Annotated in this window: 119 protein-coding genes and 5 pseudogenes (1 of these 124 cut by a window edge); 26 read left to right on the top strand and 98 right to left on the bottom strand. The window is 53.8% G+C overall.

Going from position 1 to position 111,571, the window contains the following annotated elements:
- Positions 1-92: 92 nt before the first annotated feature.
- The 23 genes from U8U01_RS03260 to U8U01_RS03150 all read right to left on the bottom strand — a co-directional run bounded on the left by U8U01_RS03260 (position 93) and on the right by U8U01_RS03150 (position 18,976).
- The gene (locus tag U8U01_RS03260; protein WP_322170297.1) at positions 93-1,367 is read right to left on the bottom strand and encodes a PBSX family phage terminase large subunit; all 1,275 of its coding nucleotides are present in this window, start codon (positions 1,365-1,367) and stop codon (positions 93-95) included.
- Positions 1,351-1,773 (bottom strand): terminase small subunit, encoded by a 423-nt coding sequence (locus U8U01_RS03255; protein ID WP_322170294.1) that lies wholly within the window; start codon positions 1,771-1,773, stop codon positions 1,351-1,353. The genes U8U01_RS03260 and U8U01_RS03255 overlap by 17 nt, the downstream gene beginning before the upstream one ends.
- 63 nt (positions 1,774-1,836) lie before the next feature.
- Entirely contained in the window at positions 1,837-2,301 is a 465-nt protein-coding gene (locus tag U8U01_RS03250) for a hypothetical protein (protein ID WP_322170291.1), read from the bottom strand.
- Between the two features lie 420 nt (positions 2,302-2,721).
- A complete protein-coding gene (locus U8U01_RS03245) occupies positions 2,722-3,351 on the bottom strand; it encodes an ADP-ribosylglycohydrolase family protein (protein WP_322170288.1) in 630 nt (209 codons plus the stop codon).
- Between the two features lie 3 nt (positions 3,352-3,354).
- Entirely contained in the window at positions 3,355-3,918 is a 564-nt protein-coding gene (locus U8U01_RS03240; protein ID WP_322170285.1) for a hypothetical protein, read from the bottom strand.
- A complete protein-coding gene (locus U8U01_RS03235; RefSeq protein ID WP_322170282.1) occupies positions 3,869-4,471 on the bottom strand; it encodes a dATP/dGTP diphosphohydrolase domain-containing protein in 603 nt (200 codons plus the stop codon). Before U8U01_RS03235 ends, U8U01_RS03240 begins: the two co-directional genes overlap by 50 nt.
- 14 nt (positions 4,472-4,485) lie before the next feature.
- Positions 4,486-5,082 (bottom strand): NAD(P)-dependent oxidoreductase, encoded by a 597-nt coding sequence (locus U8U01_RS03230; protein WP_322170279.1) that lies wholly within the window; start codon positions 5,080-5,082, stop codon positions 4,486-4,488.
- A 6-nt stretch (positions 5,083-5,088) separates the two neighbouring features.
- Positions 5,089-7,362 carry a phage/plasmid primase, P4 family gene (locus U8U01_RS03225; protein WP_322170276.1) on the bottom strand — a complete coding sequence of 758 codons (2,274 nt, stop codon included), beginning with the start codon at positions 7,360-7,362 and terminating at the stop codon, positions 5,089-5,091.
- Positions 7,359-9,071: a hypothetical protein gene (locus U8U01_RS03220; protein WP_322170273.1), complete on the bottom strand. Its 1,713-nt coding sequence runs from the start codon at positions 9,069-9,071 to the stop codon at positions 7,359-7,361. The genes U8U01_RS03225 and U8U01_RS03220 overlap by 4 nt, the downstream gene beginning before the upstream one ends.
- Before the next feature lie 82 nt (positions 9,072-9,153).
- Positions 9,154-9,645: a DUF669 domain-containing protein gene (locus U8U01_RS03215; protein ID WP_322170270.1), complete on the bottom strand. Its 492-nt coding sequence runs from the start codon at positions 9,643-9,645 to the stop codon at positions 9,154-9,156.
- Position 9,646: 1 nt separating this feature from the next.
- Entirely contained in the window at positions 9,647-9,907 is a 261-nt protein-coding gene (locus U8U01_RS03210) for a hypothetical protein (protein WP_322170267.1), read from the bottom strand.
- A 14-nt stretch (positions 9,908-9,921) separates the two neighbouring features.
- Positions 9,922-10,260 (bottom strand): hypothetical protein, encoded by a 339-nt coding sequence (locus U8U01_RS03205; RefSeq protein WP_322170264.1) that lies wholly within the window; start codon positions 10,258-10,260, stop codon positions 9,922-9,924.
- A gap of 3 nt (positions 10,261-10,263) precedes the next feature.
- Positions 10,264-12,147, bottom strand: coding sequence for an AAA family ATPase (locus U8U01_RS03200; protein WP_322170261.1), 1,884 nt, complete (start codon positions 12,145-12,147; stop codon positions 10,264-10,266).
- Entirely contained in the window at positions 12,069-12,482 is a 414-nt protein-coding gene (locus U8U01_RS03195; RefSeq protein ID WP_322170260.1) for a VRR-NUC domain-containing protein, read from the bottom strand. The genes U8U01_RS03200 and U8U01_RS03195 overlap by 79 nt, the downstream gene beginning before the upstream one ends.
- Positions 12,472-12,786: a hypothetical protein gene (locus U8U01_RS03190; protein ID WP_322170257.1), complete on the bottom strand. Its 315-nt coding sequence runs from the start codon at positions 12,784-12,786 to the stop codon at positions 12,472-12,474. The genes U8U01_RS03195 and U8U01_RS03190 overlap by 11 nt, the downstream gene beginning before the upstream one ends.
- 195 nt (positions 12,787-12,981) lie before the next feature.
- A complete protein-coding gene (locus tag U8U01_RS03185) occupies positions 12,982-14,319 on the bottom strand; it encodes a DNA cytosine methyltransferase (protein ID WP_322170254.1) in 1,338 nt (445 codons plus the stop codon).
- Between the two features lie 94 nt (positions 14,320-14,413).
- On the bottom strand, positions 14,414-15,793 hold the full coding sequence (locus U8U01_RS03180) for an SNF2-related protein (RefSeq protein WP_322170251.1): 1,380 nt from the start codon (positions 15,791-15,793) through the stop codon (positions 14,414-14,416).
- Positions 15,762-16,151: a hypothetical protein gene (locus tag U8U01_RS03175; protein WP_322170249.1), complete on the bottom strand. Its 390-nt coding sequence runs from the start codon at positions 16,149-16,151 to the stop codon at positions 15,762-15,764. Before U8U01_RS03175 ends, U8U01_RS03180 begins: the two co-directional genes overlap by 32 nt.
- A 15-nt stretch (positions 16,152-16,166) precedes the next feature.
- Positions 16,167-16,568 carry a helix-turn-helix domain-containing protein gene (locus U8U01_RS03170; RefSeq protein WP_322170247.1) on the bottom strand — a complete coding sequence of 134 codons (402 nt, stop codon included), beginning with the start codon at positions 16,566-16,568 and terminating at the stop codon, positions 16,167-16,169.
- Positions 16,569-16,602: 34 nt separating this feature from the next.
- Positions 16,603-17,277, bottom strand: coding sequence for a BRO family protein (locus U8U01_RS03165; protein ID WP_322170244.1), 675 nt, complete (start codon positions 17,275-17,277; stop codon positions 16,603-16,605).
- A 24-nt stretch (positions 17,278-17,301) separates the two neighbouring features.
- Entirely contained in the window at positions 17,302-17,526 is a 225-nt protein-coding gene (locus U8U01_RS03160; RefSeq protein WP_322170366.1) for a DUF739 family protein, read from the bottom strand.
- 216 nt (positions 17,527-17,742) lie between these two features.
- Entirely contained in the window at positions 17,743-17,904 is a 162-nt protein-coding gene (locus U8U01_RS03155) for a hypothetical protein (protein WP_322170241.1), read from the bottom strand.
- A 409-nt stretch (positions 17,905-18,313) separates the two neighbouring features.
- Positions 18,314-18,976 (bottom strand): SprT-like domain-containing protein, encoded by a 663-nt coding sequence (locus U8U01_RS03150; protein ID WP_322170238.1) that lies wholly within the window; start codon positions 18,974-18,976, stop codon positions 18,314-18,316.
- A 222-nt stretch (positions 18,977-19,198) separates the two neighbouring features.
- On the opposite strand from U8U01_RS03150, the gene U8U01_RS03145 reads away from it, so the two are divergent.
- The 3 genes from U8U01_RS03145 to U8U01_RS03135 all read left to right on the top strand — a co-directional run bounded on the left by U8U01_RS03145 (position 19,199) and on the right by U8U01_RS03135 (position 21,537).
- Positions 19,199-19,660 (top strand): transcriptional regulator, encoded by a 462-nt coding sequence (locus U8U01_RS03145; RefSeq protein ID WP_322170235.1) that lies wholly within the window; start codon positions 19,199-19,201, stop codon positions 19,658-19,660.
- 363 nt (positions 19,661-20,023) lie between these two features.
- Entirely contained in the window at positions 20,024-20,389 is a 366-nt protein-coding gene (locus tag U8U01_RS03140; protein ID WP_322170232.1) for a hypothetical protein, read from the top strand.
- Positions 20,390-20,514: 125 nt separating this feature from the next.
- Entirely contained in the window at positions 20,515-21,537 is a 1,023-nt protein-coding gene (locus tag U8U01_RS03135) for a tyrosine-type recombinase/integrase (protein WP_322170229.1), read from the top strand.
- Between the two features lie 131 nt (positions 21,538-21,668).
- Here U8U01_RS03135 and U8U01_RS17555 read toward each other — a convergent pair whose 3' ends face one another.
- Positions 21,669-21,950: a hypothetical protein gene (locus tag U8U01_RS17555; RefSeq protein ID WP_437124382.1), complete on the bottom strand. Its 282-nt coding sequence runs from the start codon at positions 21,948-21,950 to the stop codon at positions 21,669-21,671.
- 26 nt (positions 21,951-21,976) lie between these two features.
- Positions 21,977-22,183, bottom strand: coding sequence for a hypothetical protein (locus tag U8U01_RS17550; protein WP_437124380.1), 207 nt, complete (start codon positions 22,181-22,183; stop codon positions 21,977-21,979).
- 148 nt (positions 22,184-22,331) lie between these two features.
- On the opposite strand from U8U01_RS17550, the gene U8U01_RS03125 reads away from it, so the two are divergent.
- The 3 genes from U8U01_RS03125 (at position 22,332) to U8U01_RS03115 (ending at position 23,306) form a co-directional block, all read left to right on the top strand.
- Positions 22,332-22,646, top strand: coding sequence for a helix-turn-helix domain-containing protein (locus tag U8U01_RS03125; protein WP_033143530.1), 315 nt, complete (start codon positions 22,332-22,334; stop codon positions 22,644-22,646).
- Positions 22,647-22,779: 133 nt separating this feature from the next.
- A complete protein-coding gene (locus U8U01_RS03120; protein WP_196930918.1) occupies positions 22,780-23,040 on the top strand; it encodes an AbrB/MazE/SpoVT family DNA-binding domain-containing protein in 261 nt (86 codons plus the stop codon).
- Positions 23,040-23,306, top strand: a complete 267-nt coding sequence (locus U8U01_RS03115) for a type II toxin-antitoxin system RelE/ParE family toxin (protein WP_033143532.1) — start codon at positions 23,040-23,042, stop codon at positions 23,304-23,306. The genes U8U01_RS03120 and U8U01_RS03115 overlap by 1 nt, the downstream gene beginning before the upstream one ends.
- A gap of 131 nt (positions 23,307-23,437) precedes the next feature.
- Here U8U01_RS03115 and U8U01_RS03110 read toward each other — a convergent pair whose 3' ends face one another.
- Genes U8U01_RS03110 through U8U01_RS03100 form a run of 3 tightly spaced genes read right to left on the bottom strand, consistent with a single transcriptional unit; the run spans position 23,438 to position 24,889 of the window.
- Positions 23,438-23,851: a dUTP diphosphatase gene (locus U8U01_RS03110; protein WP_055221092.1), complete on the bottom strand. Its 414-nt coding sequence runs from the start codon at positions 23,849-23,851 to the stop codon at positions 23,438-23,440.
- Positions 23,848-24,600 carry an FAD-dependent thymidylate synthase gene (locus U8U01_RS03105; RefSeq protein ID WP_437124379.1) on the bottom strand — a complete coding sequence of 251 codons (753 nt, stop codon included), beginning with the start codon at positions 24,598-24,600 and terminating at the stop codon, positions 23,848-23,850. The genes U8U01_RS03110 and U8U01_RS03105 overlap by 4 nt, the downstream gene beginning before the upstream one ends.
- 1 nt (position 24,601) lies before the next feature.
- A complete protein-coding gene (locus U8U01_RS03100; RefSeq protein WP_322170213.1) occupies positions 24,602-24,889 on the bottom strand; it encodes a hypothetical protein in 288 nt (95 codons plus the stop codon).
- A gap of 81 nt (positions 24,890-24,970) precedes the next feature.
- Here U8U01_RS03100 and U8U01_RS03095 point away from each other — a divergent pair, with 81 nt between their 5' ends.
- The 5 genes and pseudogenes from U8U01_RS03095 to U8U01_RS03075 all read left to right on the top strand — a co-directional run.
- Entirely contained in the window at positions 24,971-25,162 is a 192-nt protein-coding gene (locus tag U8U01_RS03095) for a hypothetical protein (RefSeq protein WP_322170210.1), read from the top strand.
- Positions 25,163-25,173: 11 nt separating this feature from the next.
- Entirely contained in the window at positions 25,174-25,812 is a 639-nt protein-coding gene (locus U8U01_RS03090; RefSeq protein WP_322170208.1) for a hypothetical protein, read from the top strand.
- An 11-nt stretch (positions 25,813-25,823) separates the two neighbouring features.
- Entirely contained in the window at positions 25,824-26,438 is a 615-nt protein-coding gene (locus U8U01_RS03085) for a response regulator transcription factor (protein ID WP_322170204.1), read from the top strand.
- A complete protein-coding gene (locus U8U01_RS03080; protein ID WP_322170202.1) occupies positions 26,435-27,478 on the top strand; it encodes a sensor histidine kinase in 1,044 nt (347 codons plus the stop codon). The genes U8U01_RS03085 and U8U01_RS03080 overlap by 4 nt, the downstream gene beginning before the upstream one ends.
- A gap of 120 nt (positions 27,479-27,598) precedes the next feature.
- A pseudogene (locus U8U01_RS03075) lies at positions 27,599-28,084 on the top strand (ABC transporter ATP-binding protein); the annotation flags it as partial.
- On the opposite strand, the gene U8U01_RS03070 reads toward U8U01_RS03075, so the two are convergent.
- A complete protein-coding gene (locus U8U01_RS03070; protein WP_367575594.1) occupies positions 28,080-28,580 on the bottom strand; it encodes a tyrosine-type recombinase/integrase in 501 nt (166 codons plus the stop codon). The pseudogene U8U01_RS03075 and the gene U8U01_RS03070 sit on opposite strands and share 5 nt — an antisense overlap.
- Here U8U01_RS03070 and U8U01_RS03065 point away from each other — a divergent pair.
- Complete coding sequence (locus U8U01_RS03065; RefSeq protein WP_322170372.1) at positions 28,567-28,692, top strand: hypothetical protein; 126 nt, start codon at positions 28,567-28,569, stop codon at positions 28,690-28,692. The genes U8U01_RS03070 and U8U01_RS03065 overlap by 14 nt on opposite strands.
- A gap of 44 nt (positions 28,693-28,736) precedes the next feature.
- On the opposite strand, the pseudogene U8U01_RS03060 reads toward U8U01_RS03065, so the two are convergent.
- The 6 genes and pseudogenes from U8U01_RS03060 to U8U01_RS03035 all read right to left on the bottom strand — a co-directional run.
- A pseudogene (locus tag U8U01_RS03060) lies at positions 28,737-28,838 on the bottom strand (tyrosine-type recombinase/integrase); the annotation flags it as partial.
- 354 nt (positions 28,839-29,192) lie between these two features.
- On the bottom strand, positions 29,193-29,435 hold the full coding sequence (locus tag U8U01_RS03055) for a hypothetical protein (RefSeq protein WP_322170197.1): 243 nt from the start codon (positions 29,433-29,435) through the stop codon (positions 29,193-29,195).
- Between the two features lie 90 nt (positions 29,436-29,525).
- Positions 29,526-30,116, bottom strand: coding sequence for a MobP3 family relaxase (gene mobP3, locus U8U01_RS03050; protein ID WP_322170360.1), 591 nt, complete (start codon positions 30,114-30,116; stop codon positions 29,526-29,528).
- A gap of 12 nt (positions 30,117-30,128) precedes the next feature.
- Positions 30,129-30,566: a hypothetical protein gene (locus U8U01_RS03045; protein ID WP_322170195.1), complete on the bottom strand. Its 438-nt coding sequence runs from the start codon at positions 30,564-30,566 to the stop codon at positions 30,129-30,131.
- Positions 30,545-30,835: a hypothetical protein gene (locus tag U8U01_RS03040; RefSeq protein ID WP_322170192.1), complete on the bottom strand. Its 291-nt coding sequence runs from the start codon at positions 30,833-30,835 to the stop codon at positions 30,545-30,547. The genes U8U01_RS03045 and U8U01_RS03040 overlap by 22 nt, the downstream gene beginning before the upstream one ends.
- A gap of 285 nt (positions 30,836-31,120) precedes the next feature.
- Entirely contained in the window at positions 31,121-31,702 is a 582-nt protein-coding gene (locus tag U8U01_RS03035; protein WP_322170190.1) for a GNAT family N-acetyltransferase, read from the bottom strand.
- A 229-nt stretch (positions 31,703-31,931) separates the two neighbouring features.
- Here U8U01_RS03035 and U8U01_RS03030 point away from each other — a divergent pair, with 229 nt between their 5' ends.
- Positions 31,932-32,396 (top strand): DUF6076 domain-containing protein, encoded by a 465-nt coding sequence (locus U8U01_RS03030; protein WP_322170187.1) that lies wholly within the window; start codon positions 31,932-31,934, stop codon positions 32,394-32,396.
- 381 nt (positions 32,397-32,777) lie between these two features.
- Here U8U01_RS03030 and U8U01_RS03025 read toward each other — a convergent pair whose 3' ends face one another.
- The 4 genes from U8U01_RS03025 to U8U01_RS17425 form a co-directional block, all read right to left on the bottom strand.
- Complete coding sequence (locus U8U01_RS03025; protein WP_322170185.1) at positions 32,778-33,248, bottom strand: MerR family transcriptional regulator; 471 nt, start codon at positions 33,246-33,248, stop codon at positions 32,778-32,780.
- A 136-nt stretch (positions 33,249-33,384) separates the two neighbouring features.
- Positions 33,385-35,172, bottom strand: coding sequence for an ABC transporter ATP-binding protein (locus U8U01_RS03020; protein ID WP_322170182.1), 1,788 nt, complete (start codon positions 35,170-35,172; stop codon positions 33,385-33,387).
- Positions 35,169-36,959 carry an ABC transporter ATP-binding protein gene (locus U8U01_RS03015; RefSeq protein ID WP_322170180.1) on the bottom strand — a complete coding sequence of 597 codons (1,791 nt, stop codon included), beginning with the start codon at positions 36,957-36,959 and terminating at the stop codon, positions 35,169-35,171. The genes U8U01_RS03020 and U8U01_RS03015 overlap by 4 nt, the downstream gene beginning before the upstream one ends.
- Before the next feature lie 236 nt (positions 36,960-37,195).
- Positions 37,196-37,435 carry a M23 family metallopeptidase gene (locus U8U01_RS17425; RefSeq protein ID WP_367575593.1) on the bottom strand — a complete coding sequence of 80 codons (240 nt, stop codon included), beginning with the start codon at positions 37,433-37,435 and terminating at the stop codon, positions 37,196-37,198.
- A gap of 592 nt (positions 37,436-38,027) precedes the next feature.
- On the opposite strand from U8U01_RS17425, the gene U8U01_RS03010 reads away from it, so the two are divergent.
- Positions 38,028-38,327: a nucleotidyltransferase domain-containing protein gene (locus tag U8U01_RS03010; protein WP_322170177.1), complete on the top strand. Its 300-nt coding sequence runs from the start codon at positions 38,028-38,030 to the stop codon at positions 38,325-38,327.
- Positions 38,328-38,687: 360 nt separating this feature from the next.
- Here the strand turns inward: U8U01_RS03010 and U8U01_RS03005 are convergent, their stop codons facing one another.
- From U8U01_RS03005 to U8U01_RS02975, 7 genes are all read right to left on the bottom strand, one after another.
- Positions 38,688-38,966 (bottom strand): tyrosine-type recombinase/integrase, encoded by a 279-nt coding sequence (locus U8U01_RS03005; protein WP_322170174.1) that lies wholly within the window; start codon positions 38,964-38,966, stop codon positions 38,688-38,690.
- Entirely contained in the window at positions 38,956-39,897 is a 942-nt protein-coding gene (locus U8U01_RS03000) for a tyrosine-type recombinase/integrase (protein ID WP_322170171.1), read from the bottom strand. Before U8U01_RS03000 ends, U8U01_RS03005 begins: the two co-directional genes overlap by 11 nt.
- Positions 39,898-40,006: 109 nt before the next feature.
- A complete protein-coding gene (locus U8U01_RS02995; RefSeq protein WP_322170168.1) occupies positions 40,007-41,011 on the bottom strand; it encodes a relaxase/mobilization nuclease domain-containing protein in 1,005 nt (334 codons plus the stop codon).
- Position 41,012: 1 nt separating this feature from the next.
- Entirely contained in the window at positions 41,013-41,423 is a 411-nt protein-coding gene (locus tag U8U01_RS17545) for a plasmid mobilization protein (RefSeq protein WP_437124381.1), read from the bottom strand.
- 296 nt (positions 41,424-41,719) lie between these two features.
- Entirely contained in the window at positions 41,720-42,016 is a 297-nt protein-coding gene (locus U8U01_RS02985; RefSeq protein WP_322170162.1) for a helix-turn-helix domain-containing protein, read from the bottom strand.
- A gap of 74 nt (positions 42,017-42,090) precedes the next feature.
- A complete protein-coding gene (locus tag U8U01_RS02980) occupies positions 42,091-42,303 on the bottom strand; it encodes a helix-turn-helix domain-containing protein (RefSeq protein WP_322170159.1) in 213 nt (70 codons plus the stop codon).
- A gap of 116 nt (positions 42,304-42,419) precedes the next feature.
- On the bottom strand, positions 42,420-42,797 hold the full coding sequence (locus tag U8U01_RS02975; RefSeq protein WP_322170156.1) for a sigma-70 family RNA polymerase sigma factor: 378 nt from the start codon (positions 42,795-42,797) through the stop codon (positions 42,420-42,422).
- Positions 42,798-43,588: 791 nt separating this feature from the next.
- On the opposite strand from U8U01_RS02975, the gene U8U01_RS02970 reads away from it, so the two are divergent.
- Entirely contained in the window at positions 43,589-44,818 is a 1,230-nt protein-coding gene (locus tag U8U01_RS02970) for an MFS transporter (RefSeq protein WP_322170153.1), read from the top strand.
- A gap of 194 nt (positions 44,819-45,012) precedes the next feature.
- Here the strand turns inward: U8U01_RS02970 and U8U01_RS02965 are convergent, their stop codons facing one another.
- The 5 genes from U8U01_RS02965 to U8U01_RS02945 form a co-directional block, all read right to left on the bottom strand.
- Positions 45,013-46,689 carry a recombinase family protein gene (locus U8U01_RS02965; protein ID WP_160572950.1) on the bottom strand — a complete coding sequence of 559 codons (1,677 nt, stop codon included), beginning with the start codon at positions 46,687-46,689 and terminating at the stop codon, positions 45,013-45,015.
- A 116-nt stretch (positions 46,690-46,805) separates the two neighbouring features.
- On the bottom strand, positions 46,806-47,072 hold the full coding sequence (locus U8U01_RS02960; protein ID WP_016316805.1) for a DUF6870 family protein: 267 nt from the start codon (positions 47,070-47,072) through the stop codon (positions 46,806-46,808).
- Positions 47,073-47,497: 425 nt separating this feature from the next.
- On the bottom strand, positions 47,498-47,920 hold the full coding sequence (locus U8U01_RS02955; RefSeq protein WP_120427354.1) for a sigma-70 family RNA polymerase sigma factor: 423 nt from the start codon (positions 47,918-47,920) through the stop codon (positions 47,498-47,500).
- 514 nt (positions 47,921-48,434) lie between these two features.
- On the bottom strand, positions 48,435-49,277 hold the full coding sequence (locus U8U01_RS02950; RefSeq protein WP_322170144.1) for a M23 family metallopeptidase: 843 nt from the start codon (positions 49,275-49,277) through the stop codon (positions 48,435-48,437).
- On the bottom strand, positions 49,258-49,893 hold the full coding sequence (locus U8U01_RS02945) for a TetR/AcrR family transcriptional regulator (protein WP_120427353.1): 636 nt from the start codon (positions 49,891-49,893) through the stop codon (positions 49,258-49,260). Before U8U01_RS02945 ends, U8U01_RS02950 begins: the two co-directional genes overlap by 20 nt.
- Before the next feature lie 200 nt (positions 49,894-50,093).
- Between U8U01_RS02945 and U8U01_RS02940 the strand changes: the two genes are divergently transcribed.
- Positions 50,094-50,456 (top strand): helix-turn-helix domain-containing protein, encoded by a 363-nt coding sequence (locus U8U01_RS02940; protein WP_442857895.1) that lies wholly within the window; start codon positions 50,094-50,096, stop codon positions 50,454-50,456.
- 189 nt (positions 50,457-50,645) lie between these two features.
- On the opposite strand, the gene U8U01_RS02935 is transcribed toward U8U01_RS02940, so the two are convergent.
- The 13 genes and pseudogenes from U8U01_RS02935 to U8U01_RS02875 form a co-directional block, all read right to left on the bottom strand.
- Positions 50,646-51,992, bottom strand: coding sequence for a relaxase/mobilization nuclease domain-containing protein (locus U8U01_RS02935; RefSeq protein ID WP_322170357.1), 1,347 nt, complete (start codon positions 51,990-51,992; stop codon positions 50,646-50,648).
- A gap of 213 nt (positions 51,993-52,205) precedes the next feature.
- Positions 52,206-52,469: pseudogene (locus U8U01_RS02930) on the bottom strand (CD1108 family mobile element protein); the annotation flags it as partial.
- Entirely contained in the window at positions 52,412-54,082 is a 1,671-nt protein-coding gene (locus U8U01_RS02925) for a VirB4-like conjugal transfer ATPase, CD1110 family (protein WP_367575592.1), read from the bottom strand. The gene U8U01_RS02925 and the pseudogene U8U01_RS02930, both read right to left, overlap by 58 nt.
- Positions 54,051-54,425, bottom strand: a complete 375-nt coding sequence (locus U8U01_RS02920) for a PrgI family protein (protein ID WP_322170134.1) — start codon at positions 54,423-54,425, stop codon at positions 54,051-54,053. The genes U8U01_RS02925 and U8U01_RS02920 overlap by 32 nt, the downstream gene beginning before the upstream one ends.
- A 2-nt stretch (positions 54,426-54,427) precedes the next feature.
- Complete coding sequence (locus U8U01_RS02915) at positions 54,428-54,991, bottom strand: MT-A70 family methyltransferase (protein WP_322170354.1); 564 nt, start codon at positions 54,989-54,991, stop codon at positions 54,428-54,430.
- A 3-nt stretch (positions 54,992-54,994) separates the two neighbouring features.
- The gene (locus U8U01_RS02910; protein ID WP_322170131.1) at positions 54,995-55,789 is read right to left on the bottom strand and encodes a DNA-methyltransferase; all 795 of its coding nucleotides are present in this window, start codon (positions 55,787-55,789) and stop codon (positions 54,995-54,997) included.
- The gene (locus U8U01_RS02905) at positions 55,779-56,567 is read right to left on the bottom strand and encodes a septation protein SpoVG family protein (protein WP_322170128.1); all 789 of its coding nucleotides are present in this window, start codon (positions 56,565-56,567) and stop codon (positions 55,779-55,781) included. Before U8U01_RS02905 ends, U8U01_RS02910 begins: the two co-directional genes overlap by 11 nt.
- A 53-nt stretch (positions 56,568-56,620) precedes the next feature.
- On the bottom strand, positions 56,621-57,487 hold the full coding sequence (locus U8U01_RS02900; protein ID WP_301382976.1) for a VirB6/TrbL-like conjugal transfer protein, CD1112 family: 867 nt from the start codon (positions 57,485-57,487) through the stop codon (positions 56,621-56,623).
- Positions 57,488-57,499: 12 nt separating this feature from the next.
- Positions 57,500-57,712 carry a Maff2 family mobile element protein gene (locus U8U01_RS02895; protein ID WP_016316823.1) on the bottom strand — a complete coding sequence of 71 codons (213 nt, stop codon included), beginning with the start codon at positions 57,710-57,712 and terminating at the stop codon, positions 57,500-57,502.
- Between the two features lie 92 nt (positions 57,713-57,804).
- Positions 57,805-59,022 (bottom strand): annotated as a pseudogene (locus U8U01_RS02890) (VirD4-like conjugal transfer protein, CD1115 family); the annotation flags it as partial.
- Positions 59,023-59,388: 366 nt separating this feature from the next.
- Positions 59,389-59,850, bottom strand: a pseudogene (locus U8U01_RS02885) (ParB/RepB/Spo0J family partition protein); the annotation flags it as partial.
- A gap of 1,148 nt (positions 59,851-60,998) precedes the next feature.
- Positions 60,999-61,364 carry a tyrosine-type recombinase/integrase gene (locus U8U01_RS02880; RefSeq protein WP_322170119.1) on the bottom strand — a complete coding sequence of 122 codons (366 nt, stop codon included), beginning with the start codon at positions 61,362-61,364 and terminating at the stop codon, positions 60,999-61,001.
- A 206-nt stretch (positions 61,365-61,570) separates the two neighbouring features.
- Positions 61,571-61,759, bottom strand: a complete 189-nt coding sequence (locus U8U01_RS02875; RefSeq protein WP_322170116.1) for an ATP-binding cassette domain-containing protein — start codon at positions 61,757-61,759, stop codon at positions 61,571-61,573.
- Between the two features lie 214 nt (positions 61,760-61,973).
- Between U8U01_RS02875 and U8U01_RS02870 the strand changes: the two genes are divergently transcribed.
- The 9 genes from U8U01_RS02870 to U8U01_RS02830 all read left to right on the top strand — a co-directional run bounded on the left by U8U01_RS02870 (position 61,974) and on the right by U8U01_RS02830 (position 71,466).
- On the top strand, positions 61,974-62,234 hold the full coding sequence (locus U8U01_RS02870) for a hypothetical protein (protein ID WP_322170112.1): 261 nt from the start codon (positions 61,974-61,976) through the stop codon (positions 62,232-62,234).
- A 185-nt stretch (positions 62,235-62,419) separates the two neighbouring features.
- Entirely contained in the window at positions 62,420-63,634 is a 1,215-nt protein-coding gene (locus U8U01_RS02865) for a hypothetical protein (protein ID WP_322170109.1), read from the top strand.
- Positions 63,635-63,647: 13 nt separating this feature from the next.
- Positions 63,648-65,582 (top strand): ABC transporter permease, encoded by a 1,935-nt coding sequence (locus tag U8U01_RS02860; protein ID WP_322170106.1) that lies wholly within the window; start codon positions 63,648-63,650, stop codon positions 65,580-65,582.
- Positions 65,583-65,818: 236 nt separating this feature from the next.
- Positions 65,819-66,259, top strand: a complete 441-nt coding sequence (locus U8U01_RS02855) for a hypothetical protein (RefSeq protein WP_322170103.1) — start codon at positions 65,819-65,821, stop codon at positions 66,257-66,259.
- Positions 66,260-66,327: 68 nt separating this feature from the next.
- Positions 66,328-67,263, top strand: coding sequence for an alpha/beta hydrolase (locus U8U01_RS02850; RefSeq protein ID WP_322170100.1), 936 nt, complete (start codon positions 66,328-66,330; stop codon positions 67,261-67,263).
- Positions 67,253-68,539, top strand: a complete 1,287-nt coding sequence (locus tag U8U01_RS02845; protein WP_322170097.1) for a hypothetical protein — start codon at positions 67,253-67,255, stop codon at positions 68,537-68,539. Before U8U01_RS02850 ends, U8U01_RS02845 begins: the two co-directional genes overlap by 11 nt.
- On the top strand, positions 68,520-69,185 hold the full coding sequence (locus U8U01_RS02840; RefSeq protein ID WP_322170095.1) for a DUF6320 domain-containing protein: 666 nt from the start codon (positions 68,520-68,522) through the stop codon (positions 69,183-69,185). Before U8U01_RS02845 ends, U8U01_RS02840 begins: the two co-directional genes overlap by 20 nt.
- A gap of 614 nt (positions 69,186-69,799) precedes the next feature.
- A complete protein-coding gene (locus U8U01_RS02835; RefSeq protein WP_322170093.1) occupies positions 69,800-70,645 on the top strand; it encodes a class I SAM-dependent methyltransferase in 846 nt (281 codons plus the stop codon).
- A gap of 452 nt (positions 70,646-71,097) precedes the next feature.
- Positions 71,098-71,466 (top strand): DUF2589 domain-containing protein, encoded by a 369-nt coding sequence (locus tag U8U01_RS02830; protein WP_322170091.1) that lies wholly within the window; start codon positions 71,098-71,100, stop codon positions 71,464-71,466.
- A gap of 438 nt (positions 71,467-71,904) precedes the next feature.
- Here U8U01_RS02830 and U8U01_RS02825 read toward each other — a convergent pair whose 3' ends face one another.
- From U8U01_RS02825 to U8U01_RS02780, 10 genes are all read right to left on the bottom strand, one after another.
- Positions 71,905-72,483, bottom strand: coding sequence for a lytic transglycosylase domain-containing protein (locus U8U01_RS02825; RefSeq protein WP_322170090.1), 579 nt, complete (start codon positions 72,481-72,483; stop codon positions 71,905-71,907).
- A 4-nt stretch (positions 72,484-72,487) separates the two neighbouring features.
- The gene (locus U8U01_RS02820; protein ID WP_322170086.1) at positions 72,488-74,167 is read right to left on the bottom strand and encodes an L-threonylcarbamoyladenylate synthase; all 1,680 of its coding nucleotides are present in this window, start codon (positions 74,165-74,167) and stop codon (positions 72,488-72,490) included.
- Positions 74,164-75,237, bottom strand: coding sequence for a peptide chain release factor 1 (gene prfA, locus U8U01_RS02815; protein WP_322170352.1), 1,074 nt, complete (start codon positions 75,235-75,237; stop codon positions 74,164-74,166). Before prfA ends, U8U01_RS02820 begins: the two co-directional genes overlap by 4 nt.
- Before the next feature lie 98 nt (positions 75,238-75,335).
- Entirely contained in the window at positions 75,336-75,518 is a 183-nt protein-coding gene (locus tag U8U01_RS02810) for a DUF951 domain-containing protein (RefSeq protein WP_322170083.1), read from the bottom strand.
- Positions 75,519-75,550: 32 nt separating this feature from the next.
- Positions 75,551-76,939: a CdaR family protein gene (locus tag U8U01_RS02805; protein ID WP_322170082.1), complete on the bottom strand. Its 1,389-nt coding sequence runs from the start codon at positions 76,937-76,939 to the stop codon at positions 75,551-75,553.
- Positions 76,940-76,978: 39 nt separating this feature from the next.
- A complete protein-coding gene (gene cdaA / locus U8U01_RS02800; RefSeq protein ID WP_322170079.1) occupies positions 76,979-77,872 on the bottom strand; it encodes a diadenylate cyclase CdaA in 894 nt (297 codons plus the stop codon).
- A gap of 361 nt (positions 77,873-78,233) precedes the next feature.
- Entirely contained in the window at positions 78,234-79,370 is a 1,137-nt protein-coding gene (locus U8U01_RS02795) for an aminotransferase class V-fold PLP-dependent enzyme (protein ID WP_322170076.1), read from the bottom strand.
- Positions 79,367-79,669 carry a putative Se/S carrier protein gene (locus U8U01_RS02790; protein ID WP_322170073.1) on the bottom strand — a complete coding sequence of 101 codons (303 nt, stop codon included), beginning with the start codon at positions 79,667-79,669 and terminating at the stop codon, positions 79,367-79,369. The genes U8U01_RS02795 and U8U01_RS02790 overlap by 4 nt, the downstream gene beginning before the upstream one ends.
- Before the next feature lie 194 nt (positions 79,670-79,863).
- Positions 79,864-82,551 (bottom strand): S-layer homology domain-containing protein, encoded by a 2,688-nt coding sequence (locus U8U01_RS02785; protein WP_322170070.1) that lies wholly within the window; start codon positions 82,549-82,551, stop codon positions 79,864-79,866.
- Positions 82,552-82,788: 237 nt separating this feature from the next.
- On the bottom strand, positions 82,789-83,997 hold the full coding sequence (locus tag U8U01_RS02780; RefSeq protein ID WP_322170068.1) for an acetate/propionate family kinase: 1,209 nt from the start codon (positions 83,995-83,997) through the stop codon (positions 82,789-82,791).
- A gap of 227 nt (positions 83,998-84,224) precedes the next feature.
- On the opposite strand from U8U01_RS02780, the gene U8U01_RS02775 reads away from it, so the two are divergent.
- Positions 84,225-85,445 carry a nucleotidyltransferase family protein gene (locus tag U8U01_RS02775; RefSeq protein ID WP_322170066.1) on the top strand — a complete coding sequence of 407 codons (1,221 nt, stop codon included), beginning with the start codon at positions 84,225-84,227 and terminating at the stop codon, positions 85,443-85,445.
- 661 nt (positions 85,446-86,106) lie between these two features.
- On the opposite strand, the gene U8U01_RS02770 is transcribed toward U8U01_RS02775, so the two are convergent.
- From U8U01_RS02770 to U8U01_RS02655, 24 genes are all read right to left on the bottom strand, one after another.
- Positions 86,107-87,429: an RsmB/NOP family class I SAM-dependent RNA methyltransferase gene (locus tag U8U01_RS02770; RefSeq protein WP_322170063.1), complete on the bottom strand. Its 1,323-nt coding sequence runs from the start codon at positions 87,427-87,429 to the stop codon at positions 86,107-86,109.
- Positions 87,430-87,517: 88 nt separating this feature from the next.
- A complete protein-coding gene (locus U8U01_RS02765) occupies positions 87,518-87,799 on the bottom strand; it encodes an HU family DNA-binding protein (protein ID WP_322170061.1) in 282 nt (93 codons plus the stop codon).
- 94 nt (positions 87,800-87,893) lie between these two features.
- Entirely contained in the window at positions 87,894-89,630 is a 1,737-nt protein-coding gene (locus tag U8U01_RS02760; protein WP_322170059.1) for a putative polysaccharide biosynthesis protein, read from the bottom strand.
- A 485-nt stretch (positions 89,631-90,115) separates the two neighbouring features.
- Positions 90,116-91,300 carry a cation diffusion facilitator family transporter gene (locus U8U01_RS02755; RefSeq protein ID WP_322170056.1) on the bottom strand — a complete coding sequence of 395 codons (1,185 nt, stop codon included), beginning with the start codon at positions 91,298-91,300 and terminating at the stop codon, positions 90,116-90,118.
- A gap of 96 nt (positions 91,301-91,396) precedes the next feature.
- The gene (locus U8U01_RS02750; RefSeq protein WP_322170054.1) at positions 91,397-91,924 is read right to left on the bottom strand and encodes a FumA C-terminus/TtdB family hydratase beta subunit; all 528 of its coding nucleotides are present in this window, start codon (positions 91,922-91,924) and stop codon (positions 91,397-91,399) included.
- On the bottom strand, positions 91,917-92,444 hold the full coding sequence (locus U8U01_RS02745) for a GNAT family N-acetyltransferase (protein WP_322170052.1): 528 nt from the start codon (positions 92,442-92,444) through the stop codon (positions 91,917-91,919). Before U8U01_RS02745 ends, U8U01_RS02750 begins: the two co-directional genes overlap by 8 nt.
- Before the next feature lie 318 nt (positions 92,445-92,762).
- A complete protein-coding gene (locus U8U01_RS02740; protein WP_322170050.1) occupies positions 92,763-93,155 on the bottom strand; it encodes a VOC family protein in 393 nt (130 codons plus the stop codon).
- Between the two features lie 12 nt (positions 93,156-93,167).
- Entirely contained in the window at positions 93,168-94,349 is a 1,182-nt protein-coding gene (gene ftsZ, locus U8U01_RS02735) for a cell division protein FtsZ (protein ID WP_322170048.1), read from the bottom strand.
- A gap of 368 nt (positions 94,350-94,717) precedes the next feature.
- A complete protein-coding gene (locus U8U01_RS02730) occupies positions 94,718-96,031 on the bottom strand; it encodes a cell division protein FtsQ/DivIB (RefSeq protein WP_322170045.1) in 1,314 nt (437 codons plus the stop codon).
- 55 nt (positions 96,032-96,086) lie between these two features.
- Complete coding sequence (murA, locus tag U8U01_RS02725) at positions 96,087-97,331, bottom strand: UDP-N-acetylglucosamine 1-carboxyvinyltransferase (RefSeq protein ID WP_322170042.1); 1,245 nt, start codon at positions 97,329-97,331, stop codon at positions 96,087-96,089.
- A gap of 65 nt (positions 97,332-97,396) precedes the next feature.
- Positions 97,397-98,233, bottom strand: coding sequence for a GNAT family N-acetyltransferase (locus U8U01_RS02720; protein WP_322170040.1), 837 nt, complete (start codon positions 98,231-98,233; stop codon positions 97,397-97,399).
- Positions 98,234-98,266: 33 nt separating this feature from the next.
- Entirely contained in the window at positions 98,267-99,388 is a 1,122-nt protein-coding gene (murG, locus tag U8U01_RS02715; protein ID WP_322170037.1) for an undecaprenyldiphospho-muramoylpentapeptide beta-N-acetylglucosaminyltransferase, read from the bottom strand.
- Positions 99,389-99,403: 15 nt separating this feature from the next.
- Positions 99,404-100,054 carry a class I SAM-dependent methyltransferase gene (locus tag U8U01_RS02710; RefSeq protein WP_322170034.1) on the bottom strand — a complete coding sequence of 217 codons (651 nt, stop codon included), beginning with the start codon at positions 100,052-100,054 and terminating at the stop codon, positions 99,404-99,406.
- Positions 100,055-100,125: 71 nt separating this feature from the next.
- Positions 100,126-101,406 (bottom strand): FtsW/RodA/SpoVE family cell cycle protein, encoded by a 1,281-nt coding sequence (locus U8U01_RS02705; RefSeq protein ID WP_322170032.1) that lies wholly within the window; start codon positions 101,404-101,406, stop codon positions 100,126-100,128.
- A 99-nt stretch (positions 101,407-101,505) separates the two neighbouring features.
- Entirely contained in the window at positions 101,506-102,507 is a 1,002-nt protein-coding gene (gene mraY / locus U8U01_RS02700) for a phospho-N-acetylmuramoyl-pentapeptide-transferase (RefSeq protein WP_322170029.1), read from the bottom strand.
- A gap of 46 nt (positions 102,508-102,553) precedes the next feature.
- A complete protein-coding gene (locus U8U01_RS02695) occupies positions 102,554-104,839 on the bottom strand; it encodes a penicillin-binding transpeptidase domain-containing protein (protein WP_322170026.1) in 2,286 nt (761 codons plus the stop codon).
- A 157-nt stretch (positions 104,840-104,996) separates the two neighbouring features.
- Positions 104,997-105,548, bottom strand: coding sequence for a hypothetical protein (locus tag U8U01_RS02690; protein WP_322170023.1), 552 nt, complete (start codon positions 105,546-105,548; stop codon positions 104,997-104,999).
- 196 nt (positions 105,549-105,744) lie between these two features.
- The gene (rsmH, locus tag U8U01_RS02685; RefSeq protein ID WP_322170020.1) at positions 105,745-106,695 is read right to left on the bottom strand and encodes a 16S rRNA (cytosine(1402)-N(4))-methyltransferase RsmH; all 951 of its coding nucleotides are present in this window, start codon (positions 106,693-106,695) and stop codon (positions 105,745-105,747) included.
- 7 nt (positions 106,696-106,702) lie between these two features.
- Positions 106,703-107,122, bottom strand: coding sequence for a division/cell wall cluster transcriptional repressor MraZ (gene mraZ, locus U8U01_RS02680; RefSeq protein WP_322170017.1), 420 nt, complete (start codon positions 107,120-107,122; stop codon positions 106,703-106,705).
- A gap of 303 nt (positions 107,123-107,425) precedes the next feature.
- On the bottom strand, positions 107,426-107,905 hold the full coding sequence (locus U8U01_RS02675; RefSeq protein WP_322170016.1) for a F0F1 ATP synthase subunit B family protein: 480 nt from the start codon (positions 107,903-107,905) through the stop codon (positions 107,426-107,428).
- Positions 107,906-108,043: 138 nt separating this feature from the next.
- Complete coding sequence (gene coaD, locus U8U01_RS02670) at positions 108,044-108,535, bottom strand: pantetheine-phosphate adenylyltransferase (RefSeq protein ID WP_322170351.1); 492 nt, start codon at positions 108,533-108,535, stop codon at positions 108,044-108,046.
- Positions 108,536-108,596: 61 nt separating this feature from the next.
- The gene (gene rsmD / locus U8U01_RS02665) at positions 108,597-109,139 is read right to left on the bottom strand and encodes a 16S rRNA (guanine(966)-N(2))-methyltransferase RsmD (RefSeq protein ID WP_322170013.1); all 543 of its coding nucleotides are present in this window, start codon (positions 109,137-109,139) and stop codon (positions 108,597-108,599) included.
- 175 nt (positions 109,140-109,314) lie between these two features.
- A complete protein-coding gene (gene uvrC / locus U8U01_RS02660) occupies positions 109,315-111,180 on the bottom strand; it encodes an excinuclease ABC subunit UvrC (protein WP_322170010.1) in 1,866 nt (621 codons plus the stop codon).
- Positions 111,181-111,406: 226 nt separating this feature from the next.
- Positions 111,407-111,571, bottom strand: the 3' portion of a protein-coding gene (locus U8U01_RS02655; protein WP_322170008.1) for an HPr family phosphocarrier protein. It continues 99 nt past the right edge of the window; 165 of the gene's 264 nt are visible here — the last part of the coding sequence; its start codon lies beyond the right edge, outside the window — the gene reads right to left on this strand; the stop codon is at positions 111,407-111,409.

The following is a 111,571-nucleotide window of genomic DNA, read 5'->3' as shown; positions in this document are numbered from 1 at the left end:
GCATACAATCACCCTTTTTATTGCATAATATACGCACAAATCGCACAAGCCCCGTGAAATGCGGCGTTGTGCGATCTCTTGTTACTAGCCTGTTAATCAAAGCTGAAAGTTGGCCCTATCAGGATATCTTCAAGGGCATACCTCATAGCATCCATAAGGTGGTTAAAATCGTCAATCGGCTTGTTTAACTTTTTGCCGGTCTTGGTATCCGTATCCCAGGTGTAGTTGCTTATCTCTGTGATAAAATTCACACACTTAGGGTGAATGATTATGTGATAGTCCTGGATGAAGTCAATACCAGCATTTACGCTATCCTTCCCCTTGCGGGATTTCTGAATATGGGAAAGGCCCAAAGTATAAAGCCGGTCAATACTCTTTGGCTCTGCACAATCGGCCTTGATACGCTCTTTGGCATACCCGGCCTTGCTGATTTCTTCCGCTATCAGTTCATTGCTCATGCCCCGTTGGTAAAGTTCATCAAATACCCAAAGGGTTTTGCTGCTTTGATCTATCAGACCGCAAAAGAGCGCGGAAGGATCGTTTGTATAGCCAAAGTCAAGGCCAAACACAGAATGAATGCCCGCAAGCCGGGTGATCTCCTGCACTGAAAATGCCTTTTCTTCCCAATTCTCATACACTACACCGTCCACTATGCCCCAATCCCCCAAACCGGCCACGCGGTAGCGGCGGGGGTTATTGGCTTTCATAGTGTCAAATACTGTGCGGTCTGCATCATCCAGCCATTCATTGCACAGGTAGTTGGTAGTCATTGCAAGGGTCTGAGCGTCCGGGTTATCAAAGAACCGCTTCTTGATCCAGTGATGTTCATTCCATGGGTTAAACGTCAAAGTTATCTGCTTAAACAGTTTCGTTTCCGGGGGAATGGCACCTCGTATGGATTCATCCAGCATATTAAAATCATCTTCATTGCCCAGCTCATAGGCTTCTTCAATCCAGGCCCAGCATAAATAGCCATGCTCGACCGTGATAGATGTTACCTTTAAGGGATCGTCCAGGCCGCGAAAGAAAATCTTCTGCTGCTTACCGTCCCGATTGGTAAATGTCATTTCAAGCGGGCTTTCTCTGATTTCCCAATGCTCTTGTACCCCCAGGCGGTTTATGGCCCACTTCAATTCTGTAAAGCAGCTATCTTTGAGGGTACGGAATACCTTGCGGATCACAAGCAAGTTAGCATCCGGGTACTTCATCATGTTCACGATATACCACAGAGCCGTTGTCTTGCTTTTCTTGCTGGCACGGCTGCCCTTGCATACCCTGTAGCGGCCTTTCCAATTCCAGAAGGTTTTATACCCCTTGCCCACCACTTCCGGCAAGTGTACCCGCTGGCCGCTAGTCCTCAAGTTCATCATCCCCGGAAATTACTACCGGCACCGATCCCGATACGTTGTTTTCTGTCTTGGTGCTGTACCCGTGCTTGCTCATCCAAAGGGCGGCAAGTTTCGGATCAATCATGCCCAATTCAAATTTCATGCGGGCATCAATCTCACATTCTTCTTTCATGCGCGTAACAATGTGCGAAAAACGCGGATCATCTGCATAGGTGTCATAGAAGGCCCGCCTTGCCAGTCCGACATGAACGCAAAACCCCTCAATCGTGTATGTGATACTGCGCTTAAGCGCCTTACTCACAAACTCGGAGTTTTTAGCGCTGAACTCATGGGTCAGCACCGATTGATTATCACACCAAACCTTAAAATCTTCCCACGCTTCTTCCAGCGCTTTTGCCGTCTTAAACTTCCTGGGCCTGCCCACAAACTCACCTTCTCCAAGATAAAGTAAAATCCGGGGTTTCCCCCGGATTATCTCACACTACCATTATAGCACATCTGAATGTAGCATTGTGTAGCATCTTTCATATTCTGCTATCTTTTCCGCAAATTTTTCTTCAAAAGCCTGTAATGCCCAGCCGTGCAAGCGCCTTGTATGTTGATAAGTATAATTCATATCAACTGCTATAGCCTCAAGGCTTTTGCCCTCTATGTAACGCTTATGCAACAGGGTAACAAATTCTTCGTTACCTACTTGTTCTATCTGCTCCTTGATTTCATGCAGCCGGACAAAATACTTCACCGTCTGTTCGCTGATCTCATGGTCAAGCTCTATCACCTTAGCGATAACATCAGCCATCGGATCACCGGCCCCGGAAGTCTGCACCCGCTCACCCTCATAAGATATTGCTCGCCCGGTCAGCTTGGCATAGAGGATTTCTTTTTCCTGTTGATTGCGGGTAATAGCGCCCTCAAGCCGCCGAATTTCCCGCAAGTAGTCCTTTACTTTCATTGCCTCACCTCAAATACAGTGATAATTATCTTTAATGTGGAACCGTCCGAAAAAACCGCTCAGCCCTAGAAAACACTGGGCATACAAGCATTTTCTTTTGATTGTTCGGCCCTCGGACGGTTCCGCGTTAATGTTTTTTATAACTATTCGTTTTCCTTAGAGTTTACTAGGGTTTCCGGCTTTCGGTTCCTCGGGTTCAAGATGAAAGCCCTTATCCCTTATATATTCTTATTTTGCCGGAAATTTCCCGGAAGCTTTTACTGTTTCTTTTTTCTAAAAAGAAGTTGATTTCATCTTGTACCCCTTGAACTTTAACTAGATTTAACCGAAAAAACCCAATGTTTTCTAGGGTTTAGAACGGTTCAAGATCAGGTGGAAGATCGGTTCATGTTTAACTTCATCATGAACCGCTTTTGAAACTTAACTTTCAACTTTTGCACACAATTTCGCGATCCACTCTCGCCGGGGAATCTGCTTAATCCATTCCTCGGGTATACCCTTCTCGCCCCCAATACCATAAGCGATACCGGCAAGGCCCCCGGCCACTGCTGCTACTGTGTCTGTATCTTCGCCCAGGTTTACGGCCATCAACACACAATCCCGGTAGTTGTCGGTCTTGAGGATACACCACAAGGCCGCTTCCAGCGTATCCACCACATAACCGCTGCTGCGGATTTCGTCACGGGTCAGAGTATCCAGGTAGGGCAGACGGTTGAAAGGTGGAGCGCATTGCCATTTGATTTCCCGGATACCCTCTTTAACTCCCGCACCAAAAAGCACTTCCTGGCACAAGCACCAAAATGACAGGTTAGTAATACGAGAAATTGAATGTGCATGGGTCAAAGTCGTGGCCTTTTCTACATCTTGCACACTATCAGAGTAGAGCGCTACAGGTAGAATACGCATCAAAGCGCCATTACCATTGTCGCTTTCCAGCTTGCCCCCGCATTCAAGCGAGGCAATTCCCATATCATAACGCCGGATTGCCCGCCGCTCTGCTGCATTCAGCGTTACCCCAAAGATCTTGCCGCTGTGCCTTTTGAAGTTCATTTTTCAAACCCCCATTACCTGAGAAGCTATCATATCGGCGGTATGAGTGTAAAGCACATTGGGGTATCTCGCTATTGCTTTCGTGTAGCATTTCCACTTGGCTTTATCGTCAAACGCTCCCATGTGCCAGCGAATACAGAACATTTCTTCCTCTGTCAAATCCATGTGTAATGCAAGCATGAGCCAGGATTTTTCACCATGCCCAGGACGGGCTTTTTCGTCCCGCTGCCAAACCCCGTTGACCTTCTTATAATCATCCAGCTTGCACAAATCGTGAAACATACCCACTATATAGGGGCTGCGCTTTTCCTGCCACTTAAGGCCCAGCCGCTTGCTCAAAAATAGTAAGCTCTCTGTCACCGCGTAAGAATGATCGTATAGCCCGCCCGGATAGTTCCCGTGGTGGGACATGGCCGCTGGAGCTTCAAAATAACCGCTGAATGTTAGATAAGAAAACATTTCATCCGGGATATACCCCCGCATAAGGGCTGAGAATTGTTCTTTAGCAGTCATTTTCTCAATTCTTCCTTTCAAACAGATTTTTAGTAGCGGGATCACATTCAGCACAGGGATATTCCCCAGTAGGGACATGATAATGCTTACAGGTATTACAGTTCAGCACAGCGGCTTGATTGGGCTTTTCTTCCGGCGTGTAGTATTCCTGTGCATTATGAATACATCTGTTACAAGGGCGCTCGAAACTCTCTTTGGACTGGTACTTGCAAGTGAAACACCCCTCGGGGCGATCCGACCGCCAATTATCTTCATTGACCGGGGGGCAATCCCCGGCCCTTGTGGGAATATCCTGCATTTCCGGGTGTTTGATCTCCATGTACAGGGCAAAGAGAATGTTCCACGCTGCGGCCCTCAAATGGGGTTCATCATCCATGCCCATCATGTACTTAGCTAAGTGCCGGAAACCGCTATCAATCAAGCTGTGGATGGGAATACCTTTTTCACAGTTCCGCTCCCCGTACTTTGCGGCCCCTTCCTCACAATGCTTTGCAACCTCAATCAAGGCTTCCCAGGGTAATAAATCCATGCGGCCCTTGCCCTGGTGCATATCCCGCATTGCTCCACTCTCAAACTGTGTGCGTTCGCCGCTGTCTTTGATTGCCATTTTTAATCATCCTTTCAGTTAATCCATTTAATTACAGTATCACCCATAAAGCCTTTTACCCATACAAACCAAGCATAGGCGATAGCTTTTGTGTCTTTGTATCGTTCAAACTCTCCATTTTTAGCGCAATAGAGCCTGGATGAACTTACATAAACCGTTTTCGGGGGATTCTTCAAAAAGAGTTGCTTGCGCTTTTGCCCCTCTAAGAACTGCAACTTCAAAAACATTGCCACTTTTCTTCCAGGGGCTACACTTTCTATTGCCCGCTCTACAAACTCAAGAGCGTACTTATAGGGCGGATTTGTGATAATATCACCCTCAAAATCTTCCAAAGTTTCGGAAAGAAAATTCAACGGCTCAGGATCACCATATCCCCGGTACACTAGATCAGTGCTAATGACGTTATATCCATGAGCTTTCAAAACCTCGGACAAATGCCCCATACCGCAAGCGCATTCCCATATCTCAGGTGCAAATTTTTCTTTGCTCAAAAGCAATTCTATAGCTGCGGGTTCTGTAGCGTAAAAATCATCAGGGTGCCTATCCCTCTCTGTGTGATTGCTTGCACCCATAGTCACATAAACAGAATGGGTGCCACTATTTTCTTGCAAGCTAAATCATCCTTTCCTTCTTACAAACACCCTGCACTTTTTGTTGTTAATTTTCTTATCAACAATATCCAATCCCATTATCCGCTTAATCTGTTTGGAAAACTCTACATTACTTAGCGGCTGCAAGGCGTTTGCAAGGCAAAACTCATGATACCGCTTGAAAACAATATTGGTAGGTTCATTTTCAATCGGAAAATCTTCTTCCTTGCAATCCCGGATAAATGCCAATACAGGGTTATTTGTTTCTTCATAGTCTTGTAGTTCCTGCTGCACCTTAGAGCTTTTAGTAAAGCCATCGTTTAACATGATACGATCCAAACCCGCAAGGCCCAGGTTTATCAAATACTCCATTACCGGCGCTTCCATCAAGGAATACTTGATATAGGGTTGAAAGCCGGGTTGATCTTTGGTAAACTGAGCGTTGAAGGGAATAATTATAAGCCTGTCCAGCACCGCGCCGGTACGGTCTTTAATGCGGGGTATGCTGTTGGCAGAGAACAGGAACTTGCAATAGTTGTTGAACTCAAAGGGATCACGGCCCTTGCGCTCTACTGATACCCGGTCACCAGTTACCAGCTTTTTGAAAATAGCCGCGTTTCCTATAAATTCTTCCCCTATATCGTCCCCTATGTTTGCCAGCTTGCCGAATAACTCAGCAGTTTTGAACCTGTCCCCCAGCTCCTTCAAATCCAGGGCGGCTATATTTTGCTCTCCAAGTAAATTCTGCACCATTGCAAGGAATGTGGATTTACCGTTGTGTTTACCGCCAGTCAAGATAAATGCTTTCCTTAGTTCATTTCGGCGATAAAAGCAATAGCCAATAGCTTCTTCCAGCAGGGCGCGGATTTCTGGATCGTGACAAGCAATGCGGTTTAGAACACCATCCGCAACCTCTGAGTATGCCCCCGGCACATAGTTCCACGGGATTTTATTGGTGATAATGTGTTCGCTTGTAAACTCTGAAAAACTGCCATCAGCCACATTATAAACCCCATTCTGAAAAGCAATTAAGTTAGCTTCTGCCGGTTTTGTGTTGTCGCGGATCATTATATCAAGATAAGCCAATACCTCAGCTCTCTTTGCACGATTCAATGAGGGAATCAACTTAATCATTTCGCTTTCAATATCTGCCGCACCGTTAATGTAAATGCCATCCCGGTATATGTGAAGCTGATTGTTGATTTTCAAAATGTGCGAATTACTTTTTAGATATGCCGCAAACTTATCAAAGAGAAAAGTCTTTTCTTTGAAGAAAACCGGCTTCTTAAAAGCATCGTCCCGCAAAATCGTTTCTAGTTCTTTTTCGTCCAGGGGGTCACTAAGCACAAACTGGTTGATAATCCTGATTGTTTCGCGGATTTCATCAATCGTAAAATCATTGCTCTGTAAAGTTAAAATGTAATTAAACAGTGCTTGATTTCGCCCATCCCCATCATCCATGTGTAAAAACTCCATGGAAGTTTCTATAGGAAAGAGCCAACGGGGAACAGGATCGGCTTCTTCATTCTCAGCAGTATCATACAATACTTGCCGCTCTTTCCCCTCAGACTTAATAACCTCATAGGAGTTTTTTGAGCCTAGCTTGATATCGGCCATAAGCCCAATAGCCGTTTTCCAAGAGGGACTAGCGGTCTTATTGCTCTTGATCCCATTGTTCTTAAAAAGGAAGTGCTTGCCCCGTTTTGTAGCATAGACACGGCACTTTAACTTGAAATGCTGGATAATTTCAAAAAGAATTTCAGATTCTTCAAAATCATCAACATCAACGAACATTGTGTTTTGAGTTAAAACCCCTGCATACTCAGGAAAAGCCTGTACCTCTTCTAAGGTTCTAAAAGAAGTTCTATCCTTAATCTTTTCCTGAGATTCTTTGTTTTTTGTCTTTATGTATCCTTTGAAAAACATGGGGTTTACCTCGCTTCTTACGTCATAGCGGCAAGCTGCTGATACCATTTCAACAGGGCCTTTAGGTTGTCTTTTTCTTGCGGTTGCAGCGGTGTACCATCCGGCCATTGTTTTGACTTGCTTATTTCCTTTAACCTGTTTTGGATCAGAAAGCGCGGTCTTGAATTTTGGTGCCATCCAAGACAAGTTAGAGCTAATTTGTGTGGCTTCCCCTTCCAGGTAAAGTCGGATATCCTCTAAGGTGTTTTCGCCGTTCTCCCAATCCAGTTTAACTATTTTAACCAGCTTTTTAACTCTGGCCTGAGAAGTGGGAAAGAATTGCTCAATGTCCAGGGTTAAATTGCCTGTATCCCACTTAACAAAAATTGTTTTCATTGCACCACCCCAAACCCGGCTAAGCGCTTCTTTGCAAGCTTAATATACCACTCCTTATCAAGCCTGGAAGGTACCGCCACACCGTTGACATTTTCGTTATATATGAAGCAATGCTCCGGGCTATTTGCTATCTTGGCGGGCTTTCCGCTTTTGGCATGAACTTTCCGAACCCCCGGATCACTGCCCCATCGTGAAGCAAACACTCTAATACATTTTTCTTTAATTGCGGTATCACCATAAAGAATGTGCGTGTACTTGCTGCTAATCCTTGAGATAAGTTGAAATTCTCGCAAGTCTTGACATTCTGAAACTGTCCTTTCAATGGAAATCCCCTTAATCATGTAATCAACCAGCGCTTTATTGATGATCGGCAAATCATAGCTTAGGTCATTCAGCTTCATAACATAGCCGCCTTTTGCTTTTACTGCCCCCGTCTGCCTATCGACCAACAAATAGTTGTTCACATCCTTTTGGTATATCGTACCTATGAAAGTATCAAAGTCCATCTTCATTCCTGTTCGCTGCTCCCATTCATACACTACATCATCCAGAATATCAAAATCGTGCTCATAGTCTTTCAACTTTACAATGATACCATCGGTGTTATTTTGGATAAGCTCACAGTACGGCTCAATATGCTCAACTAAATCTAGTAAGAGTAGTTGCCCATTTATACAAATACTATTATTGCTCATGGGATCATACAAAGCCGAAGATTTTTGTTTCATCTGTCCAGAAATGGCATTATCCATTATTTTGAATGGCTGGCGGGCCTTTTTATCACCTTTTCGCTTATATTCAATGTTGCTGTCGTGGATGAACTCAAAGTTCTCAGGGTGATTCATTACCCTATACCCAAAATGGTATTTCTTTTGGAGAGAAGGGTAATAAGCGGTTACGTCAATAATCAAGAACACCCCGGAAGATGAATATTTCGCCCTTGCTCCATGGCCGCCACCCCACGCGAATGTGTGTTCAACCCCCGCCACAATCTGCTTTTTCTGCTTTTTGCTGTAATCGTGATTGTCAGGGTTTGCATACCAATCCGCAATATGCTTGTACTTTTTCAGTTCCAGACAATCAAGTATCGGAAAATCAAATTCATCCCCGAAACTCGCCCCTTTTCGGTTGCCGCCCAAAATTTCAGCGGCAAGCTGAGGTTTCGTCTTTGATATAGAATCCATACTTAACCCAAAGTGTTTGATGAAGTACATCATAGTGTTAAATTCTTCTGTCCGCTTCAAAAACACTTGCATGGTCTGCTCAACATCATGCCTACAATATTTTACCGTTTCGGCAATTTCTTCGTCCGTTAATTTGCGGTCAATGTTGAATGGGACAGAGGTTTCCTTGATATCGTTGCCCATGAACCCTTCAAACGATTTCAACCCCACATCTGTATTAAGCATTACATCATAATTCCAAAGGGGGAATTTCCTAAAAAGGCTACTGAATTTCCACCCCGGCTCACCTTTGACAATTATATAATCATTTACTTCTTTGGAGTTAAATCCGCAAAGGATAGCTTTCAAAATATACTGATCGTAATGTCGGGAGTTGAACCCCACCCAAATGTCCCGCCGGTGATCCCTATAGAATTTCTCTTGAGCATCCGGGTCATTGTGAAGAACTGTTTCTTTGCGGCCGTTTGTGTCCATGTACACCACTATCCAGTCATAGCGGAATACCTCATAGTCGTAAAAAATCAAGTGCTATCACCCTTCCAATATAAACGGGTTTCGGGGCAATGTGCTTCCCATTGCCCCGGCCCGTCCTAGATGAAGTTATCGGTTAATCTTCCAGCGCGTACACTTCATCAATGAAGTAATCGGTGTAATCCGGGTTTTTCTCGTTCCGGCACTTGCGCACGGCATACTCAAAGTTGCCGTCAATGGCTTCCATCACATCCAGCAGCAGAGTGTGGTACTGCTTCCAGTTCTTAAAGCGGATTTCCATGGGTTTGTCCAGCTCGGATACCAGCCCGGTAAGGAAGTCGTTCATGCCGTTCTTGTACTTGTTGGAGAACATGAACGCCTGAGTAAGTACCTTGTACCAGAAGATCAAGCGGCCCTTATACGGCCCGTCCAAAATCTTCATGACGGTTTTCACCATCGGCTTGTGGGTCTTGCTCTCGGTCAGCTCCAAGGTGGTGATCTTCACCTCATAGGTATCATCGGGGACTTCTTCAAAATCCCCGCCGCCATCGGCGGCGTTCTCAATGTCCTTTGCCAGTTCCTCACTGTCGAACTCAGAATCGAACTTGTCCCAAATGTTTTCAGCCATGTTAATTACCTCTCTTTGCATTATTTAACAGAATTTTTAATAGGGAAAACGCCTGTACGGGCGTAAAACCTACCTTGATAAAGGCATCGTACTGCATTTTTGCCGTATCAGCAGCCAGCTTTGCGGCAGCGGTACAGTCGGTAGCCTTGGGCGTATCCGGGGCCATGTGGCGGGCCTTATAGCCGCCCCTGAGCATTGCTTCAACAAAATCGTCAAGCAACGGTTGGAAATTCCCAAAATCCCCGTTGGGCGGTGGATTCATGCACAACATCCTCTCTATATCTGATCAGAAATAATCTGCCCTATCAAGCGTATGCTATAGGTTATTGCCGCGCGGTTGATCCGCTTACCCTGTAGCACATTCATAATCGCGGCGGCTTCATCCTGGATATCCTGGAAAGCCCTGGCGTTGGATTCAAGACTTGCTTCATAGCTGGCAAGGTCAGTGTCTATCGCGGCGGCGGTACGGTCAGCGGCCTTTTCTAAGGCGCTGCAATGGCCCTCTAGCCACTTTGCAACATCGTCCCCCATATAATCCTGTACCATGTCCAGGAATTGCTTAAAGGTGAATATGGTGCTTGTAGAGCCATCCTTTAAGTAAAGCGTGGCTTTCATGCCTTACCCCCTGGCCTTGCGCCTACGGCGGGGCGGGTCAGCTTCGGCGGCATCCGGGGCCGGATCAGTTTCCGGCGCGGGGGTATTCAGCAGCGGGCAACCATCAGGGCCGTTTTCCCTATGGCATTGGTGCCCCGCATCAATGGACTTGCAAAGGGGGATTTCGCCGCCGCTTTCCTCATGCTGCTTGAAAATCCTCTCAGCATCCGGGCACTTAGGCAACGTGTCCGGGGATTCATTATTAGGGCCGCTCTCAGGCTCATTAACAGGCTTTTCTTCTGCCGGGAGTGTAGTTTCCTCAGAAGGAGCATCATCCTGTTTCTTACCCCGTCTACGGCCTGTAGCGGGCTTGTCCTCAGCAGGGGCAGATTTACCCTTGCCCTTGTTTGCATCGTCATACACGGCAAACAGGGCTTCAACAGAGAGGGGGATAGCGGTTTCTTCCACATGAAGCCGCCCACCGCCGAAAATCACTTCATCCGACTTGAAGTTAAACGTGCGTTTGCCATCATCTGAAACCACGCGGGCCACCACATCAACCATACCAGCTACCTTACCGGCTACCTTATCCTGGATATTGGGCTTGATAGAACTGATTTTATCCCCGCTTTTCCGGGTCAAGTCCCGCGTGGTATCCTCATGGCTAATGAGAATAATGTTTTCATAGTCCAGATTCATAAGCCGCTTCATGGTACTGAGAAATTCACCCCGTACCTTGTCCCACGCCTTAAAAGAATCGTCAGATTCATGGGTAATGCCCATCTGCTGGTACATATACCGGCGGCAATACTCATAGGCATCTTCGAGAAGGTCAACTATGATGGTCTTGAAAGTGTTCTCTTTCTTTTCCAGCTCTGTAACCGCCTCTTTGAAGATTTCCCAAGCCAGCTTGCGCTTAGTGTGCCGCCCTTCAACCTTGACTTCATCCTTAATGGGCAGTACGGGGGCATCCACAAACTTATAGTTGCCATCCGTATTCAGCATGAGGGGATCGGGGAAGTCATTGGCGAAAGTGGTCTTGCCGGAGAACGGCGCTCCATAAATCCAAATCGTGCGCTTGGTGACGGCCTCAATATTCCGTCTTTTGTTTTCGGGTAACTGCATAAAGTAGTCCCATCCTTTCTCACAATATTCTTGAAAATCACAGTACCGGCACAGATAGCTCTTTGTCGGCGGGAAGTCTTTGGCTTCAAAAGTAGTTTTCACTTTCAGCAGCCAATCAATGACTTTTCCCGGATCGTACTGTACAAACATAGTTCTTACGGCAACGCGGTCTAACTCATGCTTTATGCGCTGCCTAAAGGCAAACAGGCTTTCATCTTCGCCTTGCTTAAGGGTCACTTTCGGGGCAAACAGAAAATATAGGTTACGGATTTTCTTGCCCGGATTCTGTTTCTCCCAAAAGTATTTGTAAAGATGGAGCTGAGCGCTTTCCTGGTAATGCTCTGCATTGTTGGAATACTTGAAATCATACAGGTCAAAGTATTCTTCAACTATCGGAGAAAAGGCCCCATTCCATGAGGCTTCTTCCCCAACGATTTCACTTGCTACAGGTACCAGATAATCAATGAAACCTACAAAATCCGGCGTTCGGATCGGTACCTCAAACTGCCCCCCAGGGGGCAAAACCTCTTTTGCCATTGGGATGATTGTTTCCAGCTTTATTACCTCGTTAATGTGTTCATCCGTGATAATGGGATAGCTGAAACAATACTGTTTTATTGCCGCTTCAACGTCCTGTTCAATGCCCGTATGTAAGGCGGTACCCAGAATAAGGGCGTTATCGGCATTGGTGGGCGCATCGGTCTTTATCCTGTCCAGATAGCGCATTTTGTACTTGAGCTTGCAGCTTTCAAACAGTTCAATGCGGCTATGTGAGAATTGCACTCTATCACTCCTTCCACAATTTTCTTGAAATCGTCAAACCCTTCCGGGTACAGGAAAAGCGCGATCCCATTACCGGCATTGATCCGGGAAATGTTTAACTTTTGCAGTTCGGACGGTGTACCATTTGAAGCCTTAACTTCAATAAATACTGATATACCGTTAATGCAAGCAATCAAGTCAGGAATCCCGGCTTTCTGGAATCCACCGCCCCAAATTTTGACGTACCAGCCCATTAGCGGGGCCTTCATGCGGTCTTTAGGGTATCCGGCAGGATAAATCCCCATGGACTGTAGATAGTCCTTAACGCGGCCCTCAAAGGCTTTTTCAGCGGCCATTTTCCCATCCTTCCAGTATCCCAATTAAGGCACGGATACCACGCCCCCACGAGCACCCTTGAATTTTTCCTGTACCCGCATAAAATTGAAACAACTTCCCGTCTGATTTGCGCCAGCAGTGAAAATGTCCGGTGATTTCGTTTTTCAACTCATACTTGATCCCATGGGCGTTAAACTGTTCCACTGCATATGCAACCCGTTGAGGATTTTGCAGCACACGCTTTTGGTGCCGTTCTTTGGCGAAAAGATGATAGCCGCCATCAAAGGATTTTTCAGGGTATGCTTCCCGTTCTGCTCTAGTCATTTTCCCACCCCTTAAAGCTGCTAATCTGAACCAAATTCCTAAAGAGTGCCGAAAAGTGTTCCAGGGCGTTATCACGGTCAAGATGGTGTTTATCAGTGTTTTCTATTAAGCTATCAATCAAATTTCCCATGATTTTGGAAATGTCCTCGATATATTCACCGTGTTGCTGGGGCGAAAGCAATTCTTGTGTCGCCATCATTTCACCTCGATTTTCACACTGGCCTTGACGTTAGATACCTTCATACAGGCGGCGTAAGCATCCGGGTACTTGGCTTCCAGCTTTTTGCTGTCAATGCCCTTGCGGGTGGTGGGGGCAATGTAGGTGATGGTAAGAAGGTCATTGGAAAATTTCTTAATACCGTACTTTTCCATAGCCGCCTTGAGCTGTTCCTTCATTTCCTTGTCTTGAGCGTCCAGCGCATCCTTCTGCTTTTTCAAGTAAGAAATGGTCTGCATGAGGGTTGCTGCTTCATTCTGGAAAGCTGCCAGCTCGGCGCTGCTGTCTCCATCCTCATACACGGAATTTTCGCAGGTGTCGGGCAGATCACAGCAGCAGTCAGCACAAGTACCGTGGTCGATACAAGAAAGACAACAAATATCTTTGTTTTGAGGGCAAGCGCCCATGGCGGTTTTACATTTAACCATCAAACTATCTCCTTTCAATCCAGAAAAAATGTGAGTTATTACATCAACTGTCCAACCATTGCCGATTGCAGAATACCTTGAAGTATCGCACACCCCATCTGTATAGTTGTCTGGTAAATTTTGTAATCGCTCATATTCAAGTGGGGTCAATTTTCTGCATCTGCCATCTTGATACACTTTCTTTTGAAGATTTCCCCCATTACAAGTAGTAAGGGTACAACACTTGCCATTTAGGTTATAGACTTCTTTCATGTGCCTATGCCCTTTCATTTCGAGCGTACATTGAACTTTTTCATTGTCCCCGTTATAACGGAAGGGCTTATCATACCAGTATTTCTCAGGCACATCTTTGGAGTTTTGGACAATGTCTTTAAGCATAATTCCACGGTCTTTCGGTGGACAAACATTCGGAATGTTTGTCCAATACAGTCTTTTCCTATCGGCGGCACTCACTAAATTTGAATCAATCAATACAGGTTGTACGCCTAAGCACTCAGAAATAACTTCCTTCCAGTGCGCTTGCATTGGAACATTTTCAAGTAAGAAATACTTTGGCTTTATGTACTTTAGTATTCTAAGATAGTGATAGAACAGACCACTCTTTTCACCATTCAGCCCTGTACACTCTCCACGATCAAATTTGTATACACTCAGATCTTGACATGGACTACCGCCAATTAACAAATCAATTCTTGGCAATGAATCAAGCAAAGTGTTATCAATCTTTGTGATATCTCCTAAGTCAATCGTGTTAGGAAAATTTTTATGAGTAATTTTAATAGCGTCCCGCAGTATTTCACTTGCATAATACCTTGATACTGGTATTCCTGCTCTTTGAAGTGCTAATTGCCCGCAGGAAATGCCATCAAAAAGGCTAAGAACATTCAAATTGCACCATCACTTTTCTTAGAGTATTTTACCGACTGTAAATCCGATTGCGAAGAACACAACCGCGATAATCAGCCAAGTTACCAAAATCCGCTTACCTATTGCCTTTCTCGTTATAGGCTTCAAATAGCGCATCGTTGTAATCCTTTCGCAGTTCCAGGTTTCGCAAAATATCTTCTTCCAACGTACCGGGGCAAATTAACAGATAATAGAAGCAAGGCCATTCTTGCCCGATACGATGTATGCGCTTTTGGCTTTGCTCCCACAACTCCCAGCTCTCAGGCAATGAGAAGTAGATAATCTTGTTTGCCTTTTGATAGTTGCCGCCTCTGGCCCCGGCCTGGTACTGAATGAAGGTAACAGAGTTGGATTGATTTTCGTAAGCAGTTAAATCCTTTGTTTCACCGTTTAACAGAGAAACAGGACGGTTCATTCCTTGCGCTATTCCACGCATCCGCTTCATTTCCTCGGTGAAATTGTAGAACACGATCAACCTATCATCCGTGCTATTCAGTAAGTCCCGAAAAGCATCATACCGCGCCGGATTATATAACCCGCATAGCTGCCGGGAGTAGAGGCGGCGGGTTAAAGTTTGATCTCCGATCAATTCCCTTTCACAGTGTTCATTTGAACCCCAAAAATCAGCATCAAGCTCAAATTCGCCTAAAGTACCTGTATCAATCTGCACTACCCAATCACGCCGGAATATATCATAAGTTGGCGGGGAAGGGTGCTTTACCTGGATTACTTGCTTTTCGGGCAGTGATAAACCCGCATCCTCAGTTGTCATAAACACGGCCCCATGTGCGGCAAGCTTCTGTTTGAGCCTATCCACGTTCTTATAGCCAACGATTTTCTTCTTCCAAAAGCCGTTGTCTTGGAACCACTCAGTTTCAACATACTGCTGCCAAAACAGGTCTTTTGATATGTTCCACCCCAAAAGGTGACATTGGCTCCACAGCTTTTCATACTTACCGCCTGTAGGGGTACCAGAAAGAAGAATTACATTATCGGGCTTAAGCCCTAAGACAAACTTTGAGCGCTTGGCCGCTTCATTCTGGATCAATGAGCTTTCATCCAGCATGAGGGTAAAGCTTGACAGGGTTTTAAGGATTTTGCGCCGGAAAGTCAGTTCGTAGTTGATCACTCCACAAATGGGATCGGTGCTTCCATCATCAACCGCCTTTCGGAACCACTCAAGTTCCTTCTTTTTGGTCAGATCGTAGATCATCCAACAATGATTCATGGCGTAGTGTTCAACCATGTGATCTACCCAATCCTGTACCTTGGATTTTTGAACTATCACCAAGCTAATTCTACTGTTTAACCGCATTAACTTTTCAGCACCAACAAAGGTTTTTCCAAGGCCCATGTCAAGGTAATAAGCGCATCGATTGTGGGCGGCGGTCAGGTCTAGGGCCTTTTCTTGGTGGGGAAGAAATTTAATCATATACCACCATCCTTGCAGGGTCATATTGGCTACTGCCAAATGCCCTTTCATATGTTAAATCGTTTAAGCCGTTGATTGGATCATCGAGGCTGAGAACTTCAACCGGGCGGCGGTTTCGTTTTTTTTTTTCATATTCGTGCCCTATGGCAGATTTCATAGCCTTACACGCTACATTTACAAAGCGATATTGCTGTAAGTCAGGAAAAGTCAAATAGCGTTTGACTGAAATAAGGTATCGAAAAATAACCACGTCAAACCATTCATTTTCACTGAGGCCGCGCTGATTCAAATACCAGAAAACGATATTCAAATTCTCAGCGGCAAATTGGGCTTCTTCTGGGGATAGGGGGCGATCATAAAAATCTCTGGATTGCCTTTTCACAATGTACCCCCCCAATCACGCTACGGCGATCCCGGTGTACTCAGTAAATTTACTGGCGCTGATCCAGTAAATAAACTTGCTGGAATCCTTGTTTTTAACCGCAAACCCAAAGGGTAAGGTGCCATCTTGCAGCGCTTGGCAAAGGGCATCTTTGCCAATGTGCATAAGCTTTGCGGCAATCTCGGGCTTCAATCGGGGATCACCGCCTTTAATCAAGGCCCGGATTTCCTCTTGCTTGAAGTAGTCCGGCGCTTTGCCCAGGGCACAGGCCAGCCGCTCCTTTTTGTCAGCGGGGGGATCCACTTTCCCGTGAAGGTACTGGCTGATAGAAGCCTTATGTATCCCGGTCAGGGCGGCAAGCTCTGTAGCCGATACATTGCTTTCGGCCATAGCGGCCTTTAATTTCTCTGCAAACATTGTTTCACTTCATCCTCTCTTGATAATTTTGGGGCTACCCTTCCAAAATGTGGACGATTGCCCGGTACCGATCCATACGGGGAACAAATTCTCCCGTGCGGTAATATTGAACCGTGGACTTGCTCAGGCCCAACCGCCTGCACAGTTCCGGCAAGCTAAATTGATTCAGCAGCGCCACCATGTGCGCCCGCCGTGCTTCTCGTTCATCACGCCATGTGGGCGGGGCTTCCTGTTTGGCCCGTTCAATGGGGGCCAGATCGTACCCGGCCTTTTTCAGCAGATCAAGCACCAGCGGCAAGCGGCTGTTGTGGCATTTCGCCACGATTTTTGCCGCTTCTGCGTAATCGTCCGTGGTAAGGGGCCTTGTGGGCATATACTCACGCTGGGGCGCATACTGGCCGGTTTTCCGTATGGCTGGTAATACCTCATGGGTTATCCAGCGCTTGAAGTCCCGCGCTTGCGGCTTGTCTGAGCGCAAGATCACGCTATACAATCCCGGCTCATTTATCACGGTCATGTTTTGCGGCCCGCCAGGGGTGTAAATCAGACTTACACCCTTTTCATCTTCATCAAGGCGATCTGCCACCATCCGGCTATTTGAGTGTTCTAGTACCCGGCACACATCGGCTAGTATCCACCACGGTTCACCTTCCAGGTCAATCACTCGAACAGCAGCTTCGCCGTAAGCAAAGGACTGTAGGTTATTCATAAGTTGCACCTTCTCTCCATTTGTTCAAGCAGATTGAACTTTTAGGGTAAAAAAATAGTCCTGCATCTCGGTTTCTGGGAAGCCCAAAATTTGAGCCGCTTTTTGCATTTCCGGCTGTTTCCAAGGAACCCGATTGTTAAGCTTGAGGGAAATTGTGCGTTCGGAAACTCCCATTTTCTCAGCAAAAATGGCTTGTGTTCCGCATTTTTCAACAATCCGCCCACACAGTTTAGCGTAATCATATGCCATCTTTTTCACCGTCCTTTCAAAGAATAAAGTAGGATAACCCTTGGGCAATTCCGTCACTCCACAGGCAGAATCCAGTTTCGCCAGTTTGGGAGATTTTAGCCGTTCTGGACTTGGCAACACGGTCAGGACATAATGCCGCCTGCCCAACGGTTTCCCACGACAAGGCCAAATGGCCTTGTTTCGGCCCGGAACCACCGGGGCCATCATCAGGTAGGATTATTCTTCAATCTGCATTTCCCATTTGTAAATGTTCAAGTGGCCATCTACCAGTTTTGCAAACCCTTCTGCCGCTTCCTTTTCAGTGAAAAACGCTTCTTTCTTAATGTCTTTACCGTACCAAACACGGTAAACCATTTTAGTTTCATATTCCTTTTCCATTTTTTGCCCCTCCCTTAAATTTCAGCATTTTTCAGCTTATTTACAAGGTAGTTGGCCTTTTCGGTCTGCCGCTTGAAAATCTGATAGCTGGAAAATTCTTTGTCAGATACCTTGCTATCGTTCATCATTTTTTCAAACTCACGGCTTGCACACTCAAGGCAATGCTGGATGAATTTCCATTCTTCAAAAGTAAATTTCATTTTTACCAACCTTTCCGGTCCAGCGGCCCAGATATTTTTTATCGCTCAAATCGGTACCAGTCGATTAAATCCTGCTGGTAAGCGTAAGCAAGGGAACGTTCTTCAAGTTCTTCCATCAACTCAGCTTCGTATTCGGCCACTTCCCTTGCGCAATCACATCCATCTTCCAAAGGTGCCCCGCAATAGGGGCAAAACCGTTTTAACATTGTTTAACACTCCACTTCTTCAAATTCAACGTCACACTCAGCGCAAATAACGCGAACTTCCTTAGTTGCCCGGATAATAGCCCTGTAACAGGGACACACATACTTGCGGCTGCTAGATTTCTTGCTTGAGCTTATAGCTTTCGGTTCACCATGCCTATAAAGACTAAATTGGGTTTCTCCCAGGCTTTCCACAAATTCCCTTGCTTCATCTGTGAAAACAGTCTTGCTAAAGCCGTACTTTGGGGTTTTCTCGCATACCAGCCCGTGATCCTCAGCAGCGGCCTTGAAGTGCTTATTGTGGTAGAAACCGCCCCGACTGGTATCCTGCACTTGCTCTTGAAGGTTGTACAGGTGTACCATTTCATGCAAGAGGGTTTCTGCAACCTCTATGTAAGACCGGGCAATATGTTCCGCACAAAGATTAATTTCATAATACCCGCTATTCTCAGCGGCTTTTGCTTCCTCTGGGGTCATACTTGCCAAGTCTTTAAGGCTTTTTTCGGCCCAGGCCCGCCACCCGGTACACCACCCATAAGCACCCTTGGTAGTATCGGGGGATATGGTAATCACCGGGGCTTGTAGCTCATTGTTGTAGAACCGCTCATTAAGTTTTGAAAATAACTTTTCAAAATTTGAAAGGATAGGAGTTAAGCTTGCGTTTGCCATCGTTTTCCCTTCTCCCCGTTAAGCCGTTGGGCCAGCTTATCACTTCATCCCGCGTTTGAAATGTTCAAAGATTTTGAACTTGCCATTATTATAACGCTCAGCTTTGAACTTGTCAATAGCTTATTTCAAAATTTTTGAACTTTTTTTCACGCTCCCCTTGAACTTTTCTTCAAGGTGGTGTATAATGCTTCCCAGAAAGAAGTTAAAGAAAGGACATCCACCATGGAAAAGAGTTCAACCGCCGCCCGATTGTCACAACTCATGGCCACGCGGAACATCAAGCAAGTTGACATTTTGCGGCTGTGTCAACCGTACTGCGACAAGTACAACATCAAATTACAAAAGAATGATCTTAGTCAGTACGTTTCCGGCAAGGTAGTTCCCGGTCAGCACAAGCTAACTATTTTAGGCATGGGCTTAGGCGTAAGTGAAGCTTGGCTTATGGGCTATGATGTACCTATGGAAAGGGGTGAAACGCAAGCTAACAATCCACAGCTTCAAATTGAATCACCTGCACCTTCAATCTTAGACCTGATCCAAGAGCATTGCGGGGCGGCTGCTAAGGAAGCCTTTGCCATGTACCTTGCTTTGGATAATGACGATAGGGGGGAGATACGAGGAGAAATGAAGCAAATGCTGAAAGCTGAGAAGTATTCAGCGGAAGAAGGGTTAAAGAACGCCTAAACGGCATTATTTACCTGGAGTTCTAAGGTGGAAGATGGTGGAAGATGAATCAGGCCATCTTGAACCGCCCTAAGCCCTAGAAAATACTGGGGTTTTCGGCATCGGGTTCAAGGGGTACAAGATGAAAGCCATTTATTTTTAGAAAAAATAAATCCCCCAGAAGTGGGGGGAAATTTCCGGCAAAAATAAGAATATATAGAGATAAGGCGATTCATCTTGAACCCGAGGAACCGAAAGCCGGAAACCCTAGAATTTATGCGGCTTGCGGTGGTGGAAGATAAAACATTTTTACATGAACCATAAAAATTTTATCTTGTACCAAGTTGGCGTAATCGTCAACAATATCGAAAGGAAGTTGTCAAATTGAAAAGATTTTGTTCCCTTCTCCTGTTATCCCTGTGTTTATCGCTCTTAGCTGCTTGCGGTAGTTCTGGCGGCAAGGATATAAGTATTGGGGACATAGAAGCGGCCTTGCAAGAAAAAGATCAAGCCTTTGCTTTCAACACTGAGGAAAAGCCTATGTATCAGCTAATCGGTGCTACGGATGGTTGGATAGGCTATTTTGAGGAAACACACCCGGTCAAGGTGTATCAGTTCAAAGACAATGCAGCTTACAAGAAAGCGCTGGAACAATACGATATGATGGAGCCTTGGCCCAAAGTTGGTAATTTCGTGTTGGAAACCACAAGCCCAGCCGTTGAAGAAATTTTCACGGGGCTTGGAAAATGAAAAAGCCCCCGGCTGTAGCAGCAGCCGGGGACGGTGCCAATCACAATCAGGATGAAGTGATTAACTGACTTGGCAAGCCAATTATACCACTTCATCCCGCAAAAATCAATAGGAGCGGTGTAATTATGAAAAATCCTAACGGCTTTGGTACGGTTGTCAAGCTATCTGGCAACCGGCGTAACCCCTATGCGGTCAGAAAGACCGCCGGACGTAATGAAAAGGGCTACCCCATTTACATCAATATTGGCTATGCCCCCACCCGTGAACAGGGCCTTATCATGCTCTCAGAGTATAATAAATCACCGTGGGACATTGACGGGGCCAAAGTCACCTTTGCCCAGCTCTTTGAGCTTTGGAAAGAAAAGCGTATGCCTAAGCTGGGAAGCTCTAACGCATCTTCCCTTTGCAGTGCATACAAGCATTGTGAAAAGCTCTACTCCATGAAATACAATCAAGTAAAATCCTACCATATGCAGGATTGCATTGACGGCTGTGGGAAGGGTTACAGCACTCAAGGGGCAATCAAGAATCTTTTCGGCCACCTTGACCGCTTTGCTTTGGAACTGGATATCATTACAAAAACCTGTTCCAGTTTGGTGACATCTGATCCCATCCCCGAGACAAAAAAGCTTCCCTTCACCGATAAAGAAATTGAATTGCTTTGGGAAAATCAAGCTGCACCGTGGGTTGATACCGTGCTTTTCTTCCTGTATACTGGCTTTCGCATTTCTGAAATGCTGGCCTTGAAGGTGTCCAGTGTACAGGATCAAGAGGGCATCCAGGTTATTGTAGGCGGCACGAAAACGGAAGCCGGTAAAAATCGTATGGTACCCGTACATAGTAAAATTGTTAAAATTGTTAAACGCCACATTGAACTTTCACAAAGCGGTTATCTGTTTGAGTACAACGGAAAACGCATAAGTCAACCTCAATATCGTAACCTTTGGGGCGGGGTTATGGATAAGCTAGACTTACACCACACGCCCCATGAGTGCCGCCACACTTTCCGCTCCAAACTGGACAGTGCCGGGGGCAATAAGGTCTGTATTGACCGGCTCATGGGGCACAAATCCAAGGGTACCGGCGAACGGGTTTACACCCATAAAACCTTGTCCGAATTACAGGCCACAATAGAGCTTATCAAATAAAAACAAAAGCGGCTAGGCCGTTTAACTAATAACAAAAGAGTAACAAAAAAGTGGGGGAAATGGCTTAAACACTGCCATTTCCCCCGTTTTTGAGTATATTATACCATAGAGCAGCCGGTATCTCCACTTTTTCATATCCGGTTTTGTCCAGGATTTGTCCTGTTTTTGTCCAAGATCAGCCCTACGGGTATTTCCCGCAGTTCTTTCCGAAATTGATGTGTAAACCGGATTGTCCTCACCGTGCCTCCTTTTTCCCTCCCGTCATACACAGCGATCACCCGGTCTGAGTGTTCCACCATGTAGCGGTTCCGGTGGGAATAGACGCTGGGGTGGTATTTCTCCTGCATGACAACAACATCCGCGCAAGCCTCCAGCATTTCATAAGTCCGGCCCTTTGCCATCAGGCTGTCCAGGCGCTTTTGATAGGGAATGACAGCAATCAGCTCCAGCGCCGGATTTGTCTTTTTTTCTCCAGCACGATCTCGGCAAAATACTGATCCACGCCGTCAGCAAAACCGCTCATAAAACGGGTAAACCCGTCAGCAACGGCAGAATCAATTTCACGCCGCAGGGCTGCCTTTACACGGCCTATCTCTTTCTGGGGTAAATCTCTGTGCCCGGTGACACAGCAAGTCTTTCCTTCCATTTCTATTCCTCCATCCGATAGGTGTTATTCTTCACTTTCCATATTGTAATAGATTTAATTTAGCAAGTCAACGGAAACACCCCTTTTCCCTTTGCGAATAATGCAAGGGTGTGAGGTACAATCTATTACAGAATGGGAGGTGAAGGCGATGTATGAAGATTTTGTCCCGGAACGGCTGGCAAAGCTGCGGACACAGAAAGGCGTATCTGCGCGCGATATGTCTCTATCGTTAGGACAGGCAAACAACTACATCAACAACATTGAAAACAAAAAGTCACTTCCCGCCATGCAGTCTTTTTTCTACATCTGTGAATACCTGGGTGTAACACCGCAGGAATTCTTTGATGAGGGTAACACCTGCCCCGAAGCCTTGCGGGAATTTATCGCAGAGGCGAAACAACTCGACTCCAAATCCATGCAGTATATCCTCGGTATTATGAAAGAACTCAATAGCAGAAAGTAAGCGGTCACGGTGCTGGCCGCTTTATTTGTAAATTTTTTTCGTACCCCTTGCATAAATCCCTCAAAATGGATATACTATAAGTAAGAAAGTGAGAATTTCCCACTTTCAAACTCAAAGCAAAGGAGATGATTGTATGCTGGCCGAATTGCGTCAAAAAGCCCAGGTCACAATTCCAAGAGAAATCATCGTTAAACTCGGTCTGTCCGAAGGCGATAAACTGGACATCTTCGAGAAGGACGGTTCCATCTGCATCATGCCGGTGGTCGTCTATCCAAAGAACACCCTGAATGAGCTCCGGGAAGAAATTGACGGGGTAAAAGCAAAAATCGCATCCGGGGAGCAGCCTGTCTTTGACAGCGTGGACGCCCTGTTTGACAAATTGGAGGCTGAATGATGGCGTATGAGTTTACCTTTACGCCCCGTTTCCAAAAGCATTTTAAGGGCCTGACCGTACAGGAGAAGAAGCAGCTTAAAAACAAGCTGGAACTTCTGGCCGAAAATCCTTCCCATCCGTCGCTGCGCACCAAACGCATCCAGGGAACCACGGACCTTTTTGAGTGCAGCGTCAACATGGACATCCGCATTATCTGGTATTACGAAGGCGACAAAATGATTATCCTGGTGGACGTAGGGCATCACGACATATTAAAGCAGTTTTAAGCAGCAGGGCGGTACGCTATGACAGTGTACCGCCTTTTGCTGCTTTTCTTTTATTGTACCCTGCAATTCTCCTGATATGCCCAATCCCACTACCGGCGATAATTCCCGAATTATTCTCTAAAAGTCACTTTTTATTTTCCTGTACTTCCAAATCCGCCTGTGCCGCGCTGCTCGCCAAGTTCGGTAACAAAATCCGCAATCACAACCGGGGTAATCACAAGCTGCCCCACGCGGGAACCTTTGGAAAGCTCCTGTGTCTGATTGCTTACATTACTGATGATCGCATGAATCTCCCCACGGTAGCCGGAATCCACGGGCGGCAGTTCACAGACAAGACCCTTGACCGCCATGCTGGTGCGTGGAAACACATAGCCTGCATATCCGTCCGGCACCTCGATTCCAAACCCAAGAGGAACCTTTGCAATCTCGCCCGGCTGCAAAGTACAGTCATAGGGCATGTAAACATCCGCACCGGCATCGTTCCCATGCGGACGGAATGGACGGCGGCTCTCCGGCACGCCAAAGTCAATCAGTTTGATCTTCATGTGCCGCCTCCTTCAAAAAGTGCCGGATAGTCCGCTTTCAGAAGATCCTCCGGCATCATGTCCGCATCTATTTTTCTGCCGCAGGTCATTTTCCCCTCCAGGCATTTGTCCCGCTGGCAGAACGGCCCTGTAAGACCGGGGGCAAACAGCGCCGGGCTTAAAGCATAAAGCTCCTGCCAGATTTTCAAAAGCACGATCCGGGTTTCGTCCGTATTGCGCCGGCATACCCGCTGACTGATGATGTGTTTCCACTGATAGGGTGTAGCGCTGATCATCAGCACATTCCGAAGGCCCTGGGGTGTGGCATAGCCCGCCGCATCATGGCCGATTCCTTCGGCGCACAGCTTTTCGTAACAGTCCATGCCTTCGTGACAGCTTTTTAAGTACAGTTCCCGAACCGCAGCCGGGGCGGCCAGAACCTCATAGGGTACGGCAAAATCCGCCTGACCCGCATAATTGCTGTATTGTAAGGACGCACTCATAAATTTTACCTCGTTCTGGTGTCTGGTAATCTGTGCCAGAAAGCGCCGGCTTGCTCCTACAACGGCAACGGTAATGACCGCAAATTTCTGAACCGTTGGGTGCGGAAGGCCGCTGATTGCCGCCACGGTATTCTCGCTGAACGATTTTTCATAAAGGGCCATCAGGTCGTCCATTGTGGCAATCCGGTGGCCCCTTTGGGTGAGCCGGGCGGCAAAGACCATGTTTTTCTCGGCCTCTGCAACCGCCTGGCAGTTCAAAATCTTCACTTCAATTTGGTTGATTGGTATGTCCCTCCTTTACAATAGCTTTCAGTAAGAACAGATAGTTGAGGCTGTCTGTGATCTTTTCATTCCATGTGCTTATATCGTAATCCGTATCACTGTCAAAGCACATATCATACAGGGAAACGATATGCTTCGCCAGCATCCCGGCAAGGGCACGCTCCGGCGTGGTGTGCTGCAAAGCTGCCGCCGCCTTAAAAGCCCCCAGCCGGTCCGTATCGTCCCCGGTGTATTCTTTGGTTTTCCGTTGCAGGATTTCCCTGCATAAAGCCACCTGCTCGTCAAAGGCAGCATTGCGGTAATGGTGCGGTTATTCAGGATATAGCTGTTTGACCGGGCTTTTGACACACTGAAAATGTTTCAGGAAAACGGTGCGCTGGCGGGCACGGTGATCCGTGGCTTCGGGGAAAGCTGGGAGCAGCCGTTATCCGATATTTTTACGGATATGTGGGAACCGGAGCAGAAACCCTCTGTCCGTAAGCAGCTAAAGAAACAGCCGGAGGCAAAAGCCAGCCGGCAGAAAACCAATCATCAACAGGAACGATAGGAGGCGATTTTTTGAATATCAATACGATCACAACCGATGACCTGCGGCACATGGAGGGCAAAGACGGCCTGATCCTGCAGGGCTGCGGCGGGGATTTGAAGGAATGGGTGGACGGAATCAATGAGATGTTCACCGAGGCGGGCATTTTGAAGGACGGCAGTAAATTTGAGGATGTTTCCACTTTCCAGTATGGGGAGCTTACCTGTCTGCTCTATCCTTTCGAGGACATAAAGCTGGACATGGGGAAATTTGCCATGTGGCGATTGCAGACCCATGATACTTTCGGCGGCACATGGCTGTCCGATTTTGTGCCAAACCGTCTGGGCGGCTTTATCGGGGAGCCTTCGCCGGAGCCGGAAAAACCGGATTGTGCGCTGATCGGCCAGGACGGCAATATCTTCAATCTGGTAGGCATTGCGGCCCGTACCCTGCGGGAGCATGACCTGAAGGACCAGGCAAAGGAAATGAAGGACCGGATGTTTGCTTGCGGCAGTTACGGGGAGGCGCTTTGTATCATTGGCGAGTATGTCAATATCACGGATTCCGAAGCGGAGCCGGAGCACAGACCTTCCCTCCGGCAGCAGATAAAAGACGCAAAGCAGACGGAGCCACCCCAAAAGCAGAAACCGTCAAAACAGCAGGAACGATAAGGAGGATCAGAATGGGAAAAGAAACAACCTATACATTTGCTTCTGCTGTGAATTGTTTGCAGAAAGCAGAATTTCATCTGGCGCTGTTGGATATTAACCTGCCGGACGGATGTGGCCTTGACCTATGTGACGAAATCCGCAATCGGGGCCAGCAAACCTATGTCATGTTCCTGACTGCCAACGATAAAGAGAGTGATATGCTCAAAGGCTACGAGGCGGGCGGCGCAGACTATATCACAAAGCCTTTTTCCATCGCCGTGCTGTGCAAAAAGGTTACAGCCGTTTTCACCAATATGGATCTGCGGCATCCCCGGCACGACCTGTACGATGACGGCATTTTGAAAATCGACTTTTCCGAACAGTCGGCATCGCTGGCGGGTGAATCGCTGGACTTCACCCCCAAGGAATACCGCACCCTTTTCCTATTCGTTAAGAACCCCCGTATAATCCTGACGAAGCGGCAGCTTTTAGAAAAGCTGTGGGACAGCGACGGCGACTTTGTGGACGAGCATACCCTGACTACCATCATCAGCCGCATCCGAAAGAAGATTGAAACCGACGAGCGCAAGTACATCAAGACGGCCTATGGCATGGGCTATCAGTGGATAGGCGGTGAGCAGAAATGAATATGCAGTATCTCTCTGTCCGCAAATTTTTAAGGATAATCTTCACAGGTGCGGCTCTGACCGCCATCGCTGTGCTGGCGGTGCTGTACTGGCTGACGCAAGATGGCCGGGTGGTGTTCTGCGGCCTGATTCTAACAGCCGTCCTTTTTATATGGGGTGCAGTTTTTTTGAAATATTTTCAGCGTAAGCTCTCTCGCTTCACGGACAGTTTATGCCAGACGCTGGATGGCATGATGGACGGCAATGAGCGTCCGCAGGTTGATTATGAGGCGGAGACCCTGTTAGCACGTATCAGCCACCGGCTGGAGCGTCTCTACAATATTATGCAGGAAAGCCGAAGCAAGGTGGAAGAAGAAAAAGCGGAGCTGCAATCGCTGGTATCGGATATTTCCCACCAGAGCAAAACGCCTATTGCAAATCTGAAAATGCTCAATGACACCCTGCTGACCCGGCCTGTGTCCGAGGAAAAGCGGCGAGAGTTCTTACAGGCCACGGGGAGCCAGCTTGACAAGCTGGACTTCCTGATCCGGGCGATGGTTAAGACCTCCCGTTTGGAAACCGGCGTTATCACCTTTGAGCAAAAGGACGCCCCGATTGCCGACACCCTTGCCGCCGCCATCAACGGTGTCCTTGCCCCAATGGAGCAAAAGCAGATCACCCTATCCGTGGACTGCCCTGAAAATCTCATAGCTGTCCATGACAGCCGTTGGACTTCCGAAGCCCTGTTCAATCTGCTGGACAATGCGGTGAAATATACGCCCTCTGGTGGGAGCATCCATGTGATGGCGCAGATGTGGGAAATGTATGTGAAAATCGACGTGGCTGACACGGGCCGGGGTATTCCGGAGAGCGCCCAAGCCACTATCTTCAAACGCTTCTATCGGGAGGAATCAGTCCATGATGTGGAAGGAATTGGCATTGGCCTGTACCTTGCCCGTGAGATCGTCGCCATGCAGGGCGGTTATATCAAGGTTGCCTCGGAGCCGGGCAAAGGCTCCACGTTTTCGGTGTTTCTGCCGAGACGATTAAGAAAGCGGTAGTCTGTCTGTGCAGGCTATCGCTTTCTTTTAAATTTTATAGGGAAATTTTGTTTTTAGGACATTTCTGCAACAATTCACGTTTATGATGTGCCTATCAATAAAAGAAAGGCAGGTATTTATATGAGCATTTTACAGACAACCGATTTAAAGAAATATTATGGAACGGAGCCGAACATCACCCGCGCCCTGGACGGCGTGACCTTCTCTGTGGAGCAGGGAAAGTTTGTGGCCGTGGTGGGAACCTCCGGCTCCGGCAAATCCACGCTGCTTCATATGATAGGTGGGCTGGACACCCCCACCTCCGGTGACGTGATGGTGCGGGAAAAGGAGTTGGCGAAAATGAACGACGAGCAGCTCACCATCTTCCGCCGCCGCAACATCGGCTTCATTTTCCAGAACTATAACCTTGTGCCAATCCTGAACGTCTATGAGAACATCGTCCTTCCGGTGGAACTGGACGGCGACACGGTAGACCAGAAATTCATGGATGAAGTAGTGCAGATGCTGGGTCTGGAGGAAAAGCTGAAGAACATGCCTAATAACCTTTCCGGCGGTCAGCAGCAGCGGGTAGCCATTGCCCGCGCCCTGGTAACGAAGCCTGCTATTGCCTCAAATCGTGAAACCGTATCTTGGGTAACCCCGCCCTTTCAAGTACCCGATGTAGCATATGCAGGACGCTATCTGGCGAGATTGGCCCACCGTTGGGCGATGGAAATACATACTCACCGGCTACTTTGTTCCTCTGTTCCTGGAGAATTTCTACCGCATCTGCCCCAATAGACAGGGTTCTGTAGGAATTCTTTGTCTTTAATGGGGCCTCCACGACTTCCCCATTGATCCTGGCTACCTGCCGTTTCACTTGGATAGCGCCTGTGTCCAGGTTAATATCGTCCCACTTTAGGCCCAGCAGTTCGCCACGGCGTAAACCTGTTGCTAACTCAAGGTAGTACATCTCGAACACGCCGCTATTCTTGGCCTCACGGAAGAACGCAGCCAATTGGTCAGCGGTCAGCGTTTTCATCTCTTGGTGCTCAACCTTTGGTAGGGCACAACCGTCTGTGGGATTGCTTGAGATAAGTTTTTGACTTTTGGCAAGTTCCATTGCGGACGAAATCACCTGGTTTATGTTCCGCACAGTTTTCGCGCTCAAGCCTTTGGGCTGTTGCTTGGATTCCGTGCGCTCTACCCTGCCGCTGGTCAACAGCTTTCTGTAAAGAGCTTGGACTTCCAGTGTGGTCAGCTTACCGAGCGGTATCTTACCTATGTTCGGCTTAATATGATTTTCAATATAACCCTTGTATGTTTTGTGTGAGGATTGGCGTACCTTGATTTTGGCGTAGTTCTCAAACCATACGTCCATCCATTGGCCTACCGTGTACTGACCGGCTTTGACGATATCCAAGCCTTTGTTGTCCTCAATAGCCCTAGCAAGTTTCTCCTTGACCTCTGCTTGCGTCTTACCAAGCACGTTCTTGTAAATTACCTTGCCGGACTCAGGGTCACGGCCTGCCGTGTACCTGCCCTCCCATCGGTCATCTTTCCGTTTGCGTATATTGCCCTCGCCATTTGCTCTGCGTTTCGCCATATCTTGGCCCCCTTTCTGACTACCAACACTACCACATAGCACCCGCCTATGTCCACTGACATTTTTCTTACTTTTTCTGGTTTCCCTAAAACCGTATTCTTTGTTTTGCACCGCAAAATTTGAGGGAGACTACATCCTCATCCCATAGTCTTCATCATCCGTCTCCTGCCGGACACCACGCTCCGTTTTTAACCCATGGGCCACTTTCTTTTGCTCTATTTTACTTCTGAGCTTGCTATCTATCTGAGTATTCAGCCGTGCCACCTTCTTGTCATAGCTCTTTGAAATCAGCTTACACAGAGCGCCGACCACTGACTGAATCGAACCACCCACATCAAAATTTTGAGAGTGTTCCGTTTCCATAATCTTCATTGCCAGTGTCGCGTTTCGCACGATAATGTTCTTGATACTGCGGAACTCCGGGTTATCCTCCAGAGCAATATCCGGCCCCTTCTTCTCAAACTAGAGCGATAATTTCTCCCGGTTGATCTTGTTCCACTCCGAATTCAACTTTGCGATGTCATCGTCTTTTGCAAGCTCAGCCACAATTTTGTTGACCGTGTCCTTAACTTCTTTCGGCAAATATCCATACTGCTTGCGCCCTTTGCAGGTCTTTAGCTGCGAAACCAGTTTCAAAAACAGCATTTCAACTTCAGAAGTCGGTGCATACGACTTGCGAATTCTTGCAAGCAGTTTCTCCATTTCCAGCTTACTTTCCTTTTTCAGACGGTTGCGCAGTTCTGTTTCCATCGTGAACAGCTTGTACTGCTCCAGCCGAAAAATGTCATTGCCCAGCGCACTTCGCAACTCCGTAATCCCCTTTTTCGTCAGCCATCCTTGCTTTGCGTCCTTGGAATAGACTATCAAGTGCATATGCGGGTGGTGCGTGGTGTTATGAAATACACCGTACCATTGCAAACTACTGATGTCGATTTTCTGAGCCTCAGCCAGTTCGGTGACGTTCCTGCGCACCAATTCCCGCCATGCCTCAGCAATATTGTATCCTAACCGTTCGGCATCCTCGCGGTGTAAACTGATGACATGGGTCCAGATGATACCCTTGTGCTAGCCAACTTCCTTGGCAACCGAATCCAAATCTATCTTGTCATCGGTCTGACTAAAGAGGCCATGTGCTCCCAGCTTTTCCACTCCAGGCCGCTCTGCCATGTAGCTGACCAGCTTGTCTAACTCGCCTATGCGGTCGGCGTTGCGCTCGATGAAAGCGTCAATGAACTCGCTGGCATTGCTCTTGTTGGGAGATTTTTTGTAGTCACTATATTCCAAATAGTCCTTTGAGGAAAGGTCAAACTTGATAATTTCCTGCACCAATCGCTGCTGCCGCGCTGTGGCCGGGGAGTTATCAATCCCCTCGGCAACCTTCTCAACGCCTTCACGAGTACCCATATACTTCACCAAGTCTGTTGCCGAACGCTTTGGGGTGTTCCGCATATATCTGCTACTGACAATTATTTTCGCCGTAATCAGCCACCTCCATTCTGCCACTCGTCGGCGTCCTCGAAGGTCAGAATCCCATTTGTCCGCGCTACTTCTTGGGCAACATTGAACCGTAAATATTCCAGAGAATCATCTGGAATATCATTGACCGCCGCAGTGATGTTGCTGATAATCCCCATCTCCACCGCCAGCTTAAACAGCATCTCGCATACATCTTTGCCGAGGGAACGCACCTCGCTCTTGATTGCTCCTGCCAACATTGGAGCCAAGTAATTGATGTTTTTCTGCTGCCGGAGGTACCCGATATAGAACTCCACCTCCTTTCAAACAAAGTCCCCTTTCGAAGTAGCGTTCGCCGCTGGCAGCATTTCCTCAATCTCTGCGACCATTGACGGCCGCATCCAGTACGCATATTTTTGCTTTTTCTCGCTTAAAAGTTCTCCTTTGATACCGCCCTCACAAATCCATCACATCGCGTTTAGCAGCGTAGGTCGTTCCTCTCTCCAAGGGTTCGCCTAAATTGTGCTACACGGCTTTCACACTGCTTAACAGCGTTTCTTAGCTGCGCATCTTGTACAGCAATTGCTAGAGCATGGAAACGATCAGAGACGCTTTTCCAGCACTACATCATCATACAACTTACCATCCACAAGATGAACGTCTTTCTTACGGCGGACTTCCACAAATCCGAGTTTCCTGGCACAGCCCAGCATCCTTGTGTTGCCGGTCCATGTTTCCAGAATAAACCGATGTTCTCCTAAGCTGAGGTAATACTCCATAAGGGCCATCAGCACCTTCACGCCGATTCCTTTGCCCCAGAAAGGCATCTCGCAGATTTCTATGCCAAGACCACGAACTGAGCGGTTTTCCACAGCGTTCTTGCTTTGGTCGATAGTATCCCAGGGTGTAGGTCCGAGGTCCTCGTCCAGGAAGTATGAGGAAACCATCCCAATATGCTGCCCGTCCACCTCGATCTCAAACCGCCACCTTATCGCGTCTTCGGACAATTCTGATATAACTTGGCTCATGTCAGCGAGTAATTCATCTGGGGCGACAGGCTCCATCCGCATCCACGGAGTGTCGGCATAAAACCAGTCGGTATCTATGTTTGTCCAACGTACCTCGTCTTCCACATCGGATAGCTGATAGTCACGCAGGACGATATTGTCATAGACGATTTCCATATTCTTACCTCCGCGTATACGCAATTTTAAGGAATCCGTTTTGTGAGTTCATAAGTATCCAAATTATTATAGCACGGGAAAATAAAGATTGCAATGGGACTTAGAAATATGATTCGGGCTAACTCGTACTCGACAAACAATTTGGATTATGGCATACTGACTTTGGCATTGCAGAGCAAAAAACTAGGGTCATCTACTTTTAAGTTGTCTTTTCACTAAGTTCAGAACTGTGCTCTTTGTTATTTTGTTATGCGGCTCAAATTTTGAACGTATTACGGAAGTCCAGAGAAACTTATATGAACGAACTGGTAAGGAGACCTTTGCGGAAGTATTGCATCCAACCTACCTCTCTGATTTCGTCGAGTTCTCCCTTCGCAAGTGTGTTAAGCGGGAACAGCGTATGCGTATCTGTTCCTATTGTGGAAAATACTTCGCAATCCCCCGACACAACACGGCGGAGTTCTGCAACCTTACCGTGGACGAAAACGAACATACCGGTCGAGAGGTAGGCGCAATCAAGCGCTGGGCAGAGAAGAAAAACTCAGATGAGTTATTCAAGAAGTACCGGCGGGAGTATAAGAAACGCTTTAACTGGATTAAGGCGTGGAAGATTAGTCCCGGTGCGTTCTATGCTTGGAGTGCCACTGCCAAGGGTAAATGGGACGAGTGCGCTGCCGGCAAGGGCGTCTTTTGATGAATTTAAGGAGTGGATGGCAGAATCGTGAATCGCTTTTCTTTGTTTTGCAGTACAAATTTTGACATTGCTATAAGTTTCTAAAACGAGTACCGACTATTCATCCTCCCTTCCCAACGCACGATTGGCTCTATGCGCAAGCCATGATTAACCATAATCACAGAAAGAACCCCCACAGCCAATAGAACCCCAAACGACACAGTAATGTAAATCACATTCCAAATTGGACTCTCGCTGCGTTCGAGATAAACATTAGCTTTGCTATCGCCGTTCTTACAAGCAATCTAACGGTATATGTATATAGAAATCGGCACGATACAATATAATATATTATTGAAAGCGATAAATGCAAAATTACGCTAAAGCCCTGCACACATTGCCTTACAGCCACAATGTTTCGCTCAGAACTTTCTGTCCTTTGACATCTTCAATACATACCATTTTTACCAGTAGCCATGCTCTTTCTTCTTCTGTCATTACGGTTATTTTTTCCGCGGTTTGAGAACCTTGCAAATTACGAATAATATTATCCAGACATTCTTCTTTGTATTTCGCAGAATCTATTGTTTCCTGCCATGCCTGCCGTTTCTTTTCAAGCATTTCAAGCAATGGTGTTTTCGATGTTTTCCCATCAATGATCATCTTGATCTCATCAAGAGAAAAACCTAGTGCTTTTAACTCTATCAGTGCATTTAACTGCTGAACCTGTTCTGCTGAATAGTAACGGTATCCATTCGTGGTATCTACTTTCACCGGCTTAATAATACCTTTCTTTTCATATAAACGCATTGCCTTTCTTGAAATTCCAAAAAAGTCTGCAATTTCACCAATCAACATGAGTTCATTTTTCATAAAAATCCTCTTCTTTTAAGAATTATCTATGCGACTATTCTTCTAATGTATAAATTTGTGAGACTTCTGGCATGATAGCGGGCAGCCTGCAGGGAAACAAAACCTCTGTTTTCTTCATATTGTACATTGCTATTAATTAAGCATTCTGATTTTCATACCACTGTGCCTGTGACATGAACAAAACATAATATGTGCCTTTTTTATGAATCAGCTCATCATGGGTTCCAATTTCTGCAACACAGCCATTTTCCATAACAACGATCCTGTCTGCAATTCGGGCACTTCCGAGTCTGTGAGTTACAAGCACCGTTGTTCTTTCATCAGATATCTCTTTGAACTTCTTATATATCTTTGTCTCCTCAATAGGATCGATTGCTGCAGTAGGCTCGTCCAACACAATTACTCTACTGTCTCTGTTGATACCTCTTGCAATAGAAACTCTCTGCCACTGTCCGCCTGAAAGGTCGAAACCGTCAAACTCACGGGAAAGCATGGTTTCCAAACCGTCTGGATAAGACTGTGATTCAATATCCACATCTGCTTTCTTTAAGGTTTCCAGCAGTGTTCCGTCTTCCCTTTCCGCATCAAGATTGCTAATCATAACATTTTCACGAAGAGTCATCTGATATTTCTGGAATTTCTGGAATACACCGGACATAAGTCCATAAAGGCTCGATGACTTAATATCCTTTGTGGGTATACCGTCTATTGTTACACTGCCACCGGTGGGCTGATATATACCTGTAATCAGTCTAACGAGAGTTGATTTTCCGGCTCCGTTATGTCCCACAATTGCAATGGTTTCACCCTTACTAATTGTCAGATTAACATCTGTCAGAGATTCCTCTTTCGCTCCCGGATATTTAAAGGAAACATTCTTAAGTTCAATCTTTTCACAGAAATCATTTACCTTTGTTTCACCGTCTGTTTCGGGCATATCTATGAAATCAAGAAGGTTGTTGATTAAACCGCTGTTTTTACCTATATCGCCCACAAGATGAATCAGTTCTCCGACCATTTCCTGCATCTTTACGATTGCCGTGAATATGGCGGCAAATGTACCCGCCGTAATATCGCCTGTAAGCAATGCTTTAACAAAGAGCAGAAGGGCAACCAGATAACCCGCAAGGCCCATTCCTTTTCCCGCAAGATCAAACAGACAGGCTCTCTTTGCCACCTTAAGGCTTTTCTTATTCAAAACAACCATTGTGTCATAATAAAGTTTCTTAAAATAGCTCGTTACGCCCAGAATTCTCGTTTCCTTGAAATATTCCTTGGCGCAGATGGTGCTCTCATAATAATCATAGGATCTTCTCAGCGGAGCAATCTCATCCTCAAGATTCGCGTACATACTTACCTGCACAAGCTTTGTCAGAAGACAGGGCATCATGGAAATGACAATTACAATTGCCAGAATCGGCTTAATAGTAAAAATCCATATTCCCATAAACAGCACATAGGGCAGGAAAAATGCCATCATCATGATAAATGAAAATACCATGCTGAAGATATTATGGATTCCCATCTCGGCCTTGTTGATGCTGTCCAGAGTTGATGCATTTTCATATTCGATGGCTCCAATTTTAGATATCTTAAGATGAACTTTCTGCATCAATTTTCCGATAACTTTCTGGTTAAATGGCAGATACAGGAAATTGTTAAGTGCGTTAACAAGCTCTGCCAGAATAATAACCACGCCGTACACAATAAGAGAAATATATATGGTCTTTATGTTTCTACCTATATTTATTACTTCACTGGTGGTATCATAAAACTTCTGCAGAAACAAAATCTTTACTGCCCATGACAAGCCATGGAGTATTGTAATTACAATGAACAATCCAAAAAAGAAGGGTGTTGCCTTAAATACAAGAGGCGTTATTCTCTTAAGTATCTTAGCGGGACTTATTTTCTTTTCACTCATTGATACCACATCCTCTGACTGTCATACATCGTATAGTAAAGCTGCTTTGCAGCCATAAGTTCATTATGCGTTCCCTGTTCCTCTATATGTCCGTTATCAATTACGTAAATATAGTCTGCCAGCTTAACCGAGCCCAGTCTGTGACTGAAGAACAATGTGGTTCTTCCTTCACAAAGCTTTGCAAATTCACGATAAAGGTTACTTTCCGCAATGGGATCCAAAGCGGCTGTGGGTTCATCCAGTACACGAATCGGTGCTTCACTTACAAAGCATCTTGCAAGGGCGATTCTCTGCCATTCACCGCCGGAAAGATCCTTGCCTTCTTGTGCCAGCTTACCCAGCAATGTATCCTTACCATCCTCAAGGCCTTCCATAACCGAGTCCAGTTTAAGGGCAGCTATGGCATGGTTGATTGCTTCATCATCCGCTTTGCCAACGCATCCTATGGCGATATTATCCCAGATTGAAATGGAATACCTTGCAAAGTCCTGATAGACAACGGAATAAAAGGCTTTAAGCTGAGCTGCCGAATATTCTCTAAGATCCCTTCCGTTCATAAGTATCCTGCCCTCATAATCCTGATAAAGGCCTGTCAGAAGTTTGGCAATGGTACTCTTTCCCGCTCCGTTTGCTCCAACGAAAGCATAATGCCTGCCGGCTTCTATCTTCATATTCATATCCTTAAGAATATAGGTTTCCGTACTGGGATATTTGAAGGTTACATTCCTGAATTCCAAAGACTTAAATTCTATACCGCCTTCAGGTACAGCATCCGCATTATCATACTGTTCAAATGCTGCAAACTTTGTAATCTCCTTAAGGTATTCGATATGTGTGGATACAGCCTCAATTAATCTTGTGAGTGACCATGACATGGTGTGTACAAGCTCAAAGGTTGCATTTATCAGTGAAAAGAACATACCGATTGTAATAACTCCCGTTGCAACCGGGTTGATAAGCATTGCCGCAATAAAGGTACACAGAAATGCTGTTATCATACTTCCGGATTTAAGCTTTACAAACCATTTGGCACGTGTCCTTGTTTCCATTTTTCTGGAAATCTCATACTGCTCAAACCACTTGTCATTAAGCTTTTCGTTATATCCGAATACCGTTCTCTCATCAACATTTTCTCTTCCTGTCATTACGGTAGTGAGATATTTGTATTTTCTCTGATATTTGGTAATCTCTTTATTGGCCTCATAGGTTGCCTTTCCGCTTATGAACGAAAGATAGAGAAGCGGTATGGCAACAGCTATAATAATCAGTGCAACCCAGGCAATCTGTGTAATAAGGACAATAAGCAGTCCCGCAATTGTCATAAACAGTGATATCAGATTGACTACATTTGTAAAGCCGTCTATAAACTTATGCTCCATTGTGTCGGCAACACGGTTCATTAAATCCATACTGTCCGTATTTTCAACATACTTAAACGCAATCTTTGAACATTTTTCAACATATGCGCCCTTAAGACTGACCCTCATATCCATCTCGATTTTGTTGGCAAGATATGCCTTTATGGGCTCAACAAGCCATTGATATGCTATAACCCCGATAACAATCGCCAGTGAAATATATACCGCTCTTTTTGTTGCGGAGCCGTCTATAAGTCCCAGCGCATTATCAATAAATCTTGCATGAATAATAACCTGGTAGATTGGCAGAATTGCAACAGAAAAAGACAGAATTAAATACAATATCGTACACACAGGTGAACTGATTATAGAAAATCTCAGGGAATCCAAATATGTATACTTTTTCTTCTCAAAACGTATTTTCTTCATTTTCCGCTCCTAAATTAAGGCAATACTGCACAGAGATTGTGCATGAGAAGTCGCGCAAGAGTTAATCTTCGATTAACTCCTCAGATTATTTCGTCAGATGTGCAGTGCAGCCAATCAGACCATTTATGATCTTGCGATTCTGGCAAGCGAAAACTGTGCGCTACGACGAAAAAAGTGCAAGCAAATCGTATTCAAAGGCCGTAGGCCGGTCTTTGTGCGGTGTTGCCTTAAGTTTCTTATAGTATAAACCATGTCCCAAGGTCAATGTCAAGTGGAAAAAGTATCTGAAGCTGTCCCCCGATTCCAAAGTCCCCATTATGACACAGATCCAAGTGCAAATGCGGCCCGGTAAAGTTGCCGGTGCTGCCGATGTACCCCACAATCTGTCCCTGCGTGACTGTTTCGTCCGGAGCTACCGCTAGCGCGGACAAATGCGCATAAGCGGAGATCCACCCATCCCCATGCTCCACAAACACACTGTTGCCAAAAGATCACATCCCGCCCACACCATTAGCAGGTATCCATCCTGCGTATAGGGGACAGTTCCAGCCGCCACCGCATAGGCCGGCCGTAGCAATTAGCAAATGAAATGTCGATACCGTTGTGACCTGGGCAAGTGTCCCAGGTATGGCCGGGAAACGGATATGCAAACCGTCCATCTGCAATAGCACTGGCGTCGCCCATACCACCCACGTTACGTGTCCATATACTACTCCGACGCTGAGGCCGCCCGGGAGCGATCGCGGATTTACTACCACCTGGAACCGGCATCGGGTGAGTATAAGCAAAAGCTCAGAGAGGAATATGAACAGGTGACATTGGGGGTTCGGAGGTTTTTGGATAGTTGCGTGGCAAAATGAATATGCGCCTTCTTTGTTTATGCAGCGCAAATTTTGACTTCAAAAAAACCTTCCTTTTTCGTATATCTTATGGTATACTATGAGCAGTAAACTGGATTTTGTGAGGCTTTTCAATGAATGAATTTGCAAAAACAGCATATTGGCTGGACTGCGCGGATTATGACCTGCAAACAGCAAATTTGATCCGTAAAACGGAGGAATTATTGTCATGGATAAAAACAAAGTGTTAAAGCTGGCAAAAAAATATGCTGACGGGGTTCGTGAAGAACTCAAGGTTCAGTCTGTTGTCCTTTACGGCTCTCAGGCAAAAGGGACTTCCAAAGAAAATAGCGATATTGATATTGCCGTTATTGTTGACGATGTTCCTGGCAATTATTTGGACAGTGTTGCCTTTTTGTGGAGGCTTTCCCGAAAAGTCAGCGCGGATATCGAGCCTGTCCTTTTGACCGCTGCGGATTCTGACAGCGGTTTTCTCCATACTGTCCAGGAAACCGGGAATGCCGTTTGACCCATAAGCTGACCCAGAACCAGAAAAACTCAGTGGACTGGACAGGGTCAGACCTTCGGGTTTTGGCCAGAAAATCGAGCAAAAAGGGGCAGAAACGCCTAGAAATGGCTGGAAAGATCGGTTCACCACAGCTCATAACCCGAAGGTCGCAGGTTCAAGTCCTATCCCCGCAACCAATTTCCCCCGAAACTTCTGGGAGTTCCGGGGATTTCATTTTGGTTTTCCCTTTGTGACCCATTTCATGACCCATACCAGAACCCGCTCGGACGTTTTGTGGTTCTGCGACAGCAGAATCGCAAAACTCCGGGAGAAACCGCTTGCGGTTTCTCCTACCCATCACGGGGAAACGACCGGGGACTTCTAAATACTGCCGGAGAGTAAGCTGCCCATCGTCTTGGCAGCCTCTTTCTCTGCGGCGGTCGTAACGTGGGTGTAGGTGTCCAGGGTGAATCCAGCGGAGTAGTGGCCCAGCATACTGCTGACGGTTTTTATGTCTACACCGTTTTGTAGCTCGGCAGTTGCGAAAGTGTGCCTGAGTGAATGTAGGCCCTTCTGTTCTATTCCTGCGGCTTTGAGAATCCGGTAGTACCGCTTGCGGAAGTTGACCGGGCGAGTGTAGTCGCCCTTCTCATCGCTCACAAGGGGCGCGGTGGGGCCGAAATCGCGCTCCTGGCGTAACCCCCCTTACCGCCTGCTCTGCGGCCTTATTCAGCGGTACACGACGCTTACTGGTGGCTGTTTTGGTCTTGCCGACCTTGACCTCTCTGCCTGGCTCAAAATTCACGCCATCTCGCTTGCAGACTTCCTTTACCCCTTGGCGCACCTCCAAATATTTGCCCTCTAAATTGATGTCGCTGTTGAGCAATCCCAGCAGTTCCCCTGTGCGCAGGCCGGTGTTCAGCATGAGGATGTATGCCGCTGGCTGTTGGTACTTGGGCTTGCCGTTGGAGTAAATACTGAACGCCTCGGCTTTGAATTTCTTGATTTCTGCTGGCGTAAACACTGTAACCGTTTCCTGTGTAGGCAAGTCTTCTTTGTTCTGCGCGGCCATAAAATTTGACTTCTTTATCATGGGTACGCTGTTCATAGGATTCTTCGCTAGGATTTCCTGCTGAGTCAGGTAGCGAAAATACTCGTTGAGGACAATACAAACTTTCTTCACTGTGGTGTAAGCGTACCCCTCACCCATCCAGTAGTTTAGCAGTTCCTTGAGGTCTGCGGCGGTGATGTCCCCAACTACTTTCTCTCCAAGCAGAGGAAAAATCTGGTGCTCCACGGTACATTCACAGCGGTCGTAGGTTGTGCGCTCCACCGAGGGAAACTTGAATACTTGGAGCCAGTGGGTCATGCTCTCTTTCAAAGTCTTGCAGGACTCATCTGACTCCTGCAAAGCATCGTTAAAAGCCGCAACGTAGTCGGTCATTTTCTTGGTAACCGCTGCCTTGGTGGTGCCTGAGAAACTTTTTCGCTTACGCTCCCCTTTCTCGTCCATATACCAAACTGTGCCACCCCAGCGGTCGTCTGTACGCTTAAAAGCTTTTCCGTTAGTCAACAACTTCTTCTGAGCCATCTGTCAGCCCTCCTTTCTTGACACAACACAATACCATAATGTTCCGGCAATGTCCAGAGAATTTTTCTTCCGTATTCTTTGTTCTGCGTCGCAAATTTTGAACGCCCTATTACATTGAAAAACTATAATCGTAGTCATAATCCTCATCACCGAAGCGCTGACCATGAGCCAACTTTTTGAGTGCCTCCCGGCTGCGTTGTTTGCTCTCCGACCAGGTGGGGATGGGCGGCAGCTCTAGTGTGTCCAATGCCTGTTCCAAGTACCGCCCAAACTCTACGGCATTGTACGCCAACTCGCCCATCCAGCCTTCCTCCGGCTCCTCGGTTCCCGGTGTGAATCCAAATACCTGCCGGAAACGGAACAGCATTTCCAGGTTTTCTTTGAGGAAAGTTTCATCATGAAGGCTGCTATCACGACAGCGCCAACCCTCTGGCGTGATGAAAGTAATGTGCTTTCGTTTGTCTGACCAGATTACTTCATAGCCCTCCTGCTCCATGTTCATGATGAAGGTTTCCCGGTAAAAGGCATATTCCAGCGCTTCGTTTATCGCGTGAATCAAATCCAGTTTCCAGCTTTCGCCGCGCAAGCCAGCCTGATACTCTCCGGAGTTCATGCGCTTTTTCTTATCATGCCGTTTTGCTCTTTCTAAAACTGACAGCCCATGTTTCAAACAAATCTCGTCATTTACGTTACGGTGTGCCTGTAAGTCAGCGGCGTTTTGATGCAGTTTTTTACCATCTGCGCAGTTTACAGAGTTGACCACAAGGTGATTATGCAGGTGGCCCGTGTCCAGATGTGTTGCCACCATCACTTCAAAATCCGGGAACTCCCTTGCCGCAAATTCCAGACCGATAGCGTTCACTTCCTGCGGAGTGAGGTCATCTTCCTCTGGGAACGACTGCACGAAATGATAAAACTGTCTGCCGTCAGTCTTGCGAAATCGTTTCTTCGTGGTCATCATCTCAGTGAAAGCACACTGAGGAACGCAGTTATGACCTGTCACAAATTTCAAATCTCCCCACTTGGTTTTGTGATCCTGTGCCACATATTTCAGAACACCCTGCATCACACCTGCTGTCTGCTTTCGATTTCTGATTGCAATGAAGGTAGCCATATCATCCCACCTCCCCGGCAATTATCTCTATCTGAGAACAGATATCAGTGTAAGCTGTTATCAATTCTTCACTCTGTACTACATCAATTCTCCCCATATTCGCCAGCGTAGCCAGTTGATTGAGGTTGCGCCCCTGCGCTTTCAGCTCAGAGAGAATCTCGTCCAAGCCATCCACTCGGACGATTTCTTTACCCAATGCACACTGGACAATGTAGTCCGTCATTGTCATCTTGGCCCTCTTAGCCCGTTTCTGGATAGCTGCTTTTTCGCTCGGCGTGAGCCTGGCAGTAATAATAGTGTTTTTCCTTTTCAGTATAAAATCACGCTCCTTTTTATGTGCCCTTGCCCTTAAAACTCCCCCTTTAGGAGGTCGGGGGGAGAGCCGGGGTGAGCGAGCGCCAGTGGCGCTCATGTGCGAACCGACCGAGCCGACAGGCGAGACCCCGGCTCCTGCGTCCGGCGTATAGCCGGACGCTATGCTTGCCCTGCCCAAGGGCAGGTTTTCTGCGCCCTTTGCCCTTTCATCCTGGAAATCTATCTGCTAAAACCGGGGTTTGCGCTCCTGCTCCATACCTCCGCACAAATCGCCACAAATGCCCTCACAGGTTGTTCTGGACTCTTCTTCCGCTACTTTCCCGACCTCGGGCTAAACCGCCCGACACGGGGCACACAGGACTTAACACGGATTTGGTGTTTTTCGCACCAGTTTCACCTTCTCCAAGTCTTTGCTGCTTGCCTTTCATTGTAGGCATCAACCGCCGGCTGAATAGGAAGAATGGTATAAATCAAGTTGCCATTTCGAACCTGCCCGCCCGCTGATTCATACTTGGTAGGCTCTGTGATAATCAGCGCCTTGTACTCTAACTCCCGCACATATTTCTGCACCGTGTTCCGGCTCATGCCAACTGCCTCGCCTATCGTCTTGTAACTGGGCCAGCACTGATGTGACTTCCTGTCCTCACAGTACATCAAGTAAGCGTAGACAGCCAGCTCCCCAGTAGACAATCCCAAACTGAAAATGGCATTAGGCAGAGGAAAGAAATTCCTGGCTCCTGATTTCTGCTCCTTACCAAAGCAAATTATTTTGCATCACCTCCTACCTGTTTCTCTATCCAGGCGAGAAACTGTTCCTTGGGGACCACCAAGCGTGAACCAATTTTCACCACCGGGAAATCCTTGCGGTGCAGTAACTCGTATGTTCCTGCCGCTGAAATCCCCAGCACCTGTGCCACGGTCTTGGCGTTCAAAAACAGCGGCAGTTCGTCATAGCTTTTGAATTCTGATTGTTTCATTCGCATTCTCCTCTCATCGATTTTTATTTAGTCCCACATAATAAAGGACACTCGCGGACAATTTGTAAACCAAAATTTAGAAAAATTTTTTGAAAGCAAAAAGAATAAGGAGCCCGTCACCAGACGGAACTCCTCAGTTCTTTGTGAACCTTCTTCAGTTGCTTTGAGACTGCCATCTTGGGTAAACCCCGAATTGCTCCGATTTTCTCCAAGGACAACCCCTCGCCATAGCGTAGCTGGATTAATTCCTGCTTGGCCTTATCCAGACTCGCCACAGCTTTTCGCAGATTTTCAAGCCGGAGGTTCCTGGTTGTAAGGTCATCCAACGAGTACAAGCAATAGTTTTTCGGGGACAGCACCGTTTCGAGATCACCTTTACTAAGATGCCTTTTGTCCCGCTTGGCCTCTGCCTGCTCCCGCTTTCTGTCCTGCTCCAGGAATTCTGCGACCTCTTTTGGCACTGAGACCGACTCACCTTCGTACATGATGACCATCGGACTCCTTTCCGTTTAGGAAAGGCCACACAGCGCTGAGCGCCAAATACCGTTCATGATCTCCCGCATCCCGGGCTGATTTTGTGTCCGATGCGCGCCATGAAAGTCAGAGGCCACACAAGTGTAACCTCACCGAAACTGTGTGATTTTAGCTTTCGCTATATTTATTTTAACACTTTCGTGCTGAAATGGCAATACTCAGATTGGAATTGTCTAAAAGGCTTTTCTTTGTTTATGCAGCGCAGATTTGAGTGCCAGAAATGCAGTCGGCTCTGCCGGATGATGTCGTTTTGGTTTCCCCTGCTTGTCTTTTTGACCGTTTTTTCTGCTCAGAAAGCTGGATATTCTTTCGCTTTCACTGCATATCCCGCTCTCAAGAGCTGCCCTCACAAATCGTCACAAATGCCTTCACACGGCGTTCTTCGCCTGCGGGTGGTACTTCTCGACCGCTGCCCCAAATCGCCTGGCACGGCCCTCACAAGGTTCGGATATTGCCTGATGTAAAACAAAATATTTCGCAAAAAGATTGACAGCAAAAATGAGTCATACTATAATAGCGATGGAGTAGTGTTAGGGACTATTCCGCAAAAACATCTAGGAGGTATTCATATGTCAGTCTGCACAATTCAAAACAAGTCTTTCAACGGCGTCCGGGGCGCTCGCCTTTTCTAAAAACAATGGTGGAAATGGGCTGAGTTTGCCCGTCCTGCGCGACAGTTGGGAGCCTGAGAACGGCTTGTTTCACAGAGGAAACAAAACTACCCACTGATTCGTAAAGGAGAATTAAATTCATGTCTACCCAAAAATTCAAGTCCTATTCTGTGTACTTACTGTTCCGTTTTTGTTTTTCCCTGTTCTTTTCCATGGCGACGGTGCTTTCTATCGTTTACCACCTAGAGGTGGTGAAACTGAACGCCTTCCACCTAGTGCTGGTGGGGACGGTTCTGGAAACGGCCTGTTTTCTGTTCGAGATTCCCACCGGCGTGGTGGCAGATTTGTACAGCAGGCGGCGCTCCGTGCTGATTGGGGTGTTCCTGTACAGCATCGGTTTCTTGACGGAGGGTGCGCTGCCGTGGTTCGGTACGGTGCTACTAGCCCAGGTGGTTTGGGGTTGCGGCGACACCTTTATCACCGGGGCTTTAGAAGCGTGGATTGCTTCGGAAGAAACTGGTAAGCCCATGGATAAGGTGTTCATGCGCGGTAGCCAGCTGGGGCAGTTCGGCGGTATTGCCGGTGTCGTAATGGGCACTTTGCTGGGCAACCTTAACCTACAGCTGCCCATCGTCCTGGCGGGCATATCGTGCCTGCTGTTCGGGCTAGTGCTACTCCGTATCATGCCGGAAACGAACTTTTCACCCGCCCCGGACGGGCGGCAAGGCCTGCTCAGGGACTTCGCAAACCTGTTCAAACTGAACCTGAGTTTCGTTAAGGGAGCGCCTGTCCTGCTGGCGCTGCTGGCTATCACCCTGTGCGGCGGTCTTGCCAGCGAAGGCTTTGACCGGCTTTCTACTGCCCACTTTTTGGAGGGTACCGTCATGCCGGATGTCGGCCCGTTGAACAGCGTGACCTGGTTTGGTGTCATCAGCTTAGCGGGAAGTGGCCTTGGAATCCTGGCCTCACAACTGCTGATCAACCGCATGGAGAAAAAAGGAACCATCCGCCGCACTAGTCTTGTGATGTTTGCCAGCGCTGGGTATATCCTGTGCTTGGTTCTGTTTGCCACAAGCCGGAGTTTCTGGCTCATGTTGATTGTGTTCCTTCTGGCCGGGTTGATGCGTACCATCAAAGAGCCCGTGCTGGCCGCTTGGATGAACGATCATGTGGAAGAGAGAATGCGCGCCACAGTCTTTTCAACGAATGGGCAGTTGGATTCCTTTGGACAGATTATCGGTGGCCCTATTGTGGGGCTGATAGCCAAACAGATTTCTGTTTCGTGGGGACTGGTCTGCACGGCGTTCTTGCTGTTGCCCGCGTTAATCCTTGTGCCTGTGGCTGCAAAGGCAGGAAAGAAGAATGTTTGACAAAGCATAATGAGTTCAGTTAAAACGCGCTTATTGCGGGTTGAACCGGAAGAAACTCTTTTCTTTGTTTTGCAGCGCAAAATTTGAACACATATAAATCAATTTGACAAAGCACCTGCAGTATGGTAACATACCTATGATTAACTCCTATTAGGAAAACACACTGTCAAAAGGTTTTTTGCTTTTGGCGGGGGTCAGCCCGCCTCGGCGGTATCGGTGGTGTTGATTTCAATGTACTCGGCAATCTTGCGGAACTCGTCCGCGAACTTGAAATGAACGCTGATATTGCCGTTTTCGTAAACCTTGATATGGTCTACCAAGTCCGTGAGGATTTCACGGGTCAGCGTTTCGATGCTTTGATACTTTGCAAAGGCTACCAGCGCGGGGTGTTCCTTGTCAACGCCGTTTGCCAGCTCCGCACGTTCCGCGTTCAGCCGGGCCAGCACATCCGCAAGCTCGGCGGCCTGCCGTTCATAATCGGCTTTCATATCCCGGTATTCCTGCTGGGTGATCTCCCCGTCTTTCCAATCTTGATACAGTGACTGCTTGTAGCGGGTTATCCGGGTCAATTCCTTTTCCTTTGCGGCTATCTGGTCGTTAAGGCGGTGGGATTGACTTTTTTTCAGCGGGGCCGAGTTGATACGGGCTATCAATTCCGAGTAGGAAACGGCGGTGTTCACTTGATACTGGATAGCGAACAGAACGGCGGCCTCCAGACGGTTGTGCTTGATAGAGTGCATGGAGCAGGCCGTCCGGGAGCGGTTCTTGTAAGTGGAGCAGGCGTAATAGATATTTTTCCCGCTCTGGCTGCGGGTGATGGATTTCCCGCAGTCCGCACATTTCAGAAAACCGCTGAACAAGTGAACCTCCCGCCCTTTGGGGGATGTCCGGGTATCGCGTACCAGCAGGGCCTGCACCTTGTCAAAGGTTTCGTGGGTGATGATGGCCTCGTGAGTATCGGGGACGCGCACCCATTCTTCCTCCGGCACAGCCTCAATCTGGTGTACCTTGTAGCTTTTCACCCGGCGGCGGCCCTGTACCAAATCCCCGGTATAGATGGGGTTAGTGAGGATTTCATGTATCATGCGGGCTCCCCACATGGGGTCGTCCGCCACAGCCGAGGAAACGGGCAGGCCCTTTTTCCGGCGGTAGGCCGTGGGGCTGGGTGTGCCGTGTTCGTTCAGATACAGCGCGATGGCCCTTTTAGACGAGCCTTGCAGGAGCATGGAATAAACGCGCTTGACGATTTCAGCCGCATCCGCATCCACAATAAGCTGGTGCTTGTCCTTTGGGTCTTTGATGTAGCCATAGGGAGCGAAAGAGCCGATGTACTGGCCGTTGCGCCGCTTGTAATCAAAAACCTGCCGGATTTTCTTTGAGGTCTGGTAGCAATAGTTATCGTTCATCACGTTAGTTATCGGAACGATAATGTTTGAAACGCTGTCGGGGTTTAGGTAGCTGTCCACGTTCTCCGCAAGGGAGATAAAGCGGACGCCCATCTGCACAAACAAGTTATCAATCAGACTCCCCGCGTCACTGTAATTCCGGGCGAACCGGGAAAGGTCTTTCACAATCACGCAGTTGATTTTCCCGCTCATCACATCGGCCAAGAGCCGCTGGAAGTTTTCGCGGTTGGCATCCGTCCCGGTGTGCCCATCGTCCACATATTCAACCGCGCTTTCAAATTCGTTCATGTGCCGCCGGTAGAAATCCCCCAGCAGGTCGCGCTGGTTCTTCACGCTGTTGCTGTCGTCCTTGCCCTTTTTCAAATCCTCTTTGGAAAGGCGGATGTATGCGCCTAAACGCCAGCGCCGGATTGTATAGGTAGGGGTTAAAGTCTGCTGATACCCTCTGTTTTTAGCTCGTGCCATTGTTCCTCCTTCCCTATCACATTACACTTATATTATAACTCTGTTCCGGGGTATCGACAAGGATGCCGATGCCTCGGGACATTTTGTCTCGAAGTGGGAGCAGGCCGCAACAGCAGTTACAGCCCGCTCTTTTGCCGGATAAGAAAGGCGGTCAGCGTATCCTGGAGGGAGGGGCCGCCCTCGGCAAACTCAATTTTCACGCCCACGCCGCCCACGCTAAAGCAGTACGGATTGACGGCCCGTCTCACAAACCGGGCCAGCCGCTCCTCCCGGGGGAGGGTGCGGTCAAAGGCCATACCGCTCACGTCAGCCAGCGCATCCGCGCTCACCGCGCCGATGTCCACGCTTTTCATTTGTTCCAGCTCTTGTGCGGTCAGTTTCACGGTAAAACCTCCTTTGCGTTTTGGGTTGGTGGGGAAACGCGAAAGGACAGCACCGCGAAAGTGCTGCCCTTTGGCCTGTCCTCACCTTGGGACAATTTGTCTCGAACTTGTTTGAAATGGAAACGCCGGGCCCGTATGTTTGGCCCGTCAAAAGACAGCAGGTAGCGGCCCGGCATTTCCTTGTTTTGTGCGGCGGCCTCAAGCGGCAAGCGGCCAGCTTGTCCCTCGCGGATCGTGGCCGTGGGGCTGGCAAATTCCCCACACGCGGCGGTGGTGTTGGTCGCTCGTCCTCCCGTGGGAGAAGTCACCGCGCACCCGCCGCCCGGCTCCCCGTGTTCACTCGGGGCCGCCCGCTATTCAGTTGTGGAGAAGAAAAAACTTCCTCTCATATACCACCAGAAAAGTGGAGCAAATGGAGACGGCAATCAGAAATTTTTTTGCAGATATTTTTTCATCTGCGCGATGCCGCTCAGGACAGAGCGACGCACCGCGCTCTTATCCACGCCCTCGGCCTGGGCAATCTCCCGGTAGGTCATGCCGAGGATAAAGTGAGCGTCCACCCGGCGGCCTTGGGTTTCCGGCAGGCTGTTCAGCGCGTTCCACAAACGGATAAACCGCTCCTTGAGCTCCAGAACCTCGTCCGGGGTGAGCTCGTGCAGGCAGGCGGAATACTCGATGCCGTCATCCGCATCCAAGGAATAGTATGCCTTGTTGTAGCGGACACGCTCGGTATAGGCCGCCTCGTAGCGGACGCTGGCCTGGAGCGCCTCGGCCACATCGTCAGTAACCTCAATATATTCGTCCTGGGTGTACCAGTAGTAAAAGTCGCGCAAGTTGATGATAGTCATTATATGTACCTCCATATCGTTTTTTGTGGTTGGGTTGCCGGGAAACGATATGGAGGGCGGCGGGGAGCGGCACCCGGGGGAGCCGCCCCGCACCTTGGGACTGTTTGTCCCAAAGTGGAGCCGACAAGAAACGACAACGCCCGCACAGCGTTGTACTGTGCGGGCGCATGAAATGACGCAGTTCTTTATGTACTTGCAAATTTCGTGTTGTTGGCCGGAGTAACCCGGTGGTGGGGCTATACTTTTTTTGACAAGTTACGCGTAGCAGAAATCAAAAAGGACATAACGATACCTCCCGGATACCGCCGTGTCCTTAAAAATGGGCGACCTTAATACACCCTCCGTATTCTATTTTTTCAAAAGAAAACGGCGGCTTGAAATTTGTTATTTCAAAACCGCCGTTAGGCTACTGTATTTTGTTTTGGCGCGCAGATAATCAGCCGCCGCAACAACGGTTTTTTTTATTTCCCGTTGGGCGGATGTTTTATGCTATGCAGTCCTAATTTCCTATTTCTCAGTCTGTTTTTTCAAAGCGTATCCTATCTGTGCTTGTAGGAATACCGTTTTGTATGACATTCCACTCGTTGTTTTGATAAACTTCATATTCCTCAAAGGCACAAGGTAATCCATTAGCAATCGTTATGTCGCTACTGTCTATAAGCTGAAAATGCAAATGCGGTGCATACGAGTTACCTGAATGACCGACCCGACCTATTACATCCCCCGTCTTTACACTTTGACCAACAGAAACTTGAATAGAACCTGTTTGAAGATGAACGAGAGCGGCATATACATTGTTGCCACAGTCTATGATAATGTAGTTTCCGGCAACAGATTGTATATCATCTCTTTCGGGATTAAAATAATGTGCGTTTTTGTACGCATTAACCGTATCTGAAAATAAATTTGTTTTAGAATTTTCCGCATATCCATCTTGAGCTTGGACAACAACTCCATCGCAAGGTGAATATACCTCTTGTCCCCAACAATAATATTGATTTAATGGAATACCCGAAAAAAGGTATCGCAAAAAACTTGTGCGATATGCTGGCCAACCTGTTCTATTCCAATCTACTTGCACAAAGTCAAAAGCATATCTTGTTCCTAATTGGTTTGTGCCGTGACTGGGAATTTTTGTGCCAGGAGTGTTTGGTGCAAGCCATTCACCCCTTAAAGGAAATGCTACAACGATTGGTTCCTGTGCTGTTTCCATTTCATCTCCTCCATTATAATGCTTTTCGCCTACGTCAAATACAATCGAAAAAAAGACAATCCAAATTATCACTGCAACACTGATGTGCTGTTTTCTTTTTAACTTTATGGGATATTCCCTAGCCTTATTTATCGCTGATTTCATAAAAAACTTTCCGTAGTTCAACAAAATAATCATCAAGTTCAGAAATAATGGTAGCACTATCCAAAACAGCGCTTTTCTGCTCTCGAATTTTTTCTAATAGCTGGTCAGCAAATCCAACATTAGACCAAAAGATAAGCTGCTTGCATTTTTCTATGTTCAACCCTTTTCTAAACTTGGTTTCATCTATGTTATCGAACAATTTTGGGTAGCAACTCGATTTTTCTTTATGTGCTCGACTTTCAAGTTCTTCGTTTACCTCAGCGGAATTTGTGGGGCGTGATAGCTTATTAAAGTCCAAAATCCAAGGATATTTTTCAGACATTTTAATCTGCAAAAAGTACGATTGACGCAGTCTAGTGAAAATGTCGCGTTCTTCGTAATTCATCAATTCAAAATACTCTTTTCTGATAAGTTCGGAAAAGTAATCATATACGACAAGAAATAGTTCTTGTTTGTTACTTACATAGTGAAACATTAGGGCCTTAGAAATCCCGGCATTTTTAGCGATGATATTGGTCGATGCATTATCATACCCTTGCATAGAAAATTCTTTTAATGCCGAATTTAGAATAGCATCCCGCCTTTGTGGATCTAACTCCAATAGTTTAATAGACATTGTGTGTTCCTCCGTTTGCAAAAGATTAACCTATTAGGTCAACATCATTATACCTCTTTTTACCTAATAGGTCAATAGCAAATCACTCTATGAAATGTAAAAATTTCACGCAGAAAAAGTGAAAACAAATACTACTAAAATATAAAATTTTATTTCGTTCTCATATTCCGCCCCGAAATGTAAAATAATATAGGGGTGATGTGAAAATGTACCAATACGAAAAGCGCCTGGACTGTCATGCCCTGGGCCAAGAAATCAAGCGCAGACGAAAAGCTAAAGGCTGGACGCAGGAGCACTTGGCCCAGCTTGTAGACCTCACCCCGCGCTCCATCATGTATATTGAAAATCGGGGCCAGCACACCAGCCTCAATGCCTTTTACAAGCTCGTCACCCTTTTTGATATTTCCGTAGATGAATTTTTCTACCCGGACAAGCTGGGCGGCGAGAGTGAGCGCCGGAAACATATTGACCGGATGCTGAACGGAATGGACGAAAAGGAGCTTATCATCATAGAGGGAGCCGCAGAGGGTATCAGAAAAGCCAGAGAGACGGAGGGAGCGTAAGGAAAAGCGCGACCTCCGTTTTTTTTCGCGCCATGTATAGGGGAGCGCACAAACGGCAAGCAATTCGGGTGTGGCCACACCCGAAATTTTTGCTGGGCCGCAGGCCCGCAAAAATGCTTGTTGGGGAGCCTCCCCAAACCCGGCTCTTTGGGACAAAATGTCCCAAAGAGATTGGCTGCGTCACCGCCGCTATCGCGTCTGTTCCTTATCGGTGCGCCCGTCCGTAAGGCCGAGCAGATGGTCGATGTTGGCCTTGACCGCTACGGCCTCCCGCATATCCCGCTGGGCCTGCCGATACTCGGCATAGAGGGCCTTTTTCTTATCCGCCAGCTCCCGCCGCTGTTTTTTCAGCGCGTCCATTTTGGGGAGCTTTTCACCGCCTAACAATTCATTCATAGCGGCCCGGGCCGCCCGGTAGGTGGCAAGCTCCGCCTCGTGCTCGGCCAGATACTTTTTCGAGTACCGGGCCGCCTTGTAGCCGTCAAATACGGGCCGGGCCTTGGCATAGTCCACCACGGCCCCCATCAGCCCGGAGACTTTGGAGAGGGCGGCCTCGGTGGTCTGGAGCTCCCCGGCCAGCGCGTGGGCCCGGTCAACCGCCGCCGTGGTCTTTGCCGCCAGCGCGTCATAGTCGGTCAGATTGTTCTCCTGCAAGAACTGGAGGGCGGCGGCCATCTGTTTCAGATTGTAGACTTTCGCCCAGCGTTCATAAGCCGGGCCCTTGCCCTCGGCCATGCGCTTTTGAATGTCAATGATAAGCCCCACCTGCCGGATCGGGGGCGGCGCGTCTTTGGGGAGCTCCGGGAGGGGCCGCTCCCCGGCGATAACAGCCCGGATGTCCTCGGGGTCAAAGCCCGCGCCCAGGGTGGATGCCCGGAGCCGGGTGTACTTGTCCTGCCCCGGAGCGAGGAACGACACCACGCCGCCCCGCCCGTGCTTGACGGCAAAGCCGGACTCCTCCATTAGCCGCAGGAACGCGGCAAAGTCGGCGGGCTTTTTTTCAAGAGCCGCGATGATTGCCAGCCGCACCCGCTGCTGCGCGGAGGGCGGTTTTTCCCCTACCCACTGGCCATAGTGGAGGAAACGGCCCTTGCTGTGCTGTTTGGGATTTTGTATCACGGACAAATCATGCTCCAGACATACCCGGTCAGACAGCCGCCGGAGGGCAAAGCTGGAGCCGAGGAAATTATGGAATTTCCGGGAGCAGTCAAAGGCCGTGGAATTGAAATAGATGTGGTTGTGAATGTGGCCCTTGTCGGTATGGGTGCAGACGAAAAACTGGTACTTGCCTTTCGTCCAGCGCATCGCCGTTTCAAAGCCCAGCTTATTTGCCTCCTCCGCTGTCACCTCGCCGGGCGGGAACGCCTGCCGTATCTGGAAGAACAGAGCCCCGCGCTCCACGGGCCGGGCGGTGGCCGCCTGGTATTCGCTTTTCACCAGCAGAAACTCGGCGGCGGCTGTGGCCGGGTCGCAAAGGTGGGAGGACACGGCCCCCAGCTTTTGGAGGTTGAGCCCGTAGGCAAACCGCTCCTCCATCGTCTGGACGGCGCTCAGTCCCGCCGCCTGCTTGTAGGGCCGGATGTAGGTCGTGGCCGTGGTAGCACCTCCTCTCGTTGGGACTTTGGGACAAAATGTCCCGAAGTACAAAAAGCCGGGGAGCGGCACAGCACCGCTCCCCAGCAAATCACAGCTCCACCAGCGCGGAAAGCTGTTTCAGCAAATCAGACAGAGGGCCCCACAAGGCGGAGTACAGATGTAGTAATCGTAATACACCCGGTAGCTGTCGGTGTGGGTATTGCCGTCCTCGTCCGTCCATGTATCCGTTTCGATGTAGTACCGCCGCTCCTTTACCACGTTCTCTGTCAGCGTGTACTGGCGGTCAAAGAGCATCCGCAACGTAGGCTGGACATCCGCCAGCGTCCACTCGCCCTCATGCCATGCGCTCAATAAGGAAATCAGCACATAGGGGTCATGTTCGATAGCGTCCAAATCAAAATGGTACTCGTCATAGTCTTTTCAATAGGTTGCAGGCCGTCCTTGCCGCCTACCACCAGCTCACAGAGGGAAAGCAGAAAATCCGCTTTCATGGAAAGGGGGCTGTCCTCGTCATTCAAACCGATTTCAATATCCATCGGGTTGATATGGTGGGGGCTGTCCGGGGCAATCTCAATGACCTGCCCGCCCAGCCGCCGCACCAGCGGGGAATATTCCCCCATTGGGTCAACGATAACGATGCGGTCACTTGTGGCAAGAAAGACGTTTATCAATTCCCGCTTGGCGGCAAAGCTCTTGCCGGAGCCCGTGGAGCCGAGATACATCCCATTGGCGGATTTCAGCTTTTTCCGGTCAGCCATGATGACATTGTGGGAAAGCGCGTTCATGCCGTAGTAGAGGGCCTGCCCGCCCATACGGAGCTCCCGGGTCATAAAGGGAATGAAAATCGCGGTGGAGCTGGTGGTCATGCCCCGCTGTATCTGCACCTCGTTATAGCCGAGGGCCAGCGAGGACATAAAGCCCTGTTCCTGCTGCCAGTCCAGCCGCTTTAAGGCGCAGTTGTATTTCTGCGCGATGCCGGAAACGGTGAACACGTCATTTTCCAGCCGCTGGCGGGTGGGGGCAAGGTTGATGACGGTGAACGTCAAGAGGAACATCCGCTCATTCCGGGACTGCAAATCCCCTAAAAGCTCCGCCGCGTCCTTGCTGAACGTGATAAGGTCGGGGGGAAGAATATCCATGTCGTACCCGGCGCGGACGGCCTTTTTCTGCTCCTCCACTTTCATCTTGTCAATGTCTGAGATTTTCCCCTTGATGGTCTTTATCGCCTTGAGCTGGTCAACGGTCTGGATGTGCATGGTGACGGTGAGCTCCGCGTCAAGCTCCAGAATTTCCCGCAAAAGGCGGTCAGAGAGCTCGGACGCCAAAATCTGAAGATAGGATGCCGCGCCCCAAAAGCCGCCCACACGGAAGAACCGGGAGCCCCGGAAGTCAAAGCCGCCGTTTGGGGTGATAAAGTCCTTTGTCCCCATGCCCGTTCTGGAAATATCGCCCCATGAAAAGCGGAACGGCTCCCGCCGTCCGGGGTGCATCTGCCCATGCAGGAGGGCCAGCCGCTCCCGCCCGTCCAGCGGGGACGAGGGAACGCCCAGCCGGTGGAGGTTCCCCATCACGTCCGCCTCTACCCGGTCAAGCCGGGGCCGGGCGGCGGCAATCCCCTCGGCGGGCACGCCAAAGGTGATATATTTGGAGCGTTCAATGCCGTTGTTGCTCCGGGCAATCTGCCGTTTGAGCATCCCCACGAACTCGCCCCGGATGCTGTCAAAATCGTCCGCCTGGGCGGGGATGTTCACATGGTAGCGGCTGGTGGAGTGGGAGCGGCGGTTGATAAAGGAGAGCTGGACGGGGAGCGCGCTGTCGAAGTAGTTGAGGAACGAGCTCCATCCGCTGAATATCGCGGACTGATCCTCGGTGGATGCCACGGAATAATTGATGTCCTCATATTCCACGGTCTTTGTGTAGAGCCCTCCGGGGAGCTGGCACACCCCGTCCGGGTGCATCGCCACATAGGGGATGGACTGCTGGGCGGATAAGGCCGCCTTATTCTTTCTTTTGCTTTTTCGGTTTTCCATTCACTGCCTCCTTTCCCGCCTGCCCGGTAAAGGGCGCGTAGATATTCCCGGTCTTGTAGGGCCTCACGCCGGGCCGCAGGTACTTGGCCCGGAGGATGTTCTTTACCACCTTTTCCAGCGGCAGGCCGTCTTTCTCGTACATCGCCAGAAGAAACGCCGGGAGCATGATGCCCAGCATCAGGAACAACGCCGCCGTGTTCCCAAACGAGCTCCGGGCCAGCAGGTAGGAGGGGACTCCCACAAGGGCCGCGCCGCCGAAACACACAAGCTGGCGTTTTGTCAGATTGAAAGCGATTTTGGTCTTGATTTTCGATAGGTCGTTAGGTACGTTCACATAGGGCATTTTTAGCCTCCTTTCCTTTGGGACAAAATGTCCCGAAGTCCCTCGGTGGGCTCCACCTCGTTCCCCCACACGTCCCAGCCGGGGGCCGTCTGGCGGGCGAACAGCTCCACCCGGGGCACGTCCCCCATAAGGGCCACGATTTTTTCACGGGCCTCGTCCGGCTTTTTGCTGTGGCCCTCGATAGGGGAGATGATGAACTGGTGGACGTTGGGGGCCTTGCGCCGGGGATGCCCACGGGTCGCCAGCAGGCACACCTCCGCGTTGGCCCGCGTCCAAAAGCCCAGCCCATAAAACCAGCTATCGGCTTTCTTGTTCTTTTTCAGCCAGACAAAGCCCACGGACTTATACTGAAAGCCCCACGCCTTGATAAGCCGCAGGGCCTCCGGGAGCTGGGGGAACGTGGCCCACAGAAAAAGAACGCTGTCCGGGGCCGCCAAATCCGCCACGGGCAACGCGCATAATTCCTCAATCCCCATCGTGGGGTAGTGCCGCTCCGCCGCACCTTGCAGGCCCTTTTGGGCGTACCGCCACGGCGGGTCGGCATAGATAACAGAATAGCTCTTGATTTTTCACACTCCTTTCCCGCCAGCGGCCACAGCCGCCCGCGCCTGCATGATGCGCTCCGTGGCCGGGCCGTAAAAGGCCGGGGCCGTCTCAAAGCAGATAAACTCCCGGCCCGTGTTCAGCGCGGCGATGGCCGTCGTGCCGGAGCCAGCGCAGATGTCCGCCACCACCTCGCCGGGGGCGGTGTAGGTCTTTATCAGATATTCGCACAGCTCCACGGGCTTTTGGGTGGGGTGGACGGTATGGGCCACGGTCTGGAACGAAAGCAGGTTCCCCGGGAACCGCCGCCCGTCCTCCGAGCCGCTCCCGGAGCGGACGAACTTTCCGTAGTTGGGGCTCTGGTCGCGCTGGGACGCAATCTTTTTGTAGGGCTTGCCCTGTTCAAACTGCGGGTTGTATAAGGGGAGCCGCCGATAGAACACCAGAATATTCTCCGTCTTTTTCAGCGGGGCGCGGCGGGCGTTGAGAAATCCCGTACAGCGGCTTTTATACCACACCCACTCATAGCGGAGCATGGAGAGGTTGGACGCGCCGAGGATTTTGTCATAGGGGCACTGCGCGAAGAACAGCACCGCCCCGGAGGGTTTGACCGCCCAGCGCACCGCCTCCCACAGCTCCGGGAGCGGCAAAGGCACGTCCCAATAGTTGCGGGTCGTGCCGTAGGGCGGGTCGGTCAGCAGCATATCTACTGAGTGCTCCGGGAGGGAACGCAGGCCCGCGATGCCGTCCATAAGGTAGAGCCCGGAGGGTTCCGGGGTAAGGTTTGGGACATTTTGTCCCAAAGCCGGGCTATCTGGCATCCCGTCCCTCCTTTCCCTTTGCCGGGGCGGGGCGGACGGCATTTTTCTGCGCGGCCTCCTTTCCCGCCTTATCCATCTGCTCCCGGATGGGCGCGGGGCGTACCGCCTCGGCCCGGGCGATAAGTTTCTCAACCGCCGAATGGTAAGCCTCCACCCCCGCCGCGTTCAGCCGCTCCTGGGTGGCCCGGTCATTGATACGCACCGTGGCCCGGTAGCCTGTCCTGCTGGTGGGGTCGGGTTTTGAGGGCGCACCCAAAAAGATGCCGTTCTGCCCGTTCACCACCTTGAAGTCATCCACCACCACGCCGCCGAAGTTGACGCTGGCAAAGCCTATCAGCTTGCCCTGGGGCTCAATGGGCCGCACCGACACCTCGATGGGGATAGTGGCGGCGGCAAGGTTCTGCTCCACCCGGAGAGCCACGGCCTCGTCCACGCTGATGCCCTGGTGTTTTGCCAGCTCCGCGATAGGGGCCTCGAAAATCAGACGGCGCATTTCCTCCTGGGCCGCCGCCAGCTCCTCGGCGGTCTGCACCGCCGTCTGTGTGTTCGCCATAGATAAATCCTCCTTTCCGGGACGGGGGATGACCGCCCCGCCCATATAGTCATAGCCTGCCGCGTTTATCGCGGACAGGGTTTCCGCTGATACCGCCCCTTGCAGTTGCAGGTCGGTTTCAGCCATGAACGCCAGCATATCCCGCTGGTCAAATTCCTCCGGGAGCTTGCCGCCCCACGCCCGGCGCATCTCACCCTCCGGGCCCAGCTTGTAACGCCTCGGCATATCCGGCCTCCTTTCCCGGACTTTGGGACAAGTTGTCCCGAAGTGCCGCTCAATCAGTGGGCTCCGAAGATGCTGCGGGCGATTGTCCCGGTCTTGAACAGCATGAAACAAAGGAGCACCGTATAGCCCACGGTTCCCCATATCGCGCCGATGGGGTCGCCCCCAGCGGCGATGTTCTGCACCAGCACCGCATAGATGCCGACGCAGACTAAAATCAGCATCCCTTGAAAGCCCACGGCGAAAAGGGATTTTAAGTAGTTCTGCCCCATGCCGCCCACCTCCCGGTTGGAGAGGGTCGCCACGGGGATGGGCGCAAGGCTGGTCAGCAGATATATTTCAATCATTCTTCCGTACACCAGCACGAAGATGATGATGCCCAGCGCCTGCATGGTGAGCCCGATGACCGAGGACTGGAGCCACAGCCCAAGGAGCGGGCCCAAGTCCATCCCCTCCAGCGTGGTCTGGAGGTTGTTCAGCATATCCGGCGAAACCGCCGTGGAGCCTTGTATCAGCCCGGCAGAGCGGGAAATCACGCTCTGCGACACGTCAAAGACGGCCATCACGATATTGAACGTGTTGGAAAGTATCAGCACCGCACACGCGGTCTTGAACATCCATTTGTAGAGGTTCGCCACGTCTACTTCGTGCATATTGTTTTTTTCAAGGAGCATCTGTATCAGCTCATAGGTGGCAACAAAGGTCAGCACCAGCCCGGCGATGGGTAAAATCACCGTCTCGGAAAGCTGGCGGATAAGGGAGAAAACCCCGGCGTTCCATGCCGCCGGGGTCGTCCCTACCTGCACCGCAATCTCTCCGACCTGGGCATTGACGGTATCAAAGAGCCCCTCAAGGTTCCCCATGATGCCGCCAATCAAAAGCTCCTTGAGCCAGTCTGTGAGCCAGTCGGTGAGAAAGTCCATAAGCCGCCGCCCTTAAAACAGGCCCGACAGCAGCGGGATGAGGGTCGTGCCGATGACGATGATGCCGCCCCCGGCCATGAGCTGTTTCATGCCCTGGCTTTTGGAGCCGGGGTTGTCCGAGCCGTAGCCCTCCAGCAGATTGACAACGCCCCAAACGCCGAGGCCCGCGCCCAGCGCGATAACAAGGGTCTGCAAAGTGGTGATAGCGGATGCGAAAAATGCCATATAGTCCTCCATTTCTCCGGGATTTTCCCGGGCACAAGAAAAGCCGCCCGGTATAGGCGGCAGGTGACACTTCGGGACAAAATGTCCCAAAGCTATACAAAAGCGTCCGGGTCGTCCAAATCGTCATAGTTGAGGATGTCCTCGTCCTCGTCTATGGGCGTTCCGTCCGGCACGTCCGCCTCGTACACGGTGTACTGCTCGTTGGGATTGAGCTTTTTTATACGGCGGCAGATAAGCCGCTCCAGCGAAAAGGCGTTTTTCTTCTTGTCCGCCTCCGCCGTGTATCGGTAGTTGGGGTGCTGTTTCAAATCGTATTTCCGGGAGTAGAACGGCGGCAGGCCCCGCAGTTGCAGGATGCACCTGTCGCCGGGCATGGTGGCAAGCTCGGCGGGGGTCATAAGCTCCCGGCCCAGCCGCTGGGTGTTCTGGTTGTAGCTTTCCGACTGCCCACGGGAGCGGCCCTCGGTCTGCATGGAGATAGTCGCTTTCCCCAGCCAGTTCTCGGAAATCTCCTTGATAGTGCTGGCCTCCCGGCCCCCGAGGAATACCACGCTGTCCATGTTGCCTAAAATGGTTTCCGCGTTCTTGTCGTAGATTGCCTTACATTGGGCCAACTGCTGGTAGAACAGCGTCAGGCTCACCTCCCGGGAGCGGATGACCGCCACCAGCTTTTCGAGGTTCGGCACCTGCCCGGTGTTGGCGGCCTCGTCCCACAGCACCCGCACATGATGGGGCAGGCGGCCCCCGTGTACGTTGTCCGCCCTTTCGCACAAGAGATTGAACATCTGCGAAAACGCCAGAGCTACAATAAAGTTGTAGGTGGTGTCGGTATCGCTGATGATGAAGAACGCCGCCGTCCGTCTGTCCCCCAGCTTGTCAAGCTCCATCTCGTCATAGCTCATAATCTCCCGGAGTTGCGGGATGTCAAAGGGGGCCAGCCGCGCACCGCATGAAATCAGTATGGAGCGGGCAGTCTTGCCGCTGGCCAGCTTGTACTTTTTGTACTGCTTGACCGCGAAACAGTCCGGCTTGCGCTTTTCCAGCCCGGCGAACATATAGTCCACCGCGTTCATGAAATCGTCATCGTCCTCCTTGACCTCCATGCCGGAAATCATGTCTACCAGCGTGTTCATGTTCTTGTCCTCGTCCGGGCCCTCGAAGATGATATAGGCGATAAGGGCGCAGTATAAAAGCGTTTCTGATTTCGTCCAGAACGGGTCGCCCTCCTTGCCCTCGCCTTTGGTGTTGGCGATTAAGGTATTGACGAATTTCAAAATATCGGCCTCGTTGCGGATATACGCTAACGGGTTGTCTACCTCCTTTTTCTCACGGCTCAAAATGCCGTCAATCACATCGCCGTTCAGTTTCCCCTCCTTATCCAGCTTGCGGAGCTCCTGGGCCTGGGAGAGCGAGGGGGATGCCTGCTCGCCCTCAATGGAAACGGCGATAAACCTCTGGTTTTTGGGCTTGATGAACGAGATTTCAACAGCGGGGGTGAAAGACAGCTTTTTCTCGTTCACCATAGACTGGAGCTCCGGCACAAGCTCGGTCAGCCGGATATACCGCTGTACCTGCTTGTAGTTCATGCCGTTCCGTTCCCCCACGATTTCCGTGGAGCGTTTCCCCACGTCCCCGGCGGCCACGCCCTCCATCTTCGTCCCCTGGTGGCTGATGGCCTCCACCTGCATTTTCAGAGACTGGGCCTTTTCCATCGGCAGAATCTTTTCCCGGTGGCGCAGGTTGTCGTCCGTCATCGCAAGGATGGCCTCGTCATCCGTCATGTTGCGGACGATACAAGGCATATTTGCAAACCCGGCCAGCTCACTGGCCCGCTGGCGGCGGTGGCCCGCGATGATTTCATAGCCGCCGCCCTCCCGGGGACGCACCAGCGCGGGCTGGTGTACGCCGTTGTCCTTGACGGACTCCACAAGCCCTTTCATTTCCGCATCGTCACGGACACCAAAGGGATGGTCTTTGAACGGGAACAGCTCCGAGAGGTTGAGATAAACAATCTCTTCCTTTTCGGCGCGGGTCGCGTCACGGGGCTGGGGCGGCGCTTCCGGCGCAGGCTGGGGAGCGGCGGGGGCCTCTTCTTTGCCCTTTACCGTGGCGGCTTTTGTCCCTTTGCTTTGGGACATTTTGTCTCGAGGTGGGGACGGGGGCTTGTCCGTGGCCGCCTTGTCAGCCTTGGCCTGGCGGCCACGGCGGGCCCCCGTCCCTCCCGGCTTGCCGGGCTCCGCTTTTTCCTCCTTCGGCTTGCGGCCACGCCTGCCCTTGGGCTTATCCTCCGGGGTGGGCGTTTTTTCCTCGGCGGCCTTTCCCTTTTTGGCGGGGGCCTTTTCCTCCGGGGCCGGGGTGGGCGGCTGTTCCGGTTCGGGCGGCTCGTTCTTCTCCACCTCCGCACGTTCCGCCGCCCGGCGCTCCGCCATCAGCTTTTCAATCTGGTCAGCGGATACGTTCACCTCGCCGGGGGCCCCAGCGGGGGCATCCTGCGCGGGTGGTTCCCCGGCGGCCTGCTCGGGGGCTTTCTCCGGGGCCGGGGGCTCCGGCGTGGGAGCCTCAGCCGGGCCCGTATCGAACAGGCTGGGCTGGGGATTTTCCTCCGGGCTCGTGTTCAGCTTTTCGTCTGTCATTCGTTACCTCCTTTTTATTTTCGTGAATGTTGCACAAATTTTGTGTTAAAAGTTTGTTACTATTTTTTCGCCTCCCTCCCGGCTATCCACGCAAAAAAGCCGCCCGTTTTTTCTTCCCGGACGGCTTTCTGCGTAATGTGATAGCTCTAATTTTATTTTTTTGTGGTTGCAGGCTCCGAAAAGCCTTGATATTACAGTGTTCCTAATAGGAGCCATTCATATGCTGTAGGTGCTTTTCGCCTTCCTTTCGGGTAGAGAATTTCGGATATCATCAATAAATCATCAAAAACTTTTGGGGCGTGGGTTTCAGAAACACAGACCCCTCAACCGCGCGGAAAACCGGCTGTTGTATGTCCGTTAATGCTTTTCCCACATCCACTCCAAAACCGCGTGCCGAGGGTTCGAATCCTTCTGCCCCTGCCAAAGCGACGCGCTTTGCGCTTACGCTCCAAGTTCCAGGAATCATGCGATTCCTGGAACTTTTTATATTTTAGGGAGGGGGGAGGGAATACGGTCTATAGTGCCGACCTCTATGGTGTGTATTTTGTGCTTTTTCGCATCTGGCGTTATCCGTTTCTAACTTTTCCGTCTGGCACATCATCAATAAATCATCAAAACTCTTGGGCGCTCCCCCCTGTGCGGGCTTGCTCTCGCTAAAAATTGAACCCATCTGTGATTCCTTGCAGGCGTGTGGTGTCTTTTTTGACGTAATACATCTCGGTGATTTGTGAGGTACAGTGACCCAGGAGGTCGGCTACTTGGCGGGGTGAAAGTGCCATGAGGGTCCCGTCGGGCTGTTTCACCCCGTTTATCAACTGCGTGGCAAAATGATGCCTGAGGCTGTGTAGGCCCTTCTGCTCTATCCCCGCTGCCTTGAGAATTCGGTAGTACCTCTTTCGGAAGTTCACCGGCCTGGTGTAGTTGCCTTTCTCGTCGCTCACGAGGGGCGCTGTGGGGCCGAAGTCTCGCTCCTGGCGCAACTCCCTTACCGCCTGCGCTGCGGCCTCATTCAGCGGCACGAGAGTTCAGCAAAGCTGAACTCTTGTGTTTCTCTGGTGGCTCTTTTGGCCTTGCCGACCTTCACCTCTCGGCCAGGCGTGTACTCTACCCCATCCCTCCTACACACCTCTTTCACGTTTTGCGTACTTCCAGGTACGACTGATACATTCTCTCACCTGTAGCGCTCACTGCCTATTTCTCGGACAGTCTTCCCACCTGAGATCACCTATCCCTCGTCCGGATTACCGAGGCCTGCCAGCATGGACAGGAGCGTGGTCTTGCCGCTGCCGGACTGGCCCACAATCGCGTAGAACTTACCAAGCCCAAATTCACGGCACACATCGTCCAAGGTATGTACCATCTGGTATTTGCTCCAGTAAGGGAAGGATAGCTTTTCGGCGCTGAGTATACTCATGACTGGCCCCTTGCGAAATGAAAATTAGTATTGTTAATCTATTCTGTTTTTGGAAGAGCACAAATCCTGTTTCACACATAAATCTTGTCTTTTACTAAATATTGTCTTTCTACTCTGTCAATAAACAGAATCACTTTTTTCTACTATTCCCCATTGACTTTTTAGGTAACTTAGAATATAGTATGATTATACTTTCACAAAAGAGAGAATTTTCATGTCCAAAAAGAACCATCCCCTGGTAGCAGACTCTGAACTTGTCCTGCCACGGATCCTCTTGGAAACCTTCCATCCCCTGAACAAACAGGAGGTTCTGGAAAAAGCCAGTGCCGACGAGTCCATGTTTGCAAAGAAGTCCTTCCACCTCTTTGCCAATGAGCTGATTTCCAAGGGCTACCTCCTGCCCATTGACAACGGCGGTATAGGCCGGAAAAACGCCAGGTGCTACGCCCCCACTGTGCCCTACAACGAGTTTTAAGCCATACAAGTCTGCTCTGCCCAGACCTACAAGCCAACCGATATTCTAGACATCCTTACCGTGCTGTTGGATTTATCCTCGGACATAAATTGGGCGCCGGTGCTCCAGGGCATAGAGCAGGTCATCACAAGGAGAAGGCTGAAAAAAAGAGCCCGGTCTGAGCCGGACTCCAAGGGAGAGTTTCTATGTTCATTTTTGCTGAGATCAACTACCGTCTGACCCGCGCGCCCGGACGCTCTGTGGTGCTTATTCTGGCTGCTGTCATGCTGGTGGCAAGTATGGGGGCCTACCTTGGGAGCTTAGAGGTCAGCCAGGCGACGCTGGACAATCTGGCGGAGAGTATCCCCGTCACCGCCCGAGTGGTGAATCGCTCCGGCACCCGGACCTCAAGGCTTTCTGTTGAAACAAAGCATTTTAACGCCCTCACATCTCTGGATGTACACGGCCTGCTGTGTACCGCGGAAGCCGCCGGGGCTTTCAGCGACAGTGCTCAAAGCCAAGATCCCTTTGCAGGAGGCGATACCTATATTGTGGCGGCGAATTGCCCCGAAACCCTGCCTGCCGTCGATGGGAACGCCCTGACCCTGTCCGCGGGCTATACCGGCGGCTTTCTCTCAGGGGACGAGCCTGTGTGCGGCGTGTCGGAAACATATCTCAGGCAGACGGGGCTCTGCCTTGGAGATATCCTTAGCCTGCCCATGTACACCTTAACTTGCAGCAGCATGGGCGGCCATTACGATTCCATGGGCCAGCAGAGCCTGAAGATAGTGGCCTCCTACCCCTATAACGAGGTCAATGGTCAGCGCTCCCCGGATGTGGCGGTCCCGGTGGCTTGGCTGCGCGGCGCGGCAGAAAGCGCCGGGGCCCACTTCTCCTACTCTTCCCTTTCCGTGGTGCTCCGCAATCCCCTTCGCCTGACTGAGTTCAAGGAGGCGCTGCCCGCCCTGGGTTTCAAGCGGGTGAATATAGCCGAAACCATCGACGGCTGCGACGCCATCTCCATGGAGGACGAGCTATTCATCAAGACCGCCGAGGAACTGCGGAAGAACTTGAAGACCTACCGCTCCTTCCGGCTGCCCTTCTTTGCCCTGATAACGGTGATGGTTATGCTGGCCGTGTTCTTGGTACTCAGGGGCAGTAGAAGGGACATGGCCGTGGCAAGTTCATTAGGGGAGCCCCGGCTGCGCATCAGCCTTGTACACTTCTGCGCCGCGGTGCTGACCCAGGTTCTTGGCGGATGCATAGCTATGGCGCCGTTGGTGTACAAAATCAGATTATCCCTTTGGGACTCCCTGGGAATACTTCTCATCTATCTGCTCTGTGCAAGCATAGGGACAATCCTGGCGCTTATCCAGCTTCTACGGTTCGATACCCTTACGCTGCTGACAAAGAACGACTGAGGGGGTATAATGTATGTTTCTTAACAGCCTGAAACAGCTTTTCAGAAGGCCCGGCAAGGCCCTGATATTCTTCCTGCTCATAGCGGCAGCCACAGCGCTTTTGACCTTTGCGGCGGTTAGCATGACTGAAACGAACCAGCGCATAGACGCGGCCGAGAGCCAGTTTACCACCGTTGCCACGGTGACCCAGAACCGCCAGCCCAGCGATGCGCTTTTACACGCGGATATGCTTAATTTTGAGGGGGCGGAGTATGTGAACCCACCGGAGACCCGTCCATACTATTTGGCGCGGGTAATGAATGCCAGGGATGACGTTTCTCACTTTCAAATTTCCTCCAAAAGCGTACATATAGTCGAGTTTACTCCGCTGGAAGACAGCAATTCCAAACCCAAGACGGAACTGCTAAAGATACGCATTGTGAAAGCTCATTACAATGACTACGAATATAAGGGTTACACACTTGTTGGCACTGGTTGGACAGAAAAAGACCTGGAACCTGGGGATGAAATATTCTTGGATCAGCAGTGGATGCAGAAGCCCAATACTCTGAGTATTGGAAAGAGCTATATGGGTAACCTTTCATACGAGCGCTATGAAAGTGAGCAAAGCGGCCTGGATGTTTATATGCCTTTGGGAGCGCCCACTACAACACAGTGTGACCCGGCGACTGGAGAGCAGATAGAGAGCGACCTTCTCCCAGGCCTGCACAGCTATGATGATATACACCGCTGCGACGAAATCACCGGGGATTTCTGGGAGCCTGGTGAGTTGGGCAAGGTTTGGATGGAGTGGATAAATCAAATTGAGCTCTGGGATCGCCATTGGCTGCCAGTCATTCCTACCAATGGAGTACAGCTCCTGCCTACTTTCCACGCAAAGAATGCCTATATTGATCGAGGTCGTGAGATAACACCAGAGGAATTTCAACAGGGTGCCAAGGTTTGCATGATATCCAATATCGTCGCTCTAAGCGGTGTCCGGGTGGGTGATAAGCTGAACTTGCCCATGCAGATGGCGTTGTACGGCTATCAACCCACCGCCATGGATTCCTTCGAGTTTTCCATGCCATTTACCACGTTCAAATCCCTGGATATACACGGGAAACCCTTTGATGTATTCTTTGAGGGCGAGTACGAGGTCGTGGGGATTTACCGGGAGCTATATCCCAGCTCCGGCGAGCTCTATGGTGAGGCGGTCATTGTGCCGTCCAGGTCCATTACCGCCTCTGATGAGAATAACATCGTCTATTATGCCCCTATGAACTCCTGGAGCACGTCCTTCCAGATAACTAATGGGAAAATAGCCGAGTTCAACACTGCCCTGCACAAGGCTGTCCCCGAAACCTCAAAGCTGGAGATAGTATATGACGACAACGGCTATGAAGAAGTCATGCAGACCCTGAAAAACGCCCGGCTCAGCTCTATGCTCCTGTTGGCAGTAGGGGCGCTTTCGGCGCTGACGGTGATAGTGCTGCTCCTGTACTTCTTCGTGATAAAGGAGCGCAAGAGGACTGCTATTGAGCGGAGCATGGGACTGTCAAAAAGGCAGTGCCGGGTATCGCTGGTGTCGGGGATTTTAGTGCTGGCGATCCCCGCAGTGGCGCTGGGGAGCTGGGTAAGCTGGGCCATGGGGAATGTAGAGTTTCAGGAGGAGCGGCCTATGGCGGCTAAGACGGGTGTGGATCCAGAGGTTGGCGATATGAGTATGGGCGAGCCGAAGGAAAATATACAGACGGCGTATTTCAGCCGGGATTATAGCCTCTGGGCAGAGAGCGAGAACTCTGGAGCTGATATCACGCTGGACGATGAGGCTCTATCGCTGCAAAAAATGCTCTATTTTATCATACCGGGTAGCCTGCTCCTATGTGTTCTGTTGCTTTCTGTTTTACTTGTCAACTCCAATCTGCGCATTGAACCGATCCTGCTGTTGGGAGGGCAGGAGGAGTAGATATTTTTCCATACCCCGGTGTATCCACACACCTCTTGAATTGTAGCGCTGTTTACGCTATATTACAACCAGAAAGCAAGGTTCATGTCCCTTGACACGGTAATCGAGATTGCATCTGTTTCGACTGAAAAGGAGAGATTTCAAATTGACGAGCAGAGTAAGGAATGGTGCCGTCAACTCCTGCGCGGCGAGATTTCCTTGGATCAATATATCCAGAAAGCCGGGGCGCCTGCCTGGTGGCTTACGAATTGGACACGCTAACGGACAACTGCTATGAAGGCACCATCTATCTGATAAACAAATTTGATATTCGTGATAACAAACAGCTTGTTATAGAAACTGCCATTGCCTATACAAAACCACCGAATTGGAGCGCAAACCTCTCGACGGTAATTTTGATTTTGCGCAGTACAAGCTATTCACCAATATTTTTTGAAGATATTTACGATTGGGCTGGCACTGTCTGGACAGTTGACGTTTCTAAGAAGGGTACAATCTTTGTTCCGGCAAAAGATGTTAAATCCATTGCAGACAGATACTTTAGAAGATTGAAAGAGAAGAGTTCCTCTCAAGGCCACACCTTGGAACAGTTCTGCGATGTGATAACGGATTTTTACCGCGTGACCAATAGCTCCATCCTTTCTGTAAAGGCCATGAAAGAACGCAATCAAATTTGACAAACCACCCCCACAAGAGTATAATAATCACAATACTATGCTTGAATCTTGAACCAAAAGGAGCCGATATGCCCATCAACAAAGCCATGCTGGTGGCACTTAGCCTGCTGTCCTATCCAGATTTGGACGCAGAAAAGATGTACCTGGTGGAGCGCAGGCTGCAAAAGCTGACAGCCCGCCGGGCTAGAAAGCCTTGGCTCTACCGAATATGGGAACATACCATATCTTCTGGTGAATACCAGGTCCCCATGCGTATTTTTTCTCCCAAACAGCAAAAGAGGAGCTGCGTCCTGCTGTTTTTTCACGGAGGCGGCTGGGTAACAGGTTCTACTGACTCTTATGACGGGATATGCGGGGACATGGCCGCCCATACTGGCTGTATCGTGGCCTCTGTTGACTATCGGCTGGCCCCTGAGCATCCTTTCCCAGCAGCGGTGGAGGACTGCTACGCAGCTACCCGGGAGGTTTTCCTGCACAGCGGGCTACTGAATATCCCGCCTGAAAGGGTGGTGCTTATAGGGGATAGCGCCGGGGGAAATCTGGCTGCCACAGTTTCTCTTATGGCCCGGGACAGGGGAGAATTCCTACCTCGCCGGCAGATCCTTATTTACCCCGCAGTGGGAAACGATCACTCGGAGAACTCGCCCTATCCCTCTGTTCGGGAGAACGGAACCGGATATCTGCTTACCTCCAAGCGGGTGCAGGAGTATTTTTCCCTGTATGACGCCAGCGAAGCAGACAGGGAAAACCCCTACCTTGCGCCACTGGCAGCGGCATCCTTTGAAATCCAGCCAGACACACTGCTTATTACCGCAGAGTTCTGCCCCTTGCGAGATGAAGGCGAGGCTTATGGAAAAAAGTTGCGGGAGGCGGGAAACTATGTGGAGATACACCGTATTCCCGACGCTCTCCACGGCTATTTCTCCCTGCCGGTGTGGTTTAAGCACGTTAAACAAACCTATGCCATCATAAATTCCTTCCTGGAGGGTAATTATGAGCGATAAGAACTATCTGCCTTGGTGGCGGCTGGACAACGCCGCGAAGATATTTCCCTCCACCAGCTCTGCCCATGATTCCAAGGTGTTTCGGTTCTTCTGTGAACTGGTAGAGGATGTGGAGCCCACTGCTTTGCAGGCAGCTCTTGACAAAACTCTTGCGATGTTCCCCATCTACCGCTGCCAGCTCCGGCGCGGCTGGTTCTGGTATTATCTGGAGAGAAGCCCTTTGCCTGCCCTTGTCCGCCAGGAGGAGTTGCCCCCATGTTTTCCTATTTATCCATCTCCCCAGCCCAGCCTACTGTTCCGCGTGCTTTACTACCGGCGGCGTATCTGCCTGGAAATCTATCATGTGTTGTCCGACGGGGCTGGGGCCCTTGACTTTTTACGGGTTCTAGTCTACGAATACCTCTGTATCAAACACCCGGAGGATAATCTTTCCGTAAACCGCATACCTGTCTTAGGCATATCTGACCGGCAGAAGGAAACGGACAGTTTTCAAAAATACTATGAGAAACCCGCTCGCCGCTTTGTTTCTTCTCCTCCCGCTTACCAGATACCCGGAGAGCGTCTGCCAAAAAGCAAGCTAGGCATATTGGAGGGGACCATTCCTATAAAAAATCTTCTGGCCTGTGCCCGCTCCCGCGGCGTTACCATAACGGAATTACTGACCGCCATTCTCCTTTGCTCCATCTATGAGGGCATGACAATTCGCAGCCGCAAAAAACCAGTGGTTGCTACCGTCCCTGTAAATCTTCGGAAGTATTTCCCCTCTTTTTCATCGCGGAATTTTTTTGCCATTATTCATGTAAGCTATGATTTCAATAAAAATGACCCTTGTTTGGAATCTGTGCTTACCAAAGTAAAGTGTGAGTTTCAGGAGATGCTTACCATGGAAAGGCTCAAAGCCCATGTGGACAGCCTCTGCGCCCTAGAACACAGCTTACCTGCACGGATCGTGCCTCTGCCTGTGAAAGACCTGGTGCTTCGGGCCGCCAACCGCATAGCTGCCCAAGCCGCCACAGTTTCTTTCTCCAATGTGGGAAAGCTTACCATGCCAGAAGGTTCTGAGAAATATATCCGGCAGTTTGGCGTACTCACATGTGCTGGCTGCTTGCAGGCATGCTCTGTGTCCTTTGGGGACAATTTTGTTATCACCTTCGCAAGCCCCTACCGCTCCCGGGAGATAGAACGAGTCTTCTTTCAGGAACTCTCTCGGCTGGGGCTGGAGGTGACGCTGACTACCAATATGGAAGACGAGGCGGATGCAAATGCTGTTTTGTGAACAATGTAGGGTGTATGTGCGGGGTTCGTTTCAGCGCTGCCCCCTTTGCCAAAGCCCCTTGTCAGGACATAGGGAGGAAAACGTCTACCCCGTTCTCCCCTCTGTGCAAAAGCCTTTGCGGCTGATTCTCAGGCTCGCTGCCTTTGCTACGGTGGTTATAGCCATCACTTGCTCTGCCGTGAACTTCAGCCTGCCCAAGACCGGCTGGTGGAGTGTTTTTGTCATTGCCTCCCTGGCCAGCACCTGGCTGGTTCTGGGTGTCACCGTCCATAAGCGGGGCAGCCCCATGAAAGCTATTCTCTGGCAGTTGGCGGCCATTTCCGCCGCCACTTTCGCATGGGATCTCTGCACCGGGTTTGTAGGGTGGTCCCTAGACTTTGTCTTGCCTATCTTGATTCCCTGTGCGCAGTTGGCAGCTTTCATTGTCGTGTGGGTTCTGTCCATGCGTCCGGCGGATTATTTATTCAGCTTGAGTTCCTGCATTCTTGCCGGACTAATTCCACTGATTTTGCTGCTGTGCGGCGTGCTGAGAGTGATATATCCCTCTGTAATATGCGCGGGGATAAGCTTAGTAGCTCTAGCTGGGATACTCCTGTTTAAGGGGAAAGAGTTAAGGGATGATGCAGTTCGGCGGCTGCATTTGTGAGCGCTGTGTCTTTTCATCTGTGCGGGCAACTGCCTGCTGCATCGTATGGTCCCATTCACAACCGATGATGAAATGCTGACTGGTTGTGGTGCAATCAATCTTTGCTAACTCTATGTTACTATGCGCTACTGGCATCTTTTCAAGTCTTGCCTGCTCTTCTCATTATGCGAACTAACCGAGCCGGTAGGCGAGGCCGAATCCTTCTCCCCCTTCCAAAGATTTGCCTGGCGGTAAGTCTGATTGGTCCGAAATTCCAAGGAATCCCGGGCTTTTCTCGTGTTTTTGGGTGGTGGGATGCGGTCTACGATGCCGCTCTCTATGGCGTGTATTTTGCGTTTTTTTCATATCTAGCACCATCCGTTTCTAACCTTTCCGTCTGGCACAGCGTCAATAAACCATCAAAACCCAGAGTGCTCTCCTCGAGTTCTTTGGTTTCAACAAAAAATTGCATCTGTCAATGATTCATTACGAACAGGATAACTTCTCATGACGCAATTGCTCTGTAATGGGTAATCAATTCATTTTTATTGCGTCCCTCCCAAACACTAGCGTCTTGACTCAAATCTACGTATTCGATATAATGTGAATATCATTTTAGACGAGGGGAAGTAAACATGGCAGCTTTAATTCAATCCCTTGAGTTAGCACCACTATTTGATAAACCCGCTCTCTACACCAAAACTGACGTGCCGTTTTGGGATGACGATTACATTTCTATGCAAATGCTGGATGCCCATCTAAACCCAACATTTGATGGGGCAAGCCGGAATTTGGAATTTATAGAAAAGTCCGTTTCGTGGATCGGCAAGGCAATGCCTCCTGAAAGGTATTCTGCAATCCTAGACATTGGATGCGGTCCCGGTCTTTATACCGAGAGGTATGCTAAAATGGGGTACGCTGTCACAGGTGTCGATATCTCACCTCATTCTATTGCTTATGCCCAAGAAAGTTCAAAAAAGAAGAATTTGCCAATCCATTACATTTGCCAGGACTATTTAAGGTTGTCACTTGGCGAGAAATATGACCTCGCAACAATGATTTACTGTGATTATGGCGCATTATCCACATCTGATAGGATAGCCTTACTAAGACTCATTCACCAGCATTTAAAACCTGGAGGAAAGCTTTTACTTGATGTCTTCTCTCTTGCCCAGTTCTATACCTTCCGAGAAAGTCAAACGTGGAATGCCTTTTCTGGCGGAGGGTTTTGGAGCCCTGAAAAACATATCACATTGGATCGAACCTGTAAATACCCCAATAATGTAACGCTTAAGCAAACATCTGTCTTTACAAATGAAAACGTAAGGACTTATTATATTTGGGACACTTACTTTTCAAAAAGCACATTAGGGGAGGAAATGGTTAACACTGGTTTCAAAATATGTGAGTATTATAGTGATGTAGCAGGCAACGCATATAGTGAGCAGAGTCCAACTCTCGCAATTCTTGTAGAAAAGTAATCCGAACCAGAATGTAGTCAATCCTCTCAGCAGCGCTCCAGTTTCCATGCCTTTTTCTCAAAAACCGTTACCATGAAGGGGAGGGACAATAATCAACAAAATGGGTATTGATATTTCCGGTTTCCTATCTTTTCGCCAGTTCAATCCCGTTTTGCTAAAGCAATCTTCCTGACCACTGCGTTTTTCGGCAGTGGCCGGGCCTTTCCGCTTGTGTCCTAGCCTTTCATAATCACAAAGAAACCTGTATACACTTTCTGGATAACTCCAGAGAACGCATACAGGCTCTTTTTGTGCCCTTTTTTGCTGCCGCTCCCCGCCTTTCCAATCTGATTTTGATAAAGGATGCCAGCCCAGTGGAAAAGTCGAAGAAGGACTAATCCGGTAATCAGCCACAGAATCCGTTCATTTCGCGGCTGCACATATACAAAAACAACTTATAAGGAGATGACCATATGGATCATGCGATTGTGGGTGAAATTGTAAACCATCTGCCGACTGATAAGATGGTTTACACGCCCCTAATCGCCTCCATAAAAGCCCAGACAGACATGAGCATGGCGCTGGCCCACTTTGTGAAGGACGTTGGTATTGACGAAAATGGCCAGGTCCGTATGGTAGCATTTAGTTACCAGGAAAATGTGCTGGGAGCGGACGGAAACATCCACGCCCAGGAGCGTCATATTGAGGCGCCTTTTTTGTCCCTGACCGGCATTCCCAATCTGGCCATTGAAGATGTCCATATCTCTTTTGATCTGGAAGTATCCACCGCAAAAGATGACACAAGTAAAGACCAGGAGGACGCGGCAGTTGAAACGGAGTAAAAATCCTAGTGGAGTCCGGTGTCGGCCAAATTTGCAGGGAATGTGACACGTAGTTCCTCTCAAACACGCGCGCCATATGGCGCAGGCTCTGCTGGAGTCACTTGATTGAAACGGCAAGCGCATTCTGTCCGATAAGGGGCAGTGGTAAATTTGTCCCTTGGATAGAGGGACGCAACGGGATTGTGATCATTCCAAGCCACTTACTGCCAAGCAGCCCAGACATATAGACTGTCATATACAAAGAGCGCCATCTGGTGGAAAATCTATTCCTTAAGTTCAAAAACGACCGCCGTTTCTCCACCAGGCAGGGGAAAGATGGCTCTCTATTTCCACGCCAGCATCTGCCTTGCCTATATCGGTGTTGGCTATTTTGTGGGTTTTAAAACAAACTCTTGCGTTCGGGCCGAAAGCGTAAAAAAGGGGTATAACCCTCTATGGTTACGCCCCTTTTTTACTGTAAAGGCGTTGGTAGACGCCGCGGTTCTCCTGCACCCGCTCTACATAGGCCGCTGTTTCTGGAAAGGGTATCTTCTCCAGTTCCTGCCCGTCCGGGGAAAGCTGGGGGTCACGCAGCCAGTTGTCCACGTTACCCATGCCTGCATTATAGGCAGCTAGGGCTACCCGTAAGTCGCCATAGTGGTCAATCAGCAGCCGCAGCAGGGCACAGCCACAGTGCACATTGTCATTGGCGTCGAACACATCCCTGCCCCCGTTTTCCGGCGGATATTCCTCTGCCATCCAGCGGAAAGTGCCCTCTGTCAGTTGCATAAGCCCTCTGGCCTGGGCCCGGGACGTGGCCTTATGGTCAAACCCGCTCTCCGCCCGTATCACCGCATACACCAGTTCCTCCGGCAAGCCAAACTCCCCTGCTTCCCGGCTGACGATTTCCGAAAATTCCCTGGGATACAGCAACCGCATGGCCCAGCCGGCTACCGGCGGCCCAGCCAGTGTCCCGGCCAAAACCATTGCTGCCAAAATAGCAGCCGCTACGATCAGCCTGACCGAAACCCGTTTCATGGGCTCACCTTCCCTTCCATTTTTTTCCAATCTCAGCCGCCTGGTCTGCCGCATCCTCCCCCGGACCGTTGCTGATAACAAAGTCTGCACGCGCTGCATAGAATGCTACCGGTTTTTGGGCGCCAAGCCGCTGCCGGGCCTGCTCTTCTGTCAACCCATCCCGCAGGGTAATACGCCGGAGCAGTTCCTCTTCCGGGGCGGTCACGGCCAATATCCTGCCACAGGCCCTGTCCAGCCCTGATTCAAACAGCGTGGGCGCATCCAACACCACTGGCGCCCCCAAAGCCTGTAGGCGGGCCACCTCTTCCCGTACCGCTTTCTCGATCCATGGGAAGGTGATCTCCCCCAGCCGCCTGGCTGATTTCGCATCCGCAAAAGCCCGTCCTGCCAGCTTACGCCTGTCCAATCTGCCGCCGGGGGCAATGTCCTCCCCAAACGTTTCCTGCAACTGGGCAATGCAGGCCGGGCCGTATACTTTTTCCGAGCGGGTAAGCCTATCGCAGTCAATCACCCCAAAGCCCTGCCGGGCCAGCGCCTGCCCTATGGTAGATTTCCCCGCCCCGCTGGGCCCTACCAGCCCAATGACCATAGGCGCGGGCATCTGCTCTACCCGGAAAGCCGCGGCCCGCAGCAGCCGGTTGTATACCGCCAGCCCCACCCCCACCGGGCTGGGACGCTGGGCGAACACCAGTGCCGCCCCTGCCTCGTCTAACCTGCGCAGTGCCGAAAAAAGCTGCCGGGCCTGGGCTTGCCGGTCATACCGGGGACCGTATGTCACTGCCGGGATCCGCAACCTATCCGCCGTTTCGTCAAAACACAGGGCGAACACCCGCCCCGCCAGCCCCTCCGAACAAGGATCCGGGCCCAAAATCTTTGCCGCATAAGCCTGCTGTCCGAGGGGAAGCGCCCCTGCCCAACCGTTAGCCCACTTGATGTAATCCTCTGGCGAGCCATCCACCAAAACCACCTGGGCCCTTGGCGCGTAGTGCTTATACTTCATGCCCGGAGAGGCCGCCTGCTGGCCAGGGGCCAACATAGCCGTTACAGCCGGATCTACCTCTACCTGCCCCAGCACCCGGCGCAGTTCCTCCACAGTGACCCCGCCGGGCCGCAAAAGCCGGGGCGTGCTGCCCACCAGGCTTACCACCGTGGACTCCATCCCCACCGCACAGTCGCCGCCATCTAACACAGCGTCTACCCGGCCCTGCAATTCGGCAAAGGTATGGGCAAACCCTGTGGGGCTGGGCCGCCCGGACCGATTGGCTGAAGGTGCAGCCAGTGGCCTCCCCGCCGCGTCTATGACCGCCCGCGCCAAGGGATGGGCCGGGCAACGCACCCCCACGGTGTCCAGGCCGCCACTGGTTTCCAAAGGTATTATGCCCGATTTTTTCAAAATTATGGTAAGGGGCCCCGGCCAGAATTCCTCGGCCAGCCGTAGGGCCTCCAGGGGTAGTTCCCGCACCAGCGGCGCCCACTGCTCTATTTTGGTGATATGTACGATCAGCGGATTGTCCATCGGCCGGCCCTTTGCCGCGAAAATTTTCTGCACCGCCGCAGGATCCAGGGCATTAGCAGCCAGGCCGTACACGGTTTCCGTGGGGATCGCCACTACCCCGCCCCCGCGTAAAATCTCCCCGGCCCGGACCACATCTTCCGGCGCGCCGGTAAGCTTTTGCGTGATCATCGGCTACCCTCCGCCTCTTCCAGCCGGGCGGCCCGGTCGGCGGCAATCAGCCCGTCGATCAGTTCGTCCAACCCGCCGGAGAGCACCTCTTCCAGCTTATACAGGGTCAGGCCAATGCGGTGGTCCGTCACCCGGGATTGGGGGAAATTATAGGTACGTATCCGCTCGGAGCGGTCGCCGCTGCCCACCTGGCCCCGGCGCTGGGCAGCTACCTGGGCGCTGGCCTTTTCCTGCTCCCGGCTCAGCAGGCGGGCCCGCAATACTTTCATGGCCTTATCCTTGTTTTTATACTGGCTCCGCTCATCCTGGCACTCCACCACCATACCTGTAGGTATGTGGGTAATGCGGATGGCCGAAGAGGTCTTATTGATATGCTGCCCTCCCGCGCCACTGGAGCGGAAGGTATCGATCTCCAGGTCTTTGGGGTCGATCTGCACATCCACCTCTTCCGCCTCCGGCAGCACTGCCACCGTGGCCGCCGAGGTATGGATGCGCCCCTGGGTTTCCGTTTCTGGCACCCGCTGCACCCGGTGGGCCCCGCTCTCAAACTTCAGCTTAGAGTAGGCCCCGGCCCCGTCGATCAGGAAACTGACTTCCTTAAAGCCCCCCAGTTCTGTTTCGTTCAGGTTCACAATCTCCGTGCGCCAGCCCTGCCGCTGGGCATAGGCTGTGTACATCCGGTACAGGTCATACGCGAACAAAGCTGCCTCTTCGCCGCCGGTGCCGCCCCGTATCTCCATAATGACGTTCTTCTCGTCATTGGGGTCTTTGGGCAACAGCAAAAGCCGGATCTCCTCCGTCAATCCGGGCAACAGGCCTTCATTCTCCTTGAGCTGGGCCTGGGCCAACTGGCGCAATTCCGGGTCGCCGCTCTCCAAAAGTTCCTTTGCCTCTACAATGGCCCCTTCGGCTGCACAGTATTGGCGATAGGCCACCACAATGGGCTCCAATTCCCGGCTCTCCTTCATCAAAGCGGCAAACAGCGCCGGATCCGCCGCGCTTTGGGGGTCATACAGTTTCTGGCCTATCTCCTCAAAGCGGTTCTCAAATACCTTCAAGTTCTCAAACATACATTTCTCCCGTTTCCCATCATGAGCCTGGCCACAGCCGAAAGAACGCATACCGGCCGGGCTGTATGCGCCCTGCCGGTACCCGGTTCTCAAGGGGTTCAGCCTGCCGGCTCCACCTTTTTGATGTTTTTCTCGCACTTAAGCCGGGGCAACATCAATTCCCGCCCGCAGCCCAGACACCTGATCTTGAAATCCATGCCCACCCGCAGCACCAGGAACTCCCTGCTGCCACAGGGGTGGGGCTTTTTCATCAGCAGCTTGTCGCCTACTTTTACATCCATATAGCCCTCCTGTATGGGGTCAACACCTGGGCTCAGTCACCGGCATCTAAGCTTGGGCCGGGCGAGGGCGTGGTATTCCCGGCTGCGCGCATGGTCACGGTCATGGTATACGAGCCCAGCACCCAGCAGGCGTCCCCTGCCGTGCCGCTGATGGACACCGTTACCGGCACATCCACACTGCCGGACCTTGCCTCCACATTGCTCATATCCACCTGCACCATTACCGAATCCCCTGTCAGGCGGTTTACCTGGGCCTCCGGGCCAGCCAGGGTCACTTCCAGCGTCCGGGTGGTCAACATAGCCTCCAAATCGCCGGTGGGCGCGTTCAGCATCTGCACATTGCTCTCTGGCACACTGACTGTGGTCTTGCGATAACCGTTCAGGTTCACGGTTACTTTTGCCTGGCTCACGGTGTTGGCGCCACTGCTGGTCAGGTTTTGGGTGCCCGGCGGCAGGGGTATCTCCATGGTAAAGCTGGCTGTCCGCTGATCCAGATCCAGTTCTGCAAAGTCGATCACATTGTTTAGCCGTATCTCCGTAATGCTGCCAAGGGTTTCCGCCGAACCGGCCAACTCCACGCTCTCCGGCTCCACAGTGATCCGCGCGCTGGAAAAATCTGCAGGCACATGGGCGGTGCTGACAATCAGTGGCACGGTCTTTTTCGGCCTGACCGGGATCGTCACCTGCACCGAGTCCACATCCCGGCTCAGGTATAGCTCTGCCAAATCCGAAATCTCCTGGTTATCCTGGTCGAACAGCTTGACCAGCCAGGAACGGCTGTCGTCCTCCCGCAAGGGGTTATCTAAGCTGTAGGTCACAATGGCCCGGCTCACCTTGTTCACCGCAGATTCCGGCCCGCTGACCGTGATCTTTTCTTCAGAAAGTGCCGGCGTCCCTGCATAAAAGCCTGTGCCTGCGGTAAAGGAGATGTCCGTTTCAATGTTTAGGGTCGTTTCTTTAAAGCGGTCATATTCCAGGGTAATTTCCTCCGGGCTCACTGAAACGATCTCATAGTCTGAATAAGAATTCTGCTTAGCCACCCGCACGGAGGCGTTGAGCTTTTGGGTAGTATTGCCTGTCAGCTTGGTAGAGGTGGGGTTTAGCGCCACAGTTACCTCAAAGTCATCGGCCGTCAGGGCACGGGTGATTAGGGAACTGCCGGAAACCTCAATATCCACCGTATTATAGGACTGGTTGAATACCCGCAACCCATCTGCCTCTGCCTGCGAGGAGAGCGACACATTTACCGGCACGTCCCGGATGACGTAGGTTCGGTTCATGTCGCTACCGGCGGCTATAACAAACCAGGACACCAGCGCCACCGCAAAGGAACAGGCCAGTACAAAGCTGTTGTGGTACAGCAGCCCGCTTAGCCGGAATTTTTTCTTCTCTTTGCTGTTGTTCTCTTTTTTCGTGTTCACCTTCATACCTCCCGTACCGCAGGGCCTGCACCCGGCTGTTTACCTGTCATCCTGCCCATCCTTGTCCCGGCCCAGGCCCAACCGGCCCAGCAGGCCGCCGGTGGTAACGCCTTCCGGCTGGCCTACCAGTTCGGACTCCAGGGTTTCCGCCAAGGTCATGCGGTTGTAGTTCCGGGTCAGCCGCCCGCCCATGGCAAGGGAAATCTGCCCAGTTTCCTCAGAAACCACCACCACCACCGCGTCCGAGTTCTCACTCATCCCCAGGGCCGCCCGGTGCCGGGTGCCCAGTTCCGCGCTTACCGCGTCGCTGGCAGTCAGGGGCAAAATACAACCTGCCGCGCAGATACGCCCTTCCCGTATCACCATGCCGCCGTCATGTAACGGGGCCTTGTTGAAGAATATGTTGGCAATCAACTGCCCTGAGGGCCCGGCATCCACCAGCGTGCCGGTAGAGATGATCTCCCCCAGCCGGGTGTGCCGCTCAAAGACGATCAGCGCCCCCATACGCAACTGCTGCAAAATCGCCGTGGCCTCTACCACCCCGGCAATGGCCTGCCGGGTTTCGGTACGCTGGGCGGTTTTCCCTCTGGCCCCCACCGCGTTGGTCAGGGACTGGGCCACCTTGCTGCGGCCCATCTGCTCCAACGCCTTGCGGATCTCCGGCTGGAACAGGATCACCACCATTACAAAGGCAGACTGCAAAAAGGCCTTTAAGATGCCGTTGAGCACCAGCAGTTGCCCATAGTCAGAGATAAGGAACAGCGCCACTAGCAGGATAACGCCTTTCATCAACTGCCCGGCCCGGGTATCCCGCACCAGCTTGATCAGCCCATAAAGCAAGATCGTGACAATGGCCACGTCCAAGGCGTCCTTTAGGGTAAACTGCCGGGCAAGGTTCAGCACAGTCTGCCCCATGCGGGTTATGTTTTCCATAATAGTTTCCACGGCTATCGTTCCTTTCTTCCATGTATATCCTGCCCGCCTGTATGTGATCCACTGCCCCGCAGGCCCGGCCCTGGGACTTGTCCTTCCCATTGGCCACTCTTAAAAGTATTTTACCACAAGCCGGGAACAAATAAAAGACTTTTTTGCCAGAACTTGATATTTTACCTAAAATGATCTACAGTATGGCCCCCATATAGCCTGGGAAAAACCTTCAGGCCTTTTCCCAAGCCCTTATGGGGGCCGTATCATTCCCGCCGGCAGGCAGTTTCTATAAAGCGGGTACAGCAAAGCGCTGACCCCAGCGCCATTGACACAAGCCGGGCCGGGGCCGGTTGACCATACCCTTGCCTTATATCCTGCCCACCGCCCGCACCAAAGCGTTCAGTTCCTCTGTTTTTGTAAATATCGACGGCGACACCCGCACGGTGCCGCCCTCTTCGGTACCCATTTTTTTGTGTGCTGTAGGCGTACAGTGCAGGCCGCAACGCACTGCAATGTCCTGCCGGGCCAAAATGCCGCCCACCTCCTCGCTGGACATTCCTTCCACGTTAAAAGAAAGCACCGGCGTAAAGTAGGGCGCTGCCGGGGGCGGCGTGTAAAGCCGCACTTTCTTCAGCCGGTTCAACTGCCGGTAGAGGTGCCCTACCCTGGCCATTTCTTCCTGGTAAATCCTTTCAGGCGTCTGTTTCAGTACAAAACGGATGCCCGCCCCCAGGCCGATGATACCCGGTACATTTAAGGTACCCGGCTCATAACGTTCCGGCGGGGCGTCCGGCTGTAGTAGGCTCATAGACTGGGTGCCTGTGCCCCCCTCTACCAGCGTTCCCAACTTGTCCTCCGAGTCGCGTAAGACCAGCAGCCCGGTGCCCATTGGCCCGAATAGCCCCTTGTGCCCTGCGCAGCAGAGATAATCCACACCGCTGTCGCCGATGTTCAGGGGCAGTATCCCCGCCGATTGGGCGGCATCTACGCATATCTTTGCCCCGTATTGGTGGCAAAGCGCCGCCAGCCGTTCCACCGGCGTACGCACCCCAAATACATTGGAGGCATGGGTACACACCAGCAGCCGGGTCTTGGGGGTCATGGCCGCCCGGAAGGCGTTCATGGTTTCGTCATTGTCGCCGGGGGTCACCTTTGCCGCTGTAAAGCTGACCCCCTTCTCCGCCAGGGCAGTCAGGGGGCGCATAACCGCGTTGTGCTCCAGATCGCTAACCACTACATGGTCGCCGGGCCGCAGCAACCCTTTCATTACCAGATTAAGGGCATGGGTACAACTGGGCTGGAACACCACGCACTCCGGCCCGGCCGCACCAAATAGCGCAGCCGCTGCTTTCCGGCACGCATACACAGCCTGCCCGGTGCGCATACTCATCGGGAACCCACCCCGGCCAGGGTTGGCCCCGTACTCGACCATCGCCTGGGACATAGCCTGCCGTACGGCCATCGGTTTTGGGTAGCTGGTAGCGCTGTTGTCCAGATAAATCATGGCGATGCCTCCTGTTCCCTACGGCCCAGCACCTTAATGCGGTTCTCCCGTAGAATCCGTTCTGCCTCGTCGGCGCCGTTGGGTACATAGACCCCGTACCCGCATCCGGTGGTAACGGTGGGCGGTATACGCTCTACAAAGGCCCTGATCCCCCGCTTAAAAAGCAGATCCCGGCTCTTCATGGCATATGTCACCGAGCTCACCAGGATCACTGGTTTATCCATAAAAATCACCTCGCTTACATAGTCGGCAGGCCGATGCCTGCGGGCCTGCCGGGCGTGGAAGGCAGGCGGCGCCACGCGGGCCCGTCCCAGCCCTAACCCATCTTATGAAAGCAAAAGGAAAAAGGTTCCCGGCCACAAACCGGGAACCTTTTCTCCCTCCCCACAGCCGGCCCGTTTCGGGCCGGCATGGCAGGGGTAAGGAAAATATATAAAATGCTTAACCACTCACAGGACCGCGCCATTCGCAGCCTATTGGGGCCTTGCCCTGGTCATCGCTGATCCAGGTACTTGCAGGGCCCGGGGTAATTGAACCCATAGGTGTTCCTCCGGTAATTGGACTGGCCGTCATTCACGGCCTCCGCATAGTTGCCGAAGAAGAATATCTTGCTCTCTGCCAGCCGCCGGTACACCAGCCCCGGCACCAGCCGCCCACCGGACTTGTTCCACTGTAGGAACTCATTGGCCAGGGAGGTAGAGTCCGCGTAGTTCAGGTCACGCTGGAAATTGCCGCTCAGCCGTACATAGCCCGATGGGAGCCAGCCGGTCTTGCCGCTGTAGGTGGCCTTGTACCATACCTCCTGCTTGGTAGAGGTGCGGTACACCTGCACCTCGGTAATGCTTACCGTTGCACCTACAGGCACCTCCGCCACCACGGTGCTGGTATAGTCGGTCTGGGCGTACATTTCGGCCTTCACCACATTCAGCACGCCGGTGTAGGGCCGCGAAGGCGACACATCCGCAGGCGGGGTCACCATGTTCAAAATGATGTTCGGGGTATCATACGCGTTTACATTCAGACAGCCACTGCCGCAGTTGTAGACAAAACTCACCAGCGCGTCATACTGGGCCTGGCTCATCATGATGTTGTTCTCTTTACGGAAATTCTCCACCGCCTTGGAGTAGTTGCCGTTGTTAACAGTGTTCACCAGCATCGCGTAAGCCTCGGTGGCGGTAAGGTTGTTATAGAACAGGTTGTTCTCCTTTGTGACTACATAGCCGTGGCCCACGGTGGGGTTGCCTGCCACGATCCGGTCGTCCTCAATCTCCCATACATTGCCCTCAAAGCCCTTGATCAGGTCGATCATCTTGCCACTGGTGCGGCGGGTTTCATTGGTTGCCGTGGTCACGTTGCCAGCCTGGGTCACCAGCACGGTGAACACATACGGGTCGCTGGCATAAGCGCCCCCCTGGGCGGAATAGGCCCGCAAAGTGTACAGCCCGGAGGCTCCAAATTTCACCGGGCGGCGGAACACCCGCACCTGGTTGGTGGGCAGCCCATGGGTTGACTGCCGGGACTCCTCCTCATAGGAACTGCTTGAGAAACTCCCCCCCGCCGGCCCGCTGACAATGTCAAAGCGGACCTCTTCCCGGCTGATATCCGTTACAGCCACCAGATCGAAAGTCGAGCCCAGGGGCACGGAGTTCCCGTCCGCATAGGCAAAGCGTACAGACTGGGGCGCCGTTACCGTAACGGTACAGGTGTCCTTCACCTGGCCGGTGCCATCCGCAAAACTCAACGTGGCTGTGCCAGGGGAACCCGCATAGACCACAGCGGTCTGCTCGCGGCTGTTATAGTCAATGGTATACGCCACCCTGGCAACGGCCTCATTGGTGCTGGACCACTGCATGGCCGTCACGTTTGCGTCCGCTTTGGCGTCCAGTCTGGCGCTCATGTACTGGTTCAAGGTCAGCGAGGAATGGGACAAAGTACCGTTCTGGCTGGTATTGCCATTGCCGTGGGACAGCACCAGGTAGTCCGAGTGGGAATACCCGCTAAGCCCACTGGCCGTGCGCACCCCGATCCAGGGGTACTTGGAGATGTCCGTCACCGTCAACAGGGTACCGTTGACCACCGCCGTCACCACCGAGAAACTGGTGCCCGCCCCGGAACGGATATTCAGCCCTGTTTCAGCATTTACCCGCACAATAGAGCCCACCTTCGTACCGTCCGGCAACTGGCCGCCGGGGGAAGGCGTAGGGGTGGTGGAAGGGGTGGGTGTGGGCAAGGGCTCCTCCGTAGGGTCTGCGGCCTCGGCAATCTGCAAAAAGGCCCAGTGATTTTTCGGTACATCCTTAAACTCCTGGGTTTCCCGGTCAGCGGCAAAACCGTCGCTGGTGGTACGGCCCAGGGCTATGTTGATCGTGGTAACTGCCTCGCAGCGCTTGATCCGCTCGTTGGGCCGGAACGTGCCCTGGCCGTCCCCGGAAATCCACCCTTTGGCGCTGGCCATGGCAATGGCCTTATAGGCCCAGTGGCTTTCCGGCACGTCGGTAAAGTGCACCTCGCCGGGTTCCTCCGGCGGGAAAAAGCTGCTGAGGACTTGGATAAACTCCGCCCGGGTAATGTACCCGTTGGGCCGGAAGGTATTGTCGGAATAACCGTTGACAGCCCCCAACGCGCTCATGGCAGCCACGGCATCCACATACCAGCCGGTGGTCACGTCGGTAAAGCTGGTGGTGGGGTTTTCAGGCTTGCTTTTCAGCAGGCTAAAGAATACCTGGCAGACCTCGGCCCTGGTCATGTAGTTTTCCGGCTTAAAATAGCCGCCCGCATAGCCGGTCATGTACGCCTCATGGGTACCGGTTTGCAGGGCGCCCACCGCGGCTGTAAGGTTCTGGGGCTTGTCCTGCTCCTGGCCGATGGACGCGCTCCCATCCTCCTGGCTGTCCCCGGCCTCCGGCGTGGGAGAAGGCGCCTGGGTTTCTTCGGGTACAGGCGTGGCCGGTTCGCCATCAGGGGCCGGATCCGGCGTCATAGCCGGGGAGGGGCTGGGGGATTCCTCCCCCACAGGCCCGCTGCCCGCAGGCCCTTCTTCGGAGGGCTCGTCCACCGTGCCTTCCTCCGGCCGGGCTGTGGCAGCGGGCTCTCCTGCCTCCAGCGCACTGGCCAGGGGCGTGGCCTGCGCCAGTACAGTCAGCAGGGCCAGCAGCACCGGCAAGACCAAATTTTTTATCATATGTTTTCGCATAATATCCTATGTACCTCCAAAAAGCATCTTGATTCTGCCCATCATTATATCGTAAAAGTTACAAAATTGCAACCTTTTCCGAAAATTTCATGATTTTGCCAGCCTGTAGTGGGGTATAAATCGTGCTTTCGACTGTTTTTTCGCCCATCCTGACAAAAAAGCAGCCAAAAAAAGCGCCCGCATACCGCGGGCGCTCTCTGTTCTTTCTATGAAAATAGCGGGCACTTACTTGCCTTCTACCAAAGCTTTGGTGTCCCTGGCAATGACCAGTTCTTCGTTGGTGGGGATGACGTACACCTCGATCTTGCTGGTAGGGGTGGAGATTTTCCCCTCTTTGCCCAGTACCATCTCCCGGTTCAGTTGCTCATCCAGCTCTACCCCCAGGAACTCCAGGTAGCGGCCGATCTCCCAGCGGTGATGCCACTGGTTCTCGCCCACACCAGCGGTAAAGACGATGGCGTCGCAGCCCCCCAGCGCAATCATGTAGCTGCCGATGAATTTGCTGATCTGGTACTCTAAAATGTCGTGGGCCAGCTTGGCGCGGGGGTTGCCGGCCTCCCTTGCAGCGGTCACGTCCCGGTCATCACTGGAAACGCCGGAAATGCCCAGCAGGCCGGATTTTTTGTTCATGATCTGGTCCATCTCCGCAGGGCTCAGGCCCTCCTTTTCCATAATAAAGGTGACAACGGAAGGATCCAGGGTGCCGGTGCGGCCGCCCATCATAAAGCCGTCCAGGGGGGTCAGGCCCATGCTGGTGTCAATGCATTTTCCCCCGTCCACGGCCGTGATGGAGGAGCCGTTGCCCAGATGGCAGGTGATCATCTTGATGTCCTGGGGATCCTTGCCCATCAACTGGGCGCAACGGGCGCTTACATACCGGTGGGAGGTGCCGTGCGCCCCATAACGGCGGATGGCGTACTTCTCGTAATACTCATAGGGTACATTGTACATATAGGCTTTTGCGGGCATGGTGGCATGGAAGGAGGTATCGAAAATGACCGCCTCCGGTACGTCCTCGCCAAACAGGTCCCGGCAAGCCCGGATGCCCTGGACATGGGCCTTGTTATGCAGGGGGGCCAGGGGGATCAGGCTTTCAATATCCGCGATGACTTTCTCGTCAACCAGGCAGGACTGGTGGAAGATGGCCCCGCCTTGCACCACCCGGTGCCCAATGGCAGCTACCTCGTTCAGGTTACTGATAACACCCTTCTCCGGATCCAGCAAAGCGTCCTTTACCTGGGTAAAGGCAGCGGTGTGGTCGGGCATATCTACGTCCTTATGTAGTTCCCGGCCGTCGGCGGTTTTGTGGGTGAAGATGCCTCCATCCAGGCCGATACGCTCGCAGTTGCCTTTGCAGAGCATCTTCTCCCCGTCCATGTCGATGAGCTGGTACTTGAGAGAAGAACTGCCCGCATTAATGACTAGAATTTTCATGTTAGGTCTTTCCTTTCCGCAGAAAAATTTATATAATACTATATATCATGAACAAAGCTACCCGGTATGGGGCCGTATTTTGCCGGCCAGAACTTGTTTGGTTTGGAGGCATGGCCCGGCGTAGGCGCAACCAGCTTTCCCCTCAGCCGGGGATTGGGGGACGGCTACGCCTTCCTTTGCTGCTATTATACTATAACTGATAGGTGAATTCAAGGAGTTTTCAAGAAATGAGCGCAAAAATCCCGGTTTCTGCCATTATTTGCGAGTTTGATCCCTTACACTTCGGCCATAAGCTGGTGCTGGACGCTGCCCGGGCCGCCGGGGGGCTGGTGTGCTGTGTGATGAGCGGCCAGTTCACCCAGCGGGCCGCCCCTGCCATGCTGGACAAGTGGGCCAGGGCCCGGCTGGCCCTGGAAAACGGCGCCGACCTGGTGGTGGAACTGCCCCTTTCCTGGGCCTGCGCCGGGGCCGAGCGCTTTGCGGCGGGAGGCGTGGCTTTAGCGGCCGCTTTGGGGGCCGATACCCTCTGGTTTGGCAGCGAATGCCCGGATACCGCTGCCCTGTGCCGTTTGGCCGATGCGCTGCTGTCCCCGGCGTTTTCTCAGGCGCTGGCCGATCAGCCGCAGCAGGGTGCAAGCTTTGCCGGCCGCCGCCAGCAGGCCGTTGCCCGGCTGCTTGGCGCTGGGGACGCGGCCCTTTTGGCCCTGCCTAACGCCAACCTGGGGGTGGAATATATCAAGGCGATCCGGCGGCAAAACGCCCCTATACGGCCCTCGCCCATCCTACGGCAGGGGGCCGGGCATGGCCGGGAAACCCCTTTGGGGGCCGCCCCGGGCGGGGGCAAGCGCCCCTCTCCCCCTATCCTTTCCGCCGGGCAACTGCGGGATATTCTGCGGGCCGGCGGGACGCTGGACGGGCTGGCGCCGGAGAGCACGGCCCGGGCCGTGGCGCTGGCCAGGGCCCAGGGCCGCTGCCCGGCCAGCCTGGAACGGCTGGAACGGGCGGTATTATGCCAGCTACGCGCCCTGCCCCCCCAGGCGTTCAGCGCCCTGCCGGACATGAGCGAGGGCCTTGACCACCGCCTGTACCGGGCGGCCCGCCAGGCGGGGTCGCTGGAGGAGCTGTACGCGCTGGCCAAGTCCCGGCGGTACAGCCATGCCCGGATGCGGCGGCTGGTATTGGCCGCTTTCCTGGGGCTGCGGGCGCCTTTGCCACCCTTGCCCCCCTATCTACGGGTGCTGGGGATGGGGCCTCGCGGGCACAAGATATTGGGGCAGGGGCCGCTGGGGCTGCCGGTTGTGGCCCGGCCCAAGGATCTGAAAAAGCTGCCTGGGGAGGCGCTGGACACCTTTCAGGCGGAGGCGCGGGCCGGTGACCTGTACGGCCTTGCCTGCCCGGTTGCCCAGCCTGCGGGGGAGGATTTTACCCGGCCGGTGGTACGCGTATAGGGGTGCCGGTGGCACCGGAAATCGGGAAAATATACAAAAAAACGCATAAAAAGACAGTTTTACCCCCTGATTACAGGCAGTTCATCAGGGGGTATTCCCCTGTTCTTCCGGGGTTCTCCGGCAGGTAAGGGGGCGGTCATAAGGGGATAGGAGGGGGGTCTTGGCGGGGGCCGGCGGGGCACCAGGGGGCCGGCACTGCCTCCGTGGGGTTGTGCGGGAGGGGCCGGGCTGTGGGGCTGCCGGGAGGCTGGGGTGGTGGGATCAGCAAGAGAGTGAAAGCATAATATATTATATATATTGTTGATGGAAAGCATCATTTTTGATGCGGGGGCATTCGCCGGAAACGGGTACGCCTGGGGTGGGCTTGGCTGCTTGGGGGCAAGAGGCACTGGGGGCGCGGGCACGCCTGGAGGGGGCGGCCTTTGGGAGGGCAGCCGGGGGTGGGCTCGGCTGCTTGGGGGCAAGGGGCGCTGGGGGTGCGGATACGCCTGGGGAGGGGTAGCGAGCCACTGGAGGGCAGCCGGGGGTAGGCTTGGCTGCTTGGGGGCAAGGGGCGCTGGGGGCGCGGGCACGCTTGGGGAGGGGTGGCGGGGCTTGGAAGGGCAGCCGGAGGTAGGCTCAGCCGCTTTGGGGGGCAAGGGGCGCGGGTGCTGGGGCGGGGTCAGCGGAGGTTGCGCAGGCCCTTGGGGTAGTGGTTCTTCAGCCGGCCCTGGGAGGCTTTGCCGAAACCGGTGGTGACGCCGCCCACGCACACGGCTATGTAGCCGCGGCCCGGACAGGGCAGCTCCTCGCCCCGGAGGAAAGCGGCCAGTTCCGGGCTGTCCGGAGGGAGGTCCAGCCGCTGGAGGCATTGGCCGGCGGGCCGGCTCATGAACAGGCCATGGGCGGGCTCCAGCCGGTTTTTGCGCTGGTAGCCCAACTCCACCCCGGCGCGCAGCACCCCCAGGCCCCGCAGCCCGGGCAGTTCCGGCGGGGGGATGAGCACGGTGCCTTTTACCTCAGCCAGAGGCGGCGGGCTGCCGGTGAAAAGCTGCCGGTACAGCTCCTGCCCGGCCAGGGCCCCAGCGCCGGTGGGCAGGGGCACGGCGCTGCCTGCCTGGGAGGGGTTCTCCCCCACCCGGCGGAACCGGATCAGGTAATGGCCCTCGCCGCCGTCCATGGGGTAAATGCGCCGGCCCAGCCCCTGTAGCCCTGGCCGCCCCAGGGGCACGAGGGGGTCCTCGGCCACAAAAGCCGGGTGGTTTTCCAGAAACCAAGCGGCGGTTTCCTCGTTCTCCTGGGGGGAGAAGGTGCAGGTGGAGTAGACCAGCACCCCCCCTGTGCCTACGGCCAAGGCCGCGGCATCCAGAATAGCCCGCTGCCGGAGGGCGCAGGCCTCCACGTGCTGGGGGCTCCACTCCCCGACGGCCCTGGGGTCCCGGCGGAACATCCCCTCGCCGGAACAGGGGGCATCCACCAGCACCCGGTGGAAATACCCTTGCAGGCCCCGGCACAGCACCTCCGGGCGGCAGCAGGAGGCCACGGCATTGGGCACGCCCAGACGCTCCAGGTTGGAGAGCAGAGCGGAGGCCCGGCTTTTGACCACCTCGTTGGCCCAAAGCAGGCCCCGGCCCCCCAGCAGGCCGGCGATTTGGGTAGACTTGCCCCCCGGCGCGGCGCTGAGGTCCAGCACCCGCTCCCCGGGTTGGGGGTCCAGCGCGGTGACGGCAGAGGCCGCGGAGGGCTCCTGGGCGTAGAACATACCGGCATGGTGGGCGGGCAGGCGGCCAAAACCCTCGGCCCAAGCGGCATAAAAGCTGAGGGGCGAGAAGGGGGCAGGCTCCAGCGCCATGGGCAGGTTTTGCCGCAAAACCGCCCCGGTGCAGGCAAGGGGGTTCAGCCTAACCCCCCGGAAGGCCGGGCGGGCGTAACCCTCTACAAAAGCGGGGAACTCTGCCCCCAACAGGTTTTCCATCCTTTTTAAAAACGCTTCCGGCAGCCCCATTGGCCCCGCCCCTTTCCCTATGTTGACTTGCCTGCCGATACCGGCGAAAATAAAAAACGGGCCTTGCGCGGCCCGCTTTCCGTCCCCTTTATTTCCTGCCGTTGACCGCGTCCTTCAGGGCCTGGCCGGCCTTGAACGCCGGGGCTTTGGAGGCGGCGATCTCCATGCTCTCGCCGGTACGGGGGTCACGGCCAAAACGGGCGGCGCGCTCGCGCACCTCGAAGGTGCCAAAGCCCACCAACTGGACCTTATCGCCGTTGATGAGGGCCTCGGTCACGCTGTCTACCACAGCCTTTACCGCTGCTTCGGCGTCCTTTTTGCTCAGCTCGGCCTTCTCGGCTACGGCTGTAATCAGCTCGGTCTTGTTCATTTTTTATTTCCTCCCAATAGATTTCGTCCGCGGAGAAGGGCCCCCGGCCCCCGGCCGCGGCAGTCTGGATCAATTTGCAACATATGCAATGATATCACATCCACCCCCGTTTTTCAAGGGTTTTCGCAATTTTTTCCCCGTGGGGCAGCATGAGCAGGTCCTTTTTTGCCAGGGCATGGCTGGCCAGCAGGCCCGCCAGATAGAGGAGCGCCCCCGCGGCAATGGCGGCCCCGGTGGCGGCCCCGTTGCCCAAGCCCACCCGGCTTAGACCCTGGTAAGCCCCCCAGGCCCCGCAGCCGCACAAAATGCCGCAGCCCAGCGGCTTGAGGAACAGCCGCCCGGCATGAAACCGCACCCCGGCGGCCCGCTGTAAACAGGCAAGCTGGCTGGCCACCAAAAACAGGTAGCAGGCCAGGGTGCCCACCCCCGCCCCCTTGACATTGACCTGGGGCAGGCCGCAGAGGAACCAGTTGACGCCGATTTTGATGGCCATTGCCACGGCCAGCAGTTTGACCGGCAGGTCGGCCCGGCCCACGGCCTGAAGCATACTGCTGACCGGGGTGCACATGGCCGCCAGCACCGAGGCCGGGCCCAGGGACAGCAGCACCCCGGCGACGATCTCCGGCGAGCCGCCGGCACCATACAGCAGCCGGGCAATGGGCCCGGCCAGGGCGGTGAGCCCCAGCCCTGCCGGGATGCACACCAGCGCGGTGATGCCCAACACGGACTCCATGCGCTCCCGCAACTGGGGGCGGTCGGCGCGGGCCCATGCCTCGGTGACAGCGGGCAGGGCGCTCATGCCGATGGCCTGGGTGAGGGCGGGCACCAGCAGGTAGAGGGTCATGGCCAGGGTGTAGCAGCCGTACAGGAAGGTGGGCAGGGTTTCCGGGTGCTGGGTATATAAGGGGGGGATGAGGCCCTGGTAGGCGGACAGCAGGGCATCGGGGTCCTGCCCCATGATAGCGGCCATGCGGCTTTGCAGGAAGGTGGCGTCGATCAGGCCCGCGGCGTTCATGGCAATGGAACCGGCGGCTACCGGGCCGGTGATCTTCAGCAGGGCTTTGGCCGTGCTGCCCCAACTGCAGGCCGGGGGCGCCTTGCGCCGGGCCCGCAGGCTGACGCCATCCCCCTTATACCGCCAGCGCAGGGCCAGGTAGGCCGCCGCGCCCAGGGAGCCAGCCGTGACCCCCAGCACCGCCCCGGCCGCGGCAAAGGCCAGGGTGAGGAAACCCGCCTGGTCCTGCCCCGCGGCGGCTATGCCGAACACCGTGCCCTTTTGGGCGAATTCCTCTGCCCCCTGCCGCACCACAAAACAGGCCAGGCCCAGGCCCAGGCACAGCTTGACGGCGGCCTCGATGATCTCGGACACGGCGGTGGGGCCCATGTTGCGCAAGCCCTCGTAATACCCCCGGTACACCGCCCCGCAACAGGCAAACAGGATGGCGGGGACCAGGGCCAGCATGGGGTAAATAGCATACGGGTTGCCAATGACCTGCCGGCAGTAAAAGGGGGCGAAGAGGGTCATGCCCAAAGCGCCCAGCAGGCCGAACCCCACAAACAGCGGCGTGGCCGCCGCCTTGACCGCCCGCACATGGTTCCAGCGGGACAGGGAGGCGTTTTCGCTGACCAGCCGGGACACCGCCACCGGGAAACCCGCTGTGGCCAGGCTGAAAATGGGGCCATAAAAATTATAGGCCACATTGAACAGGCCCATTCCATATTCGCCAATAAAATGCTGGAGCGGGATTTTGAACAGCGCGCCGATGACTTTGACCACCGCCATGCCCGCTGTCAGGATCACCGCGCCATAAAGGAAACTCTGCTTTTTCACTCTATCATCTCCATGCTGAAAGGGGCTTTTCCATGTATATTCAGCAGGGGGACAAAAAAGAGATGCTTTGTAAGGTTGCCTCCGGCTAACAGGGAAACTTTTTGAAAAAAGTTTCCCTGCACCCTTCAAAAACTTTTACGCCGTTATCTGTCGGCCTGTTTGGGGAAGGCCGGTTGCTCGACCGTTAGGCGGGCGTATGTCTACTTTTTTCTTTTAAAGATGATTTTCGGCTTGTTTGTATATAGAGGAAATGGCAGATTACGTCTAGTGGCAGGCGGTTTTCAAGCAGAAAGGGGCCGTTTGATATTCGTCTTGGGAAATCAGGCAAAAAGACGGCGCTTTCGGCGTTTTAAAACAGACGCTAGCCAAATCAAAAAGACGCAATCCATCACCCGCTAGGAAACCAGAGATACCGTGCTCCCATATAACCGGCGTTGGGGCGCAAAAAAGTCTTTGGGAGTTCTTATAAGCCGCCGGAGGCAGCCTTACGTTTCCAGCTCGTTGACCACGCCTTCCCGGTCTACGGTGAGGACGGGGCGGTAGGTGGGGTCCAGGGACTGCACCGCGCGGGCCACGGTCTGCCTGACCTGGCTGTCGGAGTCTTGCAGAGAGAAGGGCACGGCCACATCGAAGAGCACATTGGAGTGGGTGACGCCCCAGACCACCCGGAAGTCATGGATGGCGGCCTGGGGGTAGGCGGCCTTGACCTGGGCCAGCACCTGCTCCCGCAGGGCCTGGGCTTTGGGGTCGCCGGTTACGACCGGGTCCAGGTGGATGACCAGGTGGATGCCCTCCTGCTCCAGAAAATCCCGCTCGATGTTGTCGATCAGGTCATGGCTGACGAGGATATCCTCCTCGGCGGGCACCTCGCAGTGGACGCTGGCAAAGCAGCGGCCCTCACCGTAGCTGTGCACCGTCAGGTCATGTATGCCGATAATGCCTTGGTAGCCGCGGATCTTTTGGTAGATGGCCTGGACCAGCTCCTGCCGGGGGGCGGCGCCCAGCAGGGGGTCGGCGGTTTCCATGATCAGCCGCACGCCGGAAACCACGATGAAACCCGCCACCAGAAGGCCCAGCCAGCCGTCCAGGCGCAGGCTGGTGAGGCGGGTGATCACCGCGCCCAGCAGCACCACCGCGGTGGCGATTACATCGTTGCGGCTGTCGCTGGCCGTGGCCGTCAGGGCGCCGCTGCCGATCTTTCTGCCTACGCTTAGGTAAAAGCCGCACTGCCACAGCTTGAGGAGCACGGAGATCACCAAAATGGCCAGGGACAGGGGGCCGAAGGCAGCGGCTTTTGGGGTGATGATCTTTTCGACGGAGGATTTGGCCAGCTCCAGGCCCAAAAAGAGCACGATGAAGGACACGATCACCCCGCAGAGGTACTCGATGCGGGCGTGGCCGAAGGGGTGCTCTTTATCCGCCGGCTTACCGGCCAGCTTAAAGCCCACCAGCATGATGATGGAAGATCCGGAATCGGTCAGGTTGTTTACCGCGTCGGCCAGGATGGCCACGCTGTGGGACAGCAGCCCGGCTATCAGCTTGATGGCGAACAGCAGCAGGTTGGTGGCGATACCCACCGCCCCGGCTGCCCGGCCGCTCTTTTCCCGTACCTGGGGGGTGGGGTCCCCGCCGTACCCTTTGACCAGCAGTTTCATCAGGGGTTCATACATGGGCGTGCCTCCTTTTAGGGGTATTGGTTGGGCGTGGCGGGCAGACGGCTGGGCGATCGCCCGCAAAAAACGGGGGCTGGCCCACCGGGCCCGCCCTTAGACCAATATGCTGTTTCCCTGGCTGTCGATGCCTACGATGAGGGGGAAGTCTTGCAGGGTAAGGCGCTTGACGGACTCGCAGCCCAGGTCCTCGAAAGCAATGACCGTACAGGCGGTGATGCACTGGGCAGCCAGCGCCCCCGCCCCCCCTATGGCGCACAGGTACACCGCCCCGTTGCGCCGGATGGCCTCGACCACGGCGGGGCTGCGCTTGCCTTTACCGATCATGCAGCAGAGGCCCAAGTCCAGCAGGCGGGGGGTGTACGGGTCCATGCGGGTACTGGTGGTGGGGCCGCAGGAGCCGATGGCCATGCCCGCCGGCGCGGGGGTGGGGCCGGCATAGTACACGGCCGCCCCGGCCAGTGGGTAGGGGGGGCTTTCCCCCCTGTCCAGCATTTCGGTGATGCGCTTGTGGGCCGCGTCCCGGCTGGTGTAGACGGTACCGCTGAGCAGCACCCGCTGGCCCGCCCGCAGGCCCGCGGCCATTTCCGGCAACCGGCCGGTATGCAGCTTGATCTCATCCATTTTTATGCGCCTCCTGTTGGGATAGTTCCCGCGCCAGATGGTAGTCTTTTTCCGTTTCGCGGACAATCTGGAAACCCAGCTTTTGGTGCATCCGCAGCGAGGCTGTGTTCCACTTATAGATGGTGGTGCCGGTGATACGGGGATGCCCCAGCGCCCGCAGGCGGCCGATAACCGCCTGCATGGCCAGGGAGCCCAGCCCCTTGCCCCGGTACCTGGCGTACCAGATGGCGATGGGCGGGTTCTCCGGCTTGACCGTCACATCCCCTACCGGCACCCAGTTGCCGTCCTCCAGGGCCTCGATAAAGTAGAGCTCCCCGTTTTTATGGAGGTAACGGCACATACCCTTTACATAGTCCAGGTCCGGGATCCGGCTCTCGTCAAAAATGCCCTCGGAGTTTTGGTAGACGACCGGGTCCTGGTAGCCGGGCAGGGCTTTCTCGTAGTGGCCGTCGTAGCGTTTCAGCCGGAAAGCAGCGTTTAGCGGGATGACCGCCGGCTGCTCTACCCCTACAAAAGGCATAGGCCTTCACTTCCCTTCCATTGGGTATAGGGCGCTGTGATTTTTATAAAAGGACGGCCCCAGCACCCGCCGGGGCCGTCCTGCCCGCGCCGCTTAGGGAAACCCTTAGGGCTCGTTTGAAAAATCGAAAACGCCGTCTTTTTGCTCGATTTCGCAAAGCGAACATCGAAAGCGGCCATCTTCTGCGTCAAAAATCCTCGTCAACCACGAGGTTGACTTGCGGTTTTTTCCTGGAATCTGACCACTTCTGACCAAAAATTCGTCATTCCCTCTATTTTCAAACAAGCCCTAAGCGGCGGTATTTTCATTACGGGGCCTTTATTTCTCCCAGAACAGCTCGATATGCTCCTGCACGGGGCCGTAGAAGAAAGCCACGCGGACGGGCATCCCGCCGCCCAGGTTGGCATCGGTGGGCTCCATGGTCACCTGGTAGCCGGCCTCGCGCACTTTGGCGATGATCGCGTCCACCTGGCCGGTGGCAAAGGCGATATGGGCCAGGGGGCCGCCGGCAGGGATATCGCTGTCACTGTGCAGGATCTCCATGCAGGTGTTGTCCCCGCAGGAAACCATCAGGCAGGGATGGGCCGGGTCGCCCCAACGCTGCTTGACCTCCAGCCCCAGCAGTTTGGTGTAAAAATCTACCGTTTCCTGATACTTCTCCGCCGTGGGCTTGACGGCGATGTGGTGCACGCCCTTGATCAGATTTCCCATAGCCGCCTCCCCTTATTTGCGGTTGAATATGGACATGATGTCGGTAAAGGTATCGTCGTCGTCAATAACCTTGGGGTCAACCCGGGGCTCGCTGGCACGGGTGCTTTGGGTGCTGCTGCTGCGGATAGAACCGGTGCTGCGGCTGGAGATGACCGGGGCCTGCTCGGTGGGGGCGGGACCCAGGAAGTCGTCGTCCAGGTCAATATCCAGCGCGGGCTTGGCTTTCTCGCCGTTCATGCCCTCAAAGCCGGTGGCGATTACGGTGACGTTCATGCCGTCCTCCATGCTGTCGTCAAAGGTGGCGCCCCAGATGATGTTGGCGTCCGGGTGGGCCCGCTCGGTGACGATCTGGGAGGCGGTGTCGATCTCGTCCAGGGCGATATCCGGGCTGGAGGTGATGTTGATGATGACGCCCCGTGCCCCGGCGATCTTGGTTTCCAGCAGGGGGCTGGAAATGGCGGCCATGGCGGCCTGCTCGGCCTTGTCCTTGCCGGTGCCGTGGCCCACGCCCATGTGGGCGTAGCCCGCGTCCTGCATCACGGACTTTACGTCCTCGAAGTCCAGGTTGACGATGCCGGGGAGCTGGATCAGGTCGGAGATGCTCTGCACGCCCTGGCGCAGCACGTCATCGGCCACCAAAAAGGCGTTGGCCAAGGTAATGCGCTCGTCGCTGACCAGCTTGAGGCGCTCGTTGGGGATGACCACCAGGGAGTCTACGTGCTCCCGCAAAGCGGCGATGCCCTTTTCGGCCTGCTCCATCCGGCGGCGGCCCTCAAAGGCAAAGGGTTTTGTCACAATGCCTACGGTCAGGGCGCCCTGCTCCCGGGCGATTTTGGCTACGGCCGGGGCCGCGCCGGTGCCGGTGCCCCCGCCCATGCCGGCGGTGATGAACACCATGTCCGCGTCTTTGAGCACTTGGGCGATGGTTTCCCGGCTCTCTTCGGCGGCCTTCTCGCCCACCTCGGGCTTGGAGCCGGCGCCACGGCCGTTGGTCAGCTTTTCGCCCAACTGCACCTTGATGGAGGCCTGGCTGCGTTGCAGGGCCTGCTTATCGGTATTCATACAGACCAGCTCTACACTGCGCACACCGGCGCTGGCAATGCGGTTGACGGCGTTGCCGCCGCCCCCGCCTACGCCTACTACTTTTATGGTCTGTGGGGTTTCATCCAATAAATTGTCAACTTCAAAAGGCATTTTTACGACCACCCTTCACTTTTTTCTTAAATCCCGTCCAAAGTACCGCCAAAGCCCGTTTCCCGGCCCATTCCGGTTTCCCAGCAGGCTCTGGTTTTCGTGCTTCTCCTCCGCAGTTTGCTTTTTATGTACTTACGCACCAACCAAAGCATCATTACGTCAAGTTTACGTTACATAGTATAATCTAACACTTTTCCGGGGAAATTTCAAGGATAATCTTGAAAAAAGACCGCGTAAAATGGGGATTTCCTGATTTTTCCTGAGAAAATACGTACCCGGCCTGCCGTTACCACAACATATGGAGCGGCGGCCCCCGGAGGCAAAACATACATTCCCAAAGGGCGGCCGCCCTCTGTAGGCAGGGCGGCTTAACCGCCGGTATAGATCTGGTCCGGGATACCGCTGCCCCTGCCCGGCTGCGGGGTTTCTCCGCCGCCCTCGCCGCCATGGTCGGTGGGGTCACTGGGGTCAGTGGGGCCGGCGGGGGTATCGCCGCCATTGCCGCTGCCCTCGGTACCGGCGGCGTCCCCCTGGGGCTGCGCGGGCTGGGCCCCGGGGGACACTTCGCCGGCGTTGAAGAAGGCCCGCTTGCTCTCCGGCAGGTAGGACAGTTCCAACTGGCCGGTTTCCTCCGGCTGGATGGCATCGGGCTTGCTGGTATCAAACAGGCCGTAGCCGTATTGCAGCTTGTGGGACAACTCCACCGGGCCGCCTAAAAGGAACTCCACCCGGTCCTCGTACCACAGGCGGATCTGGGCGGTATCGGACAGGTCCAGCCGGGTGAACCGGCCGGCAGCCCCCAACTGGTCGATGGCTTCCAGGATCTCGCTGAAAATAGCGGCCACCGATTCGTCCTCCAGCCCCAGCAGGTACCCGGGCTGGGCCGTGTGGGGGCTAAGGCCCGTTACCTGCATTACCCCCGGATAGGGGTCGGCCCGGGCCTCCAGCACCTTGCCGGAGGCATCTACCACATACCAGCCGCCCCCGGCTTGCAGGCTACACACGGGCCTGGCGGCGGTGATCTCGACCCGCACGGTGCCGGGGATGCGGCGGCTGATTTTGGCCTGGGCCACATAGGGCAGTTGGGTTTCAAGCTGCTCTTCCCGGCTGGCGATGGGGATCAGCAGCAGGTTATCGCCGGGCTTATAGCCGCATATACTGAGGATGTCTTCCTCGGCGTACACCGCGTCGCCGGCCACCTGTATGGACGTGACCCGCAGCAGCAGGGATTCCACCAAAAACAGCGTGCCGGCCACCATGCCCAGCAGGGCCAGGACGATCAGCAGCCGCCGGCGGAACAGGCTCATGGGCTTTTTGCGCCGGCGCTCCTGGGGCTGGGGACGGCCGCGGGGGCGGGCACTGGAGAGGGCGGGCCGCCGGGCCGCCTCCCGTGGCCTGCGGCCGGACGGCGCGGGCCGGCCCCCCCGGGGGGGCGGTGGGCGGCGGCTGCCCTGGCCGGCGGACCGCCCGCTACGGCCGGTGGCAGGAGGCCGGGCAGGCTGCCGGCGGTCCGGGCGCTGGGGGCGGGGCCGCCGGGTGGACAGGCTCTCGTCCCAGCCCTCCAGGGGGTTCCGCCGGGGGGGCTCGCCGGTAGAGTAGGAACTGACGTCTTCAAAATTTCCATGATCCCACAGGTCCCGTGGGGTACGTTTCTCCCGCCGGGGTGGCTGCTCTCTTGCCATGCCGCCGCCTCCTTTCCACTTCTTCGTTCCAGGGCTCTCAGGGCTTTGTAGGGGCTCAGGTTTCCCGTACCCGGGCACCCAGGTCAGCCAGGTCCTCGGAGAGGCGCTCGTAGCCCCGGCGGATGTGGCCGGTACAGCCCACCTGGGTGCGCCCCTGGGCTGCCAGCCCGGCCACCACCAGCGCCGCCCCGCCCCGCAGGTCGGCGGCCTCTACCGCCGCGCCGGTGAGGCGGCTGACGCCCTCTACCACGGCTACTTTGCCCTCCACCTTGATTTGGGCGCCCATGCGCCCCAAGCCCTCGGCATGGCGGTAACGGTTTTCGAATATGTTCTCCACAAACACGCTGGTGCCCTGGCCTACCGCCGCCATTGCCATGATCACCGGCTGGGCGTCGGTGGGGAAACCCGGATAGGGCATGGTGCGGATATGTTTGACTGCCCCCAGCCGCCGGGGGGCCATGATGTTCAGGCAGCCGCCCAACTGGCGTACCTCACAGCCGGACTCCTCGAAGGGGGGCAGCATGGGCAGGATGTGGGCGTTGTCCACGTCCCGAAGGGTGATATTGCCCCCTGTTACCGCAGCGGCGGCCATATAGGTGACGGCGGCAATGCGGTCGGGCATCACCCGGTGCTCGCAGCCGAACAACTCTTTGACCCCGTCGATGATGACGCAGCTCTCCCCCGCCCCATAGACCCGGCCGCCACAGCGGTTCAGGTACTCGCACAGGTCGCTGATCTCCGGCTCGCGGGCGGCATTGGCGATGATGGTGGTGCCCTTGCTGCACACCGCGGCCAGGATCAGGTTTTCGGTGGCCCCCACGCTGGGGAAGGCCAGGGACACATAGGCCCCCTGGATGCCGTTGGGCGCGGCGCAATCCAGCCAGCCGCCGCTTTCGTCGATTTGCACCCCCAGCCGCCGCAGGGAGGACAGGTGCAGGTCAATGGGCCGGGGGCCCAGCTCGCAACCGCCGGGGGAGCACAGCCGGGCCCTGCCGCAGCGGGAGATCATGGCCCCCAGGAACACAATGGAGGAGCGCATCCCCCGCATGAGCTCTTCCGGGATCTCGCAGCGGGTCACGGCGTTATCTACCACCAGGTCGTGGCCGTCCCTCCGGCAGCGGCAGCCCAGATGCTCCAGAATACGCAAGGCCGTGTCCACGTCGGAGAGGTCCGGGCAGTTGCGCAGCACGGTTTGGCCCTTGCACAGCAGGGCCGCCGCCAAAAGGGGCAGGGTGCTGTTTTTTGCCCCTTGTACCTTGATTTCCCCGCAGAGTTCCGCGGGGCCGTCGATCATGATCATACAGAACACCTCACTCCGGTAAGATATGCCATTTTATGAAGTGTTCCTGATTTTGTGCGGGGTGGCTACCGGCCTGCCGGCCCGGCCGGCCCCAGGTTCTCCTCCTTGTGGAAAAAGGCCCGCTCCAGCCGGGCGTACTCCTGGGGGGTGCAGGCCGCCCGGCACCGGGCCTGGCCCGCCTTGGACTGCTCCAGCAGCCCCCTGATCCGTCCGCAGGGGAATTCCCCGCACTGGGCGCAGCTTTCCTTTCCGTGGGCCGCCAGGCAATCCGTCAGCCCATAGGCGCAGGCCCTGTGGGACGAGCACCCCCCGCAGCGCATTTCCTCCGGGGGCGGCGGGCTCTCCCGCCAGCCCACCCGGTACCACAGCTCCGCCAGGGCCCGCAGTTCGTCCTCTGTACGGGCCAGGTAGCGGGGGCATTGCAGGCAGTCGTCCCCGCAGGGGGTAATCCGGCGGCTGACCTTACGGTACATCCGCCGGACGCCCTCCTCCAATGTGACCGGGCAGAAATACTCCCAGCCGCAGCGCTCGTAAAAGGAGGTGTGGCCCGTCACCAGGTAGAGGGTGTCCACCCCCAGCCCGGCCATGTCCGTGCAGGCGGTATGGAGCAGGGCCCTGGCCAACCCCCGGCCTCGGTAGGGCTCCTCCACGTACACGGCGCACACATTGGGGGCCAGGTCCGTACGGGGGTGGAAGTCGTTTTCGATCACCCCCAGCCCGGCGATGACAACCCCGCCCTCCATTGCCACATACCACTGGGGCACCGGGCCGGTGCCCGCCAGGCACTGCTCCATACTCTCCCGGTAGGCGGCCTCCGGCACGCCGAAGGTGTGGGGGAACCAGCCCGCCATTGCCTCCAGCATGGCGGGGTTGTCCCGCAGTTTTATAATGGGATATTCCATCTTGCCTGTCCCCTTTCCCTGGGCGGCCGGCCATCAGGTGGCTTTGGCCGCTTTTTTTATCTCCCGGTATATGCGCTCGCTGGCGTCGATGATCTCCATTTTGCCGGCGTTCTCCCCCAGGCTTTGCAGGCGGGCGGGGTCGCCGAGGATTTTCTCCACCTTTTTCCAGAGGGCCTGGCCGGTCAGATCCTTTTCTTCGATGATCTCCGCCGCGCCCCGGCGCACCAGGGCCATGGCGTTGTGGAACTGGTGGTTCTCCGCCACATTGGGGGAGGGCACCAGGATGGAGGCTTTGGCCTTGGCCTCGATCTCCGTGAGGGTCATGGCCCCGGCCCGGCCGATGACCAGGTCGGCCGCGGACAGGCACTGGGGCATATTGTCGATGTATTCCAGCAGGCGGATGTGGGGGTTTTTGTCTATGTCCAGCCCGAATTCTTTTACTTCTCCCAAAAACGCCTGGTCATGGGCGCCATAACCGTGGATGTGCTGGTATTTGCCAGTTTTCGCGCTTTCGGCCAGCATATAGGCGGCTGCCCGGTTGAGGGCCGAGGCCCCCAGGCTGCCGCCAAAGGACAGCACCAGCGGGCGGCTGTCCAGGCCCAGCGCCTTGCGGGATTCCTCCCGCTGGGCGGCCAGCACCTCGCCCCGCACCGGGTTGCCGGTGACCACGCAGTTGACGGAGCCGGCAAAATAGCTTTTGGCGTCCGGCACGGCCAGCATAACGGTTTTGACGGATTTGGCCAGCATTTTGGTGGTGACGCCGGGGTAGGCGTTGGACTCGTGGATGACACAGGGCACGCCCATGCGGGCGGCCTCCCAGATGACCGGGCCGCTGACGTAGCCGCCGGTGCCCACACAGACATCGGGGGCAAAGTTTTTGATGATGCGCTTGGTTTCCGCGGCAGCGGCAAACATACGCCGGATGGTGAGGAAATTGCGCTTGACATTTTGCAGGGTCGGCTTGCGCTGGAACCCGGAAATGGTGATGAACGCCATCTCGTAGCCCGCCCGCTGCACCAGGCGCTCTTCCATGCCGCCCCGGTTGCCCACGTAGAGGATCTGCGTATCGGGCTCTTTTTTCTTCAAGTACCCGGCCACCGCCAGGGCCGGGTTGATGTGTCCGGCGGTGCCTCCGCCGGTCAATAGTACCTTCATAGCTTGCGCCCTCCCTTAGTATGTTCCGGCTGCCAGGGTGATGGTGTTCTCCCAGCGGCCCAGTATGTCTACGCCGGCAAAACCCGCCGCCTGAAGCGCCTGGATTTCGTGCTCTACCGTCAGCGGGGTGTCAAAGTGGTAAAACGCCCCTTCCGGGATACCCTGCTCTTTTTTCAGCCGCAGCAGTTCCTGGCGCAGGGCGGTTTCCGCCTCCTCGGAGGGGGCGAAGTAGTCGGTCAACACGAACCGGGCCCCGGATTTCAGGGCTTGCCGCAGTTTGGTGTAAAGGGGGATCTTCTCCGCCTGGGTGAAGTGGTGGAGGGATTCCACCGACACCGCCCCGTCAAATCCCCCGCCAAAGGGGACGTCGAAATAGGAGCCGCAGATCAGGGTGACGTCCCTTTCGGGGAATTTCTCCCGCAGCCGCGCCAGCATCCCTGGGGCCAGGTCAATGCCCGTGACCTGGGCGGTGGGGTTGCGCTGGAAGTACCAGCCCAACTCCAGCCCGGTGCCGCAGCCCAGGTCCAGGATCCGCGCCCCGGGCTCCGCCGGCAGCAGGCTGGCCGTAAAGGGGTAAAAATCCGCCGCGCTTTCAATGGCGGTTAACTGGTGCTCCTCATAGCCTTCCAGCCGGTTTTCAAAAAATTCGCCCATCTTTTCCAGCATTTTCCCACTCCGTTCTTTTGCTTAATATGGCCGCCTTTGGCAGGCGGGCCCTGCGCCGTGCTTTTTGCGGGCTAGGTGCGTTCCACATTGGCGCTGCGTGAGATGTTCAGCAGGATGCCCATCTCGCCCAGCAGCATGACCAGGGAGGTGCCCCCCGCGCTGAAAAAGGGCAGGCTGATGCCTGTGTTGGGGATGGTGTTGGTGACCACGCAGATATTGAGCACCGCTTGCAGGCCCACCTGGAAGGTGAGCCCCAGCCCCAGCATGGTGCCGAACCGGTCTTTGGCGTGCAGGGACACGTACACCCCCCGCCAGATCAGCAGGGCAAAGAGCAGCATGATCACCAGCGCCCCCACCATGCCCAGTTCCTCGCAGACAATGGCAAAGATGAAGTCGTTTTGGGGCTTGGGCAGGTACATATACTTTTGCCGGGACTGGCCCAGCCCCACGCCGAAAAGCCCCCCCGACCCAATGGCGTACAGGGACTGGCGGGTTTGCCAGGTGGCCTGGTCGTTGTCCTCGTTAAAGGGGTCCAGCCAGATTTCTACCCGGCCCATCTGGTACACGCCGCCCTCGCCGCTCTCGTCTTTGCCGCCCAGGAGCATATAGGCCATGAGGGCGGCTATACCGACGGCTATGCCCAGGACCAGCCAGCGGGGCCTGGTGCCGCCGACGAACATCATGATACCCCCCAGCGCCAGGACGATGAGCGTGCCGGACATATGGTTCTCTAGGAAGATCAGCAAGGCGAACAGCACCAGCACCGCCCCAAAGGGCAGCACCCCGTAGCGGAAGGTGTCCATTTTGTCTGCGTAGAGGGAGATCATGTGGGCAAAAAGCAAAATGAGCGAGAACTTTGCCACCTCGGAGGGCTGGAACTGCACGCCCAGATTCAGCCAGCGGTAGGCCACGCCTTCGCTGGGGGCAATGGACTCTATTTGCAGGATGCGGCCGAACACCACCACCATCAGCAACAGCACCACGGTGACGCCGGCCAGGACCAGCGCGGCCTTGTGGTAGCGGTGGTAGTCGATGAGGGAGGCCATGACCATGGCCACCAGCCCAAAGGCCGCAAACCCCGCCTGGCGCCTGATATAGAAGTAGCTGTCCCCTTCCCGGTAGTAGCTGTCGGCATAGCTGGCAGAGAACAGCATCACCAGGCCGATGGCCAGTAGCACCATGATGAACACGAACAGCGGCATATCCATGCCGTTGCCCACGCTGAACATGGCAAACTGCTTTCTTCTGCGGCGCTGCCTGCTGGGCTGCCCGTTTGCCGGGCGCCCTTTGGGCCGGGCCGGGCGCTCCGGCACCCGCTCCAGCCCTCTGGCTGTCCTTCCCGCGGCTGGCATTGGCACTCACTCCTTTCTCTATTTCTGTATTATTCTGTACAGGACGGGGCGATTTCCTCTTGCAGCCAATTATTTCCAGCCGGCGGGAAACCCTGCGCCCTAGACGCCGTACAGGACGGCCAGGAGGGCCAGGGCGCCGCCCAGCAGGGAGATCAGGCCGAATACGGTGCAGATTTTGACCTCGCCCCAGCCGCACATTTCAAAATGGTGGTGGATGGGGGACATTTTGAACAGGCGCTTGCCGTGGGTGCGCTTGAAGTAGGCTACCTGGAGGACTACGGACAGGATCTCCACCCAGTAGATAGCCCCCAAAGGCAGCAGGAGGATGGGCATATCCAGCCCAAAGGCCAGGGCGCCTACCATGCCCCCCAAAAACAGCGAGCCGGTATCCCCCATAAAGACCTTGGCCGGGTGGAAGTTCCACACCAGAAAGCCGATGCAGGCCGCCGCGGACCCTACCGCCATGGCCGAGAGGCCGGTCATGGACAGAGCCCCGGCGCACAGGGCCAGCGCGGTAAACACAAAGAAACTGACAGTGCAGTCCAGGCCGTCAATGCCGTCGGTAAAGTTGACGGCATTGGTGAGGCCCACCAGCAGGATGGCCGCCAGGGGGTAGTAGAAGGGCCCCAGGTCCACCCGGCCGATGAAGGGCACGGTGGTTGCGGTGTCGTCCCCGGCCAGGTAGAGGCTGAACAGGTAGGCCCCGGCCACCAGGAACTGTAGGACCAGCTTTTGCCGTTCTGTCAGCCCCAGGTTGCGCTTTTTGACAATGCCGATGTAGTCATCCATAAAACCGATGGCCCCGTAGCCCACTGCCATACCTAGGCCCCCAAAGACTTTGGCCATCATCAGGGCTGTTTCTGACCCGGCCCGGCTGTAGTAGACGGGCACGCAAAGCAGCACCGCGAACACAATGCCGATGATGAACATGACGCCGCCCATGGTGGGGGTGCCCTGTTTCTTTTTGTGCCAACTGGGGCCGATCTCCCGGATGGTCTGGCCGAACTTCAGCCTGTGCAGGAAGGGGATCATCCATAACCCCAGCAGGGCCGTGACGCCAAACCCTACCAATGCCGTTGACAGAAATAAAAAGCTGTTCATTTGCGTTCCTCTCCTCTTTGCCCCTATATTTTTTCATCTGGCACGCCTACTCGGTGACGTGCACATAGGTTTCCGTGTTCAGGTCCTCCGCAAAGGTCAGGGTGATGACCGAGCCCTTTTTGACCTTATCCCCTGCCGGGATGGCCTGCATCATGACCACGGTGCCTGCATCCCGGCTGCCGTTTACGCTGATTTGCAGGCCGTTGACCTCTGCCAGGTAGCTGGCGTTGACCATATCCATCCCAAAGAAGTCCGGTACCTCGACAAAGGCCTCGTCATTGCTGTAGCCGGTGGTGTACAGCACCACCTTGCCGCCCTTGGGTACCGTGGAGCCGCTGGCGGGGATCTGCTCGACCACTTTGTTGTCCCAGTCTTCCCCATCGCCCACTACGCTGAAGTACAGGCCCAGTTCATCCAGTTTCTCCTGGGCCTCGCCGATGGTCATGCCCACCACCGCGGGGGACACCATGTCCATCTGGCTGTACTCGTCCTCGGTGTACTGGACGTCTACCCCTAGGTAGGGGAGGATCTCCTGCATAATGGCGGAGAAGATGGGGCCGGCCACCGCGTTGCCGCCGGTGGGGTTGCTTTGGGGGTCGTCGCCGCCGGGCTCATCGAAAAATACCAAGAGAGCATATTTGGGGTCCTCCGCCGGGGCGAAACCGCAGTAAGAGGCAATGTACTCCATGGGCTTGGTAGGGTCCTCCCAGTATTTGGCGATCTTCTCGGAGGTGCCGGTTTTGCCGCAGATGCGGTAGCCGGACACATACCCGCCCCGGGCCGTGCCGGAGGCGGCGTTCTGCTTGAGGGTATCAGCGATGATGGCGGAGGTGTTTTCGGAGATCACCTGCCGGCGGTAGCTGGTGTCGGCGCTTTTTACTATGTTGCCGTCGCCGTCCACGATCCGGTCCACCACATGGGGCTGCACCAGGTAGCCCCCGTTGGCCACGGCCGCGCAGGCGGTGATCATCTGGATGGGGGTGATACTGAAGTTCTGGCCGAAGGACTCCACCATCAGGTCGGAAAGGGACATCTCGTCCTCATGGTGGTAGATGCTCCAGGACTCGCCGGGCAGGTCAATGCCGGTTTTGCTGGTAAACCCAAAGGACTCGCGGTACTTACAGAAGGTTTCTATCCCCAGCTCCCGGCCGATGTGCATGAACCAGGGGTTGCAGGAGTTGCAAAGGCCCTCCCGGAAGGTTTCGGTGCCATGGCCGGCCCGTTTCCAGCAGTGGATGGGGTCGTCGCGGCCCTCTATTTTCTCCGCGCCGGAGCAGGTGTAGGTGCTGTCCTCCCGCACTACGTCCTCCTCAATACCCATAGCGCCCACGCACATTTTGTACACGCTGCCGGGGTAGTAGGTATCGGAAACGCCTTTGTTGCGCCACTGGGTATTTAAGGCCAGGTTTCTGGCCTCTGTCCGTTCTTCCCCTTCGGGCATGGCCTCTATCTCTTTCAGCAGGCTTTCATCCAGTATGGTCATAGGGTCGTTGGGGTCAAAGTTGGGCCGGGTGGCCAGCCCAAGGATGCCGCCGGTGTCCACGTCCATCACAACGGCCACGGCGCCGTTTTTTACCTTAAACTTCTCGATGCCCTCGGCCAGGTACTTTTCCAGGATGCTTTGCACGGTTTCGTCAATGGTCAGCACCAGGTCATAGCCGTTGGTGGCATCCACCACCTGCTCGTACTCAAAGGGCATATCGGTGCCAAAGCCGTTTTTGGCGGCGATCAGCCGGCCGGTGCTGCCGGAGAGCTCGCTCTCGTAGTACATTTCCAGGCCGCCCAGCCCATTGTTGTCATTGCCGGTAAAGCCCAGCACATTGGAGGCCACGGTGCCGTAAGGGTAGTAGCGCTTGTAGTCATCGATGAGCCGGATACCGTTGTCGATCTTGTTGTCCTTCTTGAACTGGATGATCCTGTCCCGCACGTCGGTTTCTATCTTCCGCTTGATGACCGTGTAGTAGGAGCTTTTGTCGCCGGTCTTTTCGTACAGGGCCGCCGCGTCCATCTCCAGGATATCCGCCAGGCCGTTGGCCACAGTGCGCCGGAGGTTTTCGTCCCCTGCCAGGTACACCGGCTCTAAGACCACCGTCCACACGCTGGCGCTTTGGGCCAGCACCTTGGTGCCGGTGGCGTCGTAGATCGTCCCCCGCATGGCGGGCAGGGTGGTGCTGCGCAGGCTTTGTTCTACCGCCTTGGCGCTCATCTCCTCCCCCCGCAGGATCTGCCAATGGAACAGGCTGACGGCCGCCGCCCCGAAACCCAGGATAACCAGGACGGCCGTAAGCCCAATGGCCTTCTGCTTTATTCTTTCAGTTGTGCCTTTTGCCATACGCTTTTTCCTCCAAAAAAACTGGCCGGCAGGCTGTGGGCCTTTGGCCTTTGGCGGCCGGGGCCGCTGCCCCTGCACCTATAAAGCGAGAGCCAAATCCCTTTGGCTCTCCCCTTTCCTCCGCCATTCTATTGTTATTCCGGCCGGCGGCCGCTTATTACCCTGCCAGCCAGGCTCTTATCTGCGCAAAAAATTGGTCAATGGCCGACATATCCTCCAACTCCTGCACCACCGTGCCCTTGTCCTGCTGGGCCACGTGCCTATAAAACACCTGGGAGCCGGTTGCCTTGCCCATGCCCAACTGCTGCTCCACGTAGTCCTCTACCTGGGCGTCCGTCATACGTTGGGCGGCCTGCATATTTAGCTGGATCTCCAGGCTCTCCGCCTCGTCCAGCAGGTTCTGGGTTTCGTTGATCTTCTCGGTCAGCTCGGTTAGCTGCACCTCGCTTAATACCGCGGTAAGGCCCGCGGCGAACAGCGTAATGAAACACAGCGTACCTGCCACCATTTTCAGCGGGTTGCGCCGGACTTTCGCCTGCTTTTTCGGCTGGGCCCCCGGCTGTTCGGGCAGTTCGACTACACTGCCCTGTTGTTCGGGCAACTCGACTACATTGCCCGCCTGCTCCTCTACCACCTGAGGCTCTAACTTCGGGGCGGTATTCCGCTCCTCAAAATACGAAAAATCATAGGCCTCTGTCCGATATGCCATAGTGTGTCCTCCCCGCCGGCCCGATTGGCCGGCTTTTGGCCCCGGCCCCATTGGCCTGGGCTATATCTGCAACAAATACTGTTGGCTGGTTATGTAAAGCGGTATAGATAGGGGCCGCCGACCCCATCCCGCGCGGATATTCCTGTCCCGGTAAGCCTTCCTCCCTGACCTGACTGATAAAGCCGTTCCCTGCCCGTTACGGGCCTGTGCCTTCACCCTGCCCCTTCTCAAACACCCGCAGCCGGGCGCTTCGGGCCCTGGGGTTTTGGGCGGTTTCCTCCCCGGAGGGGGCAAGCCCCTTTTTGTAGACCAGCCTGCCCTGGGGTTTTTGCCCGCAGACGCACACGGGGAAATCCTTGGGGCACACACAGCCCTGGCACCACTGCTGCATCTGGCGTTTTACAATGCGGTCTTCCAGGGAATGGAAGGTGATGACCGCCAGCCGCCCGCCGGGCTTTAGCAGCCCGAAAGCCGCCGTAAGGCCCTGGCGCAGGCAGTCCAACTCGCCATTTACCGCAATGCGCAGCGCCTGGAAGGTGCGGCGGGCCGGGTGGCCCTCTGCCCGGCGCACAGCGGCCGGTACCGAACCCTTGATGATCTCTGCCAGTTGCCCGGTGGTGCGGATAGGCCCTTCCTCCCGTGCACGGCAAATGCCCTGGGCGATGCGCCCGGCGCTTTTGTCCTCCCCATAACGGGCGATCACGCTGGCCAACGCCTGCTGGGAGAGACTGTTGACCAGGTCGGCCGCGCTGGGCCCTTGCTGGCTCATGCGCATATCCAGCGGCGCGTCATGGTGGTAGGAAAACCCCCGTTGGGGGTCATCCAACTGGTGGGAGGACACGCCGATATCCAGCAGGATGCCGTTTACCTGGGTAAAGCCATTTTCCTGGGCCAGCTTGTCCATGTGGCTGAAATTGCCCCGGGCGAATACCACATTGGCAAAGCCGACCAGCCGGGCCGAGGCCGCCGCCAGGGCGTCCGGGTCCTGGTCAATGGCCAGCAGCCTGCCCTGACCGGACAGGGCTTCCAGGATCGCCTGGGAATGCCCCCCGCCGCCTACGGTGCCGTCAATATAGTCCCCGCCCGGACAGGGGGCCAGGCCCGCGATGGTTTCATGAAAAAGTACCGGTTTGTGTTGAAATTCCATATGCGCCTCAGAACCCCAGCAAATTCATAGATTCTTCGATCTCCTCGGCGGTCTGGCTGCTGTTGTAGTCGTTCCACCGGGCTGTATCCCATATCTCAGCCCGTACCGCCGCGCCGATGACCGTAACGTCCTTGTCCAGGCCCGCGTGGTCCCGGAGGTTTTGGGGGATCAGGATACGCCCCTGCTTGTCCGTTTCCACCTCTGCCGCGCCGGAGAAGAAATAGCGCTGGATCCCTTTGCCCTGGGAAAGGGGCATGGCGGAAACCTTCTCCACCAGCTTGGCCCACTGGGCACAGGAGAGCACGAAGAGGCAGCCGTCCAGCCCCTTGCACACGAAGAAACGGTCCCCCAGGTCCTCCCGGAACTTGGATGGCATGGTTACACGGCCTTTGGGGTCCATGTTGTGCCGGTATTCGCCCGTCAGCATACTGATGACCCCTTTCCGTGTCCGTGGCTGGGGCGGCTGGGGTGGGCCTGGGATATTTGCCACCGGGCTCCACATTCTTCACCGCTACTACACACTTTCCACCACTATTTGCCTTACCGGCTTTTTTATTATACCGTAATCTCCCCCTAAAAGCAACCGCAAAATCTGGGAAAAGCCGCCCATCTCTAGGCTCGAAGGCACGTTCGAGGGCATTTTGCGGGAACAAAAATTCCCTTCGCAATATCTTGCGAAGGGAATGGGGAGGCTTAGTTTATTGTGGCAAATCAGCACAAAAAAAGCAGGTCAGATTTGTGAGTTTCGCTGTGAGGCCTTGATATTCTGCCTGGTCTTGCGCAATTCGGTCAGGCTTTCGGAAAGGGATTCGTCTGTGCGGCGCATCAGATCGTCCACATAATCGCTGCTGGCTTTGCGCATTTCCCGCACCTTAGCCTGGGCCTGGGTGACGATCTCGTTGGCCATCTGCTGGGCCTGGCGCACCACTTCCTCTTGGGATACCAGCGCTTTCCCCCGCTCCTCGGCGGTATGCAGGATAGAGTCCGCCTCCCGCTGGGCCTCTGCCAAAATCTGGCCCCGGTCCGCTACAATAGCCTTGGCCTGGCCGATCTCCTGGGGGAACACGTCCCGGATGTCATCCAGGATAGCCCGGATCTCCTCACTGTCCACCAGCACCTTGCCGGAGGACAAGGGCAGCTTGAACCCCTTCTCCAGCACGTCGTACATCTCGTCGATCAGGTCTTCAATGGTCGCTTGGTTATTGCTCATAGTAACCCGTTCCTTTCCCAATATCTTGGCCGGCAGAGCGATGGGGGCTTTCCCAAAGCCCGCAAGGCCGTGCGCTATTCTGCCTTGCGGTTTTGGCAAGGTTGTTTTCCGTTTTGTGGGCCGCTTTGCCGGGGGCGGCTAGGCTTGGGCGCACAGGCGCCCTTTGATCTCCTCCAGGATACACGCGGGGACAAAGTGGGAGATATCCCCCCGGAAACCCGCCACCTGCTTGACCATGCTGGAGCTTAAAAACATATGCTCCGCGCTGGTAGACAGGAACATGGTTTCCAACTGGGGGTTCAGCTTTTTATTGGTCAGCGCCTGCTGGAATTCATACTCAAAATCCGTCAGGGCCCGCAGGCCCTTAACTACCACCACGGCCTCTTTTTGCCGGGCATAGTCGGCCAACAGGCCCTCTACCCGGTCTATCTCCACATTGCAGAGGCCCTCGGCCCGGCAGACCTTTTCCAGCATGGCCATACGCTCTTCCACGGAAAAGCTGTACCGCTTGTCCGGGTTGACTGGCACTGCCACGATGATGCGGTCAAAAATCTTGCTGGCCCGGCTGATAATGTCCAGATGCCCCAAAGTCACCGGGTCAAAGCTGCCGGGGCAGACGGCTGTTTTCATGTGTTCCGTCATCCGCGTTTCAAACTCCTTGCGGCCGGGCGCCCCGGCCTTCCCTTATTTTCTACTGCCCCTGTGCCCGGTATACCGTCAGGGCGGTACGGCCGTAGCGGTAGGTTTTTTGCTTGGCAAAGCCCCCGGCGCCTTCGGGGGGCTCCTCCCTGCTGCCGTGCTCGCACACAATGACCCCGCCAGGGTTCATGCGGCCGGCGGTAAGGGACAGGGCCTGGCCCAGCAGGCCGGCCTGGTAGGGCGGGTCGATAAACGCCACGTCGAACATACCCTGTTCAGCGCGCAGGTAGCCGGCAAAATCGGCGGCCACCACCTGGCACTGGCTGCCAAAGCCGGTAGCCTCCACGTTTTTCTGGATCACCCGCACCGCGTCCCGGCTGCTGTCTACCAGCACGGCCTGGCGGGCGCCCCGGCTGAGGGCCTCCAGCCCGATTTGGCCGGAGCCGGCGAAGAGGTCCAACACCCGGCGGCCCTCAATGCCAAATTGCAGGATGTTGAACAGGGCCTCTTTGACCATATTGGTGGTGGGGCGGACCTGCTCGCCCTCCAGGGAGAGCAGCTTTTTGCCCCGTTTTGTACCGGTAATAATTCGCATAGTTCCACTCCAAAAGAAACATTCCATGTTATTATCCCATTTTTCAGGGTAGATGTCAACCTTTACGGAAAATTTTCTGCATCTTTTATGGAAAAAATGCAGGAAAATCCCGCGTGGCAGGCCCGCAAAGGAAAGTTTGGGCTCCCCGCCGTTTCGCAAAAGGGGACCGCTGGCCTTATCCGGCCCCTTTCTGCCCATCCTCCCCGTGGAAATGCCTGTACACGGCCTCGGCCGCCGGCCTGCTCATGCCCGGCGCTGCGGCCAGCTCCTCTACCGCAGCCTGGCCGACCGCCCCTACGGTCTTAAAGTGTTTCAGCAACGCCTTGGCCCGGGCCGGGCCTACCCCTTCTATGGACAGCAGGGTGCTGGAAATGGCTGACTTTTTCCGCTGCTGCCGGTGGTAGCCAATGGCAAACCGGTGCACCTCGTCCTGGATGGTGGACAGCAGCGTAAACGCCCGCCGGGTGGAGGTAATGGCGATCTCCCCCCCGGTTTTGGCAATGGCCCGGGTGCGGTGCTTGTCATCCTTTACCAGGCCGTACAGGGGCACGTTGACCCCCATTGCCTCCAGTACGGGCTGCACCGCCGCCACATGGCCCTTGCCTCCGTCCAGCAGCACCAGGTCCGGCAGCCTGCCGAAACCGGTGTTGTCCCCTGCTGCCTGGTGGGCCTTGTATTCCTCGAACCGCCGGCGGATCACCTCCCGCATGGAGCCGTAGTCATCCTGGCCCTCTACGGTTTTGATCTTAAACCGCCGGTAGGCGGCCTTTAAGGGCCTGCCGTTCTCAAAGACCACCATGCCCGCCACGTTCTCGCCCCCTTGCAGGTTGGAGATGTCATAGCACTCCACATAGGCCGGGGTCTTTTCCAGGCCCAGCAGCCGCCGCAGTTCATCCAGGGCAGAGGCGTCCCGCCCGGTAAGGCCGCTGTGCTGGGCCAGGCTCTCGGCGGCGTTGGCCCGGCACATCTCCACCAACTGCCGCTGGCTGCCCTTTTGGGGCACGTTGATTTTTACCGTGCGCCCCCGTTTCCCGGTGAGCCACCGGGCCACCAGTTCCTGGTCCTCCACCGGCCCGTCCATGGTGACAACCGGCGGCACCCGGTCCCGGATGGCGTAGTACTGCCGCAAAAACTCCGAGCGGCTTTCCGGATCCGGCTGACAGCCCTCGGTGAGGAAACTCTCCCGGTCGCTCAGCTTGCCCCCGGTGAACCGGAACACCTCAAAGGCCGTGTGGGCCTCGCCCTGGGCCAGGGCAAACACGTCCTGCTCTTCCACCCGGCTGGCCACCACCTTCTGGCGGGCTTTCAGCTTGTTGATGGCGTTGATCCTGTCCCGCAGGCGGGCGGCCAGTTCAAAATCCAAATCCTCCGCGGCCTGCTCCATCCGGGCGGTCAGTTCTTTTATCGAAGTGCTGCTGCCGCCCTTGACAAAGTCCAACGCCTGCTGGAAGGCCTCGTTGTACTCCGCCTGGTTTATTTTACCTCGGCAGGGGGCGCAACATTGGTCGATGTAAAAATTCAGGCAGGGCCGGCTTTTGCCTATGTCCTGGGGGAAACGCCGGTTGCAGTCCGGCAGCTTGAAGATCTTCCTGGCCGCGTCGACGGTTTCCCGCACGGACCAAAAGCTCAGGTAGGGGCCCACGTATTTGGCGCCGTCATCCTCCATCTGCAAAACCGCCGAAAGCTTGGGCCACTGGCCGCCGCTGATGCGGATGTAGCAATAGCCCTTGTCGTCCTTCAGCAAAATATTGTACTTGGGCTGGTGCTGCTTGATCAGGCTGCTTTCCAGCACCAGGGCCTCAAATTCGCTGTCGGTGAGGATGTACTCGAACCAATCCACGTTGGATACCATCTTGCGCACTTTGGCGTCGTGGTTTTTCTCGGAGCCAAAGTACTGGCTGACCCGGTTTTTCAGGGCCTTTGCCTTGCCGATGTAGATGATCTCCCCGCTGCTGTTGTGCATGATATAGACCCCTGGGGTCAAAGGGAGCTGCATGGCTTTTTTACGCAGTTCTTTCTTTTTTTCGTCCTGTTCTGTCAAAGCTTTCACCCCCAAGAAAAAAGCACCGCTGCCAAAACCCGTTTCAAACCCCCGAACCGCCTGCCTTTACCTTAAAGGCAGCCGTCCCCCTACCGGGACCCCGCAGTACCCGCTTGTACCGCGCCTGTGGGTTTTCCGGCTGGGACCGGCCGTCCTCAGCATAAAAGCACACGTTTCGGCCGTTTGAAACAGGCTTTGCAGCGATGCCCGTTTAACAGCCGCTTTCTTACTCAGCGAACCCGGAGTTTACCAGAGCCACCAGCGCGTCAACCGCCTGCTGCTCGTCGGAACCGTCGGCAATGATACGGATGGTGACGCCGCCCACGATACCCAGGCTCAATACGCCCAAAAGACTCTTGGCGTTCACTCTGCGTTCCTCCTTCTCCACCCA

The sequence above is a fragment of the Acutalibacter caecimuris genome (genome assembly GCF_034335085.1).
Taxonomy (GTDB): domain Bacteria; phylum Bacillota; class Clostridia; order Oscillospirales; family Acutalibacteraceae; genus Acutalibacter; species Acutalibacter caecimuris.
The sequence above is the reverse complement of the archived record's forward strand: the minus strand, read 5'-3'. Positions and strand labels throughout refer to the sequence as shown.

What these genes read in the sequence shown, in the direction of transcription:
- U8U01_RS03260 (WP_322170297.1), bottom strand. Translation starts at nt 1,367, where the DNA reads ATGAACTTGAGGACTAGCGGCCAGCGGGTACACTTGCCGGAAGTGGTG.
- U8U01_RS03250 (WP_322170291.1), bottom strand. Translation starts at nt 2,301, where the DNA reads ATGAAAGTAAAGGACTACTTGCGGGAAATTCGGCGGCTTGAGGGCGCT.
- U8U01_RS03245 (WP_322170288.1), bottom strand. Translation starts at nt 3,351, where the DNA reads ATGAACTTCAAAAGGCACAGCGGCAAGATCTTTGGGGTAACGCTGAAT.
- U8U01_RS03235 (WP_322170282.1), bottom strand. Translation starts at nt 4,471, where the DNA reads ATGGCAATCAAAGACAGCGGCGAACGCACACAGTTTGAGAGTGGAGCA.
- U8U01_RS03225 (WP_322170276.1), bottom strand. Translation starts at nt 7,362, where the DNA reads ATGAAAACAATTTTTGTTAAGTGGGATACAGGCAATTTAACCCTGGAC.
- U8U01_RS03215 (WP_322170270.1), bottom strand. Translation starts at nt 9,645, where the DNA reads ATGGCTGAAAACATTTGGGACAAGTTCGATTCTGAGTTCGACAGTGAG.
- U8U01_RS03210 (WP_322170267.1), bottom strand. Translation starts at nt 9,907, where the DNA reads ATGAATCCACCGCCCAACGGGGATTTTGGGAATTTCCAACCGTTGCTT.
- U8U01_RS03205 (WP_322170264.1), bottom strand. Translation starts at nt 10,260, where the DNA reads ATGAAAGCCACGCTTTACTTAAAGGATGGCTCTACAAGCACCATATTC.
- U8U01_RS03195 (WP_322170260.1), bottom strand. Translation starts at nt 12,482, where the DNA reads ATGGCCGCTGAAAAAGCCTTTGAGGGCCGCGTTAAGGACTATCTACAG.
- U8U01_RS03190 (WP_322170257.1), bottom strand. Translation starts at nt 12,786, where the DNA reads ATGACTAGAGCAGAACGGGAAGCATACCCTGAAAAATCCTTTGATGGC.
- U8U01_RS03180 (WP_322170251.1), bottom strand. Translation starts at nt 15,793, where the DNA reads ATGACCCTGCAAGGATGGTGGTATATGATTAAATTTCTTCCCCACCAA.
- U8U01_RS03170 (WP_322170247.1), bottom strand. Translation starts at nt 16,568, where the DNA reads ATGTTTGCAGAGAAATTAAAGGCCGCTATGGCCGAAAGCAATGTATCG.
- U8U01_RS03165 (WP_322170244.1), bottom strand. Translation starts at nt 17,277, where the DNA reads ATGAATAACCTACAGTCCTTTGCTTACGGCGAAGCTGCTGTTCGAGTG.
- U8U01_RS03160 (WP_322170366.1), bottom strand. Translation starts at nt 17,526, where the DNA reads ATGGCATATGATTACGCTAAACTGTGTGGGCGGATTGTTGAAAAATGC.
- U8U01_RS03155 (WP_322170241.1), bottom strand. Translation starts at nt 17,904, where the DNA reads ATGGAAAAGGAATATGAAACTAAAATGGTTTACCGTGTTTGGTACGGT.
- U8U01_RS03150 (WP_322170238.1), bottom strand. Translation starts at nt 18,976, where the DNA reads ATGGCAAACGCAAGCTTAACTCCTATCCTTTCAAATTTTGAAAAGTTA.
- U8U01_RS03145 (WP_322170235.1), top strand. Translation starts at nt 19,199, where the DNA reads ATGGAAAAGAGTTCAACCGCCGCCCGATTGTCACAACTCATGGCCACG.
- U8U01_RS03135 (WP_322170229.1), top strand. Translation starts at nt 20,515, where the DNA reads ATGAAAAATCCTAACGGCTTTGGTACGGTTGTCAAGCTATCTGGCAAC.
- U8U01_RS17550 (WP_437124380.1), bottom strand. Translation starts at nt 22,183, where the DNA reads ATGGAAGGAAAGACTTGCTGTGTCACCGGGCACAGAGATTTACCCCAG.
- U8U01_RS03125 (WP_033143530.1), top strand. Translation starts at nt 22,332, where the DNA reads ATGTATGAAGATTTTGTCCCGGAACGGCTGGCAAAGCTGCGGACACAG.
- U8U01_RS03120 (WP_196930918.1), top strand. Translation starts at nt 22,780, where the DNA reads ATGCTGGCCGAATTGCGTCAAAAAGCCCAGGTCACAATTCCAAGAGAA.
- U8U01_RS03115 (WP_033143532.1), top strand. Translation starts at nt 23,040, where the DNA reads ATGGCGTATGAGTTTACCTTTACGCCCCGTTTCCAAAAGCATTTTAAG.
- U8U01_RS03110 (WP_055221092.1), bottom strand. Translation starts at nt 23,851, where the DNA reads ATGAAGATCAAACTGATTGACTTTGGCGTGCCGGAGAGCCGCCGTCCA.
- U8U01_RS03095 (WP_322170210.1), top strand. Translation starts at nt 24,971, where the DNA reads ATGTTTCAGGAAAACGGTGCGCTGGCGGGCACGGTGATCCGTGGCTTC.
- U8U01_RS03085 (WP_322170204.1), top strand. Translation starts at nt 25,824, where the DNA reads ATGGGAAAAGAAACAACCTATACATTTGCTTCTGCTGTGAATTGTTTG.
- U8U01_RS03080 (WP_322170202.1), top strand. Translation starts at nt 26,435, where the DNA reads ATGAATATGCAGTATCTCTCTGTCCGCAAATTTTTAAGGATAATCTTC.
- U8U01_RS03070 (WP_367575594.1), bottom strand. Translation starts at nt 28,580, where the DNA reads ATGGAACTTGCCAAAAGTCAAAAACTTATCTCAAGCAATCCCACAGAC.
- U8U01_RS03055 (WP_322170197.1), bottom strand. Translation starts at nt 29,435, where the DNA reads ATGAAGATTATGGAAACGGAACACTCTCAAAATTTTGATGTGGGTGGT.
- U8U01_RS03035 (WP_322170190.1), bottom strand. Translation starts at nt 31,702, where the DNA reads ATGGAAATCGTCTATGACAATATCGTCCTGCGTGACTATCAGCTATCC.
- U8U01_RS03025 (WP_322170185.1), bottom strand. Translation starts at nt 33,248, where the DNA reads ATGAAAAATGAACTCATGTTGATTGGTGAAATTGCAGACTTTTTTGGA.
- U8U01_RS03020 (WP_322170182.1), bottom strand. Translation starts at nt 35,172, where the DNA reads ATGAGTGAAAAGAAAATAAGTCCCGCTAAGATACTTAAGAGAATAACG.
- U8U01_RS03015 (WP_322170180.1), bottom strand. Translation starts at nt 36,959, where the DNA reads ATGAAGAAAATACGTTTTGAGAAGAAAAAGTATACATATTTGGATTCC.
- U8U01_RS03010 (WP_322170177.1), top strand. Translation starts at nt 38,028, where the DNA reads ATGGATAAAAACAAAGTGTTAAAGCTGGCAAAAAAATATGCTGACGGG.
- U8U01_RS03000 (WP_322170171.1), bottom strand. Translation starts at nt 39,897, where the DNA reads ATGGCTCAGAAGAAGTTGTTGACTAACGGAAAAGCTTTTAAGCGTACA.
- U8U01_RS02995 (WP_322170168.1), bottom strand. Translation starts at nt 41,011, where the DNA reads ATGGCTACCTTCATTGCAATCAGAAATCGAAAGCAGACAGCAGGTGTG.
- U8U01_RS17545 (WP_437124381.1), bottom strand. Translation starts at nt 41,423, where the DNA reads ATGAGCGCCACTGGCGCTCGCTCACCCCGGCTCTCCCCCCGACCTCCT.
- U8U01_RS02980 (WP_322170159.1), bottom strand. Translation starts at nt 42,303, where the DNA reads ATGAAACAATCAGAATTCAAAAGCTATGACGAACTGCCGCTGTTTTTG.
- U8U01_RS02975 (WP_322170156.1), bottom strand. Translation starts at nt 42,797, where the DNA reads ATGGTCATCATGTACGAAGGTGAGTCGGTCTCAGTGCCAAAAGAGGTC.
- U8U01_RS02970 (WP_322170153.1), top strand. Translation starts at nt 43,589, where the DNA reads ATGTCTACCCAAAAATTCAAGTCCTATTCTGTGTACTTACTGTTCCGT.
- U8U01_RS02965 (WP_160572950.1), bottom strand. Translation starts at nt 46,689, where the DNA reads ATGGCACGAGCTAAAAACAGAGGGTATCAGCAGACTTTAACCCCTACC.
- U8U01_RS02955 (WP_120427354.1), bottom strand. Translation starts at nt 47,920, where the DNA reads ATGACTATCATCAACTTGCGCGACTTTTACTACTGGTACACCCAGGAC.
- U8U01_RS02950 (WP_322170144.1), bottom strand. Translation starts at nt 49,277, where the DNA reads ATGAAATCAGCGATAAATAAGGCTAGGGAATATCCCATAAAGTTAAAA.
- U8U01_RS02945 (WP_120427353.1), bottom strand. Translation starts at nt 49,893, where the DNA reads ATGTCTATTAAACTATTGGAGTTAGATCCACAAAGGCGGGATGCTATT.
- U8U01_RS02935 (WP_322170357.1), bottom strand. Translation starts at nt 51,992, where the DNA reads ATGGAGGAGCGGTTTGCCTACGGGCTCAACCTCCAAAAGCTGGGGGCC.
- U8U01_RS02925 (WP_367575592.1), bottom strand. Translation starts at nt 54,082, where the DNA reads ATGGAAAACCGAAAAAGCAAAAGAAAGAATAAGGCGGCCTTATCCGCC.
- U8U01_RS02920 (WP_322170134.1), bottom strand. Translation starts at nt 54,425, where the DNA reads ATGCCCTATGTGAACGTACCTAACGACCTATCGAAAATCAAGACCAAA.
- U8U01_RS02910 (WP_322170131.1), bottom strand. Translation starts at nt 55,789, where the DNA reads ATGCCAGATAGCCCGGCTTTGGGACAAAATGTCCCAAACCTTACCCCG.
- U8U01_RS02905 (WP_322170128.1), bottom strand. Translation starts at nt 56,567, where the DNA reads ATGCCGAGGCGTTACAAGCTGGGCCCGGAGGGTGAGATGCGCCGGGCG.
- U8U01_RS02900 (WP_301382976.1), bottom strand. Translation starts at nt 57,487, where the DNA reads ATGGACTTTCTCACCGACTGGCTCACAGACTGGCTCAAGGAGCTTTTG.
- U8U01_RS02895 (WP_016316823.1), bottom strand. Translation starts at nt 57,712, where the DNA reads ATGGCATTTTTCGCATCCGCTATCACCACTTTGCAGACCCTTGTTATC.
- U8U01_RS02875 (WP_322170116.1), bottom strand. Translation starts at nt 61,759, where the DNA reads ATGAGTATACTCAGCGCCGAAAAGCTATCCTTCCCTTACTGGAGCAAA.
- U8U01_RS02870 (WP_322170112.1), top strand. Translation starts at nt 61,974, where the DNA reads ATGTCCAAAAAGAACCATCCCCTGGTAGCAGACTCTGAACTTGTCCTG.
- U8U01_RS02865 (WP_322170109.1), top strand. Translation starts at nt 62,420, where the DNA reads ATGTTCATTTTTGCTGAGATCAACTACCGTCTGACCCGCGCGCCCGGA.
- U8U01_RS02860 (WP_322170106.1), top strand. Translation starts at nt 63,648, where the DNA reads ATGTTTCTTAACAGCCTGAAACAGCTTTTCAGAAGGCCCGGCAAGGCC.
- U8U01_RS02850 (WP_322170100.1), top strand. Translation starts at nt 66,328, where the DNA reads ATGCCCATCAACAAAGCCATGCTGGTGGCACTTAGCCTGCTGTCCTAT.
- U8U01_RS02845 (WP_322170097.1), top strand. Translation starts at nt 67,253, where the DNA reads ATGAGCGATAAGAACTATCTGCCTTGGTGGCGGCTGGACAACGCCGCG.
- U8U01_RS02840 (WP_322170095.1), top strand. Translation starts at nt 68,520, where the DNA reads ATGCAAATGCTGTTTTGTGAACAATGTAGGGTGTATGTGCGGGGTTCG.
- U8U01_RS02835 (WP_322170093.1), top strand. Translation starts at nt 69,800, where the DNA reads ATGGCAGCTTTAATTCAATCCCTTGAGTTAGCACCACTATTTGATAAA.
- U8U01_RS02830 (WP_322170091.1), top strand. Translation starts at nt 71,098, where the DNA reads ATGGATCATGCGATTGTGGGTGAAATTGTAAACCATCTGCCGACTGAT.
- U8U01_RS02825 (WP_322170090.1), bottom strand. Translation starts at nt 72,483, where the DNA reads ATGAAACGGGTTTCGGTCAGGCTGATCGTAGCGGCTGCTATTTTGGCA.
- U8U01_RS02820 (WP_322170086.1), bottom strand. Translation starts at nt 74,167, where the DNA reads ATGATCACGCAAAAGCTTACCGGCGCGCCGGAAGATGTGGTCCGGGCC.
- prfA (WP_322170352.1), bottom strand. Translation starts at nt 75,237, where the DNA reads ATGTTTGAGAACTTGAAGGTATTTGAGAACCGCTTTGAGGAGATAGGC.
- U8U01_RS02810 (WP_322170083.1), bottom strand. Translation starts at nt 75,518, where the DNA reads ATGGATGTAAAAGTAGGCGACAAGCTGCTGATGAAAAAGCCCCACCCC.
- cdaA (WP_322170079.1), bottom strand. Translation starts at nt 77,872, where the DNA reads ATGGAAAACATAACCCGCATGGGGCAGACTGTGCTGAACCTTGCCCGG.
- U8U01_RS02795 (WP_322170076.1), bottom strand. Translation starts at nt 79,370, where the DNA reads ATGATTTATCTGGACAACAGCGCTACCAGCTACCCAAAACCGATGGCC.
- U8U01_RS02785 (WP_322170070.1), bottom strand. Translation starts at nt 82,551, where the DNA reads ATGATAAAAAATTTGGTCTTGCCGGTGCTGCTGGCCCTGCTGACTGTA.
- U8U01_RS02780 (WP_322170068.1), bottom strand. Translation starts at nt 83,997, where the DNA reads ATGAAAATTCTAGTCATTAATGCGGGCAGTTCTTCTCTCAAGTACCAG.
- U8U01_RS02775 (WP_322170066.1), top strand. Translation starts at nt 84,225, where the DNA reads ATGAGCGCAAAAATCCCGGTTTCTGCCATTATTTGCGAGTTTGATCCC.
- U8U01_RS02770 (WP_322170063.1), bottom strand. Translation starts at nt 87,429, where the DNA reads ATGGGGCTGCCGGAAGCGTTTTTAAAAAGGATGGAAAACCTGTTGGGG.
- U8U01_RS02765 (WP_322170061.1), bottom strand. Translation starts at nt 87,799, where the DNA reads ATGAACAAGACCGAGCTGATTACAGCCGTAGCCGAGAAGGCCGAGCTG.
- U8U01_RS02755 (WP_322170056.1), bottom strand. Translation starts at nt 91,300, where the DNA reads ATGTATGAACCCCTGATGAAACTGCTGGTCAAAGGGTACGGCGGGGAC.
- U8U01_RS02750 (WP_322170054.1), bottom strand. Translation starts at nt 91,924, where the DNA reads ATGGATGAGATCAAGCTGCATACCGGCCGGTTGCCGGAAATGGCCGCG.
- U8U01_RS02745 (WP_322170052.1), bottom strand. Translation starts at nt 92,444, where the DNA reads ATGCCTTTTGTAGGGGTAGAGCAGCCGGCGGTCATCCCGCTAAACGCT.
- U8U01_RS02740 (WP_322170050.1), bottom strand. Translation starts at nt 93,155, where the DNA reads ATGGGAAATCTGATCAAGGGCGTGCACCACATCGCCGTCAAGCCCACG.
- ftsZ (WP_322170048.1), bottom strand. Translation starts at nt 94,349, where the DNA reads ATGCCTTTTGAAGTTGACAATTTATTGGATGAAACCCCACAGACCATA.
- U8U01_RS02730 (WP_322170045.1), bottom strand. Translation starts at nt 96,031, where the DNA reads ATGGCAAGAGAGCAGCCACCCCGGCGGGAGAAACGTACCCCACGGGAC.
- murA (WP_322170042.1), bottom strand. Translation starts at nt 97,331, where the DNA reads ATGATCATGATCGACGGCCCCGCGGAACTCTGCGGGGAAATCAAGGTA.
- U8U01_RS02720 (WP_322170040.1), bottom strand. Translation starts at nt 98,233, where the DNA reads ATGGAATATCCCATTATAAAACTGCGGGACAACCCCGCCATGCTGGAG.
- murG (WP_322170037.1), bottom strand. Translation starts at nt 99,388, where the DNA reads ATGAAGGTACTATTGACCGGCGGAGGCACCGCCGGACACATCAACCCG.
- U8U01_RS02710 (WP_322170034.1), bottom strand. Translation starts at nt 100,054, where the DNA reads ATGCTGGAAAAGATGGGCGAATTTTTTGAAAACCGGCTGGAAGGCTAT.
- U8U01_RS02705 (WP_322170032.1), bottom strand. Translation starts at nt 101,406, where the DNA reads ATGCCAGCCGCGGGAAGGACAGCCAGAGGGCTGGAGCGGGTGCCGGAG.
- mraY (WP_322170029.1), bottom strand. Translation starts at nt 102,507, where the DNA reads ATGAACAGCTTTTTATTTCTGTCAACGGCATTGGTAGGGTTTGGCGTC.
- U8U01_RS02695 (WP_322170026.1), bottom strand. Translation starts at nt 104,839, where the DNA reads ATGGCAAAAGGCACAACTGAAAGAATAAAGCAGAAGGCCATTGGGCTT.
- U8U01_RS02690 (WP_322170023.1), bottom strand. Translation starts at nt 105,548, where the DNA reads ATGGCATATCGGACAGAGGCCTATGATTTTTCGTATTTTGAGGAGCGG.
- rsmH (WP_322170020.1), bottom strand. Translation starts at nt 106,695, where the DNA reads ATGGAATTTCAACACAAACCGGTACTTTTTCATGAAACCATCGCGGGC.
- mraZ (WP_322170017.1), bottom strand. Translation starts at nt 107,122, where the DNA reads ATGCTGACGGGCGAATACCGGCACAACATGGACCCCAAAGGCCGTGTA.
- U8U01_RS02675 (WP_322170016.1), bottom strand. Translation starts at nt 107,905, where the DNA reads ATGAGCAATAACCAAGCGACCATTGAAGACCTGATCGACGAGATGTAC.
- coaD (WP_322170351.1), bottom strand. Translation starts at nt 108,535, where the DNA reads ATGAAAACAGCCGTCTGCCCCGGCAGCTTTGACCCGGTGACTTTGGGG.
- rsmD (WP_322170013.1), bottom strand. Translation starts at nt 109,139, where the DNA reads ATGCGAATTATTACCGGTACAAAACGGGGCAAAAAGCTGCTCTCCCTG.